This window comes from Rathayibacter sp. VKM Ac-2926 (assembly GCF_022815565.1).
Lineage (GTDB): Bacteria > Actinomycetota > Actinomycetes > Actinomycetales > Microbacteriaceae > Rathayibacter > Rathayibacter festucae.
Map to the genome: position 1 here is coordinate 57672 of NZ_JALGRS010000011.1, position 100431 is coordinate 158102.

A 100431-nucleotide genomic window follows, 5' to 3' on the forward strand; every position below is an offset into this window, starting at 1 on the left:
GTGGAACCGTCGTCACCGGTCGCGCCGAGCGCGGCACCCTCTCGCTGAACTCCGAGGTCGAGATCGTCGGCATCCGCCCGACGCAGAAGACCACGGTCACCGGCATCGAGATGTTCCACAAGCAGCTCGACGAGGCCTGGGCCGGCGAGAACTGCGGTCTGCTCCTCCGCGGCACCAAGCGCGAGGACGTCGAGCGCGGCCAGGTCGTCGTCAAGCCGGGTTCGGTCACGCCGCACACGGACTTCGAGGGCACCGCGTACATCCTGTCCAAGGACGAGGGTGGGCGTCACAACCCGTTCTACGGGAACTACCGCCCCCAGTTCTACTTCCGCACCACCGACGTCACCGGCGTCATCACGCTGCCCGAGGGCACCGAGATGGTCATGCCCGGCGACACCACCGACATGACGGTCGCGCTGATCCAGCCGATCGCCATGGAGGAGGGCCTCGGCTTCGCCATCCGTGAGGGTGGCCGCACCGTGGGTGCCGGAACGGTCACCAAGATCGTCAAGTAGGTTCTCCTACTGATCTCTCGAGAGGGGTCGTCCGCTTCGGCGGGCGGCCCCTCTCGTCGTTCCCGGTGCAGGTCGGCCCCGGTCTCGATCCGCTCGGCGGAGGCTGACTAGCGTGGGAGGCATGCCCTTCGTGAAGACGAACCCGTCCGCTCCCGCGCAGTTCTTCGAGTGGGAGGCGGCGGGACTGCGCTGGCTGGCCGAGGCCGAGGAGGCCGGGGGAGCGCGCTGCGCCGAGGTGCTGCTCGTCGAGCCCGGCCGCATCGAGCTCGAGGAGGTCCGCTCCGCCCGCCCGACGCGGGAGGCCGCCCGGCGCTTCGGAGGCGCCCTCGCGCGCACGCACGACGCGGGAGCCGCCGCCTTCGGTGCGCCGCCGGCCGGCTGGTCCGGCCCCGCCTTCATCGGACGCCGCAGGATGCCCTGCACTCCGGAGGACTCCTGGGGCCGGTTCTACGCGGAGCAGCGGGTCCGGCCCTTCCTCCGCCCGGCCCTCGAGGCGGGGAACCTGTCCTCCGCCGACGCCCGCACCGTCGAGAGCGCCCTCGACCTCGTCCGGGCCGGAGCCTTCGACGACGACGACGTCCCGGCGCGCCTGCACGGCGACCTCTGGAACGGCAACGTGCTGTGGTCGGACGAGGGCGCGGTGCTGATCGACCCGGCCGCGCACGGCGGCCACCGCGAGACGGACCTCGCCATGCTGGCCCTCTTCGGGCTGCCCCGGCTCGACGACGTCCTCGCCGGCTACGAGGAGGTCCACCCGCTCCGGCCCGGGTCCGAGGACCGCGTGCCGCTGCACCAGCTCCATCCGCTCGCGGTGCACGCCGCCGGCCACGGACCCTCCTACGGCCGGGCCCTCGCCGAAGCCGCGGCCCGCGTCCTCGCTCTCTGATCTCCCCGGCGCGTCCCGCACCGTTCGTCCAGGCGGTGTCGCCACACTGAGGCTCGCGCGGCCCCCTGCCCGCACGGATCAAGGAGGAACCATGGTGGACTTCGGCAAGCTCGGACGACAGGCCGGCGAGCTGCTCAACAGCAAGAAGGTCCGGGAGACGCTCCGCAGCGAGAAGGCGGAGGGCGTCTCAGACCAGGTGCTCGAGAAGACCGGCGACATCGCGAGCCGCCTCACCAAGGGCAAGTACGACGACCGCATCGAGGACCTCAAGCGCCAGGCCGACAAGCGCCTCGGCAACGAGTAGCGCAGGGCCGGGGGCGCCCGTCAACCCGCTGACGGTGCCGGAGCCCCCGCCCTATCGTCGGGTCGATGGCCGATCCGCTCACTCAACGACTCCGCCGGACCGACTCGAGCGGTCGCGGCTACAGCCGGGTCCGCTCCGGTACCGGCTTCAGCTACCGCGACCCCAAGGGCGCCACGGTCACGGACCCCGAGCTGCGGGACCGCTTCGACCACCTCGGCATCCCGCCGGCCTGGCAGGACGTCTGGATCGCGCCGTACCCCAACGGGCACATCCAGGCCACGGGCGTCGACGGCGCCGGCCGGCGGCAGTACATCTACCACCCGACCTGGCGCGAGCAGAAGGACCGGATCAAGTTCGACCGGGCGCTCCGTCTCGCGGAAGCCCTTCCCGGTGCCCGCCGCCGGGTGACGATCGCCCTCCGCGACGACGGGCCCACCCGCGAGCGCGCGCTGGCGACCGGCTTCCGGATGCTCGACACCGGCTCGCTGCGGGTCGGCAGCGAGCAGTACGCGAAGGAGCACGGCAGCATCGGCCTCACGACGCTGCTCTGCTCGCACGCGACGACGCACGGCGATCGCGTCGCACTGGCCTTCCCCGGCAAGAGCCACCAGGCCTGGACGAGCGAGATCCTCGACCACGACCTGGCCCGGGTGGTCCGGGCACTGAAGCGCCGCGGCCCGAACGCCCGGCTCCTGGCCTGGAAGGACGGCCGCGTCTGGCGCCCGGTCTCCGCAGCCGACATCAACGACTACGTGCGCGAGCGCGCTGGCGACGACTTCACGGCGAAGGACTTCCGCACTCTGCACGGCACGGTCGCCGCAGCGCTGAGTCTTGCGAAGGCGGGCCCGCAGCCCACCCAGCGGCTGCGCACGAGGGCGATCTCGCAGGCGATGAAGGACGCGTCCGAGGTGCTCGGGAACACGCCGACCGTGGCTCGCGCGAGCTACGTCGACCCGCGGGTGCTCGATCACTTCCGCGCGGGCGAGACGATCGATCCGTCCCGCCCCGGCTCGGCCGAGACGACGCTGCGCGCTCTGCTCTTCGAGTGAGCGGCGAGCGTCGCCCGGGTGCGGTGAGGCCCGGGATTCCGCGGGCGGACGTCCGCGGCCACCGACCTCCGCGCCGCGACACGCCCGGGTTGCACGGGTGCTGGATCCGTGAGAGACTCTTCTAGTTCAAAATTTCCGCCCGCGCAGCGTGCTGCGAGGGGGTGGAACACTGCCAGGCAGTGCCGAGACGGCGCCCCAGCGGCTCGACCCGAGAGGGCGGCCCCGCGAGTGCGACGTCGAGGCGGCGGGTAGCAGAACGACAACAACCGACAACTCAACGGGCTCTCCGTGCGTCGTGCGTTCTGCACGGCTCTCAGAGCGCCTCGAGCGCGGTGCTTTTGACAGAAGAACACTGGTGCACTTCCTCCGGTTCTCCGGATGTTCCTTCGCGAGCGCGTCCTATGCGACACGAGCCCGGCTCCGGCCGGGGGAGTGGCGTACGACGCAATAACAAGAGAGTGAGAGATCACACATGGCGGGACAGAAGATCCGCATCCGACTGAAGTCGTACGACCACGAGGTCATCGACACGTCGGCGCGCAAGATCGTCGACACGGTGACCCGTGCCGGTGCAACGGTCGTCGGCCCCGTGCCGCTTCCGACCGAGAAGAACGTGGTCTGCGTGATCCGTTCTCCCCACAAGTACAAGGACAGCCGCGAGCACTTCGAGATGCGCACCCACAAGCGCCTCATCGACATCATCGACCCGACGCCCAAGGCCGTCGACTCGCTGATGCGCCTCGACCTCCCGGCCGACGTCAACATCGAGATCAAGCTCTAAGGAGGAGTGCCACCATGTCTGTCACTGTTTCCCCCACGCTGAAGACCAGCAAGGGCCTCCTCGGCACGAAGCTCGGCATGACCCAGGTCTGGGACGAGAACAACAAGCTCGTCCCCGTCACGGTCATCGAGATCAGCCCCAACGTCGTGACCCAGGTCCGCACGGAGGAGAAGGACGGCTACACCGCCGTCCAGCTCGCCGCCGGTGCGATCGACCCGCGCAAGGTGAACAAGCCCGCCGCCGGTCACTTCGACGCCGCGGGCGTCACCCCCCGCCGCCACCTCACCGAGGTCCGCACCTCCGACGCCGCCGACTACTCGGCCGGCCAGGAGCTGACCGTGGACGCCGTCTTCGAAGCCGGCACCAAGGTCGACGTCGTCGGCACCTCCAAGGGCAAGGGCTTCGCCGGTGTCATGAAGCGTCACAACTTCAAGGGCGTCTCGGCTTCGCACGGTTCGCACCGCAACCACCGCAAGCCCGGCTCCATCGGCGCCTCCTCGACCCCCAGCCGTGTCTTCAAGGGCATGCGCATGGCCGGTCGCATGGGTGGCGAGCGCGTCACCGTGCTCAACCTCAAGGTGCACTCCGTCGACGCCGAGAAGGGTCTGCTGCTCGTCAAGGGCGCCGTCCCCGGTGCGCGCGGTCGCCTCGTGTTCGTTCGCAACGCCGTGAAGGGAGCGTAGTTCCATGGCTACCTCTGTCGACATCATCGACGTCCAGGGCAACAAGTCGGGCGCGTTCGAGCTCCCCGCCGAGCTCTTCGACGTCCAGACCAACATCCCCCTGATCCACCAGGTCGTCGTGGCGCAGCTCGCCGCGGCGCGCCAGGGCACCCACTCCACGAAGAACCGTGGCGAGGTCTCGGGAGCCGGCCGCAAGCCGTTCAAGCAGAAGGGAACCGGTCGCGCTCGTCAGGGCTCGATCCGCGCCCCGCACATGACCGGTGGTGGCGTGGTCCACGGACCCACCCCCCGCAGCTACGCGCAGCGCACCCCCAAGAAGATGATCGCCGCGGCCCTGCTCGGTGCTCTCTCGGACCGCGCCCGCGGCTCGCGCGTGCACGTGGTCGAGTCCCTCGCCCTCGGCGAGACCCCGAAGACGAAGGACGTCCTCGTCCTGCTCGAGGCCCTCTCGGTGTCGCGCAACGTCCTCGTGGTCCTCGAGCGCGACGACTTCATCGCCGAGCTCTCGCTCCGCAACGTGCCGTTCGTGCACATCCTGCCGTCCGACCAGCTCAACGCGTACGACGTGCTCGTCTCCGACGACATCGTCTTCACGAAGGCCGCACTCGACGCGTTCGTCGCCTCGAAGTCCGGCGCCAAGAAGGAAGAGGTGAACGCATGAGCCAGTCCGCCGCGTTCAACAAGGACCCCCGCGACGTCATCATCTCGCCGGTGGTCTCGGAGAAGTCCTACGGCCTGATCGACGAGGGCAAGTACACCTTCGTCGTCGACCCGCGCTCCAACAAGACCGAGATCAAGCTCGCCATCGAGAAGATCTTCGGTGTCCAGGTCGCGTCGATCAACACGCTGAACCGTCAGGGCAAGACCCGCCGCACGAAGTTCGGGGCCGGCAAGCGCAAGGACACCAAGCGCGCGATCGTCACGCTGAAGTCCGGCTCCATCGACATCTTCACGAGCGTCGGCTGAGCCGAAGAAGCGTAGAGGAAACAGACAATGGCTATTCGTAAGTACAAGCCCACGACCCCCGGTCGCCGCGGCTCCAGCGTTGCCGACTTCGCCGAGATCACCCGATCGACGCCCGAGAAGTCGCTCCTTCGCCCGCTGTCCAAGACCGGTGGCCGCAACAACTCCGGTCGCATCACGACGCGTCACATCGGTGGTGGCCACAAGCGCCAGTACCGTCTGATCGACTTCCGTCGGAACGACAAGGACGGCATCAACGCCAAGGTCGCTCACATCGAGTACGACCCCAACCGCACGGCGCGCATCGCGCTGCTCCACTTCGTGGACGGCACCAAGCGCTACATCCTGGCTCCGAACAAGCTCTCGCAGGGCGACGTCGTGGAGTCGGGCTCGGGTGCCGACATCAAGCCCGGCAACAACCTGCCGCTGCGCAACATCCCGACCGGTACGGTCATCCACGCCATCGAGATCAAGCCGGGCGGCGGCGCCAAGCTCGCCCGCTCGGCCGGCACCTCGGTCCGCCTCGTCGCCAAGGACGGCCCCTACGCGCAGCTCCGCCTGCCGTCGGGCGAGATCCGCAACGTCGACGCGCGCTGCCGCGCCACGATCGGCGAGGTCGGCAACGCCGAGCAGTCGAACATCAACTGGGGCAAGGCCGGCCGCATGCGCTGGAAGGGCGTCCGCCCGACCGTCCGCGGTGTCGCGATGAACCCGGTCGACCACCCCCACGGTGGTGGAGAGGGCAAGACCTCCGGTGGTCGCCACCCGGTCAGCCCCTGGGGCCAGTCCGAGGGACGCACCCGTCGCCCCAACAAGGAGAGCGACAAGCTCATCGTTCGCCGCCGCACCGCCGGTAAGAAGCGCAAGTAGGAGTTGTAGAAGATGCCTCGCAGTCTCAAGAAGGGCCCCTTCGTTGACGACCACCTGCTCCGCAAGGTGTTCACGGCCAACGAAGCCGGCAACAAGAACGTCATCAAGACATGGTCGCGCCGTTCGATGATCATCCCGGCGATGCTGGGACACACCATCGCGGTCCACGACGGTCGCAAGCACATCCCCGTGTTCGTGACCGAGACCATGGTCGGCCACAAGCTCGGCGAGTTCGCCCCCACTCGGACCTTCCGCGGTCACGAGAAGGACGACAAGAAGGGCCGTCGCCGCTGACGCGGCGACGAGAAGGAGGAGAGAAATGGTGGAGTCGATCGCACGCGTGCGACACATCCGCGTCACCCCCCAGAAGGCTCGCCGTGTCGTGAACCTGATCCGCGGGAAGCAGGCGGAGGAGGCCCTGGCCATCCTCAAGTTCGCCCCGCAGGGTGCGTCCGAGCCCGTCTACAAGCTCGTCGCCTCGGCGATGGCCAACGCTCGCGTCAAGGCCGATGCCTCGAACGAGTACCTCGACGACCAGGACCTGTTCGTGTCCCGCGCCTTCGTCGATGAGGGAACCACCCTCAAGCGATTCCAGCCCCGTGCTCAGGGTCGTGCCTTCCGCATCAACAAGCGCACCAGCCACATCACCGTCGTGCTGGCCACTCCTGAGGAGGGGACCAAGTAATGGGTCAGAAAGTAAACCCCTACGGTTTCCGTCTGGGAATCACCACCGACCACGTGTCGCGCTGGTTCTCCGACAGCACCAAGAAGGGCCAGCGGTACAGCGACTTCCTCGCTGAGGACGTCAAGATCCGCCGGCTCCTCGCCACGCAGCTCGACCGCGCGGGCGTCGCCCGCATCGAGATCGAGCGCACCCGCGACCGCGTCCGCGTCGACATCCACACCGCCCGCCCGGGCATCGTGATCGGTCGCCGCGGCGCCGAGGCCGAGCGCATCCGCGCCGACCTCGAGAAGCTCACCGCCAAGCAGATCCAGCTGAACATCCTCGAGGTGAAGAACCCCGAGGCCGAGGCTCAGCTGGTCGCGCAGGGCATCGCCGAGCAGCTCTCCGCCCGCGTGGCCTTCCGCCGCGCGATGCGCAAGGGTCTGCAGGGCGCGCAGCGCGCCGGCGCCAAGGGCGTCCGAATCCAGGTCTCCGGCCGCCTCGGCGGCGCCGAGATGAGCCGCTCGGAGTTCTACCGCGAGGGACGCGTGCCGCTGCACACCCTGCGCGCGAACATCGACTACGGCTTCTACGAGGCGAAGACCACCTTCGGCCGCATCGGCGTGAAGGTCTGGATCTACAAGGGCGACATCACCAACAAGGAGCTCGCTCGGGAGCAGGCGAACAGCAAGTCGTCGCGCCCCGAGCGCAGCGACCGTCCGCGTCGCGCCCCCCGCCAGCAGAGCGAGGCGCCCGTCGCAGCAGGAGTTGAGGCATAACCATGTTGATTCCGCGTCGAGTCAAGCACCGCAAGCAGCACCACCCGGGCCGTTCCGGCCAGGCCACCGGTGGCACCAAGGTGTCGTTCGGTGAGTACGGCATCCAGGCCCTCACCCCGGCCTACGTGACCAACCGTCAGATCGAGTCCGCTCGTATCGCCATGACGCGCCACATCAAGCGCGGTGGAAAGGTGTGGATCAACATCTACCCCGACCGCCCGCTGACCAAGAAGCCCGCCGAGACCCGCATGGGTTCCGGAAAGGGCTCGCCGGAGTGGTGGGTCGCGAACGTCAAGCCGGGTCGCGTCCTCTTCGAGGTCGCCGGCGTCGACGAGCAGCTCGCTCGTGAGGCCATGACCCGTGCCATCCACAAGCTGCCCCTCAAGGCACGCATCATCAAGCGCGAGGAGGGAGACGCATAATGGCGATCGGATCCAAGGAGCTCGTTCCCACCGAGCTCGACACCTTCGAGGACGAGCGTCTCGTCACGGAGCTGAAGAAGGCCAAGGAGGAGCTGTTCAACCTCCGCTTCCAGTCGGCCACCGGCCAGCTGGACACCAACGGCCGCCTGCGTGCCGTCAAGCGCGACATCGCCCGCATCTACACGGTCATCCGTGAGCGCGAGCTGGGCATCCGCGCCACCCCCGCCCCCGTCGAGGCTCCGGCCAAGGCGGAGAAGAAGCCGAAGACCAAGAAGGCCGCCAAGGCCGAGGTCGCGGCGACCGAGTCGAACGAGGAGGCCAAGTAATGGCAACCGTCACTGACAGCGCCGGCCACGAGTCGGCCGCCCACGACATCAAGGAGGCGGGCGCTCGCGGTTACCGCAAGACCCGTCGCGGCTACGTGACCAGCGACAAGATGGACAAGACCATCGTCGTCGAGGTCGAGGACCGGGTGAAGCACCCGCTGTACGGCAAGGTCATCCGCCGCACGTCCAAGGTCAAGGTCCACGACGAGCTGAACTCCGCCGGCATCGGCGACTCCGTCGTCATCAGCGAGACCCGTCCCCTCAGCGCCACCAAGCGCTGGCGCCTGGTCGAGATCCTCGAGAAGGCCAAGTAGGCCCCGGCCCGCTTGAGTTAGCAGGAGAGACACATGCTTCAGCAAGAATCCCGAGTCAAGGTCGCCGACAACACCGGCGCCAAGATGCTCCTCACCATCCGCGTGCTCGGTGGCTCCGGCCGCCGCTACGCCGGCCTCGGTGACGTCATCGTCGCGACCGTCAAGGACGCGATCCCCGGCGGAAACGTCAAGAAGGGCGATGTGGTCAAGGCCGTCATCGTCCGCACCATCAAGCAGACCCGTCGTCCCGACGGCTCGTACATCAAGTTCGACGAGAACGCCGCCGTGATCCTGAAGAACGACGGGGACCCCCGCGGCACCCGCATCTTCGGTCCGGTCGGTCGCGAGCTCCGCGACAAGAAGTTCATGAAGATCGTCTCGCTGGCACCGGAGGTTATCTAGTCATGGCCAAGATCAAGAAGGGTGACCTCGTGCAGGTCATCTCGGGCGCGACCCAGGCCCGCGGCGGAGACCGCGGCAAGCAGGGCAAGGTTCTCGAGGTCCTGGTCGAGAAGAACCGCGTCGTCGTCGAGGGTGTGAACTTCGTCAAGAAGCACAACCGCGTCGGCCAGTCGCAGCGCGGCTCGAAGGAGGGCGGCATCGAGACCATCGAGGCCCCGCTCCACATCTCGAACGTCGCGGTCGTCGACCCGAAGACCAAGAAGCCGACCCGGGTCGGCCACCGCAACGTGGCCGTCACCAAGGACGGCGTGACCAAGACGGTTCGCGTTCGCTACGCGAAGGCGTCGGGTGAGGAACTGTAATGACTGACACCACCGCAGTGGCTGCGAAGGTTCAGCCGCGGCTCAAGGCCAAGTACCAGGCCGACATCATCCCCGCTCTCAAGGAGCAGTTCGGCTTCTCGAACATCCACCAGGTCCCCGGCCTGGTCAAGGTGGTCGTGAACACCGGAGTCGGCGAGGCGGCCCGCGACGGCAAGATCATCGACGGCGCCATCAAGGACCTCACCGCGATCACGGGCCAGAAGCCCCAGGTCACGAAGGCCCGCAAGTCCATCGCGCAGTTCAAGCTGCGCGAGGGCCAGGCCATCGGCGCGCACGTCACCCTCCGCGGTGACCGCGCGTGGGAGTTCCTGGACCGCCTGCTCTCGGTGGCGCTGCCGCGCATCCGCGACTTCCGCGGTCTCTCGGACCGCCAGTTCGACGGCAACGGCAACTACACCTTCGGCATCACGGAGCAGTCGATCTTCCACGAGATCGACCAGGACCGCATCGACCGCGTCCGCGGCTTCGACGTGACCGTGGTCACCACCGCGAAGACCGACGACGAGGGTCGCGCGCTGCTCAAGCAGCTCGGCTTCCCGTTCAAGTCGGCGGACAACGCGTAGCACGACCCCCGAGGCCGGAGGGCGGATCACCCGCCCTCCGGCCTCGCTGTGCATCCGGCCGCCCCGCGGTCCGGAAGCACTCTCAGAGCTCCGGTCCTCTCCCGGGAGGATCGGCCGTCGGCCCTCGACCGCCGGCCCTCAGCCGTGTACCATGGCTCGTTGGCCTGCGCTCGCGCGGCCGCATGGGCGTCGACGTCGTCGGCGCCGTCCCACACCACAGGTCGTCACTCTTGTAAAGGGTGCCGAAACCAGGCGAGAAAGGCACCATCAGCCATGACCATGACTGATCCGGTCGCAGATCTGCTGACCAGAATCCGCAACGCGAACTCCGCGCACCACGACTCCATCGCCCTCCCCGGCTCGAAGCTCAAGGCGAACATCGCCGAGATCCTCAAGCGCGAGGGCTACATCTCCGACTGGAAGGTCGAGGAGGCGCGCGTCGGCACGACGCTCTCCATCTCCCTCAAGTACGGACCGAACCGCGAGCGCTCCATCGCCGGCATCAAGCGCGTCTCGAAGCCCGGCCTGCGCGTCTACGCGAAGTCGACCGAGATCCCCACCGTCCTCGGTGGCCTCGGCGTCGCCATCCTGTCCACGTCGAGCGGTCTGCTGACCGACCGTCAGGCCGAGAAGAAGGGCGTGGGTGGGGAGATCCTCGCCTACGTGTGGTAACCCCATGTCGCGAATCGGAAGACTCCCCATCGAGATCCCGGCGGGCGTCGACGTCTCCGTCGCCGGATCACTCGTCACCGTCAAGGGCCCCAAGGGCGAGCTGACCGTCCCGGTCGCCAGCCCGATCCAGGTCGCCGTCGAAGGCGGCCAGGTCCTGGTCTCCCGCCCCGACGACGAGCGCGAGTCGCGCTCGCTCCACGGCCTCACCCGGACGCTCATCGCGAACGACATCATCGGTGTCACGCAGGGCTACTCCAAGGGCCTCGAGGTCGTCGGAACCGGTTACCGCGTGCTGGTGAAGGGCTCGGACATCGAGTTCGCCCTCGGCTTCTCGCACCCGGTCGTCGTCACCCCTCCCGCGGGCATCTCGTTCACGGTCGAGGGCAACAACAAGGTCACCGTGCACGGCATCTCCAAGCAGGCCGTCGGTGAAGTGGCCGCCAACATTCGTAAGATCCGCAAGCCCGAGCCCTACAAGGGCAAGGGCGTGCGCTACGCCGGCGAGGTCGTTCGCCGCAAGGCCGGAAAGAGCGGTAAGTGATCATGGGACTCGGAACCAGAGGAAAGAGCAAGTCCGCTGCGCGCGGTCGTCGTCACGACCGTCTGCGCAAGAAGGTCGTCGGCTCCGCCGAGCGCCCCCGTCTCGTCGTCAACCGATCGGCCCGTCACGTCTTCGTGCAGATCGTCGACGACTCGCTGGGCCGCACCCTCGCGTCCGCGTCGACCCTCGAGGCCGACCTCCGCGTGTTCGACGGCGACAAGACCGCCAAGGCCCGCCGGGTCGGCGAGCTTCTCGCCGAGCGCGCGAAGACCGCAGGAGTCGAGGCGGTCGTCTTCGACCGCGGAGGCAACAAGTACGCCGGTCGCGTCGCCGCGATCGCCGATGGAGCACGAGAGGCAGGGCTCAACCTGTGACCGCCGCAGAGAGCAAGGAACCCGAGGTCGCCGCCGTGTCGGAGGCCCCCGTCGAGACCGCTGCGTCCACGCAGCCCCAGCAGGAGGCTCGCGAGCCCCGTCGTGGCGGCCGTGACCGCAACCAGGGCGGCCGCGACCGCGGTGGCCGCGACTCCGAGAAGAGCCAGTTCCTCGAGCGCGTCGTGACTATCAACCGCGTGTCGAAGGTCGTCAAGGGCGGTCGTCGCTTCAGCTTCACCGCGCTCGTCGTCGTCGGCGACGGCAACGGACTCGTCGGAGTCGGCTACGGCAAGGCCCGCGAGGTCCCCACCGCCATCTCCAAGGGCGTCGAGGAGGCGAAGAAGAACTTCTTCCGCGTCCCGCGCGTCGGCTCGACCATCCCGCACCCCGTCCAGGGTGAGGCCGCTGCCGGTGTCGTGCTCCTGCGCCCCGCGTCGTCGGGTACCGGTGTCATCGCCGGCGGTCCCGTCCGCGCCGTGCTCGAGTGCGCCGGCATCCACGACGTCCTGAGCAAGTCGCTCGGCTCGTCGAACACCATCAACATCGTCCACGCGACGGTGACGGCCCTGCAGCAGCTCGAGGAGCCGCGCGCCGTCGCCGCTCGTCGCGGGCTCGACTTCGACCAGGTCGCGCCGCCCCGGCTCGTCCGTGCCGAGGCCGACGCCCTCGCCGCCGCGTCCAAGTCGAAGGCAGGTGCCTGATGGCCCAGCTCAAGGTGACCCAGATCAAGTCGAAGGTCAGCGAGAAGCAGTACCAGCGCGACACGCTGCGCTCGCTCGGCCTCAGGAAGATCGGTCAGAGCGTCGTCCGCGAGGACAACTCTCAGAACCGCGGATACGTGAAGACCGTCGCCCACCTGGTGAAGGTCGAGGAGATTGACTAATGGCTGAGAAGAACCAGGCCGTCGCGGAGTCCACGACTCCCGCGCAGGCCTCGACCAAGGAGCACGTGCTCAAGGTCCACCACCTCCGACCCGCAGTGGGCGCCAAGAAGGCGAAGACTCGCGTCGGCCGCGGTGAGGGATCCAAGGGAAAGACCGCCGGTCGCGGCACCAAGGGCACCAAGGCCCGCTACCAGGTGCGCGTCGGCTTCGAGGGTGGGCAGATGCCGCTGCACATGCGCACCCCGAAGCTCCGCGGCTTCAAGAACCCGTTCCGCGTCGAGTACCAGGTCGTGAACCTGTCCGCTCTCGCGGAGCTCTACCCTCAGGGCGGCGACGTCACCATCAGCGACCTGGTCGCGAAGGGTGCCGTCCGCAAGAACGAGAAGGTCAAGGTTCTCGGCGACGGGGACATTGCGGTTACGCTGAACGTCGCGGTCGACAAGGTCTCCAGCTCTGCCGAGCAGAAGATCGTCGCCGCGGGCGGATCCATCAAGTAGCACCAGCAGCTTGTCGGTCGGGCTTGCCACGACGACTCCCCACGGGCACCTCGCCCCTGGAGAGCGCGTGGCAAGCTCGACCTGTATCCCGCACCAAGAACTGAGCAGGAGACCCTAGGTAGATGTTTGGCGCCGTAGCGCGGATCTTCCGCACCCCCGACCTCCGCCGCAAGATCGGCTTCACCCTCGCGATCGTGGCGATCTTCCGGCTGGGATCCTTCATCCCCGCTCCGTTCGTCGACTTCGAGGCCGTCCAGGCCTGCCTCGCCGGCAACCAGGGCACCTCGGGTCTCTACGAGCTCGTGAACCTCTTCAGCGGTGGAGCCCTGCTCCAGCTGTCGATCTTCGCGCTCGGCATCATGCCGTACATCACGGCGTCGATCATCGTGCAGCTCCTGCGCGTGGTCATCCCGCACTTCGAGACCCTCTACAAGGAGGGCCAGTCGGGCCAGGGCCGTCTGACGCAGTACACCCGCTATCTCACGATCGCGCTGGGCGTCCTGCAGTCGACCACCCTCATCACCGTCGCCCGCTCGGGCGCGCTGTTCGGCAACTCCGGTGTCCCGGAGTGCTCGGCGCTCATCATCACCGACGAGTGGTACTCCATCCTGCTCATGGTCATCACCATGACCGCGGGCACCGGCATCATCATGTGGATGGGCGAGCTCATCACCGAGCGCGGCATCGGCAACGGCATGTCGCTCCTGATCTTCACCTCGATCGCCGCCCAGTTCCCCACCTCGCTCTGGTCGATCGCGCAGTCGCGCGGCTTCGAGACCTTCCTCCTCGTCCTCGCGGTCGGGCTCGTGCTCGTCGTCGCGGTCGTCTTCGTCGAGCAGTCGCAGCGGCGGATCCCCGTGCAGTACGCCAAGCGGATGGTCGGGCGCAGAACGTACGGCGGCAACAACACGTACATCCCGATCAAGGTCAACATGGCCGGCGTCGTGCCCGTCATCTTCGCCTCGTCGCTGCTGTACCTGCCCGCGCTCATCGCGCAGTTCAACCAGCCCGCGGCCGGCCAGGAGGCGCCGTTCTGGGTGACCTGGATCACGAACTACCTCACCAAGGGCGATCACCCGCTCTACATGGCGCTGTACTTCCTGCTGATCGTCGGCTTCACCTACTTCTACGTCGCGATCACCTTCAACCCGGACGAGGTCGCCGACAACATGAAGCGCTACGGCGGCTTCATCCCCGGCATCCGCGCCGGCCGTCCGACCGCCGAGTACCTGAACTACGTGCTGACCCGGGTGACGCTGCCCGGCTCGGTCTATCTCGGTCTGATCGCGCTCGTGCCCCTCGTGGCGCTCGCGCTCGTCGGCGCCAACCAGAACTTCCCGTTCGGCGGCACGTCCATCCTGATCATCGTCGGAGTCGGACTCGAGACGGTGAAGCAGATCGACTCCCAGCTGCAGCAGCGCCACTACGAAGGGCTCCTCCGATGACCTCGACCCCGGTCGGCTTCCGTCTGCTGCTGATCGGCCCTCCGGGCGCCGGCAAGGGGACTCAGGCCGCTCGGCTCAGCGAGGTCCTGAAGGTCCCCGCGATCTCGACCGGAGACATCTTCCGCGCCAACGTCGCCAATGAGACCGAGCTCGGCCTGCAGGCCAAGTCCTACCTCGACGCCGGCCGCTACGTGCCCGACGAGCTGACCAACGCGATCGTGCACGACCGGCTGCAGGAGGCCGACGTCTCGACGGGCTTCCTCCTCGACGGCTACCCGCGCACCACGGAGCAGGTCGACGAGCTCGACCGCATCGTCGCGGCGGACGGCAACCGGCTCGACGCGGTCGTGCAGCTGACCGCCGATCCCGACGAGGTCGTCGCACGTCTGCTCAAGCGCTCCGCCGAGCAGGGCCGCAGCGACGACACGGAGGAGGTCATCCGGCACCGTCTCGCCCTCTACGAGGAGCAGACCGCGCCGCTGATCGACATCTACGCCGCGCGCGGGCTCGTCATCGTCGTCGACGGCCTCGGCCCGGTCGACGAGGTCACCGAGCGCATCGTCGTCGCCCTCGAGGGCCACCGCGTCGGTCGCCTCGTCGGCGACTCGCCGGCCGCCTGACCCGTGGCGCTGCGCTCCTCCCTCTACAAGACGCCGGCCCAGCTGCGGTCGATGATCGCGCCCGGGCTGGCGACCGCCGCGTCTCTGGACGCTGTCCGTGCCGCCGTGCGACCCGGCGTCAGCACGCTCGAGCTCGACGCGATCGCCGAGGCCGCGATCCTCGCGCTCGGCGGGCACTCGAACTTCCAGCTCGTGCCGGGCTACCGGCACACGATCTGCGCCTCGGTGAACGAGGAGGTCGTGCACGGGATCCCCGGCGGCCGCGTCCTCGAGCCCGGCGACATCGTCTCCATCGACAGCGGCGCCGAGATCGACGGCTGGAACGGCGACTCCGCCCTGACGATCGTTCTGCCCGACGCCGAGCGCCCCGACGAGGTCGCGCGCCGCGAGGCGCTGTCCCGCGTCACCGAGGGCTCGCTCTGGCGCGGCATAGCGGCTCTCGCGTCGGCGCGGCACCTCAACGAGGTGGGCGCGGTGATCGAGGAGTACATCGAGGACGAGGCGGAGGCCTCCGGCGCCGTCTACGGCATCCTCACCGACTACATCGGCCACGGCATCGGCAGGACGATGCACGAGGCGCCGCCGGTGTTCAACTACCGGGTGCGCCAGCGCGGCCCGGAGGTGAAGCCCGGTCTCGTCGTCGCCATCGAGCCGATGGTCACCGCGGGCAGCGCCGAGACGGTCGTCCGCGAGGACGACTGGACCGTCGCCACCATCGACGGCAGCATGTCGGCGCACTGGGAGCACTCGGTCGCGGTGCACCGCGACGGCATCTGGGTGACGACGCTCGCCGACGGCGGCGCCGCCGGCCTCGCGCAGTACGGGATCGTGCCGACGCCGATCGCGTAGTACGGACTTCGTCGCGGTGATGCGACCCATTGAGGGTCGCCGTCGCGTTGTCGAGTCTTCCGCGGTGAGGGCGGTCCACTGGACCGCCCGGCTGGCCGCCTTGGAGGAGCTGGTCAGGGCGACCGACAGCTAGCTGTCAATCACCCTGACCAGCTCCTCGATGAAGCCGCCGAAGTCCGCGGAGCGGCGGATCAGGCGCTGCACCTCCGCGCGGTCGGCGAAGACCTCGACGAACTGGTCGAAGACGGACTGGAAGCTGCTGCGGCCGGCGGAGGCGAAGGCGATCATCGCGATCACGTTCACCCGCTGCTCGCCCCACGCCATCGGCACGTCGTTGACGACGATGGCGATCGCGGTCCGGCGCGCACTCATCGCCATCGCGTGCGGGACGGCGAGGTTGTCGGTGAACGCGGTCGAGCTCATCCGCTCGCGCTCGATCGCGCCGTCGACGTAGTCCTCGTCGATGATGCCGTCGGCGATCATCCGCTCGCCGAGCAGCCGGATCATCGCCGGCTCATCGCGCGCGTGCACGTTCCGGAAGAAGAGCGACTCGTCGAAGAACTGCAGCAGCTCGTCCTTGATCCGCGCGCGGCGCCGGTGCCGGCGCACCCGGGCGATCGCACGGCGCACGGCGTCCACGTCGTGGTCGGTGAGGAACGGCTGCACCACGACGACGTCCTCGGAGGCGGGCCGCTCGTCGATCGTGGTGATCACCAGATCCGCGGTCAGGCGGTCCCAGTCGACGTCGCTTCGGGTGATCAGCGAGCGGACCTCCACCTCGGTGCCGAGCGAGCGCTCGACCCGCAGCCGCAGCATGTGCGCGAGGTCGTAGTAGTTCGGGCAGACGATGACGCAGGAGAGCCGCTCCTCGCGCCGGGACACCCGCTCGAGGAAGGAGCCGACGTGCAGGGCGATATAGGCGATCTCGTCCTCGTTGACGGTGATCCCGCGCAGGCGCTGCAGTCCGCTCGCGAGGAACACCGCGATCTCGTAGGTCATCGGGAAGCTGGTCTTGATCGAGCGGGTGAGCGGGTTCCGCGAGTAGCCGCCCTCGGCCGCCCGCGCGACGAGGTTCCGCACGTGCAGCGCGAGGCGGACGATGAAGCCCTCGTCGTCGAGGTCGACGAGGTACGCCTCGTTCACATCCGCGACGAGCTCGCGGACGACGGCGACGTCCTCCGGATCGAGGTAGTTCTCGACGACGGCGGCGACGGGCTCGTTCTGCCCCGGCGTCGCCACCCGCGTCGTCATCAGGATCGCCAGCTGGGCGAGCTCGGCGTCGGTGAGCCGCGTGGCGAAGTGGCGCTCGACGAGCTCGGCGAGCAGCGCGGCGAGCTCGCCGTGCACCGCGGGGGAGGGGCGCGAGCCGGACGGGTCGCCGATGCCGCGGGAGACGCGGTCGACGGCGATCGCGATGTGCAGCAGCACGCTGTTCACGCCGTAGTCGTTGATGTAGTAGCCGCGGGTCTCGAGCTCGGCCAGCAGCTCGGTCTTGAACGCGCCGAGACCGGGGGAGGCGAACTCGCGCTGCACGTCGTCCAGCGTGAAGACGCCCTGCGCGCTCTCGTCGCGGAACATCCGCGAGATCAGCCGGCGCCGGGCCTCCTCGCTGCCCTCGAGACGAACGGAAGGGCCGCGGCGCACGAGGGCCAGGCCGGACTCGTCCGCCAGCGCCTTCACCCGGCGCAGATCGGCGTCGATCGTCGACTCGCTGACGGAGAGCGTGTCCGCCAGTGCCGCGAGGTCGAGTCCCTCGTCGGAGTCGACCAGGCGCCGGACGATGCTGTACAGCCGGTCGCGCGGGGTGTCCGGCTCGTCGTCGCGGAGCAGCCGGGTCTCGAGGAACGCCGTGTACGCGTCGCGCGCGAGCCGGTAGCCGTTCGCCGACGACTCCACGGGCTCGAGCGGGGCCGCCTGGGCCTTCACCGCCGTCACGTAGCTGCGGACGCTCCGGGTGGTGACTCCGAGCCGGTCGGCCAGCTCGTGCGCGGTCACCCAGCCGTCGGCGCGGGAGAGGTACTCCAGCAGTCGTTCGCGGTTGTCAGGCATCGGTCTTCCAGTCAACCATCTCCGGGTCGGCGGGGTCGGACCCGCGCCGAAGCCGCCGGGAGCGCTCTTCCGCCCCCGCGGAAGATTGTCTGCGGGGGCGGACGCGCGGCCCCCGAGATGCTTGGATGAGGCAAGACCCGGACGCGAGGAGGCGAACGAGGTGCGCACGATCCTGATCGTCTGCGGTGCAGGCGCGTCGAGCACGTTCCTGGCCCACCGGCTGCGAGCGGGCGCGAAGCAGCGCGGCATCGATGCCGTGTTCCGATCCGAGACCCTTCCCGGTCTCGCGGACGCTCTGCCCCAGGCGGACGTCCTCCTGGTCGGACCGCACCTCGAGCCGCAGTTCGACGAGCTCCGCCAGCGCGCGGTGCACGTCGGCGCCGCGGCAGCACTCCTCCCGCACGACGTCTTCGGGGCGCACGGTGCCGATGCCGTGCTCGACACCCTTCCCGTCCTCTTCGCCGCTCGCGCGGTCGTCGCAGGATCGGACGGGGACGCCTCACCTCCCGCCCCGGGCCTCGCGCCCGGCGCCGGGAACCACTGACGCAGTTCCGACTGCAGGATCAAGGAGAAACGTTCATGGTCGAGCGCACCGTGCAGGTTGCATCGTCGAAGGGCCTCCACGCCCGCCCCGCCTCGCTCTTCAGCCAGGCCGCGGCGAAGTCGGGTCAGAAGGTCCTGGTGAAGAAGGGCGAGGGCACCGCGGTGAACGCGGCCTCGATCCTCGGCATCATCTCGCTCGGCATCGAGCACGGCGACTCGCTGACCCTCTCCGTCGAGGGCGACAACGAGCAGGCGATCCTCGACGAGCTCGCGGAGTTCCTCTCCACCGACCACGACGCTTAAGACCCCTCGCCCCACCGCCTTCTCACCGACGAGACGCACGACAGGAACCGGGAACCCATGACGCTGTCCACTCCTTCCACCGCCTACGCCTCCGCGAAGCTCCAGGGCACCGGAGTCGGCCGCGGCCTGGCCCTCGGGCCGGTGCTGCGCATGCCCGACCCGCTCCCCGAGCCCGAGGACACCGCCAGCACCCGCTCCGTCGCGCAGGAGGAGGAGCGCGCGGTCGCCTCGCTGTCGGCGACCGCCGCGACCATCCGCCACCGCGGTGAGCGCGCCGGCGGCTCGGCGAAGGACGTCCTCGACGCGCAGGCGCTGATGGCGGAGGACCCCTCGCTCGCGGACGACGTCAAGGCGCGGCTCGCGACCGGCAAGACCGCCGAGCGCGCGGTGCACGAGGCTTTCGCCGGGTTCCGCGACCTGCTGGTCGCGATGGGCGGCTACATGGCCGAGCGCGCGACCGACCTCGACGACGTCTCGCAGCGGGTCGTCGCCCACCTGCGCGGCGTCCCGGCGCCCGGCGTCCCGGAGTCGGACGAGCCCTTCGTGCTCGTCGCCCGCGACCTCGCGCCGGCCGACACCGCGCTGCTCGACCTCGAGAAGGTCCTCGGCCTGATCACGAGCGACGGCGGCCCGACCTCGCACACGGCGATCCTCGCCCGCGAGAAGTCGATCACCGCCATCGTCGGCACGACCGGCGCACTCGACCTGCGCGACGGCCAGCTCGTCATCCTCGACGCCTCCTCCGGTGTCGTGACGGTGAACCCGTCCGACGTCGAGATCGGCGACGCGAAGTCCTCGATCGCGGAGCGCGCCGAGATGCTCGCCGCCCCCGTCGTCCCCGGCGCCCTCGCGGACGGTCACGCCGTGCCGCTGCTGGCGAACCTCGGCTCGGCCGACGGCGCCGAGAACGCCGTCGAGCTCGGCGCGGAGGGCGTGGGCCTGTTCCGCACCGAGTTCCTCTTCCTCGACGCGAAGGAGGCCCCGACCGTCGCCGAGCAGGCCGAGCAGTACACCCGCCTCCTCGCCGCCTTCCCCGGCCGCAAGGTCGTGGTGCGCGCGCTCGACGCCGGCGCCGACAAGCCGCTCGCCTTCCTCAACGACAACCACGAGGAGAACCCAGCGCTCGGTCTCCGCGGCCTCCGCGCCCTGCGCGCGAGCGAGCAGATCCTCCGCGACCAGCTCACCGCGCTCGCCCAGGCCGACGCCGCGACCGACGCCGACCTCTGGGTCATGGCGCCGATGGTCGCGACGGTCGACGAGACCCGCTACTTCACCTCCATGGCCAAGGAGCTCGGGATCCGCACCGCCGGCGTGATGGTGGAGGTCCCCTCCTCCGCCCTGCTCGCCGACCGGATCCTCGGAGTCGCCGACTTCGCCTCCATCGGCACCAACGACCTGACCCAGTACACCCTGGCGGCGGACCGGATGCTCGGCACCGTGTCCGCCTTCCAGGACCCGTGGCACCCCGCCGTCCTCCGCCTCGTCGGCGAGGTCGGCCGCGCGGGCGCCGCACTGGGCAAGCCCGTCGGCATCTGCGGCGAGGCCGCCGCGGATCCGCTGCTCGCCGTGGTCCTCGTGGGCCTCGGCGCGACGACCCTCTCGATGTCGCCGTCGGCTCTCGCCGACGTCCGCGCCGAGCTGGCCGAGCACACCCTCGAGGACGCGAGGCGCTACGCCGAGCTCGCCCTCGCGGCCGACAGCGCGGCGGACGCCCGGTCCGCCGTCACCGAGGCGATCGCCGCCTCCTGATCCCGGGGATCGCGCGGCCCGCATCCGCGCGATCCTCCGCAGCACCACCCCGCACCACCCGCACCACGGCACGACCCCTGCACCACCCCGTCTCGTCCCGCCCCGCGGGAGCCCGGCCCGCCTCAGGAGCGACCGGATCTCCCACCCTCAGAATCGGAGAACACACCACATGACAACGACGTCAGCGACGTCGACGCGCGGAGGTACGCGCGTCCACGTCCAGCGATTCGGCACCTTCCTCTCGGGGATGGTCATGCCGAACATCGCGGCCTTCATCGCGTGGGGTCTCATCACCTCGCTCTTCATCGCCGCGGGCTGGCTGCCCAACGGCATCCTCGGCGGCTTCGGCGACGCGGCCCAGATCGGCTGGGAGGGTGCCCGCACCCAGCTCGCCGCCGGTGAGGACGGCGCGACCTTCCAGCAGTACATCGGTCTCGTCGCCCCGATGATCACCTACCTGCTCCCGCTGCTCATCGCGAACACCGGTGGCCGCATGGTCTACGGCCAGCGCGGTGGCGTGGTCGCCTCGATCGCCACCATGGGCGTCATCGTCGGCGCCACCATCCCGATGTTCCTCGGCGCCATGATCATCGGCCCGCTCGCCGCGTGGCTGATGAAGAAGGTCGACTCGATCTGGGACGGCAAGATCAAGCCCGGCTTCGAGATGCTGGTCAACAACTTCTCCGCCGGAATCCTCGGCATGCTCCTCTCGCTGGGCGCGTTCTTCGGCATCGCGCCGATCATCTCGTTCCTCACCAAGATCCTCGGCGACGGCGTCGACCTCCTGGTGAACGCGGGCCTGCTGCCGCTGACCTCGATCTTCATCGAGCCGGCGAAGATCCTGTTCCTCAACAACGCCATCAACCAGGGCGTGCTCACCCCGCTCGGCACCGTCATGGCGCAGGACCAGGGCAAGTCGTACCTGTTCCTGCTCGAGGCCAACCCCGGCCCCGGCATGGGCGTGCTGCTCGCCTTCGCGATCTTCGGTGTGGGCATCGCCCGCGGCTCCGCCCCCGGCGCCGCGCTGATCCACTTCGTCGGCGGCATCCACGAGATCTACTTCCCCTACGTGCTGATGAAGCCCGCGCTCGTCGCGGCCGTCATCCTCGGCGGCATGACGGGCGTCGCGACCAACGTCGCGTTCGACTCCGGCCTCGTCGCCCCGGCGTCCCCGGGATCGATCATCGCGGTGCTCCTGCAGACCTCGCGTGACAGCTACCTCGGCGTGATCCTCTCGGTCCTGCTCTCGATGGCCGTGTCGTTCGTCGTCGCGTCGTTCATCATCCGCGGCAGCCGCAAGCGCGACCTCGACGCCATGGAGGCCGGTGACGACAAGCTCGCCGCCGCCGTCGCCGCCAACTCGTCGAACAAGGGCAAGGAGAGCGCCGTCGGCTCGCTCCTCAACGCGAGCGGCGCGTCCAACCAGGACGGCGCCTCGGCGACCGCCACCGCCACGCAGGTGCGCAACATCGTCTTCGCCTGCGACGCCGGGATGGGATCGTCCGCCATGGGCGCCTCCGTCCTGCGCAACAAGATGAAGAAGGCGGGCTTCGAGGACGTCACGGTCACCAACAAGGCGATCGCGGCCCTCGAGGACGACGTCGACCTGGTCATCACCCAGGCCGAGCTGACCGAGCGGGCGCGCCAGCGCACGCCGGGCGCGATCCACGTCTCCGTCGACAACTTCATGAACAGCCCCAAGTACGACGAGGTCGTCTCGCTCGTCGCGGAGCAGCACGGCAAGTAGTCGGGAACACCCCTGAGGGAGCCCGTAGGGTGCGACGTGGCGGAGACGCTCCGCTCGCCCCTGCGGGTTCCCTCATTCGTTCACCACCCACGGAAAGGACGCACGCCATGAGCGATGTGCTCACCATCGGACAGATCAACGCCTCCGGCACCGCCACGTCGAAGGAGACCGCCATCAAGGAGGCCGCCGACATGCTGGTCGGCGTCGGCGCCGTGACGCCCGCCTACCACGAGGCGATGCTCGCCCGCGAGGCGACCGTCTCCACCTACATGGGCAACCTGCTCGCCATCCCGCACGGCACGAACGACGCGAAGGACGAGATCCGCTCCTCGGCGCTCTCCTTCGTCCGCTACGCGCAGCCGATCGACTGGGACGGCAACGAGGTCCGCTTCGTCGTCGGCATCGCCGGCGTCAACAACGAGCACCTCGAGATCCTCTCGAAGATCGCGATCATCTTCTCCGAGGAGGACGAGGTGCAGAAGCTCCTCGACGCCCCGGACGCGCAGTCGCTCTACGCGCTGCTGGGCGAGGTCAACTCCTGATGCCCACCGCCGTCCACTTCGGCGCCGGCAACATCGGCCGCGGCTTCGTCGGGCTGATCCTGCACGGTGCCGGCTACGAGCTCGTCTTCGCCGACGTCAACGCGGCACTGATCGATCAGCTCGCCGCCGCCGACAGCTACGAGGTGCACGAGGTGGGGGAGTCGTCCGCGACGCACGTCGTCGACGGCTTCCGCGCGATCAACTCGGCGAGCGACGAGGAGGCCCTCGTCCGCGAGATCGCCGCCGCCGACCTCGTCACCACCGCGGTGGGTCCGAACATCCTGCGCTTCGTCGCCCCGGTGATCGCGAAGGGCCTCGCCGCCCGCGCGGACTCCGCGCCCCGCCTCGCCGTGATGGCCTGCGAGAACGCGATCAGCGCGACCCGGCTGCTGCAGACCGAGGTCGCCGCGAGCCTCGGTGCGGACGAGTGGGAGCGCCTGCGCTCCCGCGCGGTCTTCGCGGACACCGCGGTCGACCGCATCGTGCCGAACCAGGCGGCCGGCCAGGGTCTCGACGTCACGGTCGAGAGCTTCTTCGAGTGGGTCGTCGACCGCACGCCGTTCGAGGGCTCCGAGCCCGAGATCCCCGGCGCCACCTGGGTCGACGATCTCGAGCCGTTCATCGAGCGCAAGCTCTTCACGGTGAACACCGGGCACGCCACCGCGGCGTACGTCGGCTTCGCGGCCGGCGCGCACAAGCTGTCGGACGCGCTCGCGCTGCCCGAGGTGCACGACGCGGTGAAGGCCGCGCTCGAGGACACCAAGACGCTGATCGTCGAGAAGCACGGCTTCAGCGACGAGGAGCAGGAGGCCTACCTCCAGAAGACGCTGAAGCGCTTCGCGAACCCGGGTCTCACCGACACGGTGGACCGGGTCGGGCGCCAGCCGCTGCGCAAGCTCTCGCGGCACGAGCGCTTCATCGGCCCGGCGGTCGAGCTCGCCGAGCGCGGGCACGTGCCGAGCGGACTGCTGACGGCGATCGGCGCGGCCCTCCGCTTCGACGTGCCGGAGGACCCGCAGAGCGTCGAGCTGAAGGAGAAGCTGGCGGCGCTGTCGCCGGAGGAGTTCGTCGCCGAGGTGACCGGCCTCGGCGCGGACCACCCGCTGTTCGCGCAGGTCGTCGCGGTCGTCCGCGGCTGACCTCCGCGAGGCCGCGTCCGGAGGGGCGGGATCGGGTGCTCCGGCATCCGGCTCCGCCCCTTCGCGGTTCCGGGGGCGGGCCGGACTAGAAGAGGCGCCAGCGGGTCAGCGGCCAGGCCACGGCGAAGACGCGCCCGACCACCCGCTCGATCGGCACCGTCTTCACGCAGGAGTCGATCGGACCCGGGGCTCCGCGGCAGTCGCCGAGCGAGTCGTTGGAGTTCGAGCGGTGGTCGCCGAGGACGAAGAGCGTGTCCTCCGGCACCGTGTACTCCTGGAAGCAGCGGGTGGAGGCGGGCTGCGAGTCGCAGTCCTGGGTGCCGGGGGTGAACGGGAAGTCCTCGAAGACGTAGTCGCCCGCGAGCGGCTGACCGTCCACGAGCACGTGCCCCTCGGCGTCGCAGCAGGAGACCGTCTGGCCGGCGGTCGCGATCACGCGCTTCACGAGGAACTCCTCGTGCGACGGGCCGATGCTCGTGACGTCGCCGAAGTACTTGACCGCCTCGGAGAGCGGGTTCCCGACCGCGTCGGTCGCACCCCAGCGCGCGTCGCGCGAGAAGACGACGATCTGCTCCGACTCCGGCTCGCCGTGGAGCGCCGCGGTGCGATCGACCAGGATGCGGTCGCCGAAGAAGCCGCCGCCCTGCAGGGTGTTCTCCATCGAGCCGGTCGGCACGGTGTACACCTTCACGAAGAACGTCTGCACGAGGGCGATGACGACGATCGCGACGAGCACGGTCACCAGGGGGTGCGAGTACCAGCTCCGCCGGCTCCTCGCCGTGCCGTCCGTCGTCTTCTCCGTGCGCGCCATCCGCGGTCCCTTCGACGAGGGAGAGCCTAGGCGGCGGCCGTCGTGCTCGCGCTCCGCGGCGCGCACACCGCCGTCCGCGGCGGGTGCCCGCCCCCGCCCTGAGGCGACACGCCCGGGCTGGCGGAGACGCGGGGATTCGCGTAGTATCGACCCTTGGTGTTTGCGCGTGCTCCGGCACGCCCGCGCACCGCTCCCCGGGCTCCGCCCGGGGGGAGGATCGTCGCGGAAGCATTCGCACGACCAGTACACACACTACTTCCGAACGACAGTGAGGCTATGGCCAAAAAAGACGGTGTCATCGAAATCGAAGGTGCGGTTGTCGAGGCGCTCCCCAACGCGATGTTCCGCGTGGAGCTCACCAACGGACACAAGGTTCTCGCCCACATCTCGGGCAAGATGCGTCAGCACTACATCCGCATCCTCCCCGAGGACCGCGTGATCGTGGAGCTCAGCCCCTACGACCTGACCCGCGGCCGGATCGTCTACCGCTACAAGTAGACGTTCGCTCCGCTCAGTTCGCGACGTGCGTGTCCTGTAAGGAACGGCCCCGGCATCCGCCGGGAGCACGACGCCAGCGAAAACAAGGAACAGAACAATGAAGGTCAACCCCAGCGTCAAGCGCATCTGCGACCACTGCAAGATCATCCGCCGCCACGGCAACGTGATGGTCATCTGCAGCAGCAACCCCCGCCACAAGCAGCGCCAGGGCTAGTCCTCCGGGACTCCCGGCGCTCCTGCGAGGAGCGCGGGCGGGAAACCGCCCAGCAGCACGGCAACACACCACCCCGCAACGTCAGAAATCGCGCAGCGCCCCGGGTCTCCCGGGGTGAACGGCGAGGACACCTTCGGTCGGAGGCCGAGGCACCGACGTTGCTTCACACCTCCACTCACTCACAGGAGAAGCCACCATGGCACGTCTGGCAGGAGTAGACATCCCGCGCGAGAAGCGCGTGGAGGTCGCACTGACCTACATCTACGGAGTCGGCCGCACCAGCGCGCTGAAGACGCTGAGCGACACGGGGATCGACGGCAACATCCGCGTCAAGGACCTCACCGACGACCAGCTCGTCGCGCTCCGCGACTACATCGAGGGCAACTACAAGGTGGAGGGAGACCTCCGCCGCGAGGTCGCCGCCGACATCCGCCGCAAGGTCGAGATCGGGTCCTACGAGGGCATCCGCCACCGTCGTGGCCTCCCGGTCCGTGGACAGCGCACCAAGACGAACGCTCGCACCCGCAAGGGCCCGAAGCGCACCGTCGCCGGCAAGAAGAAGGCCGGCCGCAAGTAACGCGGGCGACACGGACCTAGAGGAGATAACAAGTGGCTACCCCCAAGTCGGCCGCGCGCAAGCCGCGCCGCAAGGAGAAGAAGAACATCGCTGTGGGCCAGGCCCACATCAAGTCGACGTTCAACAACACCATCGTGTCGATCACCGACCCCGCCGGGGCCGTCATCAGCTGGGCCTCGTCCGGTGGAGTCGGCTTCAAGGGCTCGCGCAAGTCGACGCCGTTCGCCGCCCAGCTCGCTGCCGAGTCGGCCGCGCGTCAGGCGCAGGAGCACGGCATGAAGAAGGTCGACGTCTTCGTGAAGGGCCCGGGCTCGGGTCGCGAGACCGCGATCCGCTCGCTCCAGGCCGCAGGCCTCGAGGTCGGCTCGATCAACGACGTCACCCCGCAGGCGCACAACGGCTGCCGCCCGCCGAAGCGCCGTCGCGTCTAACGCAGCACTCGCAGCCGTCGGCCGGCCGAACGAAGCGCTCTCCAGCGCGACGTGAGGCCGGCCGGCGGATCGCGCATTTCTTTCACAACTTCAGACTCGCAAACGCACGTGTCATATAGCGGACACGTGATCGAAAGGAATCAACAGTGCTTATCGCACAGCGTCCGACGCTCACCGAGGAGAACATCTCGGAGTTCCGTTCCCGCTTCGTCATCGAGCCCCTCGAGCCCGGCTTCGGCTACACGCTCGGCAACTCGCTGCGTCGCACCCTGCTGTCCTCCATCCCCGGCGCCGCTGTCACCAGCATCCGGATCGACGGAGTCCTGCACGAGTTCACGACCGTCCCGGGCGTCCGCGAGGACGTCACCGAGATCATCCTGAACATCAAGGGACTCGTCGTCTCCTCCGAGCACGACGAGCCGATCACCGCCTACCTGCGCAAGCAGGGCGCCGGCCAGGTCACCGCCGCCGACATCTCGGCTCCGGCCGGTGTCGAGATCCACAACCCGGACCTCGTCATCGCGACCCTGAACGACAAGGCGAAGTTCGAGCTCGAGCTCACCATCGAGCGCGGCCGCGGCTACGTGTCGGCGACCCAGAACCGCAGCGAGTTCTCCGAGGCCGGCCAGATCCCGGTCGACTCGATCTACTCGCCCGTGCTCAAGGTCACCTACCGCGTCGAGGCCACCCGTGCCGGCGAGCGCACCGACTTCGACCGCCTCGTCGTCGACGTCGAGTCGAAGCCGGCGATCACGCCGCGCGACGCCATCGCGTCGGCCGGTCGCACGCTGACCGAGCTGTTCGGACTCGCCCGCGAGCTGAACAACGCGGCCGAGGGCATCGAGATCGGCCCCGCGCCGGTCGACGCCGTCCTCTCGACCGAGCTGTCCATGCCCATCGAGGACCTCGACCTCTCGGTGCGCAGCTACAACTGCCTCAAGCGCGAGGGCATCAACAACGTCAATGAGCTCGTCGCCCTCTCGGAGACGCAGCTCATGAACATCCGCAACTTCGGTCAGAAGTCGGTGGATGAGGTCAAGGAGAAGCTGACGGAGCTGGGCCTGTCGCTGAAGGACTCGGTCCCCGGGTTCGACGGCGCCCACTTCTACAGCTACGACGACGAGAGCATCTAGGTCTCCGCTCCGGCGTTCGACCTTCTGACACCCCTTTAGTACTGGAGTAAAGCCATGCCCAAGCCCACGAAGGGCCCCCGCCTCGGAGGCGGTCCCGCACACGAGCGTCTGCTGCTCGCGAACCTGGCCGCGGCCCTGTTCACGCACAAGAGCATCAAGACGACCGAGACCAAGGCCAAGCGCCTGCGTCCCCTCGCCGAGCGTCTGGTGACGTTCGCGAAGCGCGGCGACCTGCACGCCCGCCGCCGCGTCCTCGCGACCATCGGCGACAAGAGCGTCGTGCACGAGCTCTTCACCGAGATCGCGCCGCTCGTCGCCGAGCGTGAGGGCGGCTACACCCGCATCACGAAGATCGGTCCCCGCAAGGGCGACAACGCCCCGATGGCCGTCATCGAGCTCGTCCTCGAGCCCGTGACGCCGAAGGTCAAGAAGTCGCGCACCGGCGCCGCTCCCGTCTCGGCTCCGGTCGAGGACAAGACCGTCGTCGCGGACGCCCCTGCCGAGGACGCCACTGTCGAGGAGGCGCCCGTCGCCGACACGACCGAGGCCGACGCGACCGTCCAGGACGCGCCCGTCGAGGACGCCCCGGTCGAGACGACCGCCGAGACCAAGTAGTCCCGAGCGCGTCTCGAGAGCCCTCCGCCCCCTCGGGGACGGGGGGCTCTCGTCGTTCCCGGCCGTGGCACTCTGCGTGCTCGGTGGCGCGGAACGTCGCTTACGATGGCGGGATCGTCCCGACAGAGGGTCGGGATGCGTCCGGTACCCCGGCCCCCGTCCTCGTCGGCCAGCAGGAGGAGTTCCGTGCGCGCGCACCATGCGGTCCTGCTCCTCGCCGCGACGGCCCTGCTGACGGGCTGCTCCTCCGTCGGCGTCGTCGACGTCCCGGAGTCGGCGGGCACGACGGCGCCGGATGCGGTCGCCGCCCCCGAGTCCGTGCCCAGCGCGACCGCTGCGACCGTCGCGCCGTCGGCTCCCGCCCTCGACTGCTCCGCGGCACTGCCCGCCTCGGCGGTCGAGACGGCGGTCGGACTGCCCGCCGGAACGGCCGTGCTCGTCCAAGCGGAGGACTCCTGCTCCTACGGCATCGCCGGCAATCCGTCCGCGGTCCTCGTCAGCGTCGGGCCCGCGCGGCTCGCGGAGACGTTCGCCGGTGCGGGGGAGGCCGTCGGCGCCGTGCCGGCTCCGCTGGGGGAAGCGGCCTACCGGCTCGAGGGCTCGGCGGCGACACCGTCCCAGCTGGCCGTCCTGGCGGGCGGCTACGAGCTGCACGTCGAGTCCTTCGTCGGAGACCAGGAGGTCCTCGCCGACTGGGCGGTGGCCGTCTTCGACTCGCTCGGCGTCCGGCTCTCGGCCGGCTGATCCGGCGACCCGGAACGGCCCGGCGGACGACCTAGACTCGTCGGGTGCTCCACCGCGTCCGCCTCGATCTGGCCTACGACGGCACCCACTTCGCGGGCTGGGCACTCCAGCCCGGCCTCCGCACGGTGCAGGGCGTCCTCGAGGACGCCCTCGGCGTGCTGCTGCGCTCGGAGGAGCGGACGGTGGTCACCGTCGCGGGCCGCACCGACGCCGGCGTGCACGCGAGCGCGCAGGTGGCGCACCTGGACCTCACGCCCCAGCAGTGGTCGCGGCTGAACGGCAGCCCGCGGGCCGGCACCGAGAAGGTCGCGCCGGAGGTCGTGCTCCAGCGCAAGCTCCAGGGGATCCTCGGTCAGTACTCGGACCTGTCCGTGCACCGGGTGACCCGGGCGCCCGAGGGCTTCGACGCGCGCTTCTCCGCGCGCTGGCGGCGCTACGAGTACCGGCTCGCCGACCGCACCTCGCTGCGGCGGCCGCTCGAGCGCGGCTTCACGACCTGGATCAACGAGGCGGTCGACGAGGGCGTGATGGCGCAGGCGGCCGAGTCGCTGCTCGGCCTGCACGACTACGCCTCGTTCTGCCGCGCGCGCGTCGGAGCCACCACCATCCGCAGCCTCCTCGACTTCACCTGGGAGCGGGACGAGGACGGCGTGCTGCACGCCCACCTGCGCGCCGACGCCTTCTGCCACAGCATGGTGCGCGCCCTCGTCGGCTCCTGCGTGGCCGTGGGGATCGGCAAGCTGGAGGCGGGCGAGCTCCCGCTGCTGCGCGACGCCGCCCGCCGCACGAACGCCTTCGCGGTCATGCCGGCGCGCGGCCTCATCCTGCGCGAGGTCGATTACCCTGAGGACTCGGAACTGGCCGAGCGGGCCGTGCTCACCCGGGTGAAGCGCACCCTGCCCGGCGGGGACGCCCAGGGGGAGGACGACGAGTGATCCGCAGGAACCACCGCGCGAGCGCGCTGGTCGCAGCGCTCGTCCTGCCGGCGGCGCTGCTGCTGGCAGGCTGCTCGTCGTCGGCGATCGACGTGCCGGACCGGGCGCCCGCCGCCGCGGTCGACTCCACCGCGCCGACCGCCGTGCCCACCGCGGTGCCGACCACTCCCGCGGCCGAGCCGACCACCGGTGCGACGATCGAGGTCCTCGACTGCGCCGCGGTGCTGCCGGTGACGGCGATCGAGGCGGCCCTCGAGTTGCCCGAGGGCTTCGTCACCGCCTCGGACCAGGGCTCGGGCTGCGCTTGGGCGATGGCGGGCAACCCCGCCGCGCTCGTCCTGCAGACGGCGACCGGCGCCACCACCGCCGACGTCGCCGCGCAGGAGTCCGAGGCCCCCGTCGAGCCGAGCGGGCTGGGCGACGCCGCCTTCTTCCGCGCCGGCGACCCGGCGGTCGACCCGGCCGCCACGGTCGTCGTGCTCGCCGGGGACCGGCTGCTCTCGCTCCGCTCCTACGTCGGCGGCCAGGCCCCGCTCGAGGAGCTGGCGACCGAGGTCCTGGCCGCGCTGGGGCAGGACGACTCCTGACCCGGACCGCCCGGGGGAGCGCGGCGGCGAGCCCGTGAGCTTCCGCTCCGGTGCGGATTGCTGTACTGTCGACCCTTGGTGTTCTCGGCCGCGTGCCGGCACCCGAAGTTGAGCCCTCCACCGGATCGGTTCGGCCCCCTCGCGGGTCGAACGGCCACGGAGCGGGATTCACGAACTCCTCACTCCGATCAGAAAGCAGCACTCACGTGACTCGCACTTTTTCTCCGAAGCCGGCTGACGTCCAGCACGACTGGATCGTCATCGACGCGTCCGACGTCGTGCTCGGCCGTCTGGCCACCCACGCCGCTGCGCTCCTGCGCGGCAAGCACAAGCCGACGTTCGCGCCGCACATGGACATGGGCGACTTCGTCATCATCGTCAACGCCGAGAAGGTTGCCCTCACCGGCCAGAAGCTCCTCCAGAAGAAGGCGTACCGCCACTCCGGCTACCCGGGCGGCCTCACGGCCACCACGTACGCCGAGCTCCTCGAGAAGAACCCGATCCGCGCCGTCGAGAAGGCCATCCGCGGAATGCTCCCCAAGAACTCCCTCGGTCGTGCGCAGCTGCGCAAGCTGAAGGTCTACACGGGCACCGAGCACCCTCACGCGGCTCAGCAGCCCAAGGCGTACGCCTTCACCCAGGTCGCCCAGTAGGCTCCGGCCCTCCCCGACACCCCAGACTTCGAAGACAAAGGATCACCTACACCGTGGCGAAGATCGCAGACCAGATCGACGTGGCTCCCGAGAGCTACTCCACCGAAAGCCCGGCCACCGAGGCGTCCTCGACGCCCCGCGCCGTCCTCAACGTCTCCGGCGCAGCCGTGGGCCGTCGCAAGCAGGCCATCGCCCGCGTGCGCCTGGTCCCGGGCTCCGGCAGCCTGACCGTGAACGCCCGCGAGTTCGCGGAGTACTTCCCGAACAAGCTGCACCAGCAGCTGATCAACGACCCGTTCAAGGTCCTCGACCTCCTCGGCTCGTACGACGTCGTCGCGAAGATCACCGGCGGCGGCCCCTCCGGCCAGGCCGGTGCGCTCCGCCTCGCGATCGCGCGTGCGCTGAACGAGATCGACCGCGAGAACAACCGCGCCATCCTGAAGAAGGCCGGCTTCCTCACCCGCGACGCTCGCGTCATCGAGCGCAAGAAGGCCGGTCTCAAGAAGGCCCGCAAGGCGTCCCAGTTCTCGAAGCGCTAGTCGCTGCGGCCCCCGTGGCCGCCGATCAGCAGCTTGAGAAGGGGACTGGCATCATGCCGCGCCTGTTCGGAACAGATGGCGTCCGTGGCCTCGCGAATCGCGACGTCACGGCCGACCTGGCCCTCGGCCTCGCTCAGGCGGCCGCCCGTGTACTCGGTGCGGCCGCCCGGGCGGAGGGCCGTCGGCCCCTCGCCGTCCTGGCCCGCGATCCTCGGATCTCGGGCCAGTTCATCGGTGCCGCCGTGGCGGCCGGCCTCGCGAGCGCCGGCGTCGACGTGCTGGACGCGGGAGTGATCCCGACGCCCGCCGCCGCCTACCTCATCGCCGACGAGAGCGCCGACTTCGGCGTGATGATCTCGGCGTCGCACAACCCCGCCGCCGACAACGGCATCAAGTTCTTCGCGGCCGGCGGCCGCAAGCTCCCGGACGAGCTCGAGAACCGCATCGAGGCGGCTCTCGGCGTCCCGCCGCTCACGCCGCTCGGCCCCGACGTGGGCCGCATCCGCCGCTTCGCCGACGCCGAGGACCGCTACGTCCTCCACCTGCTCGGCTCGCTCGGCAGCACCCGCCTGGACGGACTGCACGTGGTCATCGACTGCGCGCACGGCGCCGCCGCGGGCATCTCGCCGGAGGTCTTCACGGATGCCGGCGCGACCGTCACCGTGATCGGCAACGATCCGGACGGCATCAACATCAACGACGGGGTGGGCTCGACCCACCTCGACCACGTCGCCGAGGCGGTCCGCGAGGCGGGCGCCGATCTCGGCATCGCGCACGACGGCGATGCGGACCGCTGCCTCGCGGTCGACGCCGAGGGGCGCGTCGTCGACGGCGACCAGATCATGGCGATCCTCGCGACCTCGATGGCCCGTCGCGGCGTCCTCCGCGACAACGTGCTCGTCGCCACGGTGATGAGCAATCTCGGCCTCAAGACCGCGATGGCCGACGCCGGCATCCGCGTGATTGAGACCGGCGTGGGCGACCGCTACGTGCTCGAGGCGATGAACGACGGCGGCTACTCGCTCGGTGGCGAGCAGTCCGGCCACGTCATCATGAGCCGCTTCGCGACGACCGGCGACGGCGTCCTCACCGGGCTGCAGATCGCGGCCGAGGTGGCGCGGACCGGCAAGTCGCTCGCCGAGCTCGCCTCGGTGATGCGGGTGTTCCCGCAGACGCTCGTCAACGTCCGCGGCGTCGACCGCGAGGGCGTGCACGACGACGCCGTCATCGCGGCCGCCATCGCCGAGGCGGAGCGCGAGCTCGGCACCGGCGGGCGCGTGCTGCTGCGGCCCTCCGGCACCGAGCCGATGGTGCGGGTCATGGTCGAGGCCTCCACCAAGGAGACCGCCGACCGGCTGGCCGAGTCCCTCGCGGCCGTCGTGCTCGAGCAGCTGCGCGTCGCGGCCTAGCGGCTGCAGCCGCCGCTGACGCGGGGATCTCGACACGCCCCTGCGGGGCTGATCGACCAGCATGCTTCGATCAGCACGCTTCCGCCGCGCACTCAGATCTTGCGGAGGAGCACCGAGGAGACGGTGTGGTCGGCCTGCTTGCGCAGGACGAGGCTCGCGCGCGAGCGCGTGGGCCGCACGTTCTGCAGCAGGTTCGGCTCGTTGATCGAGGACCAGATGCTGCGGGCCCGCTCGCGCGCCTCGTCGGGCGTCAGCGAGGCGTAGCGGTGGAAGTACGAGTTCGGGCTCGCGAAGGCGCCCTGCTGCAGCGCGAGGAACCGCTCCTCGTACCAGCGCGCGATGTCGCTCGTCCGGGCATCGACGTAGACCGTGAAGTCGAAGAGGTCGCTGACGGCGAGGCCGTGCCCGGGCGCGGGCGGCTGCAGGACGTTCAGTCCCTCGACGATCAGCACGTCCGGTCGCCGCACCACGATCTCGGCGTCGCGGACGATGTCGTAGGAGAGATGCGAGTAGAACGGAGCACGTACCTCGGCCGCCCCGCCCTTCACCTCCGAGACGAAGCGCAGGAGCGCGCGGCGGTCGTACGACTCCGGGAAGCCCTTCCGGCTCATCAGCCCGCGCCGCTCCAGCTCGCTGTTCGGCAGGAGGAAGCCGTCGGTCGTCACGAGCTCGACGCGCGGGGTGTCGTCCCAGCGGGCGAGCAGCTCGCGGAGCAGGCGGGCGATGGTCGACTTGCCGACCGCGACCGACCCGGCCACGCCGATCACGAACGGGGTGGGCTGCGCTCGCTCGCCGAGGAAGGTGCTCGTCGCCCGGTGCAGCTGGCGCGCGCCGCCGGCGTAGAGGGTGAGCAGCCGGGACAGTGGGAGGTACACCTCGGCGACCTCGGTGAGGCTCAGCCGGTCGCCCAGCCCGCGCAGCTGCACGACCTCGGTCTCGCTCAGCGGCAGCTCGGTGCTGCGGGCGAGCTCGGCCCAGTCGGAGCGGACGATCTCGACGAACGGGGAGGGGTGCGCCTCGCGCCCGGGTTCGCGAGCTGACGAGGACATCTGCACGATCCTAGCGGCCGTCGCGGCTCGGCCCCGTCGCCGCAGGAGCGCCCCCGCGCGCGATTAGGATCGAGCCCATGTGTGGAATCGTTGGATACGTCGGCGCGCGCGACAGCCTGGCCGTGCTGCTCGGGGGACTGAAGCGACTGGAGTACCGCGGGTACGACTCCGCCGGTGTGGCCGTGATCGACGCCGACGGCCGGATCGACAGCCGCAAGCGCTCCGGCAAGCTCAGCGTCCTCGTCGACGACCTCGAGGCGCACCCCCTCGCGCAGGGCACCACCGGCATCGGGCACACCCGCTGGGCGACGCACGGCGGCCCCACCGACCGCAACGCGCACCCGCACCTCGCGGACGACGGGCGCCTCGCCGTCATCCACAACGGCATCATCGAGAACTTCCAGCCCCTCAAGGAGGAGTTGCTCGCCGAGGGCGCGGTCTTCGAGAGCGAGACCGACACCGAGGTCGCCGCGCACCTCATCGCCCGCGAGCACCGCCGCACCGGCGACCTCGTGCTCGCGTTCCAGGCCGTCGTCGCGCGCCTCGAGGGCGCCTTCACGCTGCTCGCGCTGCACCAGGACCAGCCCGGCGTCGTCGTCGGCGCGCGCCGCAACTCGCCGCTCGTGATCGGCCTCGGCGACGGCGAGAACTTCCTCGGCTCCGACGTCGCCGCGTTCGTCGAGTTCACCCGCCGCGCGGTCGCGATCGGGCAGGACCAGATCGTCACCATCACGCCCGACGCGGTGACCGTCACCGACTTCTTCGGCAACGCGGTCGAGACCGAGCCGTTCGAGATCGCCTGGGACGCCTCCGCCTCCGAGAAGGGCGGCTGGTCGAGCTTCATGGCCAAGGAGATCAGCGAGGGCCCGGAGGCCGTCGCCAAGACACTCCTCGGCCGCATCCAGGACGGGGCGATCGTCCTGCCGGAGCTCGCGTCGCTCGACGCGACCCTCACCGACATCGACCGCATCACCGTGATCGCCTGCGGCACCGCCGCCTACTCCGGCATGGTCGCCAAGTACGCCATCGAGAAGTGGGCGCGCGTGCCGGTCGAGGTCGAGCTGAGCCACGAGTTCCGCTACCGCGACCCGGTGCTGACTCCGCGCACGCTGGTCGTCTCGATCAGCCAGTCCGGCGAGACCATGGACACGCTGATGGCCGTGAAGTACGCCCGCGAGAAGGGCGCGAAGACGCTCTCCGTCTGCAACACCCAGGGTGCGACGATCCCGCGCGAGTCCGACGCGGTGCTCTACACCCACGCCGGCCCGGAGGTCGCGGTCGCCTCGACCAAGGCGTTCGTCGCGCAGATCGCGGCGCTCTACCTCTTCGGCCTGCACCTGGCCGCGGTGCGCGGCGCGGCCACGCCCGAGCTGATCGCCTCACAGGCCGCGCAGCTCGCGGCGATCCCGGAGAAGCTCTCGCGCGTGCTCGACGCCTCGGAGGCGATCGCCCAGCTCGCCGGCTGGATGGCGGACACCCGCGCGGTGCTCTTCCTCGGCCGCCACGTCGGCTACCCGGTGGCACTCGAGGGCGCGCTCAAGCTCAAGGAGCTCGCCTACATCCACGCCGAGGGCTTCGCTGCGGGCGAGCTCAAGCACGGGCCGATCGCGCTGATCGAGCCGGGGCAGGTCGTCTTCGTCATCGTGCCGAGCCCGAGCGAGTCCTACGAGCTGCAGCGCAAGGTGATCTCGAACATCCAGGAGATCAAGGCACGCGGCGCCCGGGTGATCGCGATCGCCGAGCAGGGCGACGCCGCCGCGATCCAGATCGCCGACGAGGTCGTGCCGATCCCGCTGGCCGACCCGCTGTTCGAGCCGCTGCTCGCGGTGACGCCGCTGCAGATGTTCGCGATGGAGCTCGCCTCGGCGAAGGGCCTCGACGTCGACCAGCCGCGCAACCTCGCCAAGTCGGTCACGGTCGAGTGACCCTGCCGTGATCGTCGGGATCGGCGTGGACGTGGTGGATCTCGCGCGCTTCGAGCGGGCGATCTCCCGCACGCCCCGGCTCCGCGAGCGGCTGTTCGCCGAGAGCGAACGCGACCTGCCGACGGCCTCGCTGGCCGGTCGGTTCGCCGCGAAGGAGGCGCTGATCAAGGCGCTGGGCGACTCCGCCGGCGCGCGCTGGCACGACATGGTGGTCGAGCGGGACGAGCACGGGAATCCGTCCTTCGTCCTGCACGGCGCGGCTCGAGCGGCGGCGGAGTCGCGCGGGATCGCGCGGTTGCACCTCTCGATGAGCCACGACGCGGGCGTCGCCTGCGCGTTCGTGGTGGCCGAGTCGTGATCGCGCCGCTCGCCTTCCGCGAGGCGCTGATCGACCTGGACGCCGTCGCGGCGAACACGGCGAGGCTCCGCGAGCTGACCGCTGCTCCCCGGCTGATGGCGGTCGTCAAGGCGAACGCCTACGGGCACGGCGCCCTCGCGGTCGCGCAGGCGGCGCTGGCCGGCGGCGCGGACGCGCTCGGCACGGCCGATCTCGACGAGGCGGTCGCCCTCCGCGAGGCCGGGATCCTGGCGCCGGTGCTCTGCTGGCTGCACGACCCCGAGCAGGACTTCGACACCGCTCTCGAGCACGGGATCGAGGTCGCCGTCTCCTCGGTCGGTCAGCTCGACCGGCTCGCGCAGGCCGCTGAGGACCGCGGCGTGCGCGGGGCGGTGCAGCTCAAGGTCGACACCGGACTCAGCCGCAATGGGGCGGCGGAGGCGGAGTGGGTGCCGCTCGCGCAGTCCCTCGTGCAGCACGCGACCCGCGGCTCGCTGCAGCTCACCGGGCTGTTCTCGCACCTCTCCAACACCTCGCGCGAGGAGGACCTCGCGCAGCTCGCGCTGCTGCGCCGCGCGGAGGAGGTTCTGCGCGCGCACGGGACGCCGGCGCCGCTGGTGCACCTCGCCGCCACGGCCGCGGCGCTCCGCCTGCCGGAGGCGCGGCTCGACCAGGTGCGCACCGGCATCGGCGTGTACGGGCTCTCGCCGTTCGACGACGAGACGTCCCTCGGGCTCGGCCTGGTGCCGGCGATGACCCTGCAGGGGCGGGTGGCCGGAGTGCGGCGGGTGCCCGCGGGGACGGGCGTCAGCTACGACTACGCCTACCGCGCGTCCGGCGAGACGACGCTCGCGCTGGTGCCGTTCGGCTACGCCGACGGGATCCCGCGCGCCGCCTCCGGTGTCGCCGAGGTGTCGATCGGCGGGCGCCGGCACCGCATCGCCGGGCGGGTGGCGATGGACCAGTTCGTCGTCGACGTCGGGGATGCTCCCGTCGCGGTCGGCGACCCGGTGACGCTCTGGGGCGACCCGACCACCGGTGTGCCGTCGGTCGACGAGTGGGCGCGCTGGTGCGGCACCATCAACTACGAGCTCGTCACCCGGGTCGGGCACCGCGTTCCGCGGAGGACGGTCGGCGGCTCCGCGGGAGGCGTCCGTGCCTGAGCGGGACTGGTTCGCCGACCGCACCGTCGAGATCGCGGATCCGGAGGCGATGGAGGGGCTCGGCCGCTCCCTCGGCGGGGTGCTGCGCGCCGGTGACCTGCTGGTGCTGACCGGGCCGCTCGGGGCGGGCAAGACGACCTTCACCCGCGGGCTCGGCGAGGGGCTCGGGGTGCGCGGGCCGGTGACCAGCCCGACCTTCGTGATCGCGCGGACGCACCCGCCGCTGCACGGCGGCCCGCCGCTCGTGCACGTGGACGCCTACCGCGTCGGCTCCGCGGTGGAGCTGGACGACCTCGATCTCGACCTCGAGCACTCGGTCGTGGTGGTCGAGTGGGGCGCCGGTCTGCTCGACGGCGTGGCGGACTCGTGGCTCGACATCGTCCTGGAGCGCCCGACCGGCGGCTCCGACGCCGAGGACGGCGAGGAGCCCATCGAGCCGCGCACGGTGCGCTTCCGCGGCACGGGCTGGCGCTGACCGCTCTGCTGACGGCGGGTCTCGAGACGCCGCTGCGCGGCTGCTCGACCAGCATGGTGGGGGCGCGCGCCACGCGCTTCTGCTCGCTGTCTGCTGATCGAGGAGCCCTCGGAGAGGGCCGCCGTCATGCTGATCGAGTAGCCCTCGAAGAGGGCGTATCGAGATCCACTGTCGTCCGGTGGGCGGGTCTCGATACGCCGCTGCGCGGCTACTCGACCAGCATGATCTGCATGCCGATCGAGCAGCCCTCGGAGAGGGCGTATCGAGACCCACCGAGCGACTGCGGAGCGCCGCAGGCTCCTCGGCCGGTGCCCCGTCGCCCGCGGGTACCCTGTCAGGGTGCTGCTCGCGATCGACACCTCCTCCGGAACCTCCGTCGCCGTCGTCGGCGCGGACGGGGCGGTCCGGGCCGAGCGCACCGAGACCGACACCATGCGGCACGCCGAGGTCGTCGGCCGGCTGATCGAGGAGGCCCTCGGGGCGGCCGGCATCGGCCCGGACGCGATCGAGGCCGTCGCCGTCGGCATGGGCCCCGGCCCCTTCACCGGACTCCGGGTCGGCATCGCCGCAGCCCGCGCCTTCGCGTTCGGCCGCGACGTGCCCACCCTGCCGGTCGTCTCGCACGACGCTGTCGCGCTCGGCGCGCTGCGCCACGGCCGTGCGGACGGTTTCCTCGTCGTCACCGACGCGCGCCGCCGCGAGCTCTACTGGAGCGCCTACGCCGGCCTCGACGAGCAGGGCCTGCCCGTCCGCACCGCCGGACCCGGCCTCGACAAGCCGCCCGCGCTGCCCTTCCCCGAGCTGCCCCGCCTCGAGGCGGAGACGGTGTCCGCCGCCGAGCTGGGCGTCGTGGCCGCGCTCACCCGCGCGGCCGGCCGCGACCCCGCGGCGGACGAGCCGCTCTACCTCCGCTCGCCCGACGTCACGCTCTCCGCCGGTCCCAAGCGGGTCACCGCGTGAGCGCGGAGCTGCGCGACGCCACCGTCCACGACCTCGACGCGATCATGGCGATCGAGGAGTCCGAGTTCACCAGCGACGCCTGGTCCCGCACGATGATGCGCGAGGAGATCCGCAGCCGGCACACCCGCTACCTGGTCGCCGAGGACGCGGGCGAGGTGGTCGGCTACGCCGGGCTGCTCTGCCCGGTCGGCGCGCACGAGGGCGACGTGCAGACCATCGCGGTGCTCGCCTCCGCGCGCCGCACCGGACTCGGCAGGCGCCTCCTGCGCGCCCTCGTCGCCACCGCCGCCGAGCGCGGTGCCCGCGAGGTCTTCCTCGAGGTCCGTGCCGACAACCCGGCCGCCCAGTCGCTCTACCGCTCGGAGGGCTTCGAGGAGATCGGGGTCCGCCCCGCCTACTACCAGCCCGACGACGTCGACGCGCTCGTGATGCGCGCGCCGATTGCCGCCCCTCGACAGGAGTCGCCATGACCGCCGGTCCGCTCGTCCTCGGCATCGAGACCAGCTGCGACGAGACCGGGATCGGCATCGTCCGCGGCACGACGCTCCTCGCCAACACCATCGCCTCGTCGATGGAGGAGCACGCTCGCTACGGCGGCGTCGTGCCCGAGGTCGCCGCCCGCGCGCACCTCGAGGCGCTCGAGCCGACGCTGCGGACGGCGCTCGCCGAGGCCGGCGTCACGCTGCAGGAGCTGGACGCGATCGCGGTCACCAGCGGCCCCGGGCTCTCCGGGGCGCTGATGGTCGGCGTCGGCGCGGCCAAGGCGCTCGCGGTCTCGCTCGGGAAGCCGCTCTACGCGGTCAACCACCTCGTCGGGCACGTCGGGGCCGACGTCCTGCGCGCCGACGGCGGCGAGGGCGGCCCGGTCGAGGTGCCGACCATCGCGCTGCTCGTCTCGGGCGGGCACACCTCGCTCCTGCACGTGCGCGATCTCGTCTCCGATGTCGAGCTGCTCGGCGAGACGATCGACGACGCGGCCGGCGAGGCGTTCGACAAGGTCGCCCGCGTGCTCGGCCTGCCCTACCCCGGCGGCCCGCAGATCGACCGCGTCGCCGCCGACGGCGATCCGCGGGCCATCCGCTTCCCCCGCGGCCTCACCCTCCCGAAGGACAGGGAGAAGCACCGCTACGACTTCTCCTTCTCGGGGCTGAAGACCGCCGTCGCGCGCTGGGTGGAGAAGCGCCAGGACGCGGGCGAGGAGGTGCCGGTCGCCGACGTCGCCGCGAGCTTCCGCGAGGCGGTCGCCGACGTGCTGCTCACCAAGGCGATCGCGGCCTGCGTCGACCGGGAGGTGCCCCGGCTGCTGCTGGGCGGGGGAGTGGTCGCCAACGCGCGGGTCCGCGAGCTCGCCGAGGAGCGCTGCGCGGCGGCGGGCATCGCACTGCGGATCCCCCCGCTCTCGCTCTGCACCGACAACGGCGCGATGATCGCGGCGCTCGGCGCCCAGCTGATCGAGGCGGGGCACGCGCCCTCGAGCCTCTCCTTCGGCGCCGACTCCACGCTGCCCGTCACTGAGATCCAGGTGCGCTAGGCGCTCTACCGCAGTGCCGTCTCGCGTCACAAGCGCCGTCCAGGGTTTTGACAGCCCTCCGGGGACGCTGCCACTCTGAGCGCATCCACTCGTTCCTGATCAAGGGGGATCTTCCATGACTGCTCCGTACACGCCCGCATCCGACCGCTACAACATCCTGGCGATCATCGGCTTCATCGCCTCGTTCTTCATCGCGATCGTGGGGATCGTCCTGGGCTTCATCGCTCTCTCGCAGATCAAGCGGACCGGAGAGAAGGGCCGCGGACTCGCGATCGCCGCCGTCGTGATCGGCTTCGTCGCGATCATCGTCTACATCGTCCTGTTCGTCACCCTGTTCTCCCTCGCAGGCATCGCGGGCACGACGAACTACTGATCCACTCCGCCCCGCCCTGCACGGCGGGGACGGCGGAGCGCTCGAGGAGGGCGACGTGAACGACGAGTCCACCGGCGATCCGGCATCGGGGTCGGTGCCGCCCCCGCCGCCGCGGTACGCGCCGCCCTCCGGAGCACCGTCCCCCGCCTCCGCTCCGCCGCCGGCGGCTGGCGGTGCCGCGTCCGGCTGGACCGGGGAGGCCGTTCCCTCCGGAGCCCCGGGCGGCCCGGAGGCCTTCGACGGCGCCGCGCATCCCGGCGCTCCCGCACCGCGCCCGCCGCTGAACGGCCTCGCCGTCGCCGCCCTGATCTGCGGCATCCTCGGGCTCGCGCCCGCCGCGATCGTCCTCGGGCACGTCGGCTTCGCGCAGGCGCGCCGCTCGGGGCAGCGCGGCCGCGGACTCGCGATCGCCGGCTTCCTCCTCGGCTACCTCGCGCTCGTGCTGCTGCTGGTCGGCGCTCTCGCCTACTCGGCCTTCGTCGGCGGACTCCGGACGGACGGCTACCTCCCGGCCTGAGCCGGTCGGCGGCCTCGTTCTAGACTTCGAGGCATGAGCGACAGCAGCCGGCCCGGGTCCGACGACCGACAGGGCCCTCCCGTCCCCCCTGCTCCCCCCGTGCCGCCGGCGCCCCCGGCCCCGCCCGTGCACTCCGGTGGCACTCCGGTGCCCCCGGCCCCGCCCGCGTACTCGGGCGGCACCCCGGCGGCACCGGGACAGGGTGCCCAGGACACCCCGCCGCCCGCGTACGGGACGCCGCTCCCGCCGGCCCCGAGCGCCGCGCCGCCGCAGTACGCCTACGTCCCGGCACCCACGACGGTGCCCAAGACCCTGAGCCTCACCGGCATGATCCTCGGCATCGTCGGCCTGGTCATCTCGATCTTCGGCTGGGGCTTCGGCTTCATCCTGTCCGCGCCCGCGATCGTGCTCGGCTTCCTCGGCCGCCGTCGCGAGCCGGGAGCACGCGGCTTCGCGCTGACCGCGATCATCACCGGCATCGCCGGCGTCGTGGTCTCGCTGATCTACCTGGCCGTCACGATCGTGATCTTCGTGGTCGCCCTCGACGCGGCGACCTCCTCCTCCGGCTACTAGGCGCCGGCCCCCGGTCTCACACGACGCGCTCGGCGAGCAGGGCGCGGTGGCGCCCCTGGATCCTGGTGAGGATCAGGACGGCGCTGCCCCGCCCGGCCAGGCCGAGTTTCCTGCGGAAGCGCGCGGGGTCGACGTCCACGCCGCGCTTCTTGATCTCCAGGACGCCGATGCTGCGGGCGCGCAGCTCGCGCGCGAGGGTGCGCTCGTCCAGGGGCAGCTCCGCGAGCACGCGGAAGCTCCGCAGGAACGGCGACGCGGACGGCTCGTCGCCCGTGAGGTAGGCGATGCCGGGCGAGAGCATCCGCGAGCCGCTGGTGCGGGCCAGCTCGCCGAGCAGGCGCGCGCGGATGGCGGACCCGTCCGGCTCGTGCACGAACGCGCCTATTTCACCCACCTCCTCGTCGTCGCTGTCGGCCGGCGCAGTGAGCTCCACGGCGCCGGTCGCCGAGAGCAGGAGCGCGGACCGGCGGACGCCCGGCCGAGCGAGCGGACCGAACCACAGGCCCGTCTCGACGAGCTCGCCGTCCACCGACACCCACTGCGCCTCCGCGTCCGCGGGGATCCGCTCGCGGTCGAAGCCCGGCCCGAGCTTCACGCCCACGGGCCGCGCCTCGGCGAGGCCGAAGGCGAAGCCGAGCGAGGGGGAGTAGTCGTCGGGATCGTCGAGGCGCCGGGTCTCGCGGTGGCCGGCGGTGCGGCGGGCCGGATCGAGGTAGACGGCGTCGAAGCCGTCCAGGTCGAACGCCTCGGCGTCGCCGTGCACGGCCTGCGCGGAAGGGAACGGGGCGAGGTTGAAGCTGGCCAGGGTCGCGGTGATCTCGTCCGCGTCCACCGCGGTCACCTCGAGGTCGATGGCCGCCATCGCGAGGGCGTCGCCGCCGATGCCGCTGCCGAGGTCGGCGATGCGGGTGAGCCCGGCGGAGGAGAAGCGGCCGGCGTGCAGCGCCGCGACCCGGAGGCGGGTCGCCTGCTCGAGCCCGGCGTCGGTGAAGAGCATCGACCGGGCGAACTCGCCGAACTTCCCGGTCGCCTTCGCCCGCAGCCGCGCCTGGGTCAGCACGGCCGACACCAGGCCGGGGGAGTGGCCGGCGGAGCGGAGCGCCGCGACGGCGCGCACCAGGTCGTCCGCGCGGTAGCCGTCGAGCGAGTCGAGGAGCCGGAGGCCCTCGGGGGAGAGGAGCTCCACCAGCTCGGCGCGTTGCATCCGGCCATGCTAGGCCACGCCCTCCGCACGACGCGGCGCGCCTGCCTGGCACTCTGATTGCACGAGTGCCAGCGGAGCCTCTACAGTGGAGCTAGCACTCTCGGAGCGTGTCTGCCAACGGCGGCGCTCCGCCCCCGTCGTCGTCAAGAAAGAGGTCAACCGTGTCGGTGTCCATCAAGCCGCTCGAAGATCGCATCGTCATCAAGCAGGTCGAGGCCGAGCAGGTCACTGCTTCCGGTCTCGTCATCCCCGACACCGCCAAGGAGAAGCCCCAGGAGGGCGAAGTCGTCGCCGTCGGCCCCGGCCGCATCGACGACAACGGCAACCGCGTCCCGCTCGACGTGGCCGTCGGTGACAAGGTCATCTACTCCAAGTACGGCGGAACCGAGGTCAAGTTCGGTGGGGACGACCTGCTGGTCCTCTCCGCCCGCGACGTCCTCGCGGTCGTGGTCCGCTAGAGACGGATCCCCGAAGGGCCCGGCGACGACAGTCGCCGGGCCCTTCGTCGTGCGCCCGGTCCTCTTCGCGACCGGTGGCCTGATCCTGACGTCCGGTGACCGTTCCGGGCGGTCCGCGGGCGTCGGTCCTGCGTAGCATCGGACGGGTGCCCGCCTCCCGCCTCCCCGCCGATCCCGCCTCGCCGACGACGGGCGACGCCGCGGCCGGCGAGGGCGTGGAGGCCCTGCCCGTGAAGGGCGCCGGCGGCGCGCTGTCGTCGACCGGCCTCTGGTTCGGCTTCGCCGCCTACCTGCTCTGGGGCGCGATGCCGCTCTACTTCATCGCGATGGCCCCCGCCTCGCCGTTCGAGATCGTCGCGCTGCGCGTGCTCTTCTCGCTGGTCTTCTGCCTGCTCCTGCTCACGGTGACACGCAGCTGGCGCGGCTTCGCGGCGCTCTTCCGCGAGCCGCGGCTGCTCGGCGTGATGGCGATCGCCGGCGTGCTGATCTACATCAACTGGCAGGTCTACGTCATCGCGACGACCACCGGCCACGTGATCGAGGCGGCGCTCGGCTACTTCATGAACCCGCTCGTCACGGTGCTGCTCGGCGTGATCGTGCTGCGCGAGCGGCTGCGGCGGGCGCAGTGGATCGCGATGGCGATCAGCGCCGTCGCCGTCCTCGTGATCGCCGTCGGCTACGGCTCCTTCCCCTGGGTCTCGCTGGCGCTCGCCTTCTCCTTCGGTCTCTACGGCCTGGTGAAGAGCCGGGTCGGCGGCCGGATGGACGCGGTCAGCGGTCTCACGCTCGAGACGCTCTGGCTCACGCCGCTCGCGATCGTGCAGCTGCTGGTCGTCGGCTCGACCGTCGGGCTGACGCTGGCGACGGAGGGCACCGGGCACGCGCTCATCCTCGCCTCGGCCGGCATCGTCACCGCGGTGCCGCTGCTGCTCTTCGCGGGCGCCGCCCGGCGGCTGCCGCTCTCGATCGTCGGCTTCATCCAGTACCTGACGCCGGTGCTGCAGTTCGTCGTCGGCGCCTTCCTCCTGCACGAGGAGATGCCGCCGGAGCGCTGGATCGGCTTCGCGCTCGTCTGGGCGGCCCTGGCGATCTTCTCAGTGGACCTCGTCTCGGCTGAGCGCCGGAGGCGACGCGTGACGGCCGGACCTGCGGATCGCGTCGCGGGAGAGCGCTCCGACGACGAAAAGTAACGATCAGGTCGCGAAACGCATCTGAAACACCCCCGTATTGTTCACGGCTTCTCCGAAGGTTAGGTTGGCCGAGCGGTTGCCTCCGGCACCGCTCCCACGACAGAACCTCTCAAGGAGAAACATGCGCGTTCACGCGAAGGCCGGGACGGCCCGTACGCGATCCCTCCGGGCGACCCTGAGCGGGGTCGCCTTCCTGGGCGCCAGCGCTCTCGTCCTCGCCGGTTGCGCCAGCGGCGGCGGCGGAGACGCGGGCACCGACGGCGGCGAGTCCGGCGACCTGTCCCTGAAGATCGGCACGATCCTCCCGCAGACCGGCACCCTGGCCGTCCTCGGCCCGCCCGAGATCGCGGGCGTCGACCTCGCGGTCAAGGACATCAACGACGCCGCTGCCGGCATCACGGTCGATGTCGAGCAGAAGGACTCGGGCGACACCACGACCGACATCGCGACGCAGTCCGCGACCTCGCTCATCGCAGACGGCGCCAGCGTCGTCATCGGAGCGGCTTCGTCGGGCGTCTCGAAGACGTTCATCGACCAGGTGACCCAGGCGGGCGTCGTCCAGATCTCGCCGGCCAACACCTCGCCGGACTTCACGACCTACGACGACGACGGCTACTACTGGCGCACCGCCCCCTCGGACGTGCTCCAGGGCCGCATCCTCGGCAACAAGATCCTCGGCGACGGCAAGACCAACGTCTCGATCCTCTACATGAACGACGCGTACGGCACCGGACTCGAGTCCAACATCAAGGAGACCCTCGAGGCGGGCGGCGCGACCGTCGCGGCCGAGGAGATCTTCGAGCCGGCCTCGACCGACTTCAACTCGGCGATCACCTCGGTGCTCGCGCCGAACCCCGACGCGCTCGTCGTCATCTCGTTCGACGAGATCAAGACGATCGCGGAGCAGCTCGCGGCGAAGGGCTTCGACTTCTCGAAGCTCTACGGCACGGACGGCAACTACGGCGTCATCACCGACGCGGACACGAACGTCGACATCGCCGGCGCGCAGTTCACCAACCCCGGTGTGCAGGCGTCGGAGGAGTTCCAGTCGAACCTCCAGGCTCTCGTGAAGGAGCAGGGGAACGACGCGCTGACGGTGTTCAGCTACGCTCCCGAGTCGTACGACGCCACGGTGCTCGCCGCGCTCGCCGCGCTCAAGGGCGGCGCGACCGACGGTGCGACGATCCGCGACAACCTGCAAGACGTCTCTGACGAGGGCACGAAGTGCACCACGTTCGCGGACTGCGCCACGATGATCGCCGACGGTGAGGACATCGACTACGACGGCCTCTCCGGCCCGATCTCGTGGGACGAGAACGGCGACCCGAGCGAGGCCTCGGTGTCGATCTACAAGTACTCCACCGGCAACGTCACCTCGTTCGAGGAGACCGTCGAGGGCTCGCTGAAGTAGAACACCGCTCGCGGCTCCGGCCGTGACGCGCGAAGGGGCCCGGTCATCCGACCGGGCCCCTTCGTCGTGCCCGAGGTCTCGATACGCCGCTGCGCGGCTACTCGACCAGCATGAAGCGCCGGCTTCCCGTCCCGGTGGACCCGCGCCGATCTCGATCGGCAGGCCATCTCCATGCTGATCGAGTAGCCCTCGGAGAGGGCGTATCGAGATCCATCACCGAACGAACGTCGGTCCCCGCTCCGCCCCTCCCGGTGCCGCACGACGCAGCGAGCGCGCGCCCCCGAGGGGACGCGCGCTCGCTCAGTGCTCGGTGCGGCCTCAGGAGGCGCGGAGGAGCTCCGCCTCCTGGGCCAGGCGGTAGGTCACGAACGAGCGGCTGTAGTTGCGGCGCTTGCCGCCGGTGGTCTCGGCGATGACGACCTGCGCGTAGACGCCGACGACGGACCAGCGCTCGTAGTCGCCGATCGCACCGGTGCCGAAGGTCGCGCCGAGGGCGACGGGTGCGGGGGTGTAGCTCTTCATGGGTCGGCTCCTTCGAAGACGGGGACCGCGGCGCCGGGAGGGGACGCGGAAGGGGAAGGAATCGGTGCCGAGGAGAGCGGGAATCCGGCCCTGATCAGGGGGAGAGGAGTCCGGTCGAGGTGTCGGCGCCGATGTCTCTTGTCCCCAAAATTACGGCACGGCGGCCGCTGCCCTGACCCTCGGGCGGGGGGTGCCAGCGCAGAGAGAGACTCGATGTCCGTGGCGCGCCGGCGCTCACTGCCAGCGGCAGGAGTCCTCGGCGATGAAGCGGTAGAGCGCCCCGCGCACGGCGTCGGACACACCGACGGCGACGACGCCCGAGGTGCCGTCGTCGAGCGTGACGGCGACCGGGAAGAACGTGCCGCGCTTGTCCTCCGAGACGGTGTGCGTGTTGCAGTTGTTCGGCACGATCGCGAGGTCGACGCGGGTCGTGGCGGCGCCGGCGTCCATCCGCACCCCGACGGGCCAGCTGTCCTGTCCCGAGGCGGGACGGAGCAGGATCGTGCGTCCGACCGAGGCGATCGAGACGCCCCCGTCGGCCCCCGTCGGCGTCAGGGTGAGCGGCAGGTGTGCGACGGGCTGTCCGCCCTCCTGAGCCACCGTGACGGCGTCTCCGGGCGCGATCGACACCACCTCCGCCACGCGCTGTGCGAGGCAGTCCTCGGCGTGGATGCGCGGCAGGCTGCCGAGCGGATCGTCCGGCGCGACCACCGCCGTCCCCGAGACCCCGCCCTGCGTGAAGGCGAGCCGCACACGGGCGTCCGCGCCGGGGTCCGCGCAGTCCGGGGGAGCGAGCTGCAGCCGGAGCGCGGTCGTCGTCCCCGGGCGCACCGTGGTCGGGCCGGCGGTGGCGGCCGGGCCGGTGAAGGCGGGGGAGTCGAGCCGCGCCTCCCAGACGTCCAGGGGCTCGTCGGCGGTGTTGGTCACCAGGACCTCGAGCCGGCGGGGACCGTAGTCGTCGCGGTTCTGCTGCACGCCGACGGAGACGCCCGCCGGCAGCTCCGAGACCGGCCCGGGTGCGCAGCCGGAGAGGAGACCTGCCGCGAGCGCGACGACGACCAGAGCGGCGCTGCGGCGCATCCGGTCCTCCTCCTCGACGACGACGGGCCCGCCCCCGCCTCTCGGCGGGTGACGGGCCCGGAGGTGCGGCGGCCTCAGCCGCCGACGGTGGGCGTGCTCGTGGTGACCTCGTTGGTCGTCGCGAGTGTGCCGAGGTAGAGCTCGATCACCTTCGGATCGTTCATCAGCTCGCGGCCGGGACCCTCGTAGGCGTCGCGGCCCTGGTCGAGCACGTAGCCGCGGTCGCAGATCTGCAGCGCGCGGCGGGCGTTCTGCTCGACGATCATGATCGAGACGCCGGCGCGGTTGATCCGCTGGACGTTGACGAAGGTCTCGTCCTGGCGCATCGGCGAGAGACCCGCGCTCGGCTCGTCGAGCAGCAGCATCGACGGGTCCATCATCAGGGCCCGCGACATCGCGACCATCTGGCGCTCGCCGCCCGAGAGCGAGCCGGAGCGCTGCTTGAGGCGCTTGGTCAGCTCCGGGAAGAGCTCCGTCACGAACTCGAGGCGGTCCTTGAACATCTTCGGCTTCTGGTACATGCCCATCTCGAGGTTCTCCTCGATGGTGAGCGACGGGAAGACGTTGTTGTTCTGCGGCACGAAGCCGACGCCCTTGGAGACCAGCTTGTCGGCCTTGAAGCCGGTGATGTCCTCGCCGTTGAGCAGGACCGTGCCCTGGCGGATGTTCACCAGCCCGAACATCGCCTTGAGCAGCGTCGACTTGCCGGCTCCGTTGGGGCCGATGATGCCGACGAGCTCGCCCTTCTTCACGTAGACGTTCGACCCGTTCAGGATGTTGACTCCCGGCACGTACCCCGCGTGGAGGTCGTGCGTCTCGAGCGTGTTCTGGGTCACTTCTCGTCCTTTCCGAAGTCGACGGCGGGCGCGTCGGTGGTCGGCGCGATGCTCGTCGGTGCGCCGTCCGCGGGGGCGGCCGTCGCGGGGGCGTCGTCCGCGGTGGAGGCCGTCGCGGTGGAGGCCGCAGGGGTCGCCGCGGCGGCGTGCTCGCCGCCCGTGTGGTGCACGTCGACGCCGGCCGCCTCGGCCCGCTTCTCGACGTCCTCGCGGACGAGGTCCGAGTCCATCTCCTCCGCCACCTCGAGCTGGCCCTCGATCGTGCCGAGGTCGGTGTCGTGGTGCGCGCCGAGGTAGGCGTCGATGACCGCGGGGTCGTTCATCACCGTCGAGGGCGGTCCCTCGGCGACGACCTTGCCCTCGGCCATCACGATGACCCAGTCGGCGATCGTGTTGACCATGTGCATGTCGTGCTCGACGAAGAGCACGGTCATGCCCTCGTCCTTGAGGTTCACGATGTGGCCCAGCAGCGACTGCGTCAGCGCCGGGTTCACGCCCGCCATCGGCTCGTCGAGCATGACCAGCTCGGGCTCCGACATCAGGGCGCGGGCCATCTCCAGCAGCTTCTTCTGGCCGCCCGAGAGGCTGGACGCGTAGTCGTCCTTCTTGGTGTCGAGCTTGAACTTCTCCAGCAGCCGGATGGCCCGGGTCTCGATCGTCTCCTCCTCCTTCGACCACAGCGGCCGGATGAGCGAGGTGAGGATGTTCTCGCCCTTCTGCCCCTTGGCGCCGAGGAGCATGTTCTCGAGCACCGTCATGCCGCCGAGGGCCTTGGTGAGCTGGAACGTGCGGACCATGCCCATCCGGGACACCTTGTAGGCGGGGACGTTCGCGAGGTTCTTGCCCTTGAAGTTCCAGCGCCCGGTGTTGGGCTTGTCGAAGCCCGTCAGCAGGTTGAAGAACGTGGTCTTGCCGGCGCCGTTCGGGCCGATCAGGGCGGTGATCGAGCCGCGCGGGATCTCGACGTGGGCGACGTCGACCGCGGTCAGGCCGCCGAAGCGTCGGCTGACGCCGTCGGCGACGAGGATGGGGTCCTTCTTGACGACCCCGGGGACGATTTCCTGCTCGGTGATGTCCGAGACCGGCGTTTTAGGCAAAGTGCAGATCCTTCTTCTTGCCGAAGATGCCCTGGGGTCTGAAGATCACCAGGAGCATGAGGGCCACACCCACCACGATGAACCGGATCGGTCCGGTCTGCACGGTGGTGAGCTTGATGAGGTCGTTGTTGAGGACCCCGGTGTCGATCCCGAGCGTGAGCAGTCCGTCGGTCAGACCGAGGACGACCCAGAAGACGATCGAGCCGACGACCGGCCCGAAGACCGTCGCGGCACCGCCCAGCAGCATGATCGTGTAGAGGAAGAACGTCAGCTGGGTGCCGTAGTTGTCGGGCTGCAGCGAGCGCGGCAGGATGAACAGCGCTCCGGCCAGGCCGCCCAGCACGCCGCCGAGGATCAGCGCCTGGATCTTGTAGGAGAAGACGTTCTTGCCGAGCGAGCGCACGGCGTCCTCGTCCTCGCGGATGCCCTTGATGACGCGGCCCCAGGGGCTGCGCATCAGGAGGAAGACCAGCAGGCAGGCCAGGAGCACGAGGCCCCAGCCGACGATGCGCACCCACCACTGGTCCTGGTTGTAGGTGAGGATCCCGATCCCGAAGCGCCCCTCCGGCAGCGGGTTGAGGTCGTTGAACGCCTTCGCCGCGCCGTTGATGCCCTCCGAGCCGCCGGTCACCGCCGAGAACTCGGGTGTCTTGACCGAGAGCCGGACGATCTCGGCCGCCGCGATCGTGACGATCGAGAGGTAGTCCGCCCGCAGTCTCAGCGTCGGGATGCCGAGGATGAGGGCGAAGAGGGTCGCCGCGACGATCGTCGCGAGCAGGGAGCCCCAGACGGGCCATTCGAACTTGACCGAGGTGATGGCGAAGGCGTAGCCGCCCACCGCCATGAAGCCGGCCTGGCCGAAGTTGAGGAGGCCGGTGAATCCGAAGTGGATGACCAGGCCGATGGTCGCGAGCGCGTAGGCGGCGACGGTGGGATCGACGATCTGCCCGATCGCCAGCCAGATGAAGTTGAGGTTCATGGTGTCAGCCGATCCGTTCCTTGCGACCGAGGATGCCCTGCGGTCTGACCAGCAGGATGATGATCATGAGGACGAGCGGAGCCACGTACTTGAGGTTCTCCGGGATCCAGATCGTCGAGATGTTCATCATCAGGCCGATGATGAGCGAGCCGACCAGCGCTCCGTAGGCGGAGCCGAGTCCGCCGAGCGTGATCGCCGCGAAGATCAGCAGCAGGATCGACGCTCCGGTGTCCCAGCGCAGCGACTGGTAGTAGCCGATGTAGACGCCGGCCAGCGCGGCGAGGGCTCCGGAGAGCACCCAGACCACGCGGATGACGCGCTCGACGTTGATGCCGGAGGCGGAGGCGAGGGCCCGGTTGTCGGACACCGCGCGCATCGCCTTGCCGATCTTGGTCTTCGTGAGCAGCAGGGCGACACCGACGATGCAGACGATGCCGACGGCCGCGCCGACGAGGTCGGTGAACTTGAGGCTGATGCCGAGCGCCGGGACCGTGAAGAACGGCGCCGTGCTGTTCGGCAGCGAGAGGCGGTCCGCGCCGAAGAAGAAGACGAAGGTGTAGCGCAGCGCGAGCGACAGGCCGATGGTCACGATCATCAGCGGGATGAGCTGGATGTTCCTCTTGCGCAGCGGCTTCCAGAGCAGTCCGTCCTGCGCGAAGCCGAACGCCCCGCCGAGGATCACCGCGATCGGGATCGCCAGCAGCGCCGGCAGCCCGAAGACGCCGGAGAAGAGGTACGCCATCAGCGCACCGAAGGTGACCAGCTCGCCGTGGGCGAAGTTGTTCAGCCCGGTGACGCCGTAGATCAGCGAGGCGCCGATCGCCGCGAGGGCGATCAGGAGTCCGAAGATCAGGCCGGTGACGACCTTGGGCCAGAAGATGATCCAGAAGGTGTCTGCCGAGACCGGCTGGTTCACCGCGTTCGAGGTCCCGTCGGGGTTCGTCGCGTCGTTGCCCGTGGTGCCCTCGGTGGCGGGGCTCGTGGGGGCGGCGGAGTCGGTCGGGACCGGAGCGCTCGCGCCCGTGCCGATCGGGTTGGCCGTCGAGACGATGAAGTTCACGATCTGGTTCTGCGAGGAGACGATCGTCACCTGCTTCGGGTTCTGACCCGCTGCCGGATAGCCCTTGTCGGCGGGGAGCGTCTCCTCGTCGACCGTCACGCTGAAGGTGCCGGCCTCCTCGAGCGGGAAGACGGCGCGGCCGTCGTCGCCCGTGGTGAGGGTCGCGGTGGCGTCGCCGCCGAGCTCGACGGTCACCCCCACCAGGTTCTCGTTCGTGCCCTGCACGCGGACCCAGGCGATGATCGACTGGTCGGCCGTGGTCTCGGCGGTCGCAGCGGGTGCTGCAGCGGCGACGCCGGTCAGGGTCGCGGCGAGCAGGCCGAGTGCGACCAGGCCGTCGCGGAGCGTGCGGAGTGTGGGGAGCCGCCTAGGCACGGGGAGCCTCCCGGTCCGTCGGATGCAGGGTCGTCGCGCGCTTGTGGCGCGTCGAACGGCTGGCTGTGAGCAAGACGTCTACCTCTCGTCAGGGTGCACAGACGGATGGGGTCCTCGGGCGCGCCCGGATCGCCGTCGTCAAACAACGTTGGTTGACCATACGTTCCGCATGTGTCGGCGGTGTTTCCCCACCTGCACTACTGCGTGACGACATTATGCGGGGCGGAGAGCGCTCCCGTGTCCCCCGCACGGGTCGCGAGCGCGCCCGGAGCACATCCGAGGGACGTCCGGGCAGGAATACCGGGCGCGTCGCCGCGCTTAAGATTGAGCATCCGGGACACCCGTGACCGGATGCGCGACCTCCACCACCGGGCCACCCGCACGACCTGCTAAGGGGCATTGATGGACCAGCCGGATCCCTTCGGATTCCTCGGACTCACCTACGACGACGTCATGCTCCTCCCCGGGCACACCGACGTCATCCCGAGCGAGGCCGACACGGCCTCCCGGCTCACCAAGCGCATCACGGTCGCGACCCCGCTGCTCTCCGCGGCGATGGACACCGTCACCGAGTCGCGGATGGCGATCGCCATGGCCCGTCAGGGCGGCCTCGGCATCCTGCACCGCAACCTCTCGATCGCCGATCAGGCCGATCAGGTCGACCGCGTCAAGCGCAGCGAGTCGGGCATGGTGTCGAACCCCGTCACCACCACTCCCGACGCGACCGTCGCGCAGGTCGACGACCTCTGCGGCCAGTACCGGATCAGCGGCCTCCCCGTCGTCGACGCGAGCGGCGTCCTCGTCGGCATCATCACCAACCGCGACATGCGCTTCGTCTCGCCGTTCGAGAAGGCGTCCACCCTCGTCCGCGACGTGATGACGAGCGCCGGCCTGATCACCGGCCGCGTCGGCATCCCCGACAGCGAGGTGATCGCGCTCTTCGCGCAGCACAAGATCGAGAAGCTGCCCCTCGTCGACGCGCAGGGCAAGCTCGCCGGGCTCATCACCGTGAAGGACTTCGACAAGTCCGAGCAGTACCCGAACGCGACCAAGGACGAGGAGGGTCGCCTGCGCGTCGGCGCCGCCATCGGCTTCTTCGGCGACGCCTGGCAGCGCGCCACCGCGCTCCTCGACGCCGGGGTCGACGTCCTCGTCGTCGACACCGCGAACGGGGACTCCGCCGGGGTCCTCGAGATCATCCGCCGCCTCAAGGCCGACTCGGCCTTCGCCGGCGTCGACGTCATCGGCGGCAACGTGGCCACCCGCTCCGGCGCCCAGGCGCTCGTCGACGCGGGCGCCGACGCCATCAAGGTCGGAGTCGGCCCCGGCTCCATCTGCACCACCCGCGTCGTCGCCGGCGTCGGCGTGCCGCAGGTGACCGCCGTCTACGAGGCGTCGCTCGCCGCCCGCGAGTCGGGCGTTCCCGTGATCGCCGACGGCGGACTGCAGTACTCCGGCGACATCGCGAAGGCGCTCGTCGCCGGCGCCGACACCGTCATGCTCGGCTCGCTCCTCGCGGGCTGCGAGGAGAGCCCCGGCGACCTCGTCTTCCAGAACGGCAAGCAGTTCAAGACCTACCGCGGCATGGGGTCGCTCGGCGCGCTGCAGACCCGCGGCGAGCGGACCTCCTACTCGAAGGACCGCTACTTCCAGTCCGACGTCCCCACCGACGACAAGCTGATCGCGGAGGGCATCGAGGGCCAGGTGCCGTACCGCGGGCCGCTCGCGAATGTGGCGTACCAGCTGGCGGGCGGGCTGCGGCAGTCGATGTTCTACGTGGGGGCGCGGACGATCTCGGAGCTGAAGCAGCGCGGGAAGTTCGTGCGGATCACGGCGGCGGGGCTCAAGGAGTCGCACCCGCATGATGTGCAGATGGTGGTGGAGGCGCCGAACTACCGGCGCTGATTCTGCTGCGTCTCTGGGTGGGGGTCGGCGCCGGGTCGTGAGGGCGGCCCCTCTGCCCGATGGGCCTTCGGCCCATACGCCCACCACGCCGGAGGGGCCGCCCTCACGACCCGACGCCTCCCACTCGGGGCACGCGGACGTGTGTGAGACCGAGGGACGCAGCGCGAGCGGCGCTGGCGCGCCGCCGCGACTGCGCCTGCTGGCGGCAGCGCGAGCGGGCTGCGCCCGCCGCGACTGCCCCCCCAGACACGCTCGGCAGCAGGGTGGGAGCGCTATCCGGTGATCCGCGTGTCAGCGGATCGGCGTGCGCGGAAGTAGGACGCTCTGCGGGACGCGACCACCTGCCTGAGCCGACTGCGGCCGTGCAACGAGCGGAGCGAGGCGCACGGCACGGGAAGCACCGCCCGGCGATCCGCGTGCTAGCGGATCGGCGTGCGCGGACGCGAGACGCTCTATGGGACGTGACCGCCTGCTCGAGCCGACTGCGGGCGACAGACGAGCGGAGTGCTGAGCGGAGCGAGGCGCGGAGCGAGGATGGAGCCACAGGTAAACTGCCGCTCATGGAGATCGAGATCGGGCGCGCCAAGCGCGCCCGCCGCGCGTACGCCTTCGACGACATCGCGGTGGTCCCGAGCCGCCGGACCCGCGATCCGGAGGTGGTCTCGGTGAAGTGGGCGATCGACGCGTACCAGTTCAGCACTCCGATCCTCGCGGCGCCGATGGACTCGGTGGTCTCGCCGGCGACGGCGATCACGCTGGGCCGGCTGGGGGCGCTGGGCGTCCTCGACCTCGAGGGGCTGTGGACGCGCTACGAGGACCCGGAGCCGCTGCTGGCGGAGATCCGGGAGCTGCCGGCGGAGCGGGCGACGCAGCGCATGCAGGAGATCTACTCGGAGCCGGTGAAGCCGGAGCTGGTGACGGCGCGGCTCGCGGAGATCCGCGCGGCCGGCGTGACGGTCGCGGGTGCGCTGTCGCCGCAGCGCACCGCCGAGCTGTACCAGACGGTGGTCGACGCGGGGGTCGACGTGTTCGTCATCCGCGGCACGACCGTGTCGGCCGAGCACGTCTCGCGGGACACCGAGCCGCTCAACCTCAAGAAGTTCATCTACGAGCTCGACGTGCCGGTCATCGTCGGCGGGGCCTCGACCTACACGGCCGCCCTGCACCTGATGCGCACGGGCGCCGCGGGCGTCCTCGTCGGCTTCGGCGGCGGCGCCGCCTCGACGACCCGCGCGACGCTGGGCATCCAGGCGCCGATGGCCACCGCGGTCGCCGACGTCGCCGGCGCTCGCCGCGACTACCTCGACGAGTCCGGCGGACGCTACGTGCACGTCATCGCGGACGGCGGCCTCGGCACCTCCGGCGACATCGTCAAGGCCGTCGCGGTCGGCGCCGACGCCGTGATGCTCGGCTCCGCGCTCGCCCGCGCCACCGACGCGCCCGGCGGCGGCTGGCACTGGGGTGCCGAGGCGCACCACCAGCAGCTCCCGCGCGGTCGCCGCGTCCAGGTCGGCACCGTCGGCACGCTCGAGCAGGTCCTCTACGGCCCCGCGACCGACGCGAACGGCACCGCCAACCTGATCGGCGCCCTGCGGCGCTCGATGGCGACCACCGGCTACTCCGATCTCAAGGAGTTCCAGCGCGTCGAGGTCGTCGTCGCCCCGTACCAGCCCAGCTAGCCTGGCGGCCGGCCGAGGCGTCCCCGAACGGTCGAGACGTCCCGCAGCAGCGGGACGCTTCGACCGTTCGAGGCCGTCTCGGTGGGGCGCACTCCCGCGCGCGCAAGGGCGGCGAGCATCGGGCGCGCGGCGTAGGCGTCCTGCCAGCGCCAGCGGACGACGCCGCTGACGAGAGCGCGGAGGCGGTCCTCCCGGCGCTTCTCGTCGAGCAGCGCCCGCTCGGGGCTGCGCCCGCGGAGGAACCGCGGATCCGTGTACTTGTGCGCCCCATCGGCCTCGCCGATGACGCCGGCGTCCTCGAAGAAGAAGTCGACCGGGCCGATCAGGCCCTCGTCGTCGTGGAACGGCCGCTGGAGCACAGGACGGGGGAGCCCCGCCTGGTGCATCGCGACCCGGCTGATCGACTCCAAGGGCGAGTCGGCGCGCTCGTCGGCGAAGTCGATCGCCCGCGCCGCCGCCGCACGGCCGCGGGCCCCGCCGGGAAGGACGGCGAGGCGCTCCCTCAGCTCCTCCAGCTCGAGAAGGTGCTCGCCGTGGCTGCCGCGCATCCGCAGGGCGTGGTCCGCCGCGGTGACGGCGCGCCGGAAGGAGGAGAAGCGGCAGAGGTCGAGCACGGTCTGCGCGAGATCGGAGATCGTCAGCCCGTCGACGACCACTGTTGAAGAGGACGCCGCGCCTCGGTGCTCCGCGACGCCGTTGCGCGATCTGCTGCCGACCACCGGCGACGCGGCGACGTGCACGGTCTCGTCGAGCGGCTCGACCAGGGGGAGGCCCCAGGCCGCGGCGGCGGACTCACGGACGAAGACGGGCCGGTCCCACGTCGCGGCGACCGCGTCGATGCGGGCGCGGTGGCGCGCGTCGACCGAGGCGCTCGCCCATTCCGCCGCGCGCACGTGGACCCCGCGACGGAGGCGGACGAACTCCGCCGACCTCCCGCAGGCCCCTCCCCGGAACAGCTCCACCCGTGTCATCCCGGAACCCTTTCACTCCGGGCGCCCTCATCGGCCGACCTCTCCCCAGCTCTGTGGACGGCGCGCGACGCCCTGTGGAGAGCGAGGCGTCCCACTCTGTGGTCGAGACGTCCTAATGCGGGTGGACGTCTCGACCGTTCGGGGACGCCTCGGCGGCGGCGACCGGTGGCCGGTGACCGGGTCCTCCGTGGGCGAACGGGGGCCGGGGGTGGGCGGTGGCCGCCTAAACTGGGAGGAATCCCGAGGTCGGAGCGCTGTCAGGCGCGGATGGAGCACGCATGGTCGAGGTCCGCAGGGTCAAGCTGCCCGGTGTCGGTGTCCTGCACACCTTCCTCACCGCCGACGGCGGCAAGGTCGGCGTCATCGCGCACCGCTCGGGTCACAGCGATTTGATCACCTTCGCCGAGGGCGACCAGGACGGCGCGAAGGTCTCGCTCCGCCTCAGCGACGACGAGGCGCACACCCTCGCCGAGCTGCTCGGCGGCACCCAGATCACCGAGTCGCTCACCGCGCTCGACCAGATCCCCGGGCTCTCCATCGACTGGTTCACCGTCGACTACGACGACCACATCGCGGGCCAGCAGCTGGGCAAGCCCGCCGACCGCGGCATCGTCGGCCTCACCGTCGTCGCCGTCGTGCGCGGTGACGCCGCGAACCCCGCTCCCGCCCCCGACTTCCGGGTGTTCCCGGGCGACACGCTCGTCGTCGCCGGCAGCCCCGAGAAGGTCGCCAAGGCCTTCGCCTTCTTCCGCTCCGGCGTCTTCGCCAAGGCTCCCGAGACGCCGCCCGGAGCCTGAGGATGCACCACGGCGAAGACCTCATCGTCCTCGGTGTCCTGTTCGTCGTTGCCTACGTCCTCGGGCGGCTGGGGCGCACGATCGGCCTTCCGGCCATCCCGATCTACATGGTCGTCGGCCTGCTCGCGAGCCCGAACTTCCACCTGTTCCCGCTCGACTTCGAGTCGTCCTACATCGAGCTGACGGCGGTCTTCGGGCTGATCCTGCTGCTGTTCAACCTCGGCCTCGAGTTCGATCAGGACGAGTTCTACGGCAACGCGGCGCGGCTGATCCTCTCCGGCGGCTCCTACATCGCCGTCAACATGGCGGCCGGCCTGGCCTTCGGATTCGTGCTGGGCTGGGGCAGCCGCGAGGCGCTGATCATCGCGGGCATCACGGCGACGAGCTCGAGCGCGATCGTGACGAAGCTGCTGATCGAGCTCAAGCGCCTCGCCAATCCGGAGACGCCGATGATCCTCGGCGTCACCGTCGTGGAGGACATCTTCATCGCGGTCTACCTGGCGATCGTGTCGGTCGTGCTCTCGGGCGAGACGGAGCCGTGGCCGGTCGTGCTCAAGCTGGTCATCGCGTTCGCGTTCCTCGTGGTGATGTTCGCGATCGCGCGCTGGGGCGGCCGGGTCGTCTCGCGGTTCTTCCGCACCCGCGACGACGAGCTGTTCACGATCCTGTTCTTCGGTCTCGCGATCCTCTTCGGCGGGATCGGCGAGGTGCTCGGCGTGACCGACGCGATCGGCGCGTTCCTGATCGGCCTGGTGATCGGCGCCACCCGGTTCCGCGCGCGGGTCGAGCGGATCGCGATCCCGCTGCGCGACGTGTTCGGCGCCTTCTTCTTCGTGAACTTCGGCCTCGGCCTCGACCCCGGGGCGTTCCCCGACGTGGTGCTGCCGGTGATCGCCGCCGCAGTGATGACGATCGTGCTCAACCTCGGCGCCGGCCAGTTCGTCGCGTGGCTGAACAAGCTCGGGCCCCGGGCCGGGCTCAACGCGGCCTTCATCCTGCACAACCGGGGCGAGTTCGCGCTGATCCTCGCGACGCTCTCGCTCTCGGCGGGGCTCGACGAGCGGATCCAGCCGTTCGCGGGACTCTACGTGCTGATCATGGCGATCGTCGGCCCGATCCTCGCGTCGCGCTCGGAGAGCATCGGGCAGTTCCTCTCGCGGCGGCGGCACCGGCCGAAGCCGGCCACCCGCAGTGCGATGGCGGAGGAGGACTTCGCCCTCGTCGAGGCGGCGATGGCGGACGGGGCGGCGGACGAGCGTCCAGCGGCCGACCCCGCCGAGGCGCCGGTCGCCGAGCCTGCTCCCCGCCCGCGCCGGCCCGTCGAGCCGGACGAGCTGGACGACGAGTTCCCGGACCCGATGCGACAGGCCCTCATCGACCAGGCCATGCAGCAGTCCGACGGCATCGACTCCGACCGGCCGCGGCGCCCGCGCGAGCCCGACTACTGAGCCGCCCGGTCCGATCATCGGGCGGACCTCCATACTGGTCGAGCAGCCCGCGGAGCGGGCGCATCGAGACCCACCTGAATCAGAAGGACGGGTCTGCAGGCCCGCCGTGCTGATGACGTCGGGTCTCGATACGCCCCTGCGGGGCTGCTCGACCAGCATGGAATGCGTCCCTGCGGGGCTGCTCGACCAGCATGGAGCAGGGCGCCGCCGTTTCGGCGGTGCTCGACCCGCACGACGTCGGCCAGGCAGCGATCCGAGGGTCCTCCCACCCTGGTTGGCTAGGCTTCACCGGTCCGCCGCCGCCGAGCGGATCCGCCCCGAACGAGGAACGCATGACGCAGAGCGCCCCGCCGCAGAGCACGGTCTGGCAGGTCGCCCGGCGACCGCGCTGGCTCGCGGCCCTGGCCCTGGCCCTGGTCATCGCGGGGCTCTTCGCGGCCCTCGGCCAGTGGCAGGTGGGACGCGCGGTCGAGGCCGCCGCGCCCGACTCCGGCGTCTCCGAGACGGTGCTGCCGCTCGACGAGGTCGCCGCCCCGTCGCGCCCGATCACCGCGACCGCCGACGGCCAGCGCGTGGCGGGCAGCTCCGAGTTCGTCCCGGGCGGCGCCGAGATCCTCGGCGGGCGCCTGAACGGCGAGCAGCCGGGCTGGTGGGTCATCGCGCGCACCCGCACCGCTGACGCCGACCTCGTCGTCGCCTACGGCTGGACCGCGGACGAGGATCAGGCGCGGAGCGTCGCCGAGCGCCTGAACGACGGCGCGGAGGCGGCGCCGACCGGCTTCACCGGCCGCCTCGTCGCGAACGAGGCCGCCGAGGTGCCCGCCGAGGGCACCGATCCGATGACCCTCACCGCGCTCTCGATCCCGGCGCTGATCAACCGCTGGCCGGACCCGCCGCTGGACGTCTACCAGGGCTACGTCGTCCTCGACCAGCCGGTCTCCGGCCTCGAGGCGATCGACTCGCCCGCCCGCGTCACCGACGTCTCGCTGAACTGGCTCAACGTCTTCTACGCGATCGAGTGGGTCGTCTTCGCCGGCTTCGCGCTCTACCTGTGGTTCCGCCTCGTCCGCGACGCCTGGGAGCGCGAGACCGAGGAGGCCCTCGAGGCCGCCGAGCTCGCGCAGAGCCCGGTCACCGCCTCCGCCCCGTAAACTGGACCCCATGCCCCTCGAGCCCAAGCCCGCGCAGTTCCCTGCGATCCGGAGCGCGCTGCGCTTCTACCGGGTGACCTCGATCATCACCGGCGTGATGCTCCTGCTGCTCTGCGCCGAGATGCTGCTGAAGTACGTGTTCCACCTCGAGCTGTTCGTCTTCGGGCAGCAGGGGATCGCGCACTTCGCCCCGATGTACGAGGTGCCGGGCGGCGAGTGGAAGTCGAGCGGGACGGGCGCGAACCTGTCCACCGGCATCCTGATCGCGCACGGCTGGTTCTACGTCGTCTACCTCTTCGCCGACTTCCGCCTGTGGAGCCTGATGCGCTGGCCGTTCTCGCGGTTCGTCCTCATCGCGCTCGGCGGAGTCGTGCCGACCCTGTCCTTCTTCGTCGAGACCCGCATCGCCCGCGAGGTGGAGCAGTACCTCGAGCGGCGCACCGCCGCCCTCGAGCCGACGACCCCGACCGACTCCGTGGAGGCCCCCCATCAGTGAGCAGTCCGGCGCCAGCGCGCCGCAGTCCGCCCCGCAGCCGCACCTCGCCGCCCAGCCCGTGCTCGTCGTCGACTTCGGCGCCCAGTACGCGCAGCTGATCGCGCGGCGCGTCCGCGAGGCGAACGTGTACTCCGAGATCGTCCCGTCCGGCACGACGGCCGCGGAGATCGCCGCCAAATCGCCGGTCGGGATCATCCTGTCCGGCGGTCCCTCGAGCGTGTACGAGGAGGGGGCGCCGCAGCTCGACCCCGCGATCTTCGACCTCGGCATCCCCGTGCTGGGCATCTGCTACGGCTTCCAGGTGATGGCCAAGACGCTCGGCGGCGAGGTCGCGAACACCGGGCTCCGTGAGTACGGCGCGACCGACGCGTCCGTCACGGCCGACGGCGGTGTGCTCCTCGGCGACCAGCCCGTCGACCAGACGGTCTGGATGAGCCACGGCGACCAGGTCTCGAAGGCACCCGCCGGATTCGACGTGCTCGCCTCGACCGGCTCGACCGCCGTCGCCGCGTTCGGCAGCGACGCGCGCCGCCTCTACGGCGTGCAGTGGCACCCCGAGGTCAAGCACTCGGCGCACGGCCAGGCCGTCATCGAGAACTTCCTGCACCGCGCCGCCGGCATCCCCGCGGACTGGAACTCCTCCAACGTCATCGACGACCAGGTCGCGCTGATCCGCGAGCAGGTCGGCACCGGCCGCGTCATCTGCGGTCTGTCCGGCGGCGTCGACTCCGCCGTCGCCGCGGCGATCGTGCACCGCGCCGTCGGCGACCAGCTGGTCTGCGTCTTCGTCGACCACGGCCTGCTGCGCAAGGACGAGCGCCGCCAGGTCGAGGAGGACTACGTCGCCGCGACCGGTGTGCGCCTGGTGACGGTCGACGCGCGCGAGCAGTTCCTCGACGCGCTGGCCGGCGTCAGCGACCCCGAGCAGAAGCGCAAGATCATCGGCCGCGAGTTCATCCGCACCTTCGAGGGCGCCGCCGAGGCGCTCGTGCTCGAGGCGCAGGGCGAGGGCACGTCGATCGACTTCCTCGTGCAGGGCACGCTCTACCCCGACGTCGTCGAGTCGGGCGGCGGTACGGGCACCGCGAACATCAAGTCGCACCACAACGTCGGCGGCCTCCCCGAGGACCTGCAGTTCGCGCTCGTCGAGCCGCTGCGGACCCTCTTCAAGGACGAGGTCCGCGCCATCGGCCGCGAGCTCGGGCTGCCCGAGACGATCGTCGGCCGCCAGCCGTTCCCCGGCCCCGGCCTCGGCATCCGCATCGTCGGCGAGGTCACCCAGGAGCGGCTCGACCTGCTCCAGGAGGCCGACGCGATCGTCCGCGCCGAGCTCACCGCCGCCGGCCTCGACAGCGAGATCTGGCAGTGCCCGGTCGTGCTGCTCGCCGACGTCCGCTCCGTCGGCGTCCAGGGCGACGGTCGCACCTACGGCCACCCGATCGTGCTGCGCCCCGTCTCCTCCGAGGACGCGATGACGGCCGACTGGACGCGACTGCCCTACGACCTGCTCGCCCGCATCTCCAACCGCATCACCAACGAGGTGAGCGGCGTGAACCGCGTCGTGCTCGATGTGACGTCCAAGCCGCCGGGCACCATCGAATGGGAGTAGCCGCGACCGCGGTACGTGAACGGGCCTCCTGCGGGGGCCCGTTCGTCGTCGTGGGCGGGTGGTCCGATGAGCAGGTGATCCCGGCGCGAGAGCGCGCTCACCCGCGTCAGACGTGAACGGGCGGCCGGATCGCCTGCGAATCGGACGGGGGCAGGCGGGACGGGCGGGTCAGACGGGGGTGTCGAGGACGCCGACGAAGCGGGTGCCGATGCCGTCGTACTCGTCGCGGCGGTGTCCCTCGGGGTGGTGCGGCCACGCGTCGGGCGAGTGGTCCTCGCAGACGAGGAAGCTGAAGTCGGGCCACCACTTCTTCGGGCGGGCCGACTCGGAGCGACCGCAGACGGCGCAGTCCAGGGTCACCCAGACCGGGCGCTTCCCGGTGCGGTTCTCGCGCGACTGGGCGAGCCAGGCGGGCGGATCCTGCTCCAGGGCGACGAGCTCCTCCTCGGAGAGGCGCGTGGGCAGCCCGTGCCGCGTCGCCATCTCGACGGGGATGTCGAGGCGCTGAGCGGCTTCGCGTCGCGTGATCATCGGATCACCCTAGCCGAGCGCCGGGCGGGCGGCCCGGGTGCGCGGCCGGAGCGAGGCCCGCGCGACCAGCCACTCCAGCGGCCCCTGGCCGACGAAGCGGCGCCAGAGCAGGGCGCCGAACACCGCGACGACCGTGAAGGACGCGAGCAGCGTCCAGCTCTGCCAGGCGGCGAAGTCGAAGGGCTCGTAGGGGATCAGGTAGACCGCCAGCGCGACGAGCTGCACGGAGTAGACCGTGAGCGGCATGGCCCCCACCGCGGCGAGCGGCGCGATGACCGCACGGACGACGGCGAGGCGCGCGGTGAGCGCGGTGAGCGCTCCGATCGCGACGGCCGCGACACCGCCGGCGCCGACGATCTCGGCGGTGGTGCTCGAGTGCGCCTCGACGCTCTCCGGCCCGCCGAGGGCGAGGCCGACACCGTAGCCGAGGACCGCGGCGACCGCGCCGCCGATCACGAGCCAGCGCTGCGTCGTGGCCGAGCGGATGTCGCAGCGCGCGATCAGCAGCCCGAGCATCACATAGGCGAGCCAGGAGGGCACGGGGTAGTACTGCGTCAGCCAGGTGAGCGGCATCCGCGCGAGCAGGGCGTCCTCGGGGGAGAGCGTCGCGATCCAGTCGTTCCCGGTGGTGACGATGCGGTCGACGAGCAGGGGGCCGCCGATCGCGAAGACGGCGGCGAGGACGGCGAGGACCGCGCGCGGCAGGAACATCAGCAGCGCCGCGACGACGAACATCAGGCCGTAGTGCGGCAGGATCACCGCGATCGGCGTGCCGAGCAGAGTCAGACCGACCCCGATGACGAGGAGGTAGAGGCCGCGCAGGAGGATCGACGCGATGTCCAGGAACGGCCGGGTCGAGCGCGTCGCCCCGCCGGACATCAGGCCGATCGAGACGCCCGCGAGGACGGCGAAGAGGACGGCGCTGCGGCCGTCCCAGATCATCTCGCGCTCGGCGGGGGCGAGGTGCGCCGCGAACATCCCGAGCACGGCGAGACCGCGGGCCACGTCGAGGCCGACGATGCGGGTCGGAGCGGCGGTCATCATTCCTCCATCGTCTCAAAAGCGGCGGGCGGGGCTGCGCGGCCCGGCCGCTCAACGACGGACGGGCGCCCGACCGGTGAGGTCGAGCGCCCGTCGGGCCGGTCCGGATCGCTCCGGAGCGGACGTGACTACTGGCGGAAGATCGAGATCAGTCGCAGCAGCTCGAGGTACATCCAGACGACGGTGACGAGGATGCCGTAGGCGCCCGTCCAGCCGTAGATGCGCGGGGCGCCGTTGCGGACGCCCTGCTGGATGAACTCGAAGTCCATCACGAGGGAGTAGGTGGCGAGCGCGATGGCGATGAGGCCGATCACGATGCCGATGAAGCCGGTGCGGAGACCGAAGCCGCCGCCGACGCCGAACAGGCCGAGGCCGAGGTTGACCAGCGAGAAGACCGCGTAGCTGATCATGCCGATGAAGAAGATCTTGTTCAGCTTCGGCGAGGTGCGGATCTTGCCGTTCATGAACAGCGCCAGGGTGACGCCGATCACGACGACGGTCGCGAGCAGGGCCTGGACGACCGCGCCCTCGTAGGCGCTCTCGAAGAAGCGCGAGATCGCGCCGACTCCGATGCCCTGGAACGCCGCGTAGCCGAGGATCAGGCCCGGCGACGGCACCTTCTTGAAGGCGTTGACGATGCCGAGGACCAGCGCGACGAGCACGGCCGGCAGCATCAGCCCGGGGACGAACCAGCCCACCGCGGCGCCCCCGAGGAGCACGACGAAGGCGAGTGCCGTCTTCGCGAGGGTGTCCTCGACGGTCATCCGGTTGGTGTCGGCCGAGCCCGCGGCCGGACGGTTGTACATCTGGTCGAGCGTGCCGGGCGACACGTCCGGGACGTCCTGCACGCGGCCGGCGTAGCCCCGGTTGCTGAACTCCGGACGACCGAACGCCGGGTTGTTGCTTGCCATGGTTCCTCTTCTCTCAGGTGCGCTCGACGGTGACGGACGGATCCGTCGGGACTCGCGGAGCTGAGTCGCTGTGACTGCGGGATCCACCGGCTGCCCTCTCGGGCCGCAGGCGGTAGGTCCACAGTATCTGAGAACATCTCTCAGAGTCTGGCTATTCCCTTCGCGGGAGCCCCGGTTCCGCCCGGAGTCGCCTGCCGCCGCCCGTAGGATCGCCGCATGCCGACCCGTCCCGTCCCGCTCGTCATCGGCCACCGCGGGGCCAGCGGCTACCGCCCGGAGCACACCAGATCGGCCTACGAGCTCGCGATCGCGCTCGGCGCCGACGCCGTCGAGCCGGATCTCGTCGCCTCGCGCGACGGGGTGCTGGTGCTCCGGCACGAGAACGAGATCTCCGGCACGACTGACGTGGAACGTCGCCCCGAGTTCGCGCAGCGCCGCACGACGAAGCGCGTCGACGGCAAGGAGATCTCGGGCTGGTTCACCGAGGACTTCACTTGGGCCGAGCTGTCGACGCTCCGCGCGCGGGAGCGGCTGCCGGCCGTCCGCGCCTCGAGCGCCACCTTCGACGGGCAGTTCCCGATCCTGCGCTTCAGCGATCTCCTCGCCCTGCTCGACCGGGCGGGGGAGGAGTCGCCCCCGTCGCCGCCGGGGCTCGTCGCCGAGATCAAGCACGCCACGTACTTCGATGCGCTGGGTCTGCCGCTGGACGTCCTCCTCGAGCAGGAGCTGGCCGCGGCGGGCTGGGCGCGCACCGATCCGCGGCTGACGATCGAGAGCTTCGAGAAGACCGTCCTCGAGCGCCTCGCGGTCCGCGGAGTGGGCACCCGGCGCGTCTACCTGATCGAGTCCCGCGGCACTCCGCCCGACCTCGTGGCGGCGCACGGCTCGCGGGCGACGCCCTACGCCGACTTCGTCACTCCCGCCGGCCTCCGCGGACTGGCGGGGACGGTCGACGGCGTCAGCGTCGACAAGAGCATGCTGTTCGGCCGGGACGGCGCGGGGCGGGCCGTGGGGACGAACTCGCTGGTCGCGGACGCGCACGCGGTCGGGCTGCAGGTCTACACGTGGACGCTGCGCGCCGAGAACCGCTTCCTCGAGAAGGTGCACCGCGTCGGCCGCGAGCCGGAGGCGTACGGCGCCTGGCAGGACGAGTTCCGCGCGATCCTGCGCACCGGGATCGACGGGGTGTTCGCGGACCAGCCTGACCTGGCCATCGAGGCGCGCGCCGCCGAGGACGACGCCTGGGCGGGGTCCGCCGGCTGACCACGATCGCACGGTCCGGCGAGTGCGCAGGCGACCGGGAGCCTCCGCTGGCATCATCGGGCCGACGACCCCGCCGCCCGGCGCCCCCGCCGGTGCCGACCGACCCCGCCCCGCGCATCCCGAGAGGAGCCCGACCGTGAAGACCCGTGCCCGCATCACCCGCCGCTGGATCGTGTTCGCCGTGCTCGCCGCGCTCGGGGTCGCCGTGGTCTACGGGCTCGCCGTGCTCACCCCGCAGGGGCAGGCGGCCGAGAACTCCGGGCTGCGCGGCGCGGACCTGGTCTTCGGCCGGGCCACCGGCACGGCGGCGGGTGCGCTCGCCGACGTCACCCCGGTGTCGATGATCGGCGGTGCGCTGCTGGTCGCGGCGATCGCGCTGATCCGCCGGCGTCCGGCGCTGGCGCTCGCCTCCGTCGGCTCGATCGTCGTCACGGCCGGGCTGACGCAGCTGCTGAAGAACGTGGTGCTCGAGCGGCCGCTGCTCGTGGAGACCGACTCCTGGTACACCGGCGGCAGCTTCCCGAGCGGGCACACCGCGGCGGCGGTGTCGGTGGTCTTCGCGCTGGCGATGGTCGTCCCGGGGCGCGGGCGCACGGTCGTGCTGGCGATCGGCGGCGCCGTGGTGGTGCTGGTCGGGAATCTGACGATGGCCGCCTCCTGGCACCGCGCGAGCGATGTGCTGGGCGCCGATCTGGTCGGTCTCGCCTCCGCCTCGCTCGCCTGCGCCTGGCTGTCGACGCGGGCGCAGGTGGGGCGGGCGCCGCGGAAGCCGCCGCGCCGGGCGGTGCTGCGGGTGCTGCTGGTCTGCTCGATCGTGCTCGTGCTGACGCTCGGGGCGCTCGCCGTGCAGGGCATCCAGTACTACCCCGACGACACCAAGGACCTCACGGCGTTCGTGCTGCTGCAGGTGCTCGCGGTGGCGACCTCCACCGTCGCGGTGGTCGGCTTCGCGCTGGCCTGGCGCGGGCTCGACATCGGCGGGCCGCTCTCCGCGCCCGTGCGGCGGTCGCGCGCCGCCTGATCGGAGCCCGACCGCGCGGCGTCCCGCGGCGGGGTGTCGGAGGCGCGATCTACACTCGGAGGGACATGAGCCTCCTCTTCGATCCGAGCGATTCCCGCGCCACCCCGGTCATCGTCGGCGCGCCCGGCGGGCCCTCCGGCGACTCCGCGCGCACCGACCCCGAGCACGAGCGCCTCGTCGCGGGACTCAACCCGCAGCAGCGCGAGGCGGTCGAGTACCGCGGCGACGCGCTGCTCATCGTCGCGGGTGCCGGCTCGGGCAAGACCAGCGTGCTGACGCGGCGCATCGCGAGCCTGCTCGGCAGCGGCGAGGCCTGGCCCAGCCAGATCCTCGCGATCACCTTCACCAACAAGGCCGCCGCCGAGATGCGCGAGCGCGTCGAGAAGATCGTCGGCCAGGCGGCCGAGGGCATGTGGATCTCGACCTTCCACTCCGCCTGCGTGCGGATCCTGCGGCGCGAGGCCGAGAACTTCGGGATGACCTCGTCGTTCACCATCTACGACTCGGGCGATCAGCGGGCGCTGCTCAAGCGGATCGTGAAGGACCTCGAGGCGGACTCGCTCGGCATCACGGTCGCGAGCGCCTCGTCGAAGATCTCCAAGCTCAAGAACGAGCTCGCCGACGTCGACTCCTACGCGCGGACCGCGAACATGAGCGACCCGAACGAGGAGATGTTCCTCCAGGTCTTCCGCGCCTACTCGCGCGCGCTCGAGAGCGCGAACGCCTTCGACTTCGACGACCTGATCGCGCAGACGGTCTACCTCTTCCGCGCGTTCCCGCACGTCGCGGCGAAGTACCAGCGCCGCTTCCGGCACGTGATGGTCGACGAGTACCAGGACACGAACCACGCGCAGTACTCGCTCATCCACGAGCTGACCCGGGCCGTCCCGCCGGCGACGATCGCGGCGGCCGCCTTCGACCGGCCCTACCGCGGCCCGGTGACGGCCGACGGCTCGATCCCCGGGGCCTCGCTCACGGTCGTCGGCGACTCGGACCAGTCGATCTACGCGTTCCGCGGGGCGGACATCCGCAACATCGTCGAATTCGAGCGCGACTTCCCCGGCTGCCGGGTGATCCTGCTCGAGCAGAACTACCGCTCCACCCAGAACATCCTCTCGGCCGCGAACGCCGTCATCTCGAACAACTTCGACCGCCGTGCGAAGAACCTCTGGTCGGCCAGCGGCGAGGGCGAGAAGATCATCGGCTACACCGGGTACTCCGGCCACGACGAGGCGCAGTTCGTCGTCGACGAGATCGCGCGGATCCACGCGGCCGGCACCGGCTACGACGAGATCGCGGTGTTCTACCGCACCAACGCGCAGACCCGCGCGCTGGAGGAGATCTTCATCCGCTCCGCCCTGCCCTACCGGATCCTCGGCGGCACCAAGTTCTACGAGCGCGCCGAGATCAAGGACGCGCTCGCGTACCTGATCACGGTCGCGAACCCGGCCGACGTGCTGGCGCTGCGGCGGATCATGAACACGCCCAAGCGCGGCATCGGCCCGGCGACGGAAGCGCAGCTGCAGTCCTTCGCGGACACCAACGCGGTGACCCTACGCGAGGCGATGCGCAACGCCGGGTCGCTGGGCATGGGGCCGAAGGTGACGAAGGCGATCGTCGACCTCGCGACGCTGCTCGACGAGTGCGCGCTGATGCTCGACCCGGCGCGGCCCGAGGGCGAGGCGAAGGTGCACGAGGTGCTGTCGGCGCTGCTCTCCCGCAGCGGCTACATCGACATGCTCCGCGCCAGCCGCGACCCGCAGGACGAGGCGCGCGCCGAGAACGTCGACGAGCTGATCGCCGTGACGAAGGAGTTCGCGCGCAACAACCCCGACGGCGGTCTGGTCGACTTCCTCACCGAGGTGTCGCTCGTCGCCGCGGCGGACGACCTCGACGACGACTCCGGGACCGTGTCGCTGATGACCCTGCACACCGCGAAGGGGCTCGAGTACGACGCGGTGTTCCTCACCGGCATCGAGGAGGACCTGCTCCCGCACCGCATCTCGGCGAACGAGCCGGGCGGCCCGGCGGAGGAGCGGCGGCTGTTCTACGTGGGCATCACCCGCGCGCGCAAGCGGCTCTACCTCTCGCTCGCGATGACCCGGGCGCAGTACGGCGAGACGTCGGTCGCGATGCCGAGCCGGTTCCTCCAGGAGATCCCGGCCGAGCTGATCGAGTGGCGCCAGTCGCCGGGGGCGGCGACCTCGCGCGGCGGCACGCAGCCGCGGGCGCTCAACGCGCAGCGGCCCGGCTTCGGCCGCTCGAAGTCGAACACCGAGTTCCGCCAGGCGCTCGCCGCGGCGCCGAAGGCGAAGGGCGAGTTCCCCAATCGGATCACCGGGATGGTGCGCGACAACGGCGACCTCGAGCTGATCACGGGCGACCGCATCCGGCACACCGACTTCGGCGAGGGCCGCGTGAACGCGGTCACCGGCGAGGGCAGCAAGCGGGTCGCGCACGTGCTCTTCGACCAGGTCGGCGCCAAGAAGCTGCTGATCAAGGTCGCGCCCATCGAGAAGATCTGAGCCGGTCGGAATGCCCCGTGCCGGTCGACGAGTCGTGAGCCGCTTCGGGGGCCCTGCGGCCGACACCGCGACGAGCGGACGCGGGCCGCTCGCGGCGCGGGTGGCGACGGAGGCGTTCGCGCCGCCGGTGCTGGCGATGGTCGTCCCGCTGATCGTGGGCGCGCGGGTCGCGGACCCGCCGCTGCTCGGCGTGGCCTGGGGAGCACTCGCGGCGCTGTTCGTGGGCGTGCTGCCGTACCTCGTGGTGCGGCTGCTGATGCGCGCGGGGCGGATCCGCGGCGATCACCACGTGCCGGACCGCCGCGAGCGGGCCCTGCCGATCGGGCTCGCGCTGGTCTCGATCGTGGTCGGGCTCGTGCTGCTCGCCGTGCTCGGCGCGCCGGCCGCGGTGACGACGTTCGGCGTGGTGACGGTGGCGGTGCTCGCGGTGATCGGGATCGTCAACCTCGGCTGGAAGCTGTCGGGGCACGCCGCGGTCGTCGCGACCTGCGCGGTGGTGGTGCTGATCGCCTACGGCCCGTGGTCGCTGCTGATCACCGTGCCGATCGCTCTCTGGACCGGCTGGTCGCGCGTGCGCCTCGGCGCGCACACTCCCGCTCAGGTGATCGCGGGCGCCCTGGTCGGCGCCGTGCTCGCCTCGCTGGTCTGGTCGCTCCTGAGCTGACCCCCGCCGCGAGATGCCACTTGTGCACGCTCGACACGGCGTGTCGCGTGCGCAAGTGGCATCTCGCGGCGGGGGAGGGGGTTACTTGTCGCAGGCGATGCCGTCGCCGTCGTTGTCCAGGCGGTAGCTGTCGGGGCCGACGACCGTGACCGGGCCCTCGATGTAGACCGGGCCGTCGCCGGAGCCCGCGGCGCAGTCGCCGTCGGAGGCGATGGGGACGCACTCGCCGGCGTAGCTGGGGTGGCAGCCGGCGTCGGCTGCCGCGGTGACCGGGGCGGGGGCCGGGGCCAGCGTGCCGACGCGGGTGACGTCGTCGACGGCGGGAGTGGTGACCGCCTCCGACAGCTGCGCGCGGGAGACCTCGACGCCGTCGTGCTTGACGACCTCGAAGGTGCGGGTGAGCACGCCGTCGACGCCCGCCACGACGGTGCTCGTGCCCTGCGCGGCGCTCGGGTCGTCCTCGGTGCGGGACGATCTGGCGATCGGGGCGGTCTCGGTGACCTGCTCGGTCGTGATCACGACGGTCGGGGTCGGGGTGGGCGTCGGCGTGCGGGTGGGCGCCGGCGTGGTCGTGCGAGTCGGAGCGGCGGCGAACGACGCCGGGCTCTCGGTCCCGGACGCCACGGCCTGCTCGTCGGCGGGCGCCGGCGCGGACGTGGCTCCGAACGCGGAGGTGCTCAGGACGAGCACGAGCATCGCGGCGGCCCCCGTCATCGCCGACGCCCTGCGGCGGCGCGGCAGTCCGAGCCAGGTCGGCCGGCGCAGGAGCACGCCGTAGGCCGCCGTGATCAGAACGACGAGGGCGACCATCATCAGCGCCGACCAGGGCCCGCCCGTCAGCCAGGCGACGAGGGCGAGGAAGGCGGTGACGCCGCCGACGACCCACTGCAGCGGCGTGAGGCGGAGGCGGGTGAGCCGCAGCGATCCCGCCCGCAGCGGCCGGCGCCCGGACGGGCTGCGGTCCGCGGAGGCGGGGGCGGCGGGAACGCTGTCCTGCGGCCGGCCCGCGGACCGGAGGAGGGCGGGCAGGGCGGCCGCCCGCCGGCGGACGGCGGAACGCGGATCGACGGAGCGGGCGTTCCGGCGGGCGCGACCCGGCAGATCGGGCGGGAGGTGCGGGTGGCGGGGGCTCATCATCGTTTCTTCCTGGTGGCGCGGCGGACGCCTCAGCATGCCCCACCCGCGCCCCTCCCCGTGTCCCCCTTACAGGGGAACTCTGCACCGCGCTCCCGAGCTCGCCTCTCCGCGAGATGCCACTTATGAGCGCGACACGCCGTGAGAGGTGTGCACAAGTGGCATCTCGCGAAGAGGAGGAAGGGGTCAGGAGTACTGGGCGACGAGCTCGCGCTTCAGGATCTTGCCGCTCGGGCCGAGGGGGAGAGTCTCGACGAGCTCGATACGGCGCGGGAACTTGAAAGCGGCGAGGTGCTCGTTCGCGTAGGCGATCAGCTCCTCCGCGGTCGCCGTCGCCGAGGGCAGCAGCACGACGGCGGCCATGATCTCCTGGCCGTGCTTCTCGTCGGGGACGCCGAAGACGGCGGCGTTGGCCACGGCGGAGTGCCCGATCAGGACCTCCTCGACCTCGCGCGGGTACACGTTGTAGCCGTTGCGGATGATCATGTCCTTGGTCCGGTCGAGGATGCGGATGTAGTCCTCCTCGTCCTTGGTGCCGAGGTCGCCGGTGCGGAACCAGCCGTCGACGACCGCGGCGGCCGAGGCCTCGGGGTTGCCGAGATAGCCCTTCATCAGGTTGTGGCCGCGGACCACGATCTCGCCCAGCTCGCCGCGGGGGAGCAGCTCGATCCGGTCGGCGACCTCGGCGCGGGCGACCTCGACGTCCACGCCCCAGATCGGCGTGCCGACGGTGCCGGCGCGCGGCGGGACGCCGACGTGGTTGAAGGTCGCGACGGGCGAGGTCTCGGTCAGGCCGTAGCCCTCGTAGATCTCGACGCCGAACACCTCGCGGAAGCGCTCGATCACGGCGACGGGCAGGGCCGCTCCGCCGGAGACCGCGTAGCGCAGCGGTGGGCGGTCCTCGCGGCGGGTCGCGGCGTCGAGCAGTGCGACGTACATCGTCGGCACGCCCTCGAACACGGTGCACTCGTGCGCGATCATCGCCTCGAGCGCGGCGTCGCCGTCGAACTTGGGCACGAGCACCACGGTCGCGGCGGTGCGGAACGCGGTGTTCATCGCGCAGACCTGGCCGAAGGTGTGGAAGAGCGGCAGCGCGCCGAGGACCACGTCGCCCTGGTGCAGGTCGAAGGTGTTCATCAGGAGCACGTCGGACTGCGAGACGATCGCGAAGTGCGTGCCCTCGGCGCCCTTGGGCCGGCCGGTGGTGCCGCTGGTGTAGAGGATCGTCGCGGTGTCGAACGGCGAGCGCGGCACGTAGGTGTCGATCGGCGTCGCGTCGGCGGCGAGGTCCTCGAGGCGGGGGAAGGGGCTCTCGGTGCCGTCGGGCACCAGCACGCTCAGCACGGGGACGTCGGCCAGGGCCGCACCGGCGGCGCCCTCGGCCAGCAGCGGAGCCGCGCAGATCAGCGCGGTCGCTCCGGAGTCGCGCAGCACGTAGGCGATCTCGTCGTGCTTGAGCAGCGCGTGCACGGGCACCACGACGGCGCCCAGGGCGAGGACGGCGAAGTAGCCGCGCGGGAAGTCGGGGACGTTGGGGATCAGCAGGGCGACCCGGTCGCCGGGGCCGATGCCTCGCGCGCGGAGAGCTCCGGCGTAGGCGCGGGTCTGCTCCCAGAGGGTCCCGTAGTCGATCGCCTGCGGGCCGACCCGGACCGCGATCGTCGTCGGCGTGCGGCGGGCCGCCTCCGCCAGGATCGCCGCGACCGAGACGCTGCCGAACCCGGCCGTGGGCGGGGGTGCGGCGAGTGCCTCGGTGGTGCGCGGTTCGGTGATGCTCATCGGGGCTCCAGTCGTCGTTGACCGCCGCGGCGCGTTCGCCGGGTGCTTCACGGTAGATCCGCCGGGGGCGCCGTTCAAGCGCTGCGCATCGGATGCTCAGCGTGCCCTCCCTCTGCGACAGTGCGGCGGCAGGCTGGTGGTGGTCGTCGGCGAGGGAGCGGATCCCGCCGGAGACTAGGGCCTGCACCCGAGCACGGGCGCCCGTACAGTCGAGGCGACGACGGAGGAGGCGCTCATGCGCGGCGAGGCGACGCTCTACACCGAGACGATCGCGACGGCGCCGTTCGCGCTGGCCGTGATCGCGGAGGCGACGGGCTCGCGGGTGGTCGGCGCGCGCACCGCGGATGCGCACGTCCCGCTCTACAGCGGTCCGACCAGCGCGCGGGTCTCGGTCGCGGGCTTCGGCGACAGCGTGCCGATCAGCGTCGACGTCCGGGACGAGCGCGGGCAGGACGAGGCGCGGGCCGCCGCGCAGGCGCTCGGGTTGGAGCTCGCCGCCTACGCGGGCTGGACGATCACGGCCGGCTTCTGAGACCCCGGTCGGACTCCGCGCGCACCCGGGCCAGGAAGAACCGGCTCGGCGCGGTGCGCACCGCGGTCGGCAGGACGCGGTAGACGGCGAAGGTGCGGGCGAGCGCCCGGTCGAACCGCTTCTGCTGCCGGGCGCTCCAGCGGAAGCCGAACGGCGCGCGGAGCTCGGGCGGCAGGAGGCCCGCCGTCATCAGGCGGAGGTAGGGGCCGACCGGTCGCAGCCACCAGGCGGCGATCCCGCCGTCGAGCAGGTCGTGGGCGACCCGGCGCGCGGCGGGCGTGACCTCGAGCCGGGCGAGTTCCCGCTCCCAGTAGGCGTCGAAGGCCGCGCGGGAGTCGGGCCAGAGCTCCTCGGGCATCTGCAGCGCCGTGCCGACGACGCGGGAGCGGTGCACGATCTCGTCCGCCTCCTCGCGGCCGAGCGGGCCGAAGGCGCCCTCGTGGAGCTGGAGCATCGACTGGGTGATCGTCGCGGCGACCCAGCGCTGGAGCTCCGGATCGAACGCGGTGTAGCCGGGGCCGCGGACCGGCGCGTGCGCGCGGTTCACCCGGCGCTGGACCGAGCGGACGTCCTCGGGGCTGCCGAACTGCAGGGCGTAGAGGTAGGAGAGGGTGCCGAACAGCCGGCCGAGCGCGCGGTGGACGAAGTCGGAGTGCTCGGCGACGCCGGCGCCGACCGCGGGGTGCGCGATCTGCAGGAGGATGGCGCGCGCGCCCGCGACGAGGAAGACGCCCTCGCGGAAGACGTCGCGGTCGGCGGGTGCGCGCAGGGGCATCCCTCCACGGTACGCGGGGCAGGTCCCTCCACACGCGGCGATCCGGTGGTCCCTCCACAGTCCGCCGCTGCGCGCCCCGCGGCGCAGGAACGCCTCGCGGGGTCCGGAGTAGAGTTGGCGCGGCCCAGGAAGAGTGCCGACACAGAACCGTGCCGAGACTCCGGACAGCGCAGCGGACCACCAGCGCGGATCCGGACAGCACGGACCGCCGGCGCCGTGGGCCGACCTCGGACTCGGAACGCAAGCGCGCTCGGCGCGGAATGGGAATGCAGCGTGGATCTCTTCGAATACCAGGCCCGTGATCTGTTCGAGAAGTACGGCGTGCCCGTGCTCCCCGGCATCATCGCCGACACGCCGGAGGAGGTGCGCGCCGCGGCGGAGAAGCTGGGCGGCGTCACCGTCGTCAAGGCGCAGGTCAAGATCGGCGGCCGCGGCAAGGCGGGCGGCGTGAAGGTCGCGAAGACCGCGGACGACGCGTTCGAGGCGGCGAAGTCGATCCTCGGCCTGGACATCAAGGGCCACGTCGTCAAGCGCGTCATGGTCGCCGGTGGCGCCCGCATCGACCGCGAGTTCTACTTCTCGGTCCTGCTCGACCGGGCGAACCGCTCCTACCTCTCGCTCACCTCCTACGAGGGCGGCATGGAGATCGAGCAGCTCGCCGTCGAGCGCCCCGAGGCGCTCGCGCGCGTCGAGGTCGTCCCCGGCCAGGGCATCGACCAGGCCAAGGCCGAGGAGATCGCCCGCGCGGCGAAGTTCCCGGAGGAGCTGATCGCCAAGGTCGCCCCCGTGCTCGTGAAGCTCTACGACGTCTACACCGGCGAGGACGCGACGCTCGTCGAGGTCAACCCGCTCGTGCTCACCGAGGAGGGCGACATCGTCGCGCTCGACGGCAAGGTCTCGATCGACGAGAACGCCGGCTTCCGCCACCCCGAGCACGCCGCGCTGGAGGACAAGGACGCGGCCGACCCGCTCGAGGCCAAGGCCAAGGAGAACGACCTCAACTACGTGAAGCTCGACGGCGAGGTCGGCATCATCGGCAACGGCGCGGGCCTGGTCATGTCCACGCTCGACGTCGTCGCCTACGCCGGCGAGAAGCACAAGGGCGTGAAGCCCGCCAACTTCCTCGACATCGGTGGCGGAGCCTCCGCCCAGGTGATGGCGAACGGCCTCGACGTGATCCTCGGCGACGAGCAGGTCAAGAGCGTCTTCGTCAACGTCTTCGGCGGCATCACCGCCTGCGACGCGGTCGCCAACGGCATCCTGCAGGCCCTCGAGATCCTCGGCGACTCGGCGACCAAGCCGCTCGTCGTGCGCCTCGACGGCAACAAGGTGGAGGAGGGCCGCGCGATCCTCGAGGCCGCCGCCAACCCGCTCATCACCCTGGCCGCGACGATGGACGAGGGCGCCGACAAGGCCGCCGCACTCGCCGCCGCGTAACGACCCCCTCGACTCAAGGAATCAGAGAACAAGCATGTCGATCTTCCTCAACAAGGACTCCAAGGTCATCGTCCAGGGCATCACCGGCGGCGAGGGCACCAAGCACACCGCGCTGATGCTCAAGGCCGGCACGAACGTCGTCGGCGGCGTCAACGCCCGCAAGGCCGGCACGACCGTCACCCACGGCGACGTCGAGCTGCCCGTCTTCGGCACCGTCAAGGAGGCCATCGAGGCCACCGGCGCCGACGTCTCGATCGCGTTCGTCCCGCCCGCCTTCTCGAAGGACGCCGTCATCGAGGCGATCGACGCCGAGATCGGCCTCCTCGTCGTCATCACCGAAGGCATCCCGGTGCAGGACTCGGCCGAGTTCTGGGCCTACGCGCAGGAGAAGGGCAACAAGACCCGGATCATCGGCCCGAACTGCCCCGGCATCATCACGCCGGGCGAGTCGCTCGTGGGCATCACCCCCGCGACGATCACCGGCAAGGGCCCGATCGGCCTCGTCTCCAAGTCGGGCACGCTGACCTACCAGATGATGTACGAGCTGCGCGATCTGGGCTTCTCGACCGCCATCGGCATCGGCGGCGACCCGATCATCGGCACCACGCACATCGACGCCCTCGCGGCGTTCGAGGCGGACCCCGAGACCAAGGCGATCGTCATGATCGGCGAGATCGGCGGCGACGCCGAGGAGCGTGCGGCCGACTTCATCAAGGCGAACGTCACCAAGCCGGTCGTCGGCTACGTCGCGGGCTTCACGGCTCCCGAGGGCAAGACCATGGGCCACGCCGGCGCCATCGTCTCCGGCTCCGCGGGCACCGCGCAGGCGAAGAAGGAGGCCCTCGAGGCCGCCGGAGTCCGCGTGGGCAAGACGCCCTCCGAGACGGCCGACCTGCTCCGCGAGGTCTACGCGGCGCTGTAGCGCACCACCGTCCCGCGCGCCACGGGACGCGATCGCACGGGATCCTCTGCCTCGGCAGGGGGTCCCGTGCGATCGTTCGGGCCCCCGGCGGCGGTAGCGTGCAGGGGTGACCCGCCGCCTCGGACTCGACTTCCTGACCTTCGTGCCCTACCCCGAGGGCCCCGAGCAGCCGGGCGATGCGGCGCGCAGCCTCGAGGACGGCCTCGCGCTGTTCGAGCTCGCGGAGGAGCTCGGCTACGACACCGGCTGGGTGCGGGTGCGGCACTTCGAGCGCTTCCTCGCCTCGCCGATGACCTTCTTCGCCGCCGCCTCGCAGCGCACCCGGCGCCTGCGCCTCGGCACCGCCGTGATCGGCGCGCGCTACGAGTCGCCCGTCCGCCTCGCCGAGGACGCGGCCACGGTGGACCTGCTCTCCGGCGGCCGGCTCGACCTCGGCGTCAGCAGCGGCTTCGCGCACCTCGCCTCGGTCTTCGACGGCGTCTTCGGGCAGGCCGAGCGGGAGTTCCGCGCCGAGGCGCAGGAGCGGATCGAGCGCCTGCGCGACGCGCTCTCGGGCTCGGTGCTCGGCATCGCGGAGTCGGCACTGATGTCGGTGCCGGTCGGCGATCCGCTCGTGCAGCAGCCGCACGCGCCCGGTCTGGCCGACCGGCTCTGGTACGGCGCCGGCACCACCGCCTCCGCGGTCCGCGCCGGGGAGCAGGGCATGCACCTCCAGGTCTCGACGCTGAACACGGAGGAGACCGGGCTGTCGTTCGCCGAGCAGCAGGCCGCGCAGATCCGCGCCTACCGCGAGGCGTTCGCCGCCGCCCACCCCGGGCGCACCTCGCGGGTGACGGCGGGGCGCATCGTGCTGCCGCTGACCGGCCCCGCGGACGAGGAGGCGCACCGCCCCTTCATCGAGGGCTACCTCGCCCGGATGAACGACGACGGCCGGCCGCGCACCGCCGACCGCTCGATCATCGCGGCGCCGATGCGCTTCAGCCCGCTGCACCTCGGCACGGTCGACGAGATCGTCGCGTCGCTCTCGGCCGATCCGGCCCTGGCGGAGGCGGACTCGCTCACGATCACGCTGCCCGCGGTCGGCGGGGTCGAGTCGCACCGGCGGATCCTGCGGACGATCGCCGCAGAGATCGCGCCGCGGCTGGGCTGGACGCCCGCCGCCTAGCTGCGGCGCAGCAGGAGCAGCGAGAGCGGGCGCTGGGCGATCAGCAGCAGCAGCCACCAGAGTCCGACCGAGGGCACGAGCAGTGCGAGCGCGAGGGCGAGCACGAGGAGGGCGAACGGGACGACGGCGGGGGCCAGCCGGACCGGCCCGGCGCCCTCCCGCAGCAGGTGCGGCCGGCGCCGCAGCCGCAGCTCGATCAGCAGCAGCGCCCCGCTGACCACGACCATCGTGCCGATGTAGAGGCCGATCGTCGCGCGCGAGTCGGGCAGCAGGGCGATGGCGCTGGTCGAGAACGGGAAGAACGCGATCGCGACCAGCCAGAGCAGATCGAGCCAGACCAGCCCCGCGTCGTAGTCGCCGGCCAGCTCGAAGACCCGGTGGTGCGGCATCCAGAACACCGCGATCAGCGTGAAGGAGAGCGCGAAGGCGAGCACCGAGTCGAGGTGCTGGCCGAGGACCTCGCCCACGCCGCCGCCGTCGCGGCCGATCTCGGGAGCGAGTTGGACCAGCGGGAGCACCAGGATCGTGATCGCGATCGCCACGGTCGCGTCGGAGAAGTTGACCAGGCGGTCGAGGCCCCGCTCCGTGCGGGTGGGCCGGTGCCGCTCCGGCGGGTGACCGCGGTGCACCAGGCGCTCGATCGGGCCGGAGAGCAGCAGCAGCAGGAGCGCGAACATGTTGACGCTCGGGAGGGTGACGGCGAGCACGAGCGCAGCGGCCAGCAGCGCGATCACGATCAGTGAGCGCGAGAGCGAGCGGAGCGGGTCCGTGCCGGGCACGAGGAGGGCGGGGTCCCGGCGCAGGATCAGCTGCATCGCCAGGGTCGCGGTGCTCGCGACGATCATGGTGCCGATGTAGAGCGCGAACACGCTCGGGTCGGTGGTGAAGACGTTCGACAGCAGATTCGCCGCGAACGGCAGCAGCACGATCGCCGCGAGCCAGACGAAGTTCACCGCGACCAGCGCGGGGGAGTAGCGGGCCACGCCCTCGAAGACCGCGTGGTGCACCAGCCACAGCCGCCCGATCACGGCGAAGGTGATGAAGAACGCCGAGAGCGTGCCGTAGTGGCCGCCGAGCAGCGCGCCGAGGTCGGTCGCGCCGCCCTCCTCGACGACGTCGACGAGGGGGAGCACGAGGAACGTGATCGCGATGGCGACCGTCGCGTCGGTGAAGTTCACCAGGCGGTCGAGTCCGCGCTCGGTGCGGGAGGCGCTGGTCGTCACGGCTCGACCCTAGGGGACGGCTGCTCTGGTGACGCGGGTGGATCTCGATACGCCCGCTGCGCGGGCTACTCGATCAGCATGGCGCGGCGGTGCATGCTGGTCGAGTTGCTTCCGACGCTGGTCGGTCGCCGCTCGTCCGGGGCGTCGCTGAGCGGTCGCGGGCGGGGCCGCCGATAGGCTCGACAGGCTCATGAACCGGATCACCGTCGCACTCCTCGCCGCCTTCGACGCCGCGCTCTCGGCGCTGATCGGGCTCGCGATCCCGCTCGTGCCGCTGACGATCCTCTGGGCCGTCCAGTACGACACGGCGGTCGACTGGAGCGTCTTCTGGCGCGTCGCCGCGGACGCCTGGCTGCTCGGCCACGGCGCGGATCTGCAGGCCGCCTTCGCCCCCGACTCCCCGCTGGCGCTCGGACTCCCGGACGGCGGGCAGCCCTTCGCGATCACGATCGCGCCGCTCGCGTTCGCGCTCCTCGCGATCCTGCTGGGCGCCCGCACGGGGCGCCGCGCGCAGGAGTCGCCCTACCGCCTCCTCGGGATCGGCTCGGCGATCGCCACCTACCTCCTCGTCGCGCTGCTGGTCACCCTCGGCGCGACCACCGACGTCGCCCGGATCGACGTCCTGCAGGGCACGCTGCTCCCGCCGCTCGTCTTCGGACTCGGCGTGGTGATCGGAGCCGCGACCCACTCGGCCAGGAGCGGCGAGCGCGACCCGATCGGCGAGTTCGCCGACCGGACGCTGCACCGCCTCCCCGAGCCGGCCGCACCGCTCGTCCTCGCCTCGCTGCGCGGCGGCACGCTCGCGGCGGCCGGCGTGATCGGGGTCGCCGGCGTGCTCGTCGCGGTGCTGCTCGTCGCCGACTACGCCGCCGTCGTCGCGCTCTACGAGGGTCTCGGCGGTGAGGCGCTCGGCGGGTTGGCGCTGACGCTCGGGCAGCTGGCGATCCTCCCGAACCTGGTGATCTGGGCGGCGAGCTGGCTGATCGGACCGGGCTTCGCCCTCGGCGCCGGCTCGTCCGTCGCTCCGGCCGGGACCCTCCTCGGCCCGATCCCCTCGATCCCCGTGCTCGCGGCACTGCCGCAGGGCGAGCTCGCCTTCGCCTTCCTCGGTCTGCTCGTGCCGCTCCTGGCGGGCTTCCTCGCCGGCTGGCGGCTGCGCGCGGAAGTCGTCGACGGGCTCGACGGGCGGTCGCTGCTGCGCTGGGGTGCGGCCGCGGCGGGCGGCATCGGCGTGGTCGGCGGTCTGCTGCTCGGGCTGCTCGCCTGGTTCTCGGCGGGAGCGGCCGGGCCGGGGCGCCTCGTCCAGGTCGGGCCCGACCCGCTGCTCGTCGGCGCTTTCGCGGCGCTCGAGCTGGCGCTCGCCGCGGGTCTCGGACTGGCCGCCGGCCGCATCCGCCGCGGCTGAGCGCCGGGCCCGACCGCCGGGCCCGACCGCCGGTGGTCGCCGCGGAGGCGTCCCCCTAGACTTGCGCAGTGCTGAAGTTGGTCGTCCTCATCTCCGGCGGTGGCTCCAATCTCCGCGCGCTGCTCGAGGCGACGCGCGACGACCGCTTCCCCGCCCGCGTCGTGGCGGTCGGCAGCGACACCGATGCCGACGGCCTGCGCCACGCCGAGGCGCACGACGTCCCCTCCTTCACCGTGACGCCCGGCGCCTTCGCCTCCCGCGACGCCTGGGGCGCGGAGCTGCTCGAGCAGATCCAGGGCTGGCAGCCCGACCTGGTGGTCTGCGCCGGCTTCATGCGGATCCTGCCGCCCGTCGTCGTCGACGCCCTCAGTCCGCGGATGATCAACACGCACCCGGCACTGCTGCCGCTGTATCCCGGTGCGCACGCCGTCCGCGACGCCCTCGCCGCCGGCGCCACCGAGACCGGAGTGACGGTGCACGTCATCGACACCGGCGTCGACACCGGCCCGGTCATCGCCCAGGAGAGCCTCGCCGTGCTCCCCGGCGAGAGCGAGCACGCGCTGCACGAGCGCATCAAGACCATCGAGCGTCGCCTGCTGGTGCAGACGGTGCTCGACATCGCCCACGGAACCGTCGATCTCGAGGAGCTCGCCCGCGCATGAGCATCACCGCACACGATCCCAGCAGCTACGACGACCGCGACGTCGTCCCCGTCCGCCGGGCGCTGATCTCGGTCAGCGACAAGACCGGGCTGCTCGAGCTCGCCTCGGCGCTGGCCGGCGCCGGCGTCGAGCTGGTCTCCACCGGCTCGACCGCCGCGACCATCCGCGACGCGGGCCACTCCGTCACCGACGTCTCGGCCGTGACCGGCTTCCCGGAGTCGCTCGACGGCCGGGTGAAGACCCTGCATCCCGGCGTGCACGCGGGCATCCTCGCGGACGTGCGTCTCGCCTCGCACCGCGAGCAGCTCGAGCAGCTCGAGATCGCGCCGTTCGAGCTCGTCGTCGTGAACCTCTACCCGTTCCGCGAGACCGTCGCCGGCGGCGCCGACGCGCCGACCGTGGTCGAGAACATCGACATCGGCGGCCCCGCGCTCGTCCGCGCCTCGGCGAAGAACCACGCGAACGTGGCGATCGTCGTCGATCCGGCCGACTACGCCGGCGTCGTCGCCGCGCTCGGCACCGGCGGCACGACCCTCGCCGCCCGCCGCACGCTCGCCGCGCGCGCCTTCGCGCACACCGCCTCCTACGACTCCGCCGTCGCCGCGTGGTTCGCCGGGCAGGAGGCGGGTGGCGAGTCCGAGTTCCCCGGCTCGGTCGAGATCCGCGGCACCCGGCAGCAGGTGCTCCGCTACGGCGAGAACTCGCACCAGAAGGCGGCGCTCTACGTCTCGCCCGACGGCACCGGCATCGCCCAGGCGCGCCAGCTGCACGGCAAGGAGATGTCGTACAACAACTTCGTCGACGCCGACGCGGCCGTCCGCGCGGCCTACGACTTCGTCCTCCCCGCCGTCGCGATCATCAAGCACGCCAACCCGTGCGGCATCGCGATCGCGGGCGCGAAGGCCATCGACCCCATCGCGTCCGCGCACCGCCGCGCCCACGAGTGCGACCCGGTGTCCGCGTTCGGCGGCGTCATCGCCGCGAACCGGACCGTCACCCTCGCCATGGCCGAGACGGTGAAGGAGATCTTCACCGAGGTCCTCGTCGCCCCCGGCTTCGAGCCCGAGGCGCTCGAGGTGCTGAAGACCAAGAAGAACCTGCGCCTGCTGCAGCTTCCCGACTTCTACGCCCCCGTCGAGACCGAGTTCAAGCAGATCTCCGGCGGGATCCTGCTGCAGGAGCCCGACCGCTTCATCGGCGGCCCCGGCGAGGTCAGCTCCGGCTGGGACCTCGTCGCCGGCGAGCCCGCCGACGCGGACACGATGCTCGACCTCGAGTTCGCCTGGAAGGCCTGCCGCGCCGTCAAGTCGAACGCGATCCTGCTCGCCAAGGGCGGCGCCTCCGTCGGCGTCGGCATGGGCCAGGTCAACCGCGTCGACTCCTGCCACCTCGCCGTCTCCCGTGCCGGCGACCGCGCCCCCGGCTCCGTCGCCGCCTCCGACGCGTTCTTCCCCTTCGCCGACGGCCTCGAGGTCCTCCTCGCCGCCGGCGTCAAGGCCGTTGTCCAGCCCGGCGGCTCCGTCCGCGACCCCGAGGTCATCGAGGCCGCGAAGCGCGCCGGCGTCACCATGTACACGACGGGGGAGCGGCACTTCTTCCACTGAGCGCCGCAGGCGCTCAGTGGGCGCCTTCTTCCACGCCGCTCCCTGCGCGGCGTGGCGCGGTCGGCCTCTCGGGGTGGTGCGTTCCGCAGGGCGGGTCGCGTCGGCGCTCTCGGGAATCGCTTGGCACGCGATCCCCGATGAAGCGCCTCTCCCGGTGCTGTCTTCCACGCCGCTCCTCGCGCGGCGTGGCGCGGTCGGCCTCCTGGGGTGGTGCGTTCCGCAGAGCGGGTCGCGTCGGCCGCCGCGGGAATCGCCTGGCACGCGATCCCCGCACGCGGCCTCTCCCTTCGGGAGTCGGGGTCTGCCCGCTCCACTCCTCAGAAGTTGTCGTAGTCGAGCGTCGAGTCCGACAACATTTGCGGACTCGGGGTGCGTGCCCGGCGCCGCGCCGCCACTCTCCAAAAGTTGCGGTAGTGGGGGGGCGACCACCGCAACTTCTGCGGAGTCGGTGGCCTCCGAGCGCGGACGGGTCCCTCCGCTCTCCAGAAGTTGTCGTAGTCGAGCGTCGAGTCCGGCAACTTTTGCGGACTCGGGGAGCGAGCCCGGCGCCGCGCCGCCACTCTCCAGAAGTTGCGGTAGCGGGGCGCGACTACCGCAACTTCTGCGGAGTCGGCGGCCTCCGGGCCTGGACCGAGGTGTCTGCTCTCCAGGAGTTGTCGTGGTGGGGCGTCGAGTACGACAACTTCTGCGTCCTCGGGGGAGCGGACCCGGTGCGCGCCGCCACTGTCCAGAAGTTGCGGTAGCGGGGCGCGACTACCGCAACTTCTGCGGAGTCGGCGGCTGCCGAGCGTGGAGGAGCCGCTCCGCTCTCCAGGAGTTGTCGTAGTGGGGCGTCGAGTGCGACAACTTCTGCGTCCTCGGGGGAGCGGACCCGGTGCGCGCCGCCACTCTTCAAAAGTTGCGGTAGTGGGGCACGACTACCGCAACTTCTGCGGAGTCGGCGGCTTCCGAGCCGCGGAGGGCCCGCTCTGCTCTCCAGGAGTTGTCGTACTGGGGCGTCGGGTACGACGACTTGTGAGGAGTGGTGGGGGAGCCGGGCGGGCGCGGCCCGGCCCGCGGCTCTCAGACGGCTGCAAGGGTCTGGGCAGGGGGCGCAGGGGTGCGGGCGCGTAGGGTCTCCGGGTGCCCTCCGACTCGACGCTGAACGCGCCCACCGCCCCGACCGCCGCCACCGCTCCGACCGTGAGGCGGCGCCTGCTGACGGCGCTCGCCGCCGCGGCGGCCACGGCGGTCGCGGCCCACCTCGCCAACCTGCTCGCCTTCTTCATCGGCAACCAGCTGGCGCCGACGTCGATCCCGCAGGTCAACGCCTACTTCCTGCTCTCGAGCGTGCTCGCCTTCGTGGTAGTGCTCGTCCTCGCCGCGGCCGGGCTGCTCGCCCGCGCCTGGACGGCGGCGATCGCCGGGCTCGTCGCGGGGATCGTCGGCGCCGTCTTCGGCACCCTCGTGCAGGCCAGCGCGACGGGCGAGCCGATCACCGGCGAGGTCTGGTTCTCCATCGTGCAGACCTTCGGCGGGCTCAACCTCGTCTTCCTGCTCGCCTTCGTGATCGCCGCCGCGACCCTCGGCCACCGCATCGCCGTCGCATCGACGCACGCCAGGTCCGCGAAGTCCTCGGCCACCGCCGCCCGTCCGGAGCGCCGCATCGCCCTCATCCGGCAGCCCGCGGACGACCTCAACGCCGGCGAGCTCACCCACCTCGAGCGCGTCCCCGTCGACCGGGTGAAGGCGCTGCAGCAGTGGGAGGAGTACGTCGACGCACTCGAGGAGGCCGGCTGGGAGACCGTCCAGGTCACGACGGCGCCTGAGCTGCCCGACTCGGTCTTCCTCGAGGACGCGCTGCTCGTCGTCGACGGGCACGCGGTCCTCACTCGCCCGGGCGCCGAGTCGCGCCGCGGCGAGGTCGACGGCGCGGAGGAGGCGGCTCGCGCCCTCGACCTGATCGTGCACCGGATCGAGGCGCCCGGCACCCTGGAGGGCGGCGACGTCCTCCGCGTCGGCTCCACCGTCTACGTCGGCCGCGGCGGCCGCACCAACGCCGAGGGCGTCGCGCAGCTCCGGGCCCTGCTCCGTCCGCTCGGGCTGAGCGTCGTCGCGGTCCCGCTCACCCGCGCGCTGCACCTCAAGAGCGCCGTCACCGCGCTGCCGGACGGCACGGTGATCGGCTGGGAGTCCGTCGTCGACGAGCCGCGGCTCTTCCCCTCCTTCCTGCCGATGCCGGAGGAGGGAGGCGCCCACGTGGTCGTGCTCGGCCCGGACACACTGCTGATGGCGGCGTCCGCGCCGCGGAGCGCGGAGCTGCTCCGCGAGCTCGGCTACCGCGTCGTGACGGTCGACATCTCGGAGTTCGAGAAGCTCGAGGGCTGCGTGACCTGCCTGTCGGTGCGGGTGCGCTGACAGCCTCGGCGCCGCTCGCGCGGGCACTCGGCGGGGCCGGTCGTGGTGCAGAAGACGACCCGGCGATCCGCGCCCGCGGTCGCCGAGCGGTGGACGCCGCCGAGGGACCGGGTATAGCCTTCAAGGCTGCCCAGAAGCCCTCAACGGGCCGGTGGCATCCCCGCCCTCGCGACGCCACGGTGCCGCAGGGCTCCGTCCTCCGTCGCGAAAGCCCAGCACCGTGCTCGCACAGTCCTCCCCGCCCGCCGCTCCGAAGCGCCCGAACACCCTCCGCACTCTGCTGCGCCTGGTCCCGTTCGTCGGCGACGCGCTGCCCCGCCTGGTCGGCGGCATCGCGATCGCCCTCGTGGCCAGCCTCGTCTCGCTCGCGATCCCGATCGTCCTCCAGCAGCTGGTCGACGGACCGCTCGGCGACGGCGCGACCGCCGCCGGCTCCGGCGACCTCGGCCCGCTGATCGGCCCGGTCGTCGTCGTGCTCCTGCTCGGCGTGCTCGAGGCCGCCGCCATCGCGCTGCGCCGCCGGATGGTGCTCACCCCGAGCACGCGGGTCGAGGCGCGGATGCGCAGCGCGCTCTACCGCCAGCTCCAGGACCTGCCCGTCTCGTTCCACGACCGCTGGCAGAGCGGGCAGCTGCTCTCGCGCGCGATGAGCGACCTCAGCCTCATCCGCCGCTGGATCGCCTTCGGCTTCGTGCTGCTGGTGGTCAACGCGCTGACGATCGTCGTCGGCTTCGGCGTGCTGGTCTACTGGAACCCGATCCTCGGCGCGCTGTTCGTGGCCTGCTCGATCCCGGTCTGGATCTACGGCTTCGCCTTCGAGAAGCGCTACTCGAGCATCGCGCGCCGCAGCCAGGACCAGGCTGGCGACCTCGCCACCACGGTCGAGCAGTCGGTGCACGGCATCCGTGTCCTCAAGGCGTTCGGCCGCCACCAGCACGCGCTCGCCGGCTTCGCCGATCAGGCGGAGAAGCTGCGCGGCACCGAGGTGGAAAAGGCGAAGGCCATCGCGGGCATCTGGGTGGTCCTGTTGCTCATCCCGGACATCGCCTTCGCGCTCTGCCTCCTCGCCGGAGTCTGGCTGGCCGCCGACGGGCAGCTCAGCGTCGGCGAGCTCTTCGCCTTCTTCGCCACCGCGACGGTGCTGCGCTGGCCGGTGGAGTCGATCGGCTTCCTGCTCTCGATGACGTTCGACGCGCGCACCGCCGTCGACCGCTACTTCGAGGTGATGGACAGCCGGAACACGATCACCGATCCGGAGACGCCCGCGTCGATCGCCCGGCCGCTCGGCCGAGTGAGCTTCCGCGACGTGCACTTCCGCTACCAGGACGCGCCCGAGCGCTTCGCCGACCTCCTCGACGGCGTCGACCTCGAGGTCGAGCCCGGCGAGACGATGGCGCTCGTCGGCCTCACCGGCTCGGGCAAGACGACGCTCACCGCACTGCTGCCGCGCCTCTACGACGTGACCGGCGGGGCGATCGAGATCGACGGCGTCGACGTGCGGCACCTCCGGCGCGACGAGCTGCGCTCCCACGTCGGCATGGCCTTCGAGGACGCGACACTCTTCTCCACCTCGGTGCGCGAGAACGTGCTTCTCGGCCGCCCGGACGCCTCGGAGGCGGAGCTGCTCGAGGCGCTCGAGATCGCCCAGGCGGACTTCGTGCACACCCTGCCGAACGGGCTGGACACCACCGTGGGCGAGGAGGGGATGAGCCTCTCCGGCGGCCAGCGCCAGCGGCTCGCCCTGGCGCGCGCGATCGCCGCGCGTCCCGCCGTCCTCGTCCTGGACGACCCGCTGTCGGCCCTCGACGTCGACACCGAGGCGCGGGTCGAGAAGGGCCTGCGCCGCGTGCTCGGCGACACCACCGCGCTGATCGTCGCGCACCGCCCGTCGACGGTCGCCCTCGCCGACCGCGTCGCCCTCCTCGAGGAGGGCCGCGTCACGGCGGTCGGCACCCACACCGAGCTGCTCGCGAGCAGCCCGCACTACCGCTTCGTCATCTCGAGCCTCGAGGAGGACGAGCTCGCCCGTCCCCGGGGCACCGAGCGCGTCGGCTCGCGCCCGCGCGCCGAGGCCGAGCTGACGGACCTGACCGACCTCACGGAGCTGGAGACCCGATCATGAGCACTCTCGGATCCACCGAGGAGCGCGACGACCTCACCCGCGCGGAGTCCGCGGCCCTGCGTCGGCGCTCGCTCGCGCTGCTCGGATCGCTGCTCCGCCCGCTGCGGATGCGGCTGGTGCTGACGGCCGTCGTGGTGGTGATCTCGACCGCCGCGCAGGTCGCCGGGCCGGCGCTGATCGCGCTGGGCATCGACAACGGGCTGCCGGCGATCCTCGACGGCGACGCGACCCCGCTGGTCCTCACCGTGATCGCCTACGTCCTGACCGGCGTGGTCGGCGCCGTCCTCGTCGCCTGGTACACCGTGCTGTCGGCGCGGGTGAGCCAGGCGATCCTGATCGACCTGCGCAAGCGCGTCTTCCTGCACACCCAGAAGCTGAGCCTGGAGTTCCACGAGAACTACACCTCCGGCCGGATCATCTCCCGGCAGACCAGCGACCTCGACTCGATCCGCGAGCTGCTCGACTCCGGCATCAACCAGCTCGTGCAGGGCGCCCTCTACATGGGCTTCGTCGCCATCGCGCTGGTCTCGCTCGACGGCGTCAGCGGCCTCGTGCTCGCCTGCGCTCTCGTGCCGCTGGCGATCCTGACCCGCTGGTTCCAGAAGCGCTCGCAATCGCTCTTCCGCGGCACCCGCGTCGCGTCGTCCCGCCTGATCGTCCAGTTCGTCGAGACGATGACCGGGATCCGCGCGGTGCAGACCTTCCGCACCCAGGAGCGCAACGAGTCGGCCTTCGGCGTAGTCGTCGAGCGCTACCGAGTCGCCTACAAGAAGGTCTTCGGCGTCTTCGGCACCTTCGACCCCGGTCTCGTGCTGATCGGCAACGTCACGATGGCGGCCGTGCTCTTCTTCGGCGGGATGCGGGTGCTCGACGGCGGTCTCGAGATCGGCGCCCTGCTCGGCGTGCTGCTCTACACCCGGCGGTTCTTCGCGCCGGTGCAGGAGATGGCGATGTTCTACAACTCCTACCAGTCCGCGGCGGCCGCGCTCGAGAAGATCTCGGGCGTCCTCGCGGAGGAGCAGAGCGTCCCGGATCCGGCGCACCCTGTCGACCTCCGCGAGGCGCGGGGGGCGCTCGGCTTCGAGGGCGTCCGCTTCGCCTACACGACCGACCGGGAGATCCTGCCGCGCTTCGACCTGCGGATCCCCGCGGGCCAGACGATCGCGCTGGTCGGCTCGACCGGCGCCGGCAAGTCGACGCTCGCGAAGCTCATCTCGCGGTTCTACGACCCGACCGACGGAGTGGTGACCCTCGACGGCGTCGACCTCCGGCAGCTGCACCCGAAGGACCTTCGGCGCGCGATCGTGATGGTGACCCAGGAGGCGTACCTCTTCTCCGGCTCCGTCGCGGACAACATCGCGATCGGCCGGCCCTCGGCCTCCTACGACGAGATCGTCGACGCGGCGAAGGCGGTCGGCGCGCACGCGTTCATCCAGGCGCTGCCGGACGGCTACGACACCGACGTGAACAAGCGCGGCGGCCGGGTCTCGGCCGGCCAGCGCCAGCTGATCTCGTTCGCGCGGGCGTTCCTGGCGGACCCGGCGGTGCTGATCCTGGACGAGGCGACCTCCTCGCTCGACATCCCGAGCGAGCGGCTGGTGCAGCTCGGCCTGCAGACGCTGCTCGCGGACCGGACCGCGGTGATCATCGCGCACCGGCTGTCGACGGTCGCGATCGCCGACCGGGTACTGGTGATGGAGCACGGCCGCATCGTCGAGGACGGGACGCCGGAGGCGCTGATCGCGGGCGACGGCCGCTTCGCCACGCTGCACGCGGCCTGGCGCGACTCCCTGGTCTGAGCCGGAGGGTCCGCCGCCGCGGTCAGGGCGTCCAGCGCGCGGCGCGGACGTCCACCCGGTAGCCGCCCGGCGTCGCGACGAGCGGCGTGCCCTCGCGCTCGTAGTGCTCGCGGGCGCGCTCCTCGTGCCCGATCGCCGGGGCGCCGCCGGAGCGGACCACCCGCCACCAGGCCACGTCGGAGCCGTAGCGGGCGAGCACCGTGCCGACGGCGCGGGCGGCGCGGGTGCCGAGCACCGCGGCGATCTCGCCGTAGGCCATCACACGGCCGGGCGGGATCGCGTCGACGACGGCGAGGACCGCCGAGACGAAGTCGGCGGGGTCCGCCGCGTCGTCGGGACGCTCGGTCAGAGCTTCAGCGCCCCGATGTTCTCGCCGTACGGGGTCTCGCCGATGACCTCGAAGCCGATCCAGCGGAAGAACTGCTCAGGGCCGTCGGCGCCGGACTCCCAGATCACGGTGAGGGTGTCGAAGCCGCGGGCCCGCGCCTCGTCGGCGGCGGCACGGACGGCGAAGGTCCCGACACCGCGGCCCTGCTTGGCCGCGTCGATGTTGATCCGCCAGATGCAGCTGCGGAACTCCTCCGGCGCCTGCGGGTCGAAGTGCGCGTGGATGAAGCCGACGAGCTCGTCGCCGTCGAGGATCGCCCGCTGCCAGGCGGCGCCCGGGTCGATCACGGCGGCGGCCGCGGAGTACGACTCCGGTGCGACGAACTGCTCCTGACCCGGTTTGAGGCTCAGTCCGTTCACGGCGGAGATGTTCGCGGCCGACAGCTCTTCCAGGCGGAGGTCACTCATGCCGCCCAATCTAGCGGCCCGGCTCGGCGGCGGTCATCCTCCTCGCGGACGAGCGTCGCGGCGCGCAGGGTGCGGGGCTCCTCCTCGCGGAGAACTGTCTCGACGTCGAGACAGTTCCGGCCTCGGGTAGGCTGGTCGAGGCCGTCTGGAGCGGCCGCGGAGCCACCCGTCCCTCGCAGCAGCGGGGCGGTGCAACGAGACCCTGGGAGTGCAATGTCGAAGATCAAGGTTGAAGGAACCGTCGTCGAGCTCGACGGCGACGAGATGACGCGGATCATCTGGCAGAAGATCAAGGACACCCTGATCCACCCGTACCTCGACGTGAACCTCGAGTACTACGACCTCGGCATGGAGTACCGCGACCAGACCGACGACCAGGTCACGATCGACGCGGCCCACGCCATCCAGAAGCACGGTGTCGGCGTCAAGTGCGCGACCATCACGCCCGACGAGGCGCGCGTCGAGGAGTTCGGCCTGAAGAAGATGTGGAAGTCGCCGAACGGCACGATCCGCAACATCCTCGGCGGCGTCATCTTCCGCGAGCCGATCATCATCTCGAACATCCCGCGCCTGGTGCCCGGCTGGAACAAGCCGATCATCATCGGCCGCCACGCCTTCGGCGACCAGTACCGCGCCACCGACTTCGTCTTCAAGGGCAAGGGCACGCTCACCGTCGAGTTCACCCCCGAGGACGGCTCCGAGCCGATGAGGTTCGAGGTCTACAAGGCCCCCGACGACGGCATCGCGCAGGTCCAGTACAACCAGGACTCGTCGATCCGCGACTTCGCGCGCTCCTCGCTCAACTACGGTCTGACCCGCAACTACCCGGTCTACCTCTCCACGAAGAACACGATCCTCAAGGCCTACGACGGCCGGTTCAAGGACATCTTCGAGGAGATCTTCGAGACCGAGTTCAAGGAGCGCTTCGAGGCCGCCGGCCTCACCTACGAGCACCGCCTCATCGACGACATGGTCGCCTCGGCCATGAAGTGGGAGGGCGGCTACGTCTGGGCCTGCAAGAACTACGACGGCGACGTCCAGTCGGACACCGTCGCGCAGGGCTTCGGCTCGCTCGGCCTGATGACCTCGGTCCTCTCCACCCCCGACGGCAGCGTCGTCGAGGCGGAGGCGGCGCACGGCACCGTCACGCGCCACTACCGCCAGCACCAGGCGGGTAAGCCCACCTCGACGAACCCGATCGCCTCGATCTACGCCTGGACGCGCGGCCTCGCGCACCGCGGCAAGCTCGACGGCAACCAGGAGCTCATCGACTTCTCGCTGACCCTCGAGGACGTCGTCATCAAGACGGTCGAGTCCGGCAGCATGACGAAGGACCTCGCGCTCCTCGTCGGCCCGGATCAGGCCTGGCAGACGACCGAGGAGTTCCTCGCCACGCTCGACGAGAACCTCAAGGCGCGCATGGCGAGCTGAGCTCCGCCCCTCGGCCCGACCTCGGGCTCGCACGAACGGCTCCGGCTCGCGGGAATCCTCGGATTCCGTGAGCCGGAGCCGTTTCCGCGTGCCGGAGGTGCGGTGGCGGTCGGTACCGCCGTCAGAGCACGCGCGCCAGCTGCTCCATCGCCGCCCGGGGGTCGTCGCCGGCCGGCATGAGCACGGTGCTGACCGCTCCGGCCGCGTGCAGCTCGTCGATCCGCGCGCGGGCCGTCTCCGGAGTCCCGACGACGGCGAGCCGGTCGACCCACTCGTCCGGCAGATCGCGGACGAAGGCGGCGCGGTCGGCGCTCCGGGCGCGCAGCTGCGCGAACTCCGCGGCGAAGGGCAGCGGCTCGATGTGCGGTGCCCAGTCCGGCTCACCGACCCACTCCAGTCCGGGGCGCACGGCGGCGCGGGCCTCTCCGGCGTCGTCCGAGACGGCGGCCACGTTGTACGCCACGACGCGGCCCGGCGTGCCCATCTGCTCCCGGGCGCGGGCGAGGTACTCCGGAGCGACCGGCTCGGCGAGGATCGCCCCGTCGGCGATGCGCCCGGCCAGCTCGAGCGAGCGCGGACCGCGCACCCCGGCCAGCAGCGGCGGCACGACCCGCGGCGGCGACTCGAGCCGCAGCCCGTCGACATGGACGTAGCGGCCGTCGCGGGTCACCTCCTCGCCGGCGAGCAGTGCGCGGATCGCGTCGAACTGCTCCGAGAGCAGCGTCAGCGGGCTCTTCGGCCAGACGCCGAGTCCGCGCATCCAGCCCGGCATGCCGTGGCCGATGCCGGCATGGACGCGGCCGGGGAAGAGCTCGGCGAGGGTGCCGAGCTCCATCGCGGTGAAGGCGGCGGTGCGGACGGCGGCGGGCAGGATGCCGATCCCGACGACGATCCGCTCGGTCGCGGCGAGCACGGCCGCGGCCTGGGCGACGCCGCCGCGGAAGCCGAGGTCCTCGACGACCCAGAGCTCGTCGAAGCCGAGCTCCTCGGCGCGGCGGGCGTACGGCAGGACCTCGGCGGCGGGGAGATCGCGGGGGAGCAGGACGCCGACAGCGGCGTCGGGATTCGGAGTGCGCATCTCGCCAGCGTAGGACCGGCGGGGTGGAGTCCCCGAAATGGGGGCATCCGGATCCCCGGAGATCGGACGCCGCTGTCCCCCGAACAAGGACTTCGTTACCTGTTCGTAACAGAGCCGGGCGATCCAGTTCGTAGGGTCGACTCTGTGCGAGAACCGATCCGGTTCTCAGCAACTGTGAGTAAAGGACATCGATTGCCGCTTCACTTGTCCCACCGTCCACCCGTCCGCCGCGCCGAGAAGCGCATCCTCGCCGGCCTCGCCGCCCTCGGCATCGCCGCCTCGGGCGCCTTCGCCGTCTCGGCCGCCTCGGCCGCCCCGCTCGTCGGCGGGGCCGCTCTCGTCGGCGGACTCTCCACCCTCCAGACCTTCGACGACGGCGACTACGTCGTCACGCTCGTCGAGCCGTCCGCGGCGACCTACGAGGGCACCGATGCCCGCTTCGCCCGCACCGCTCCGGACGCCGGCGCGCAGCTGCAGGCCCGCTCGGCTCCGGTCGAGGACTACTCCGCTCACCTCGAGCAGCGGCAGGACGACGTCGCCGCCGCCGTCGACGCCGCGATCGGCTACCACTACACGGTCGCCCTCAACGGCTTCTCCGCCTCGCTCACCGCCGCGCAGGCGAGCGAGCTCGCCGGCCGCAAGGACGTCGCGCAGGTGCGGGAGCTCGAGGATCTGAAGCTCGACCGCGCCCCCGCCGCGACCGCGCCGGCCCCCGGCGCCACCGCCGAGGCCGGCATCCCCGTCCCCGACACCGGTCAGGAGCCCTCGACGAGCTTCCTGGGCCTCGAGGGCGACGGCGGAGTCTGGGACACCGTCGGCGGTGCCGAGAAGGCCGGCGAGGGCATCGTCGTCGGCGTCATCGACTCCGGCATCGCACCCGAGAACCCGTCCTTCGCGGGCGCTCCGCTCGCGACCTCCCCGGGCGCCGCTCCCTACACGGACGGCACGACCGTCAGCTACCGCAAGTCGGACGGCACCACCTTCGCCGGCTCCTGCTCGCCCGGCCTCGCCGGCTCCGAGCAGTGGGACGGCGGCGAGTGCAACCAGAAGCTGATCGGCGCGCGCTGGTTCCTCGGCCCGAACGAGGAGGCCGGCTCCGCCGACAACCCCGAGTACCGCTCCCCGCGCGACGCGGACGGCCACGGCTCGCACACCGCGAGCACGGCGGCCGGCAACGCCGACGTCGAGGCCTCGGTCGACGGCTACGACTACGGCACCATCTCCGGTGTCGCACCCGCCGCGAAGGTCGCCGCCTACAAGGTCTGCTGGAACGGCGACGTGGACGGCACCGACGACGACGACTACTGCTCCGGCGAGGGCATCCTGGCCGCGATCAACGCGGCCGTCGCGGACGGCGTCGACGTCATCAACTTCTCGATCGGCGGCGGTTCCGCCGTGTCGACGCTGACCCCCTACGACGAGGCGTTCCTGAACGCCGCGGCCGCGGGTGTCTTCGTGGCCGCCTCGGCCGGCAACTCCGGCCCGGGCGTCTCGACCCTCGACCACGCCTCGCCCTGGTACACCACGGTGGCCGCGTCCTCGATCCCGACCTACACGGCCACCGCCACCCTGGGTGACGGCCAGGCCTTCGTCGGCGGATCGATCAGTGTGCACGACGACGTCACCGGCCCCCTCGTGAACAGCGCCGACGTCGTCGTCGCCGGGACCGAGAACGCCGACATCTGCGCGCCGGGCTCGCTCGACGCCGCGAAGGTCGCCGGGAAGATCGTCGCCTGCACCGCCGGCGTCACCGCGCGCGTCTCCAAGTCGGCCGAGGTCGATCGGGCCGGGGGCATCGGCATGCTGCTGCTGAACCCGTTCCCGAACGCCCTGCACGTGGACGACCACTCGGTCCCGAGCATCCAGATCGACTCGCAGGCCTACGACGCGATCACCGCGTACGCCGGCACCGCGGGCGCGACGGCGACGCTGACCGAGGGCAACGCGACCGGCACCGAGATCCCGGTGCCGCAGGTCGCAGGATTCTCCTCGCGCGGCCCGGCCGAGGCGGACGGCACCGACGTGCTCAAGCCCGACCTCACGGCGCCCGGCGTCGCGATCCTCGCCGACAGCTTCAACGCCGAGGGCGACGACCCCGCCTTCGCGTTCGAGTCCGGCACCTCGATGTCCTCTCCGCACATCGCGGGCCTCGCCGCCCTCATCCTCGGCGTGACCCCGAACGCGTCGCCGTCGGCGGTCAAGTCGGCCATGATGACGACCTCCTACGACAGCGTCGACCAGTCGGGCGCCGCGTCCGACGACGTCTTCGCTCAGGGCGCCGGACACGTCGACCCGACCGCGTTCCTCGACCCCGGACTGCTCTACGAGAGCGGCACGAGCGACTGGATCGCCTTCCTCAAGGGCGCCGGCTACGTCTTCGCCGACCCCGAGCTCGACGCGGTCGAGGCGATCGACCCGTCCGACCTCAACCAGGCCTCGATCGCGATCGGCGCCCTGGCCGGGACCCAGACGGTCACCCGCACGGTCACCTCGACCGAGGCCGGCAGCTACACCGCCGGCCTCGACATCCCCGGGATCGACGCCGTCGTCTCGCCGTCCACCCTCTCCTTCACCGGAGCGGGCCAGACCGCCGAGTACACGGTGACCTTCACGAGGACCGACGCCGAGCTCGCCGAGTTCGCGACCGGCTACCTCACCTGGTCGAGCGCCGAGCACGAGGTGCGCAGCCCCGTGGCCGTGCGTCCCGTGCTGCTCGACGCGCCGTACGAGGTGTCGGGCTCCGGCTCGACCGGCTCGACGAGCGTCGAGATCATCCCCGGCATCGACGGCCCCCTGCCGCTGGTCCCGAGCGGCCTCGCGGTGGGAGTCCTCGCCGAGGACGCGACCGCGGCGGACGGCCACACCGGCACGCTGCCGCAGGGCGAGACCTTCGAGACGACCGTCGAGGTGCCCGAGGGCACCGAGTTCGCCCGCTTCGACCTCGACTCGCTCGACGACACGGCCGACCTCGACCTGACGATCGCGCAGATCGTCGACGGGAAGCCGGTGACCACGGCGACCAGCGCGACCGGCTCGGCCGACGAGCGGGTGGACCTCTACGCCCCCGAGGCCGGCAGCTACCTGGTCTCCGCGGACATCTACGCGGTGGGCGCGGAGCCGGAGGCGACGTTCGACCTCCGGAGCTTCCTCATCGCGGCGGACGGCGGCGAGGGCTCGCTGACCACCGCGCCCGAGACCGTCGACGCGGTCCTGGGTGAGCCGACGAGCTACTCCGTGTCCTGGACCGGCCTCGCCGGCCCGGCGCAGTACCTCGGCAGCATCGACTACGCGGACTCGGGTCTCCGGACCCTCGTCAGCGTGGACGTGACGGAGGCGGCGACGCCGGCTCCGACCGCGACGCCGACGGCCGGACCCACGGCCGAGCCGACCGCGACGCCGACCGCCGGACCGACGGCGACGCCGGCTCCGACCGGGACGCCGACCGCCGGACCGACCGCGCCTCCCGCGCCGACCTCCACGCCCACCGCCGGACCGGGCGCGCCCGGCCACGGAGCGGGCGGGCTGCCCTCCACCGGCTTCGGCGGCGGACTGCTCGGAGCGGGTGCCCTGGCGCTGATCGGCGCCGGAGCGGTGCTGACGGGACTGCGTCGCCGCGCGCTCGCGCAGCGTGAGGCGGGCGCCGCGGAGTAGCCCTCCGCAGCCCGTCGACGGCCGCTCCGCACGCCCCTCCGGGGTCGGCGGGGCGGCCGTCGCTCGTTGCGCGCGGGATCTCGATACGCCCGCTGCGCGAGCTACTCGATCACCATGGTGCGCCCGCTCTGCGGGCTGCTCGATCAGCATGGGTCGGAAGCCCTGGAGCTCCTCATGCTGGTCGAGTAGCCCCGGAGGGGCGTATCGAGACCCGCCGTCGCCCGCAGGGTGGCTTGCAGGCTCCGGTTCAGACGGTGGTGGATCTCGATACGCCCGCTGCGCGGGCTACTCGATCAGCATGAAGCGCCCGCTCAATCGGCGTAGCTGCTCGATCAGCACGAGGGAGCGAACGGCCACCGCGGAGCTCGCGCCGTCAGCTCAGCGCGCGGCGCCCCGAGATCACGCCGGACACCACGGCGACCACGCCGAAGACGATCGCGACGATCGGCTGGCCGAGGTCGAGCCAGGCGAGGGCGGCGGCGCCCATGATCAGCAGCTCGATCAGCGAGCGGCCGTAGAGGTCGATCGCGAGGACGGCGCGGGGCGAGAGGAACAGCGCCCAGAGCAGGATCGCCAGCACCGGTGCGCCCACGCCGAAGACGATGCTCCACGGCAGGTCCCAGGACAGGAAGCCCCACAGTCCGAGGCTGACGAACGCGAAGAGCTCGAGCACGAGGCGGAGGACGTCGTTCGGCCCGACCTTCTGATCGGTCCGTGCAGTGCCCGCTGTCGCTCGATTCACGCGGACCATCGTATCCGCCCGCGGTGAGTCGCCCGAGAGGGCTCGTTCTCCCGCCCTGCGGGCAGCCGTTCCGGGCGACTCGACGCCGCACGCCGGAGCGGCGCGGCGGTCAGTGGAAGATGATCGTGCGGGCGCCGTCGAGCAGCACGCGGTCCTCCGCGAACCACTTCACGGCCTGGGTCAGCGTGCGGCTCTCCTCGTCCTGCCCGATCGCGACCAGCTGCGCGGGGGAGTGCGAGTGGTCGACCCGCACGACGTTCTGCTCGATGATCGGGCCCTCGTCGAGGTCGCTCGTCACGAAGTGCGCGGTCGCGCCGATCAGCTTCACCCCGCGGGCGTGCGCCTGCTTGTAGGGGTTCGCGCCCTTGAAGCCGGGCAGGAAGGAGTGGTGGATGTTGATCGCCCGGCCGGCCAGGCGCGCGCAGAGCTCGGGGGAGAGGATCTGCATGTAGCGGGCGAGGACGACCAGCTCGATGTCGTGCTCCTCGACGACCTCGACGACGCGGTCCTCGAAGGCGCGCTTGGTCTCGGGCGACGTCACCGCCCGCGACTCGAACGGCACTCCGTAGAAGCCGGCCAGGTCTTGCAGCGTGGCGTGGTTCGAGAGGATCAGCGGGACGTCGATGGCGAGCTGCCCCGCACGCTGGCGGAACAGCAGGTCGTTCACGCAGTGCCCCGCCGTGGAGGCGAGCAGCAGCGTGCGCAGCGGGCGGCCGACGACGTCGAGCCGCCAGGTCATGCCGTAGTGCTCGGTGACCGGCAGCAGGGCGGCCTCGAACTCGTCGCGGGTGACGGGCGACTGCACCTGCAGGCGCATGAAGAAGCGGCCGGTGTCGGCGCTGGAGAACTGCTGGCTCTCGGTGATGTTGCCGCGGGCCTGCACCACCGCTCCCGAGACCGCGTGCACGATGCCGGGCAGGTCGGGGCAGGCGAAGGTGAGGGTCCAGTGGTTGCCGGGACCGCCGTCGGAGCCGCCGCTCGCCGCGTCGGCGGGCGTTCGGGCGGGAGCGGGCGCGGCGGAATCGGTCTGCATCCGCTCAGGATATCGGCCGCCCGTTGCTACACTGGCCGCGTCGCGACTGGCGTTCGGATGGGTGACCATCAGGGAGCGGCACCCTCTCCGGAGACCTCTTCCGGACACTTTTCCTGCCGCTCGCCTGGGCCGGAACGGATACCGTTGTTCTGCGTGCCCGAGCGTGCCTCGTCGCCTCGCGGACGCCATCCGTTTCGCAGCCAAGGAGCGCACGTGTCCTCTTCTCCCGCCTCGAGCACCGCCAGCACCGGTGTCTCGGCCTCGTTCAACGAGCCCGTCTCCGTCGTCGATCCCGAGATCGCCGCCGTCCTGCAGCAGGAGCTCGACCGCCAGCGTGGCTACCTCGAGATGATCGCCAGCGAGAACTTCGTGCCGCGCGCGATCCTCGAGTCGCAGGGCTCGGTCCTCACCAACAAGTACGCCGAGGGCTACCCCGGCCGTCGCTACTACGGCGGCTGCGAGTTCGTCGACGTCGCCGAGCAGCTCGCGATCGACCGCGCCAAGGCCCTCTTCGGCGCCGAGTTCGCGAACGTCCAGCCGCACTCCGGAGCGACCGCGAACGCGGCGGCGCTCGCCGCCCTCGTCCAGCCGGGTGACACCATCCTCGGTCTCGAGCTGGCGCACGGCGGCCACCTCACCCACGGGATGAAGCTCAACTTCTCGGGCAAGCTCTACAACGCCACGGCGTACGGAGTCGACCCGCAGACCTTCCGCATCGACATGGACGCGGTCCGCGAGAAGGCCCTCGAGGTCCGCCCGCAGGTCCTCATCGCCGGCTGGTCGGCCTACCCCCGCCACCTCGACTTCGAGGCGTTCCGCGCGATCGCCGACGAGGTCGGCGCCAAGCTCTGGGTCGACATGGCCCACTTCGCCGGACTCGTCGCCGCGGGCCTGCACCCCTCGCCCGTCCCGCACGCCGACGTGGTGACCACCACGGTGCACAAGACGCTCGCCGGCCCGCGCTCGGGCCTCATCCTCGCCAAGCAGGAGTACGCCAAGAAGCTCAACTCCGCCGTCTTCCCGGGCCAGCAGGGCGGACCGCTCATGCACGTCATCGCCGCGAAGGCCACCGCGTTCAAGCTCGCGGGCGAGCAGGAGTTCGCCGACCGCCAGGCGCGCACCATCCGCGGCGCGCAGATCCTCGCCGAGCGGCTCACCGCCGCCGACTCGAAGGCCGAGGGCATCGACGTGCTCACCGGCGGCACCGACGTGCACCTCGTGCTCGCCGACCTGCGCAACTCCCCGCTCGACGGCAAGCAGGCCGAGGACCGCCTGCACGAGGTCGGCATCACGGTCAACCGCAACGCGGTGCCGTTCGACCCGCGCCCGCCGATGGTCACCTCGGGCCTGCGGATCGGCACCCCCGCGCTCGCGACCCGCGGCTTCGGCGACGCCGAGTTCACCGTCGTGGCCGACGTCATCGCCGAGGCGCTCAAGCCCTCGGCCGACCTCGAGGCGCTGCGCGCCCGGGTCAAGGGGCTCACGGACGACTTCCCGCTGTACCCGGGGCTGTAGGCCGCCCCGCCCCTTTCGGGCGACCCCGCGCTCGGCGGGGTCCGGAGCGCCGAGCGCGCCTGCGGACACCGCCGAGCACTACTGCACGACAGGCGCGGGAGCGCCGACGAACGAGGAGTTCCACGATGACGGCACAGGTACTCGACGGCGTTGCGACCGCCGCGACGGTCAAGGCGGAGATCGCCGAGCGCGTGGCGGTGCTGCGCGAGAAGGGCGTCGTGCCCGGTCTCGGCACGCTGCTGGTCGGCGACGACCCGGCCTCGCGCTCCTACGTCGCGGGCAAGCACCGCGACTGCGCGGAGGTGGGCATCGAGTCGATCCGCGTCGACCTGCCCGCCACGGCGTCCGCCGAGGACATCCGCGCGGCCATCCGGCAGCTCAACGAATCGGACTCGGTGACCGGCTACATCATCCAGCTGCCGCTGCCCAAGGGCATCGACGAGAACGCGATGCTCGAGCTGATGGACCCGGACAAGGACGCCGACGGACTGCACCCGACCAACCTCGGCCGGCTGGTGCTGGGCGTCGAGGGCGAGCTCGACAGCCCGCTGCCCTGCACGCCGAACGGCATCGTCGAGATGCTGAAGCGCCACGAGATCCCGATCTCGGGGAAGCACGTCGTGGTCGTCGGGCGCGGACTCACGGTCGGCCGCCCGCTCGGGCTGCTGCTGACCCGCAAGGGGCTCGACGCGACGGTGACGCTGACGCACTCGCGGACGACGGATCTCGCCGCGGAGGTGCGGCGGGCGGACATCGTGGTCGCTGCCGTGGGCGTTCCTGGGCTGATCGCGGCGGACTGGGTGAAGCCGGGGGCGGCGGTGCTCGACGTGGGGATCACCCGGGTCGAGAATCCGGAGACGGGGAAGGCGAAGCTGACCGGCGACGTCGCTCCCGGGGTGGCCGAGGTCGCGGGGTGGCTGTCGCCGGTGCCGGGCGGGGTCGGGCCGATGACGCGGGCGATGCTGATCCACAACGTGGTGGGGGCGGCGGAGCGGGCTCTTCGCTAGCTCGACGTCGGGGTGCTTGCTGCCGGCGTACTGACGGTGGGAGGTGTGCGGTGCCTCGTCGCGGCTCCTTCCCGCGCGCCTTCGGCGCGCCCG

At 71.3% G+C, this 100431-nt stretch carries 106 protein-coding genes (1 of these 106 cut by a window edge); 83 read left to right on the forward strand and 23 right to left on the reverse strand.

Going from position 1 to position 100431, the window contains the following annotated elements; genetic code table 11:
* From tuf to map, 27 genes are all read left to right on the forward strand, one after another.
* On the forward strand, positions 1–515 hold the 3' end of the coding sequence (gene tuf / locus MT351_RS15070) for an elongation factor Tu (protein ID WP_123445037.1). 679 nt of this gene lie to the left of the window's left edge; 515 of the gene's 1194 nt are visible here — the last part of the coding sequence; the start codon falls outside the window, past its left edge; the stop codon is at positions 513–515.
* Positions 516–618: 103 nt separating this feature from the next.
* Complete coding sequence (locus tag MT351_RS15075) at positions 619–1401, forward strand: fructosamine kinase family protein (RefSeq protein ID WP_279389001.1); 783 nt, start codon at positions 619–621, stop codon at positions 1399–1401.
* A gap of 91 nt (positions 1402–1492) precedes the next feature.
* Entirely contained in the window at positions 1493–1705 is a 213-nt protein-coding gene (locus tag MT351_RS15080) for an antitoxin (protein ID WP_243582561.1), read from the forward strand.
* Positions 1706–1770: 65 nt separating this feature from the next.
* Positions 1771–2754, forward strand: a complete 984-nt coding sequence (locus tag MT351_RS15085; protein WP_243582562.1) for a DNA topoisomerase IB — start codon at positions 1771–1773, stop codon at positions 2752–2754.
* Positions 2755–3226: 472 nt separating this feature from the next.
* Positions 3227–3535 (forward strand): 30S ribosomal protein S10, encoded by a 309-nt coding sequence (rpsJ, locus tag MT351_RS15090; RefSeq protein ID WP_005050520.1) that lies wholly within the window; start codon positions 3227–3229, stop codon positions 3533–3535.
* Between the two features lie 14 nt (positions 3536–3549).
* Complete coding sequence (gene rplC / locus MT351_RS15095; protein WP_104224566.1) at positions 3550–4218, forward strand: 50S ribosomal protein L3; 669 nt, start codon at positions 3550–3552, stop codon at positions 4216–4218.
* A 4-nt stretch (positions 4219–4222) separates the two neighbouring features.
* Entirely contained in the window at positions 4223–4879 is a 657-nt protein-coding gene (gene rplD, locus MT351_RS15100) for a 50S ribosomal protein L4 (protein ID WP_123735029.1), read from the forward strand.
* Positions 4876–5184, forward strand: coding sequence for a 50S ribosomal protein L23 (gene rplW, locus MT351_RS15105; protein WP_123445042.1), 309 nt, complete (start codon positions 4876–4878; stop codon positions 5182–5184). Before rplD ends, rplW begins: the two co-directional genes overlap by 4 nt.
* Before the next feature lie 27 nt (positions 5185–5211).
* The gene (rplB, locus tag MT351_RS15110; RefSeq protein ID WP_123445043.1) at positions 5212–6051 is read left to right on the forward strand and encodes a 50S ribosomal protein L2; all 840 of its coding nucleotides are present in this window, start codon (positions 5212–5214) and stop codon (positions 6049–6051) included.
* Positions 6052–6063: 12 nt separating this feature from the next.
* Positions 6064–6345, forward strand: coding sequence for a 30S ribosomal protein S19 (gene rpsS / locus MT351_RS15115; protein ID WP_055787078.1), 282 nt, complete (start codon positions 6064–6066; stop codon positions 6343–6345).
* Between the two features lie 25 nt (positions 6346–6370).
* Positions 6371–6736, forward strand: a complete 366-nt coding sequence (gene rplV, locus MT351_RS15120) for a 50S ribosomal protein L22 (protein ID WP_123445044.1) — start codon at positions 6371–6373, stop codon at positions 6734–6736.
* Positions 6736–7494 (forward strand): 30S ribosomal protein S3, encoded by a 759-nt coding sequence (rpsC, locus tag MT351_RS15125; protein WP_056037327.1) that lies wholly within the window; start codon positions 6736–6738, stop codon positions 7492–7494. The genes rplV and rpsC overlap by 1 nt, the downstream gene beginning before the upstream one ends.
* A 2-nt stretch (positions 7495–7496) precedes the next feature.
* Positions 7497–7916, forward strand: a complete 420-nt coding sequence (gene rplP / locus MT351_RS15130) for a 50S ribosomal protein L16 (protein ID WP_123445045.1) — start codon at positions 7497–7499, stop codon at positions 7914–7916.
* A complete protein-coding gene (rpmC, locus tag MT351_RS15135) occupies positions 7916–8242 on the forward strand; it encodes a 50S ribosomal protein L29 (protein ID WP_123445046.1) in 327 nt (108 codons plus the stop codon). The genes rplP and rpmC overlap by 1 nt, the downstream gene beginning before the upstream one ends.
* Complete coding sequence (gene rpsQ / locus MT351_RS15140; protein ID WP_123445047.1) at positions 8242–8556, forward strand: 30S ribosomal protein S17; 315 nt, start codon at positions 8242–8244, stop codon at positions 8554–8556. Before rpmC ends, rpsQ begins: the two co-directional genes overlap by 1 nt.
* 33 nt (positions 8557–8589) lie before the next feature.
* Positions 8590–8958 carry a 50S ribosomal protein L14 gene (gene rplN, locus MT351_RS15145; protein ID WP_123445048.1) on the forward strand — a complete coding sequence of 123 codons (369 nt, stop codon included), beginning with the start codon at positions 8590–8592 and terminating at the stop codon, positions 8956–8958.
* Positions 8959–8960: 2 nt separating this feature from the next.
* Positions 8961–9320, forward strand: a complete 360-nt coding sequence (gene rplX, locus MT351_RS15150) for a 50S ribosomal protein L24 (protein ID WP_123445049.1) — start codon at positions 8961–8963, stop codon at positions 9318–9320.
* The gene (rplE, locus tag MT351_RS15155; protein WP_123445050.1) at positions 9320–9904 is read left to right on the forward strand and encodes a 50S ribosomal protein L5; all 585 of its coding nucleotides are present in this window, start codon (positions 9320–9322) and stop codon (positions 9902–9904) included. The genes rplX and rplE overlap by 1 nt, the downstream gene beginning before the upstream one ends.
* Before the next feature lie 273 nt (positions 9905–10177).
* Positions 10178–10576 carry a 30S ribosomal protein S8 gene (gene rpsH / locus MT351_RS15160; protein WP_123445051.1) on the forward strand — a complete coding sequence of 133 codons (399 nt, stop codon included), beginning with the start codon at positions 10178–10180 and terminating at the stop codon, positions 10574–10576.
* Positions 10577–10580: 4 nt separating this feature from the next.
* Positions 10581–11117 (forward strand): 50S ribosomal protein L6, encoded by a 537-nt coding sequence (gene rplF, locus MT351_RS15165; protein WP_123445052.1) that lies wholly within the window; start codon positions 10581–10583, stop codon positions 11115–11117.
* A gap of 2 nt (positions 11118–11119) precedes the next feature.
* Positions 11120–11491, forward strand: coding sequence for a 50S ribosomal protein L18 (rplR, locus tag MT351_RS15170; protein ID WP_123445053.1), 372 nt, complete (start codon positions 11120–11122; stop codon positions 11489–11491).
* Entirely contained in the window at positions 11488–12192 is a 705-nt protein-coding gene (gene rpsE / locus MT351_RS15175; RefSeq protein WP_123445054.1) for a 30S ribosomal protein S5, read from the forward strand. The genes rplR and rpsE overlap by 4 nt, the downstream gene beginning before the upstream one ends.
* Positions 12192–12374 (forward strand): 50S ribosomal protein L30, encoded by a 183-nt coding sequence (gene rpmD / locus MT351_RS15180; protein WP_173232138.1) that lies wholly within the window; start codon positions 12192–12194, stop codon positions 12372–12374. Before rpsE ends, rpmD begins: the two co-directional genes overlap by 1 nt.
* Positions 12374–12871, forward strand: a complete 498-nt coding sequence (gene rplO, locus MT351_RS15185) for a 50S ribosomal protein L15 (protein ID WP_123445055.1) — start codon at positions 12374–12376, stop codon at positions 12869–12871. Before rpmD ends, rplO begins: the two co-directional genes overlap by 1 nt.
* 122 nt (positions 12872–12993) lie before the next feature.
* Positions 12994–14316 (forward strand): preprotein translocase subunit SecY, encoded by a 1323-nt coding sequence (gene secY, locus MT351_RS15190; RefSeq protein WP_123445056.1) that lies wholly within the window; start codon positions 12994–12996, stop codon positions 14314–14316.
* Positions 14313–14936, forward strand: coding sequence for an adenylate kinase (locus MT351_RS15195; RefSeq protein WP_123445057.1), 624 nt, complete (start codon positions 14313–14315; stop codon positions 14934–14936). The genes secY and MT351_RS15195 overlap by 4 nt, the downstream gene beginning before the upstream one ends.
* A gap of 3 nt (positions 14937–14939) precedes the next feature.
* On the forward strand, positions 14940–15785 hold the full coding sequence (gene map / locus MT351_RS15200) for a type I methionyl aminopeptidase (RefSeq protein ID WP_243582563.1): 846 nt from the start codon (positions 14940–14942) through the stop codon (positions 15783–15785).
* Positions 15786–15914: 129 nt separating this feature from the next.
* Here map and MT351_RS15205 read toward each other — a convergent pair whose 3' ends face one another.
* Complete coding sequence (locus MT351_RS15205; protein ID WP_243582564.1) at positions 15915–17834, reverse strand: BglG family transcription antiterminator; 1920 nt, start codon at positions 17832–17834, stop codon at positions 15915–15917.
* A 160-nt stretch (positions 17835–17994) separates the two neighbouring features.
* Between MT351_RS15205 and MT351_RS15210 the strand changes: the two genes are divergently transcribed.
* The 6 genes from MT351_RS15210 to MT351_RS15235 all read left to right on the forward strand — a co-directional run bounded on the left by MT351_RS15210 (position 17995) and on the right by MT351_RS15235 (position 23857).
* Positions 17995–18378 carry a PTS sugar transporter subunit IIB gene (locus MT351_RS15210; RefSeq protein WP_165909035.1) on the forward strand — a complete coding sequence of 128 codons (384 nt, stop codon included), beginning with the start codon at positions 17995–17997 and terminating at the stop codon, positions 18376–18378.
* A 35-nt stretch (positions 18379–18413) separates the two neighbouring features.
* Positions 18414–18680, forward strand: coding sequence for an HPr family phosphocarrier protein (locus MT351_RS15215; RefSeq protein WP_123702116.1), 267 nt, complete (start codon positions 18414–18416; stop codon positions 18678–18680).
* A 150-nt stretch (positions 18681–18830) separates the two neighbouring features.
* On the forward strand, positions 18831–20429 hold the full coding sequence (gene ptsP, locus MT351_RS15220; protein WP_243582597.1) for a phosphoenolpyruvate--protein phosphotransferase: 1599 nt from the start codon (positions 18831–18833) through the stop codon (positions 20427–20429).
* 169 nt (positions 20430–20598) lie between these two features.
* Positions 20599–22176: a PTS mannitol transporter subunit IICB gene (locus MT351_RS15225; protein WP_123735034.1), complete on the forward strand. Its 1578-nt coding sequence runs from the start codon at positions 20599–20601 to the stop codon at positions 22174–22176.
* 107 nt (positions 22177–22283) lie between these two features.
* Positions 22284–22718: a PTS sugar transporter subunit IIA gene (locus tag MT351_RS15230; protein WP_123445065.1), complete on the forward strand. Its 435-nt coding sequence runs from the start codon at positions 22284–22286 to the stop codon at positions 22716–22718.
* Positions 22718–23857: a mannitol-1-phosphate 5-dehydrogenase gene (locus tag MT351_RS15235; protein WP_243582565.1), complete on the forward strand. Its 1140-nt coding sequence runs from the start codon at positions 22718–22720 to the stop codon at positions 23855–23857. The genes MT351_RS15230 and MT351_RS15235 overlap by 1 nt, the downstream gene beginning before the upstream one ends.
* An 85-nt stretch (positions 23858–23942) precedes the next feature.
* On the opposite strand, the gene lepB is transcribed toward MT351_RS15235, so the two are convergent.
* Positions 23943–24668: a signal peptidase I gene (lepB, locus tag MT351_RS15240; protein ID WP_243582566.1), complete on the reverse strand. Its 726-nt coding sequence runs from the start codon at positions 24666–24668 to the stop codon at positions 23943–23945.
* A 276-nt stretch (positions 24669–24944) separates the two neighbouring features.
* Between lepB and infA the strand changes: the two genes are divergently transcribed.
* The 12 genes from infA (at position 24945) to glmM (ending at position 33003) form a co-directional block, all read left to right on the forward strand.
* Positions 24945–25166, forward strand: coding sequence for a translation initiation factor IF-1 (gene infA, locus MT351_RS15245; RefSeq protein WP_022883252.1), 222 nt, complete (start codon positions 24945–24947; stop codon positions 25164–25166).
* 97 nt (positions 25167–25263) lie between these two features.
* Complete coding sequence (rpmJ, locus tag MT351_RS15250; protein ID WP_055787164.1) at positions 25264–25380, forward strand: 50S ribosomal protein L36; 117 nt, start codon at positions 25264–25266, stop codon at positions 25378–25380.
* 196 nt (positions 25381–25576) lie between these two features.
* Complete coding sequence (gene rpsM, locus MT351_RS15255) at positions 25577–25957, forward strand: 30S ribosomal protein S13 (RefSeq protein WP_056037260.1); 381 nt, start codon at positions 25577–25579, stop codon at positions 25955–25957.
* A 32-nt stretch (positions 25958–25989) separates the two neighbouring features.
* On the forward strand, positions 25990–26388 hold the full coding sequence (gene rpsK, locus MT351_RS15260) for a 30S ribosomal protein S11 (RefSeq protein WP_056037257.1): 399 nt from the start codon (positions 25990–25992) through the stop codon (positions 26386–26388).
* 146 nt (positions 26389–26534) lie between these two features.
* Positions 26535–27521, forward strand: a complete 987-nt coding sequence (locus tag MT351_RS15265; RefSeq protein WP_123445069.1) for a DNA-directed RNA polymerase subunit alpha — start codon at positions 26535–26537, stop codon at positions 27519–27521.
* Between the two features lie 54 nt (positions 27522–27575).
* On the forward strand, positions 27576–28136 hold the full coding sequence (rplQ, locus tag MT351_RS15270) for a 50S ribosomal protein L17 (protein WP_243582567.1): 561 nt from the start codon (positions 27576–27578) through the stop codon (positions 28134–28136).
* A 186-nt stretch (positions 28137–28322) separates the two neighbouring features.
* The gene (locus MT351_RS15275) at positions 28323–28880 is read left to right on the forward strand and encodes a hypothetical protein (RefSeq protein ID WP_243582568.1); all 558 of its coding nucleotides are present in this window, start codon (positions 28323–28325) and stop codon (positions 28878–28880) included.
* A gap of 44 nt (positions 28881–28924) precedes the next feature.
* Complete coding sequence (locus MT351_RS15280) at positions 28925–29815, forward strand: tRNA pseudouridine(38-40) synthase TruA (RefSeq protein ID WP_243582569.1); 891 nt, start codon at positions 28925–28927, stop codon at positions 29813–29815.
* Positions 29812–30402: a hypothetical protein gene (locus tag MT351_RS15285; protein ID WP_243582570.1), complete on the forward strand. Its 591-nt coding sequence runs from the start codon at positions 29812–29814 to the stop codon at positions 30400–30402. Before MT351_RS15280 ends, MT351_RS15285 begins: the two co-directional genes overlap by 4 nt.
* Before the next feature lie 206 nt (positions 30403–30608).
* Complete coding sequence (gene rplM / locus MT351_RS15290; RefSeq protein WP_123445074.1) at positions 30609–31055, forward strand: 50S ribosomal protein L13; 447 nt, start codon at positions 30609–30611, stop codon at positions 31053–31055.
* A 53-nt stretch (positions 31056–31108) separates the two neighbouring features.
* Complete coding sequence (gene rpsI, locus MT351_RS15295) at positions 31109–31594, forward strand: 30S ribosomal protein S9 (protein ID WP_123445075.1); 486 nt, start codon at positions 31109–31111, stop codon at positions 31592–31594.
* 53 nt (positions 31595–31647) lie between these two features.
* Positions 31648–33003 (forward strand): phosphoglucosamine mutase, encoded by a 1356-nt coding sequence (gene glmM, locus MT351_RS15300; RefSeq protein ID WP_123735040.1) that lies wholly within the window; start codon positions 31648–31650, stop codon positions 33001–33003.
* A gap of 92 nt (positions 33004–33095) precedes the next feature.
* Here glmM and coaA read toward each other — a convergent pair whose 3' ends face one another.
* Entirely contained in the window at positions 33096–34052 is a 957-nt protein-coding gene (gene coaA / locus MT351_RS15305; protein WP_123445076.1) for a type I pantothenate kinase, read from the reverse strand.
* 77 nt (positions 34053–34129) lie between these two features.
* Between coaA and glmS the strand changes: the two genes are divergently transcribed.
* The 10 genes from glmS (at position 34130) to MT351_RS15355 (ending at position 41906) form a co-directional block, all read left to right on the forward strand.
* Positions 34130–35977, forward strand: a complete 1848-nt coding sequence (gene glmS / locus MT351_RS15310; protein ID WP_243582571.1) for a glutamine--fructose-6-phosphate transaminase (isomerizing) — start codon at positions 34130–34132, stop codon at positions 35975–35977.
* A gap of 7 nt (positions 35978–35984) precedes the next feature.
* Positions 35985–36335: a holo-ACP synthase gene (locus MT351_RS15315; RefSeq protein ID WP_243582572.1), complete on the forward strand. Its 351-nt coding sequence runs from the start codon at positions 35985–35987 to the stop codon at positions 36333–36335.
* Entirely contained in the window at positions 36332–37477 is a 1146-nt protein-coding gene (gene alr / locus MT351_RS15320) for an alanine racemase (RefSeq protein ID WP_243582573.1), read from the forward strand. Before MT351_RS15315 ends, alr begins: the two co-directional genes overlap by 4 nt.
* 49 nt (positions 37478–37526) lie before the next feature.
* The gene (gene tsaE / locus MT351_RS15325; RefSeq protein WP_243582598.1) at positions 37527–37952 is read left to right on the forward strand and encodes a tRNA (adenosine(37)-N6)-threonylcarbamoyltransferase complex ATPase subunit type 1 TsaE; all 426 of its coding nucleotides are present in this window, start codon (positions 37527–37529) and stop codon (positions 37950–37952) included.
* Between the two features lie 339 nt (positions 37953–38291).
* Positions 38292–38912 (forward strand): tRNA (adenosine(37)-N6)-threonylcarbamoyltransferase complex dimerization subunit type 1 TsaB, encoded by a 621-nt coding sequence (tsaB, locus tag MT351_RS15330; protein WP_132436026.1) that lies wholly within the window; start codon positions 38292–38294, stop codon positions 38910–38912.
* The gene (rimI, locus tag MT351_RS15335; RefSeq protein WP_243582574.1) at positions 38909–39382 is read left to right on the forward strand and encodes a ribosomal protein S18-alanine N-acetyltransferase; all 474 of its coding nucleotides are present in this window, start codon (positions 38909–38911) and stop codon (positions 39380–39382) included. The genes tsaB and rimI overlap by 4 nt, the downstream gene beginning before the upstream one ends.
* Positions 39379–40443, forward strand: coding sequence for a tRNA (adenosine(37)-N6)-threonylcarbamoyltransferase complex transferase subunit TsaD (gene tsaD, locus MT351_RS15340; RefSeq protein ID WP_123735044.1), 1065 nt, complete (start codon positions 39379–39381; stop codon positions 40441–40443). The genes rimI and tsaD overlap by 4 nt, the downstream gene beginning before the upstream one ends.
* Before the next feature lie 115 nt (positions 40444–40558).
* On the forward strand, positions 40559–40816 hold the full coding sequence (locus MT351_RS15345) for a DUF4190 domain-containing protein (RefSeq protein WP_123735045.1): 258 nt from the start codon (positions 40559–40561) through the stop codon (positions 40814–40816).
* 55 nt (positions 40817–40871) lie between these two features.
* On the forward strand, positions 40872–41333 hold the full coding sequence (locus tag MT351_RS20360) for a DUF4190 domain-containing protein (RefSeq protein WP_243582575.1): 462 nt from the start codon (positions 40872–40874) through the stop codon (positions 41331–41333).
* Between the two features lie 33 nt (positions 41334–41366).
* The gene (locus tag MT351_RS15355) at positions 41367–41906 is read left to right on the forward strand and encodes a DUF4190 domain-containing protein (RefSeq protein WP_243582576.1); all 540 of its coding nucleotides are present in this window, start codon (positions 41367–41369) and stop codon (positions 41904–41906) included.
* Positions 41907–41922: 16 nt separating this feature from the next.
* On the opposite strand, the gene MT351_RS15360 is transcribed toward MT351_RS15355, so the two are convergent.
* Positions 41923–43110, reverse strand: a complete 1188-nt coding sequence (locus MT351_RS15360) for a class I SAM-dependent methyltransferase (protein ID WP_243582577.1) — start codon at positions 43108–43110, stop codon at positions 41923–41925.
* 161 nt (positions 43111–43271) lie between these two features.
* On the opposite strand from MT351_RS15360, the gene groES reads away from it, so the two are divergent.
* From groES to MT351_RS15375, 3 genes are all read left to right on the forward strand, one after another.
* Positions 43272–43568 carry a co-chaperone GroES gene (groES, locus tag MT351_RS15365; RefSeq protein WP_068251574.1) on the forward strand — a complete coding sequence of 99 codons (297 nt, stop codon included), beginning with the start codon at positions 43272–43274 and terminating at the stop codon, positions 43566–43568.
* A 224-nt stretch (positions 43569–43792) separates the two neighbouring features.
* Positions 43793–44758: an EamA family transporter RarD gene (gene rarD / locus MT351_RS15370; RefSeq protein WP_132436095.1), complete on the forward strand. Its 966-nt coding sequence runs from the start codon at positions 43793–43795 to the stop codon at positions 44756–44758.
* Between the two features lie 121 nt (positions 44759–44879).
* The gene (locus tag MT351_RS15375) at positions 44880–46169 is read left to right on the forward strand and encodes an ABC transporter substrate-binding protein (protein ID WP_123735049.1); all 1290 of its coding nucleotides are present in this window, start codon (positions 44880–44882) and stop codon (positions 46167–46169) included.
* Between the two features lie 318 nt (positions 46170–46487).
* Here MT351_RS15375 and MT351_RS15380 read toward each other — a convergent pair whose 3' ends face one another.
* The 6 genes from MT351_RS15380 to MT351_RS15405 form a co-directional block, all read right to left on the reverse strand.
* Positions 46488–46691 (reverse strand): hypothetical protein, encoded by a 204-nt coding sequence (locus MT351_RS15380; protein WP_123445088.1) that lies wholly within the window; start codon positions 46689–46691, stop codon positions 46488–46490.
* Between the two features lie 234 nt (positions 46692–46925).
* A complete protein-coding gene (locus MT351_RS15385; RefSeq protein WP_243582578.1) occupies positions 46926–47771 on the reverse strand; it encodes a hypothetical protein in 846 nt (281 codons plus the stop codon).
* A gap of 74 nt (positions 47772–47845) precedes the next feature.
* Complete coding sequence (locus MT351_RS15390) at positions 47846–48607, reverse strand: ABC transporter ATP-binding protein (protein ID WP_123445090.1); 762 nt, start codon at positions 48605–48607, stop codon at positions 47846–47848.
* Positions 48604–49713, reverse strand: a complete 1110-nt coding sequence (locus MT351_RS15395; RefSeq protein ID WP_374204782.1) for an ABC transporter ATP-binding protein — start codon at positions 49711–49713, stop codon at positions 48604–48606. Before MT351_RS15395 ends, MT351_RS15390 begins: the two co-directional genes overlap by 4 nt.
* Positions 49697–50683 carry a branched-chain amino acid ABC transporter permease gene (locus tag MT351_RS15400; RefSeq protein WP_123735053.1) on the reverse strand — a complete coding sequence of 329 codons (987 nt, stop codon included), beginning with the start codon at positions 50681–50683 and terminating at the stop codon, positions 49697–49699. The genes MT351_RS15395 and MT351_RS15400 overlap by 17 nt, the downstream gene beginning before the upstream one ends.
* 4 nt (positions 50684–50687) lie before the next feature.
* The gene (locus MT351_RS15405) at positions 50688–52118 is read right to left on the reverse strand and encodes a branched-chain amino acid ABC transporter permease (protein WP_243582580.1); all 1431 of its coding nucleotides are present in this window, start codon (positions 52116–52118) and stop codon (positions 50688–50690) included.
* A 402-nt stretch (positions 52119–52520) separates the two neighbouring features.
* Here MT351_RS15405 and guaB point away from each other — a divergent pair, with 402 nt between their 5' ends.
* Both guaB and MT351_RS15415 read left to right on the forward strand, forming a co-directional pair.
* On the forward strand, positions 52521–54023 hold the full coding sequence (guaB, locus tag MT351_RS15410) for an IMP dehydrogenase (protein WP_132436020.1): 1503 nt from the start codon (positions 52521–52523) through the stop codon (positions 54021–54023).
* Between the two features lie 560 nt (positions 54024–54583).
* Positions 54584–55702 carry a GuaB3 family IMP dehydrogenase-related protein gene (locus MT351_RS15415; RefSeq protein ID WP_123733534.1) on the forward strand — a complete coding sequence of 373 codons (1119 nt, stop codon included), beginning with the start codon at positions 54584–54586 and terminating at the stop codon, positions 55700–55702.
* Here MT351_RS15415 and MT351_RS15420 read toward each other — a convergent pair.
* On the reverse strand, positions 55699–56673 hold the full coding sequence (locus tag MT351_RS15420; RefSeq protein WP_243582581.1) for a hypothetical protein: 975 nt from the start codon (positions 56671–56673) through the stop codon (positions 55699–55701). The genes MT351_RS15415 and MT351_RS15420 overlap by 4 nt on opposite strands.
* A 278-nt stretch (positions 56674–56951) precedes the next feature.
* Between MT351_RS15420 and MT351_RS15425 the strand changes: the two genes are divergently transcribed.
* From MT351_RS15425 to guaA, 5 genes are all read left to right on the forward strand, one after another.
* Positions 56952–57470: a cation:proton antiporter regulatory subunit gene (locus MT351_RS15425; RefSeq protein ID WP_123445096.1), complete on the forward strand. Its 519-nt coding sequence runs from the start codon at positions 56952–56954 to the stop codon at positions 57468–57470.
* Positions 57471–57472: 2 nt separating this feature from the next.
* Positions 57473–58918, forward strand: a complete 1446-nt coding sequence (locus MT351_RS15430) for a cation:proton antiporter (protein ID WP_123445097.1) — start codon at positions 57473–57475, stop codon at positions 58916–58918.
* A 332-nt stretch (positions 58919–59250) separates the two neighbouring features.
* Positions 59251–60069, forward strand: coding sequence for an SURF1 family protein (locus MT351_RS15435; RefSeq protein ID WP_133960580.1), 819 nt, complete (start codon positions 59251–59253; stop codon positions 60067–60069).
* A gap of 10 nt (positions 60070–60079) precedes the next feature.
* A complete protein-coding gene (locus MT351_RS15440; protein WP_123445099.1) occupies positions 60080–60565 on the forward strand; it encodes a DUF3817 domain-containing protein in 486 nt (161 codons plus the stop codon).
* Between the two features lie 58 nt (positions 60566–60623).
* Positions 60624–62174: a glutamine-hydrolyzing GMP synthase gene (guaA, locus tag MT351_RS15445; RefSeq protein WP_221181081.1), complete on the forward strand. Its 1551-nt coding sequence runs from the start codon at positions 60624–60626 to the stop codon at positions 62172–62174.
* 168 nt (positions 62175–62342) lie between these two features.
* Here guaA and MT351_RS15450 read toward each other — a convergent pair whose 3' ends face one another.
* The 3 genes from MT351_RS15450 to MT351_RS15460 all read right to left on the reverse strand — a co-directional run bounded on the left by MT351_RS15450 (position 62343) and on the right by MT351_RS15460 (position 64657).
* Positions 62343–62705 (reverse strand): hypothetical protein, encoded by a 363-nt coding sequence (locus MT351_RS15450; protein WP_243582582.1) that lies wholly within the window; start codon positions 62703–62705, stop codon positions 62343–62345.
* A 9-nt stretch (positions 62706–62714) separates the two neighbouring features.
* Complete coding sequence (locus MT351_RS15455; RefSeq protein ID WP_243582583.1) at positions 62715–63746, reverse strand: DUF418 domain-containing protein; 1032 nt, start codon at positions 63744–63746, stop codon at positions 62715–62717.
* 128 nt (positions 63747–63874) lie between these two features.
* Positions 63875–64657, reverse strand: coding sequence for a Bax inhibitor-1/YccA family protein (locus MT351_RS15460; protein ID WP_243582584.1), 783 nt, complete (start codon positions 64655–64657; stop codon positions 63875–63877).
* Between the two features lie 216 nt (positions 64658–64873).
* On the opposite strand from MT351_RS15460, the gene MT351_RS15465 reads away from it, so the two are divergent.
* The 4 genes from MT351_RS15465 to MT351_RS20365 all read left to right on the forward strand — a co-directional run bounded on the left by MT351_RS15465 (position 64874) and on the right by MT351_RS20365 (position 70130).
* A complete protein-coding gene (locus tag MT351_RS15465) occupies positions 64874–65920 on the forward strand; it encodes a glycerophosphodiester phosphodiesterase family protein (protein WP_243582585.1) in 1047 nt (348 codons plus the stop codon).
* Positions 65921–66056: 136 nt separating this feature from the next.
* Positions 66057–66941 (forward strand): phosphatase PAP2 family protein, encoded by an 885-nt coding sequence (locus tag MT351_RS15470; protein WP_123445105.1) that lies wholly within the window; start codon positions 66057–66059, stop codon positions 66939–66941.
* A gap of 65 nt (positions 66942–67006) precedes the next feature.
* Positions 67007–69466, forward strand: a complete 2460-nt coding sequence (locus tag MT351_RS15475) for an ATP-dependent helicase (RefSeq protein ID WP_243582586.1) — start codon at positions 67007–67009, stop codon at positions 69464–69466.
* Positions 69467–69500: 34 nt separating this feature from the next.
* Positions 69501–70130: a phosphatase PAP2 family protein gene (locus MT351_RS20365; protein ID WP_243582587.1), complete on the forward strand. Its 630-nt coding sequence runs from the start codon at positions 69501–69503 to the stop codon at positions 70128–70130.
* A gap of 81 nt (positions 70131–70211) precedes the next feature.
* On the opposite strand, the gene MT351_RS15485 is transcribed toward MT351_RS20365, so the two are convergent.
* Together MT351_RS15485 and MT351_RS15490 are read right to left on the reverse strand one after the other, a co-directional pair.
* Positions 70212–71264: a G5 domain-containing protein gene (locus tag MT351_RS15485; protein ID WP_243582588.1), complete on the reverse strand. Its 1053-nt coding sequence runs from the start codon at positions 71262–71264 to the stop codon at positions 70212–70214.
* A 186-nt stretch (positions 71265–71450) separates the two neighbouring features.
* Complete coding sequence (locus MT351_RS15490; protein WP_123735064.1) at positions 71451–73043, reverse strand: long-chain fatty acid--CoA ligase; 1593 nt, start codon at positions 73041–73043, stop codon at positions 71451–71453.
* A 235-nt stretch (positions 73044–73278) separates the two neighbouring features.
* On the opposite strand from MT351_RS15490, the gene MT351_RS15495 reads away from it, so the two are divergent.
* Positions 73279–73575 carry a hypothetical protein gene (locus MT351_RS15495; protein WP_123702176.1) on the forward strand — a complete coding sequence of 99 codons (297 nt, stop codon included), beginning with the start codon at positions 73279–73281 and terminating at the stop codon, positions 73573–73575.
* Here the strand turns inward: MT351_RS15495 and MT351_RS15500 are convergent.
* Positions 73559–74350: an oxygenase MpaB family protein gene (locus MT351_RS15500; RefSeq protein WP_123735065.1), complete on the reverse strand. Its 792-nt coding sequence runs from the start codon at positions 74348–74350 to the stop codon at positions 73559–73561. The genes MT351_RS15495 and MT351_RS15500 overlap by 17 nt on opposite strands.
* 273 nt (positions 74351–74623) lie before the next feature.
* On the opposite strand from MT351_RS15500, the gene sucC reads away from it, so the two are divergent.
* From sucC to MT351_RS15515, 3 genes are all read left to right on the forward strand, one after another.
* Positions 74624–75787: an ADP-forming succinate--CoA ligase subunit beta gene (gene sucC / locus MT351_RS15505; RefSeq protein WP_123702180.1), complete on the forward strand. Its 1164-nt coding sequence runs from the start codon at positions 74624–74626 to the stop codon at positions 75785–75787.
* Positions 75788–75821: 34 nt separating this feature from the next.
* Positions 75822–76709, forward strand: a complete 888-nt coding sequence (gene sucD / locus MT351_RS15510) for a succinate--CoA ligase subunit alpha (protein WP_123445113.1) — start codon at positions 75822–75824, stop codon at positions 76707–76709.
* A gap of 106 nt (positions 76710–76815) precedes the next feature.
* On the forward strand, positions 76816–77874 hold the full coding sequence (locus MT351_RS15515; protein WP_123735066.1) for an LLM class flavin-dependent oxidoreductase: 1059 nt from the start codon (positions 76816–76818) through the stop codon (positions 77872–77874).
* Here the strand turns inward: MT351_RS15515 and MT351_RS15520 are convergent.
* A complete protein-coding gene (locus MT351_RS15520; protein ID WP_243582589.1) occupies positions 77871–79097 on the reverse strand; it encodes a TMEM175 family protein in 1227 nt (408 codons plus the stop codon). The genes MT351_RS15515 and MT351_RS15520 overlap by 4 nt on opposite strands.
* A gap of 190 nt (positions 79098–79287) precedes the next feature.
* Here MT351_RS15520 and MT351_RS15525 point away from each other — a divergent pair, with 190 nt between their 5' ends.
* The 6 genes from MT351_RS15525 (at position 79288) to MT351_RS15550 (ending at position 89086) form a co-directional block, all read left to right on the forward strand.
* A complete protein-coding gene (locus MT351_RS15525) occupies positions 79288–80502 on the forward strand; it encodes a DUF6350 family protein (protein ID WP_243582590.1) in 1215 nt (404 codons plus the stop codon).
* Positions 80503–80570: 68 nt separating this feature from the next.
* Entirely contained in the window at positions 80571–81164 is a 594-nt protein-coding gene (purN, locus tag MT351_RS15530) for a phosphoribosylglycinamide formyltransferase (protein WP_123735069.1), read from the forward strand.
* Positions 81161–82768, forward strand: a complete 1608-nt coding sequence (gene purH, locus MT351_RS15535) for a bifunctional phosphoribosylaminoimidazolecarboxamide formyltransferase/IMP cyclohydrolase (RefSeq protein ID WP_243582591.1) — start codon at positions 81161–81163, stop codon at positions 82766–82768. Before purN ends, purH begins: the two co-directional genes overlap by 4 nt.
* Positions 82769–83890: 1122 nt before the next feature.
* Entirely contained in the window at positions 83891–85165 is a 1275-nt protein-coding gene (gene ddaH, locus MT351_RS15540) for a dimethylargininase (RefSeq protein ID WP_308197768.1), read from the forward strand.
* Between the two features lie 220 nt (positions 85166–85385).
* A complete protein-coding gene (locus tag MT351_RS15545; protein ID WP_132436005.1) occupies positions 85386–87287 on the forward strand; it encodes an ABC transporter ATP-binding protein in 1902 nt (633 codons plus the stop codon).
* Positions 87284–89086 carry an ABC transporter ATP-binding protein gene (locus MT351_RS15550; protein WP_132436004.1) on the forward strand — a complete coding sequence of 601 codons (1803 nt, stop codon included), beginning with the start codon at positions 87284–87286 and terminating at the stop codon, positions 89084–89086. Before MT351_RS15545 ends, MT351_RS15550 begins: the two co-directional genes overlap by 4 nt.
* 22 nt (positions 89087–89108) lie before the next feature.
* Here the strand turns inward: MT351_RS15550 and MT351_RS15555 are convergent, their stop codons facing one another.
* Both MT351_RS15555 and MT351_RS15560 read right to left on the reverse strand, forming a co-directional pair.
* Positions 89109–89498 carry an MGMT family protein gene (locus MT351_RS15555; protein ID WP_308197769.1) on the reverse strand — a complete coding sequence of 130 codons (390 nt, stop codon included), beginning with the start codon at positions 89496–89498 and terminating at the stop codon, positions 89109–89111.
* Positions 89432–89881, reverse strand: a complete 450-nt coding sequence (locus MT351_RS15560) for a GNAT family N-acetyltransferase (protein ID WP_123445122.1) — start codon at positions 89879–89881, stop codon at positions 89432–89434. Before MT351_RS15560 ends, MT351_RS15555 begins: the two co-directional genes overlap by 67 nt.
* Before the next feature lie 213 nt (positions 89882–90094).
* Here MT351_RS15560 and MT351_RS15565 point away from each other — a divergent pair, with 213 nt between their 5' ends.
* The gene (locus MT351_RS15565; protein ID WP_123735074.1) at positions 90095–91312 is read left to right on the forward strand and encodes an NADP-dependent isocitrate dehydrogenase; all 1218 of its coding nucleotides are present in this window, start codon (positions 90095–90097) and stop codon (positions 91310–91312) included.
* 121 nt (positions 91313–91433) lie between these two features.
* Here MT351_RS15565 and MT351_RS15570 read toward each other — a convergent pair whose 3' ends face one another.
* Positions 91434–92390, reverse strand: a complete 957-nt coding sequence (locus MT351_RS15570; protein ID WP_132436002.1) for an LLM class flavin-dependent oxidoreductase — start codon at positions 92388–92390, stop codon at positions 91434–91436.
* 204 nt (positions 92391–92594) lie between these two features.
* Between MT351_RS15570 and MT351_RS15575 the strand changes: the two genes are divergently transcribed.
* Entirely contained in the window at positions 92595–96041 is a 3447-nt protein-coding gene (locus MT351_RS15575; RefSeq protein WP_243582593.1) for a S8 family serine peptidase, read from the forward strand.
* A 373-nt stretch (positions 96042–96414) separates the two neighbouring features.
* On the opposite strand, the gene MT351_RS15580 is transcribed toward MT351_RS15575, so the two are convergent.
* Positions 96415–96783: a YrdB family protein gene (locus MT351_RS15580; protein ID WP_243582594.1), complete on the reverse strand. Its 369-nt coding sequence runs from the start codon at positions 96781–96783 to the stop codon at positions 96415–96417.
* 109 nt (positions 96784–96892) lie between these two features.
* Positions 96893–97816 carry a formyltetrahydrofolate deformylase gene (gene purU / locus MT351_RS15585; RefSeq protein ID WP_132435999.1) on the reverse strand — a complete coding sequence of 308 codons (924 nt, stop codon included), beginning with the start codon at positions 97814–97816 and terminating at the stop codon, positions 96893–96895.
* Between the two features lie 213 nt (positions 97817–98029).
* On the opposite strand from purU, the gene glyA reads away from it, so the two are divergent.
* Both glyA and MT351_RS15595 read left to right on the forward strand, forming a co-directional pair.
* Positions 98030–99331, forward strand: a complete 1302-nt coding sequence (gene glyA / locus MT351_RS15590; RefSeq protein WP_185020082.1) for a serine hydroxymethyltransferase — start codon at positions 98030–98032, stop codon at positions 99329–99331.
* Positions 99332–99456: 125 nt separating this feature from the next.
* Complete coding sequence (locus MT351_RS15595) at positions 99457–100338, forward strand: bifunctional methylenetetrahydrofolate dehydrogenase/methenyltetrahydrofolate cyclohydrolase (RefSeq protein WP_123445127.1); 882 nt, start codon at positions 99457–99459, stop codon at positions 100336–100338.
* Positions 100339–100431: the final 93 nt, after the last annotated feature.

Coding starts and splice junctions, on each gene's coding strand:
- rplO (WP_123445055.1), top strand. CDS start 12,374: ATGGCTGAGAAGAACCAGGCCGTCGCGGAGTCCACGACTCCCGCGCAG.
- MT351_RS15375 (WP_123735049.1), top strand. CDS start 44,880: ATGCGCGTTCACGCGAAGGCCGGGACGGCCCGTACGCGATCCCTCCGG.
- rplD (WP_123735029.1), top strand. CDS start 4,223: ATGGCTACCTCTGTCGACATCATCGACGTCCAGGGCAACAAGTCGGGC.
- MT351_RS15465 (WP_243582585.1), top strand. CDS start 64,874: ATGCCGACCCGTCCCGTCCCGCTCGTCATCGGCCACCGCGGGGCCAGC.
- rplW (WP_123445042.1), top strand. CDS start 4,876: ATGAGCCAGTCCGCCGCGTTCAACAAGGACCCCCGCGACGTCATCATC.
- ptsP (WP_243582597.1), top strand. CDS start 18,831: ATGCCCGACCCGCTCCCCGAGCCCGAGGACACCGCCAGCACCCGCTCC.
- MT351_RS15495 (WP_123702176.1), top strand. CDS start 73,279: ATGCGCGGCGAGGCGACGCTCTACACCGAGACGATCGCGACGGCGCCG.
- sucD (WP_123445113.1), top strand. CDS start 75,822: ATGTCGATCTTCCTCAACAAGGACTCCAAGGTCATCGTCCAGGGCATC.
- rpsC (WP_056037327.1), top strand. CDS start 6,736: ATGGGTCAGAAAGTAAACCCCTACGGTTTCCGTCTGGGAATCACCACC.
- MT351_RS15595 (WP_123445127.1), top strand. CDS start 99,457: ATGACGGCACAGGTACTCGACGGCGTTGCGACCGCCGCGACGGTCAAG.
- rpmJ (WP_055787164.1), top strand. CDS start 25,264: ATGAAGGTCAACCCCAGCGTCAAGCGCATCTGCGACCACTGCAAGATC.
- MT351_RS15550 (WP_132436004.1), top strand. CDS start 87,284: ATGAGCACTCTCGGATCCACCGAGGAGCGCGACGACCTCACCCGCGCG.
- rpsH (WP_123445051.1), top strand. CDS start 10,178: ATGACCATGACTGATCCGGTCGCAGATCTGCTGACCAGAATCCGCAAC.
- MT351_RS15435 (WP_133960580.1), top strand. CDS start 59,251: ATGACGCAGAGCGCCCCGCCGCAGAGCACGGTCTGGCAGGTCGCCCGG.
- MT351_RS15565 (WP_123735074.1), top strand. CDS start 90,095: ATGTCGAAGATCAAGGTTGAAGGAACCGTCGTCGAGCTCGACGGCGAC.
- MT351_RS15455 (WP_243582583.1), bottom strand. CDS start 63,746: ATGACCGCCGCTCCGACCCGCATCGTCGGCCTCGACGTGGCCCGCGGT.
- rplX (WP_123445049.1), top strand. CDS start 8,961: ATGGCCAAGATCAAGAAGGGTGACCTCGTGCAGGTCATCTCGGGCGCG.
- MT351_RS15400 (WP_123735053.1), bottom strand. CDS start 50,683: ATGAACCTCAACTTCATCTGGCTGGCGATCGGGCAGATCGTCGATCCC.
- rplE (WP_123445050.1), top strand. CDS start 9,320: ATGACTGACACCACCGCAGTGGCTGCGAAGGTTCAGCCGCGGCTCAAG.
- MT351_RS15345 (WP_123735045.1), top strand. CDS start 40,559: ATGACTGCTCCGTACACGCCCGCATCCGACCGCTACAACATCCTGGCG.
- guaB (WP_132436020.1), top strand. CDS start 52,521: ATGGACCAGCCGGATCCCTTCGGATTCCTCGGACTCACCTACGACGAC.
- MT351_RS15440 (WP_123445099.1), top strand. CDS start 60,080: ATGCCCCTCGAGCCCAAGCCCGCGCAGTTCCCTGCGATCCGGAGCGCG.
- glmS (WP_243582571.1), top strand. CDS start 34,130: ATGTGTGGAATCGTTGGATACGTCGGCGCGCGCGACAGCCTGGCCGTG.
- purH (WP_243582591.1), top strand. CDS start 81,161: ATGAGCATCACCGCACACGATCCCAGCAGCTACGACGACCGCGACGTC.
- MT351_RS15385 (WP_243582578.1), bottom strand. CDS start 47,771: ATGCGCCGCAGCGCCGCTCTGGTCGTCGTCGCGCTCGCGGCAGGTCTC.
- MT351_RS15360 (WP_243582577.1), bottom strand. CDS start 43,110: ATGCAACGCGCCGAGCTGGTGGAGCTCCTCTCCCCCGAGGGCCTCCGG.
- purU (WP_132435999.1), bottom strand. CDS start 97,816: ATGCAGACCGATTCCGCCGCGCCCGCTCCCGCCCGAACGCCCGCCGAC.
- rplB (WP_123445043.1), top strand. CDS start 5,212: ATGGCTATTCGTAAGTACAAGCCCACGACCCCCGGTCGCCGCGGCTCC.
- MT351_RS15415 (WP_123733534.1), top strand. CDS start 54,584: ATGGAGATCGAGATCGGGCGCGCCAAGCGCGCCCGCCGCGCGTACGCC.
- infA (WP_022883252.1), top strand. CDS start 24,945: ATGGCCAAAAAAGACGGTGTCATCGAAATCGAAGGTGCGGTTGTCGAG.
- rplR (WP_123445053.1), top strand. CDS start 11,120: ATGGGACTCGGAACCAGAGGAAAGAGCAAGTCCGCTGCGCGCGGTCGT.
- MT351_RS15195 (WP_123445057.1), top strand. CDS start 14,313: ATGACCTCGACCCCGGTCGGCTTCCGTCTGCTGCTGATCGGCCCTCCG.
- rpmC (WP_123445046.1), top strand. CDS start 7,916: ATGGCGATCGGATCCAAGGAGCTCGTTCCCACCGAGCTCGACACCTTC.
- MT351_RS15215 (WP_123702116.1), top strand. CDS start 18,414: ATGGTCGAGCGCACCGTGCAGGTTGCATCGTCGAAGGGCCTCCACGCC.
- MT351_RS15560 (WP_123445122.1), bottom strand. CDS start 89,881: ATGAGTGACCTCCGCCTGGAAGAGCTGTCGGCCGCGAACATCTCCGCC.
- MT351_RS15450 (WP_243582582.1), bottom strand. CDS start 62,705: ATGATCACGCGACGCGAAGCCGCTCAGCGCCTCGACATCCCCGTCGAG.
- rplC (WP_104224566.1), top strand. CDS start 3,550: ATGTCTGTCACTGTTTCCCCCACGCTGAAGACCAGCAAGGGCCTCCTC.
- MT351_RS15355 (WP_243582576.1), top strand. CDS start 41,367: ATGAGCGACAGCAGCCGGCCCGGGTCCGACGACCGACAGGGCCCTCCC.
- MT351_RS15380 (WP_123445088.1), bottom strand. CDS start 46,691: ATGAAGAGCTACACCCCCGCACCCGTCGCCCTCGGCGCGACCTTCGGC.
- MT351_RS15490 (WP_123735064.1), bottom strand. CDS start 73,043: ATGAGCATCACCGAACCGCGCACCACCGAGGCACTCGCCGCACCCCCG.
- MT351_RS15525 (WP_243582590.1), top strand. CDS start 79,288: ATGAACCGGATCACCGTCGCACTCCTCGCCGCCTTCGACGCCGCGCTC.
- MT351_RS15500 (WP_123735065.1), bottom strand. CDS start 74,350: ATGCCCCTGCGCGCACCCGCCGACCGCGACGTCTTCCGCGAGGGCGTC.
- rplP (WP_123445045.1), top strand. CDS start 7,497: ATGTTGATTCCGCGTCGAGTCAAGCACCGCAAGCAGCACCACCCGGGC.
- MT351_RS15420 (WP_243582581.1), bottom strand. CDS start 56,673: ATGACACGGGTGGAGCTGTTCCGGGGAGGGGCCTGCGGGAGGTCGGCG.
- rpsQ (WP_123445047.1), top strand. CDS start 8,242: ATGGCAACCGTCACTGACAGCGCCGGCCACGAGTCGGCCGCCCACGAC.
- MT351_RS15205 (WP_243582564.1), bottom strand. CDS start 17,834: ATGCCTGACAACCGCGAACGACTGCTGGAGTACCTCTCCCGCGCCGAC.
- glmM (WP_123735040.1), top strand. CDS start 31,648: ATGCCGCGCCTGTTCGGAACAGATGGCGTCCGTGGCCTCGCGAATCGC.
- rplV (WP_123445044.1), top strand. CDS start 6,371: ATGGTGGAGTCGATCGCACGCGTGCGACACATCCGCGTCACCCCCCAG.
- rplN (WP_123445048.1), top strand. CDS start 8,590: ATGCTTCAGCAAGAATCCCGAGTCAAGGTCGCCGACAACACCGGCGCC.
- MT351_RS15235 (WP_243582565.1), top strand. CDS start 22,718: ATGCCCACCGCCGTCCACTTCGGCGCCGGCAACATCGGCCGCGGCTTC.
- MT351_RS15230 (WP_123445065.1), top strand. CDS start 22,284: ATGAGCGATGTGCTCACCATCGGACAGATCAACGCCTCCGGCACCGCC.
- lepB (WP_243582566.1), bottom strand. CDS start 24,668: ATGGCGCGCACGGAGAAGACGACGGACGGCACGGCGAGGAGCCGGCGG.
- MT351_RS15080 (WP_243582561.1), top strand. CDS start 1,493: ATGGTGGACTTCGGCAAGCTCGGACGACAGGCCGGCGAGCTGCTCAAC.
- MT351_RS15485 (WP_243582588.1), bottom strand. CDS start 71,264: ATGAGCCCCCGCCACCCGCACCTCCCGCCCGATCTGCCGGGTCGCGCC.
- MT351_RS15225 (WP_123735034.1), top strand. CDS start 20,599: ATGACAACGACGTCAGCGACGTCGACGCGCGGAGGTACGCGCGTCCAC.
- MT351_RS15425 (WP_123445096.1), top strand. CDS start 56,952: ATGGTCGAGGTCCGCAGGGTCAAGCTGCCCGGTGTCGGTGTCCTGCAC.
- coaA (WP_123445076.1), bottom strand. CDS start 34,052: ATGTCCTCGTCAGCTCGCGAACCCGGGCGCGAGGCGCACCCCTCCCCG.
- tsaE (WP_243582598.1), top strand. CDS start 37,527: ATGGAGGGGCTCGGCCGCTCCCTCGGCGGGGTGCTGCGCGCCGGTGAC.
- rpsJ (WP_005050520.1), top strand. CDS start 3,227: ATGGCGGGACAGAAGATCCGCATCCGACTGAAGTCGTACGACCACGAG.
- MT351_RS15430 (WP_123445097.1), top strand. CDS start 57,473: ATGCACCACGGCGAAGACCTCATCGTCCTCGGTGTCCTGTTCGTCGTT.
- rplQ (WP_243582567.1), top strand. CDS start 27,576: ATGCCCAAGCCCACGAAGGGCCCCCGCCTCGGAGGCGGTCCCGCACAC.
- tsaD (WP_123735044.1), top strand. CDS start 39,379: ATGACCGCCGGTCCGCTCGTCCTCGGCATCGAGACCAGCTGCGACGAG.
- MT351_RS15085 (WP_243582562.1), top strand. CDS start 1,771: ATGGCCGATCCGCTCACTCAACGACTCCGCCGGACCGACTCGAGCGGT.
- rpsM (WP_056037260.1), top strand. CDS start 25,577: ATGGCACGTCTGGCAGGAGTAGACATCCCGCGCGAGAAGCGCGTGGAG.
- MT351_RS15460 (WP_243582584.1), bottom strand. CDS start 64,657: ATGGCAAGCAACAACCCGGCGTTCGGTCGTCCGGAGTTCAGCAACCGG.
- secY (WP_123445056.1), top strand. CDS start 12,994: ATGTTTGGCGCCGTAGCGCGGATCTTCCGCACCCCCGACCTCCGCCGC.
- rpsS (WP_055787078.1), top strand. CDS start 6,064: ATGCCTCGCAGTCTCAAGAAGGGCCCCTTCGTTGACGACCACCTGCTC.
- MT351_RS15475 (WP_243582586.1), top strand. CDS start 67,007: ATGAGCCTCCTCTTCGATCCGAGCGATTCCCGCGCCACCCCGGTCATC.
- MT351_RS15570 (WP_132436002.1), bottom strand. CDS start 92,390: ATGCGCACTCCGAATCCCGACGCCGCTGTCGGCGTCCTGCTCCCCCGC.
- rpmD (WP_173232138.1), top strand. CDS start 12,192: ATGGCCCAGCTCAAGGTGACCCAGATCAAGTCGAAGGTCAGCGAGAAG.
- rplF (WP_123445052.1), top strand. CDS start 10,581: ATGTCGCGAATCGGAAGACTCCCCATCGAGATCCCGGCGGGCGTCGAC.